At 72.9% G+C, this 113,347-nt stretch carries 97 protein-coding genes, 1 other RNA gene and 1 pseudogene (1 of these 99 cut by a window edge); 35 read left to right on the top strand and 64 right to left on the bottom strand.

Annotated elements, in window-relative coordinates; translation table 11 throughout:
* From FGE12_RS18220 to FGE12_RS18190, 7 genes are all read right to left on the bottom strand, one after another.
* Positions 1-523: the start of an NAD(P)/FAD-dependent oxidoreductase gene (locus FGE12_RS18220; protein WP_153867771.1), read on the bottom strand. Its footprint begins 845 nt before the window's first position; the window shows 523 of its 1,368 coding nt (coding positions 1-523); the start codon lies at positions 521-523; its stop codon lies beyond the left edge, outside the window.
* 167 nt (positions 524-690) lie between these two features.
* Positions 691-1,089: a VOC family protein gene (locus FGE12_RS18215; RefSeq protein ID WP_153867770.1), complete on the bottom strand. Its 399-nt coding sequence runs from the start codon at positions 1,087-1,089 to the stop codon at positions 691-693.
* Positions 1,090-1,201: 112 nt separating this feature from the next.
* Positions 1,202-2,509 (bottom strand): COG3014 family protein, encoded by a 1,308-nt coding sequence (locus FGE12_RS18210; protein WP_153867769.1) that lies wholly within the window; start codon positions 2,507-2,509, stop codon positions 1,202-1,204.
* 32 nt (positions 2,510-2,541) lie between these two features.
* A complete protein-coding gene (gene lpoB, locus FGE12_RS18205; protein ID WP_153867768.1) occupies positions 2,542-3,147 on the bottom strand; it encodes a penicillin-binding protein activator LpoB in 606 nt (201 codons plus the stop codon).
* Between the two features lie 14 nt (positions 3,148-3,161).
* The gene (locus tag FGE12_RS18200) at positions 3,162-4,001 is read right to left on the bottom strand and encodes a hypothetical protein (RefSeq protein WP_153867767.1); all 840 of its coding nucleotides are present in this window, start codon (positions 3,999-4,001) and stop codon (positions 3,162-3,164) included.
* A 19-nt stretch (positions 4,002-4,020) separates the two neighbouring features.
* A complete protein-coding gene (locus tag FGE12_RS18195) occupies positions 4,021-4,602 on the bottom strand; it encodes a hypothetical protein (RefSeq protein ID WP_153867766.1) in 582 nt (193 codons plus the stop codon).
* 119 nt (positions 4,603-4,721) lie between these two features.
* Positions 4,722-6,359 carry a mechanosensitive ion channel family protein gene (locus FGE12_RS18190; RefSeq protein WP_153867765.1) on the bottom strand — a complete coding sequence of 546 codons (1,638 nt, stop codon included), beginning with the start codon at positions 6,357-6,359 and terminating at the stop codon, positions 4,722-4,724.
* A gap of 168 nt (positions 6,360-6,527) precedes the next feature.
* Here FGE12_RS18190 and FGE12_RS18185 point away from each other — a divergent pair, with 168 nt between their 5' ends.
* The 3 genes from FGE12_RS18185 to FGE12_RS18175 all read left to right on the top strand — a co-directional run bounded on the left by FGE12_RS18185 (position 6,528) and on the right by FGE12_RS18175 (position 10,540).
* Positions 6,528-6,911 carry a response regulator gene (locus tag FGE12_RS18185; RefSeq protein WP_194798022.1) on the top strand — a complete coding sequence of 128 codons (384 nt, stop codon included), beginning with the start codon at positions 6,528-6,530 and terminating at the stop codon, positions 6,909-6,911.
* Between the two features lie 38 nt (positions 6,912-6,949).
* Positions 6,950-8,434 (top strand): multiheme c-type cytochrome, encoded by a 1,485-nt coding sequence (locus tag FGE12_RS18180; RefSeq protein ID WP_194798021.1) that lies wholly within the window; start codon positions 6,950-6,952, stop codon positions 8,432-8,434.
* 141 nt (positions 8,435-8,575) lie between these two features.
* Positions 8,576-10,540 carry a LysM peptidoglycan-binding domain-containing protein gene (locus FGE12_RS18175; protein ID WP_153867764.1) on the top strand — a complete coding sequence of 655 codons (1,965 nt, stop codon included), beginning with the start codon at positions 8,576-8,578 and terminating at the stop codon, positions 10,538-10,540.
* Between the two features lie 12 nt (positions 10,541-10,552).
* Here FGE12_RS18175 and FGE12_RS18170 read toward each other — a convergent pair whose 3' ends face one another.
* From FGE12_RS18170 to FGE12_RS18145, 6 genes are all read right to left on the bottom strand, one after another.
* Positions 10,553-12,310 (bottom strand): ATP-binding protein, encoded by a 1,758-nt coding sequence (locus FGE12_RS18170; protein ID WP_153867763.1) that lies wholly within the window; start codon positions 12,308-12,310, stop codon positions 10,553-10,555.
* 109 nt (positions 12,311-12,419) lie between these two features.
* Positions 12,420-14,240, bottom strand: coding sequence for a serine/threonine-protein kinase (locus tag FGE12_RS18165; protein ID WP_370459052.1), 1,821 nt, complete (start codon positions 14,238-14,240; stop codon positions 12,420-12,422).
* A complete protein-coding gene (locus FGE12_RS18160; RefSeq protein ID WP_194798020.1) occupies positions 14,197-15,018 on the bottom strand; it encodes a hypothetical protein in 822 nt (273 codons plus the stop codon). Before FGE12_RS18160 ends, FGE12_RS18165 begins: the two co-directional genes overlap by 44 nt.
* Positions 15,015-16,295, bottom strand: a complete 1,281-nt coding sequence (locus FGE12_RS18155; protein ID WP_153867762.1) for an ABC transporter permease — start codon at positions 16,293-16,295, stop codon at positions 15,015-15,017. The genes FGE12_RS18160 and FGE12_RS18155 overlap by 4 nt, the downstream gene beginning before the upstream one ends.
* Complete coding sequence (locus tag FGE12_RS18150; RefSeq protein ID WP_194798019.1) at positions 16,292-16,966, bottom strand: ABC transporter ATP-binding protein; 675 nt, start codon at positions 16,964-16,966, stop codon at positions 16,292-16,294. The genes FGE12_RS18155 and FGE12_RS18150 overlap by 4 nt, the downstream gene beginning before the upstream one ends.
* Positions 16,963-18,582: a hypothetical protein gene (locus FGE12_RS18145; RefSeq protein WP_153867761.1), complete on the bottom strand. Its 1,620-nt coding sequence runs from the start codon at positions 18,580-18,582 to the stop codon at positions 16,963-16,965. The genes FGE12_RS18150 and FGE12_RS18145 overlap by 4 nt, the downstream gene beginning before the upstream one ends.
* A gap of 135 nt (positions 18,583-18,717) precedes the next feature.
* On the opposite strand from FGE12_RS18145, the gene FGE12_RS30045 reads away from it, so the two are divergent.
* Positions 18,718-19,380, top strand: coding sequence for a hypothetical protein (locus tag FGE12_RS30045; RefSeq protein WP_194798018.1), 663 nt, complete (start codon positions 18,718-18,720; stop codon positions 19,378-19,380).
* Between the two features lie 9 nt (positions 19,381-19,389).
* On the opposite strand, the gene FGE12_RS18135 is transcribed toward FGE12_RS30045, so the two are convergent.
* The 10 genes from FGE12_RS18135 to FGE12_RS18090 all read right to left on the bottom strand — a co-directional run bounded on the left by FGE12_RS18135 (position 19,390) and on the right by FGE12_RS18090 (position 29,931).
* A complete protein-coding gene (locus FGE12_RS18135; protein ID WP_153867760.1) occupies positions 19,390-21,867 on the bottom strand; it encodes an LPS-assembly protein LptD in 2,478 nt (825 codons plus the stop codon).
* A gap of 20 nt (positions 21,868-21,887) precedes the next feature.
* The gene (locus tag FGE12_RS18130; protein ID WP_153867917.1) at positions 21,888-22,637 is read right to left on the bottom strand and encodes a hypothetical protein; all 750 of its coding nucleotides are present in this window, start codon (positions 22,635-22,637) and stop codon (positions 21,888-21,890) included.
* Between the two features lie 47 nt (positions 22,638-22,684).
* Positions 22,685-23,866: an ABC transporter substrate-binding protein gene (locus tag FGE12_RS18125; protein ID WP_153867759.1), complete on the bottom strand. Its 1,182-nt coding sequence runs from the start codon at positions 23,864-23,866 to the stop codon at positions 22,685-22,687.
* Between the two features lie 39 nt (positions 23,867-23,905).
* Positions 23,906-24,640, bottom strand: coding sequence for a PspA/IM30 family protein (locus FGE12_RS18120; protein ID WP_153867758.1), 735 nt, complete (start codon positions 24,638-24,640; stop codon positions 23,906-23,908).
* Positions 24,641-24,845: 205 nt separating this feature from the next.
* Positions 24,846-25,352, bottom strand: a complete 507-nt coding sequence (locus FGE12_RS18115; RefSeq protein WP_153867757.1) for an Hsp20/alpha crystallin family protein — start codon at positions 25,350-25,352, stop codon at positions 24,846-24,848.
* 165 nt (positions 25,353-25,517) lie between these two features.
* On the bottom strand, positions 25,518-26,855 hold the full coding sequence (locus FGE12_RS18110; protein WP_194798017.1) for a 5'-deoxyadenosine deaminase: 1,338 nt from the start codon (positions 26,853-26,855) through the stop codon (positions 25,518-25,520).
* A 21-nt stretch (positions 26,856-26,876) separates the two neighbouring features.
* A complete protein-coding gene (locus tag FGE12_RS18105; protein WP_370459051.1) occupies positions 26,877-27,290 on the bottom strand; it encodes a cytidine deaminase in 414 nt (137 codons plus the stop codon).
* A complete protein-coding gene (locus FGE12_RS18100; protein ID WP_153867756.1) occupies positions 27,287-27,664 on the bottom strand; it encodes a PilZ domain-containing protein in 378 nt (125 codons plus the stop codon). Before FGE12_RS18100 ends, FGE12_RS18105 begins: the two co-directional genes overlap by 4 nt.
* Positions 27,665-27,713: 49 nt before the next feature.
* Complete coding sequence (locus FGE12_RS18095; RefSeq protein ID WP_153867755.1) at positions 27,714-28,565, bottom strand: purine-nucleoside phosphorylase; 852 nt, start codon at positions 28,563-28,565, stop codon at positions 27,714-27,716.
* Between the two features lie 61 nt (positions 28,566-28,626).
* A complete protein-coding gene (locus FGE12_RS18090) occupies positions 28,627-29,931 on the bottom strand; it encodes a thymidine phosphorylase (RefSeq protein WP_194798016.1) in 1,305 nt (434 codons plus the stop codon).
* 59 nt (positions 29,932-29,990) lie between these two features.
* Here FGE12_RS18090 and FGE12_RS18085 point away from each other — a divergent pair, with 59 nt between their 5' ends.
* Genes FGE12_RS18085 through FGE12_RS18070 form a run of 4 tightly spaced genes read left to right on the top strand, consistent with a single transcriptional unit; the run spans position 29,991 to position 34,785 of the window.
* Positions 29,991-31,181: a BMP family protein gene (locus FGE12_RS18085; protein ID WP_153867754.1), complete on the top strand. Its 1,191-nt coding sequence runs from the start codon at positions 29,991-29,993 to the stop codon at positions 31,179-31,181.
* A 38-nt stretch (positions 31,182-31,219) separates the two neighbouring features.
* Complete coding sequence (locus FGE12_RS18080; RefSeq protein ID WP_370459050.1) at positions 31,220-32,743, top strand: ABC transporter ATP-binding protein; 1,524 nt, start codon at positions 31,220-31,222, stop codon at positions 32,741-32,743.
* Positions 32,736-33,863, top strand: coding sequence for an ABC transporter permease (locus FGE12_RS18075; protein WP_153867752.1), 1,128 nt, complete (start codon positions 32,736-32,738; stop codon positions 33,861-33,863). The genes FGE12_RS18080 and FGE12_RS18075 overlap by 8 nt, the downstream gene beginning before the upstream one ends.
* Positions 33,856-34,785 (top strand): ABC transporter permease, encoded by a 930-nt coding sequence (locus FGE12_RS18070; protein ID WP_194798015.1) that lies wholly within the window; start codon positions 33,856-33,858, stop codon positions 34,783-34,785. Before FGE12_RS18075 ends, FGE12_RS18070 begins: the two co-directional genes overlap by 8 nt.
* Before the next feature lie 109 nt (positions 34,786-34,894).
* On the opposite strand, the gene FGE12_RS18065 is transcribed toward FGE12_RS18070, so the two are convergent.
* The 4 genes from FGE12_RS18065 to deoC all read right to left on the bottom strand — a co-directional run bounded on the left by FGE12_RS18065 (position 34,895) and on the right by deoC (position 38,720).
* Positions 34,895-35,581, bottom strand: coding sequence for a hypothetical protein (locus tag FGE12_RS18065; RefSeq protein ID WP_153867751.1), 687 nt, complete (start codon positions 35,579-35,581; stop codon positions 34,895-34,897).
* A 127-nt stretch (positions 35,582-35,708) separates the two neighbouring features.
* Positions 35,709-37,448 (bottom strand): phospho-sugar mutase, encoded by a 1,740-nt coding sequence (locus FGE12_RS18060; RefSeq protein ID WP_153867750.1) that lies wholly within the window; start codon positions 37,446-37,448, stop codon positions 35,709-35,711.
* 32 nt (positions 37,449-37,480) lie between these two features.
* The gene (locus tag FGE12_RS30375; protein WP_194798014.1) at positions 37,481-37,873 is read right to left on the bottom strand and encodes a TraR/DksA family transcriptional regulator; all 393 of its coding nucleotides are present in this window, start codon (positions 37,871-37,873) and stop codon (positions 37,481-37,483) included.
* Between the two features lie 40 nt (positions 37,874-37,913).
* Entirely contained in the window at positions 37,914-38,720 is an 807-nt protein-coding gene (gene deoC / locus FGE12_RS18050) for a deoxyribose-phosphate aldolase (protein ID WP_153867748.1), read from the bottom strand.
* A gap of 79 nt (positions 38,721-38,799) precedes the next feature.
* Here deoC and FGE12_RS18045 point away from each other — a divergent pair, with 79 nt between their 5' ends.
* The 4 genes from FGE12_RS18045 to FGE12_RS18030 all read left to right on the top strand — a co-directional run bounded on the left by FGE12_RS18045 (position 38,800) and on the right by FGE12_RS18030 (position 41,708).
* Positions 38,800-39,954 (top strand): ComEC/Rec2 family competence protein, encoded by a 1,155-nt coding sequence (locus FGE12_RS18045; protein ID WP_370459049.1) that lies wholly within the window; start codon positions 38,800-38,802, stop codon positions 39,952-39,954.
* Positions 39,951-40,265 carry a DUF3006 domain-containing protein gene (locus FGE12_RS18040; protein ID WP_194798013.1) on the top strand — a complete coding sequence of 105 codons (315 nt, stop codon included), beginning with the start codon at positions 39,951-39,953 and terminating at the stop codon, positions 40,263-40,265. Before FGE12_RS18045 ends, FGE12_RS18040 begins: the two co-directional genes overlap by 4 nt.
* 109 nt (positions 40,266-40,374) lie before the next feature.
* Entirely contained in the window at positions 40,375-41,268 is an 894-nt protein-coding gene (locus tag FGE12_RS18035) for a hypothetical protein (RefSeq protein ID WP_153867747.1), read from the top strand.
* 146 nt (positions 41,269-41,414) lie between these two features.
* The gene (locus FGE12_RS18030; RefSeq protein ID WP_153867746.1) at positions 41,415-41,708 is read left to right on the top strand and encodes an FYDLN acid domain-containing protein; all 294 of its coding nucleotides are present in this window, start codon (positions 41,415-41,417) and stop codon (positions 41,706-41,708) included.
* Positions 41,709-41,714: 6 nt separating this feature from the next.
* Here the strand turns inward: FGE12_RS18030 and FGE12_RS18025 are convergent, their stop codons facing one another.
* Positions 41,715-42,506 carry a carboxypeptidase regulatory-like domain-containing protein gene (locus FGE12_RS18025; RefSeq protein ID WP_153867745.1) on the bottom strand — a complete coding sequence of 264 codons (792 nt, stop codon included), beginning with the start codon at positions 42,504-42,506 and terminating at the stop codon, positions 41,715-41,717.
* A gap of 172 nt (positions 42,507-42,678) precedes the next feature.
* Between FGE12_RS18025 and FGE12_RS18020 the strand changes: the two genes are divergently transcribed.
* Both FGE12_RS18020 and FGE12_RS18015 read left to right on the top strand, forming a co-directional pair.
* Positions 42,679-43,404, top strand: coding sequence for a zinc ribbon domain-containing protein (locus FGE12_RS18020; RefSeq protein ID WP_153867744.1), 726 nt, complete (start codon positions 42,679-42,681; stop codon positions 43,402-43,404).
* A 36-nt stretch (positions 43,405-43,440) separates the two neighbouring features.
* On the top strand, positions 43,441-44,088 hold the full coding sequence (locus tag FGE12_RS18015; RefSeq protein ID WP_153867743.1) for a ribonuclease HI family protein: 648 nt from the start codon (positions 43,441-43,443) through the stop codon (positions 44,086-44,088).
* A 3-nt stretch (positions 44,089-44,091) separates the two neighbouring features.
* Here FGE12_RS18015 and FGE12_RS18010 read toward each other — a convergent pair whose 3' ends face one another.
* A complete protein-coding gene (locus FGE12_RS18010; RefSeq protein WP_153867742.1) occupies positions 44,092-44,547 on the bottom strand; it encodes a MarR family winged helix-turn-helix transcriptional regulator in 456 nt (151 codons plus the stop codon).
* Positions 44,548-44,618: 71 nt separating this feature from the next.
* Between FGE12_RS18010 and FGE12_RS18005 the strand changes: the two genes are divergently transcribed.
* From FGE12_RS18005 to rnpB, 4 genes are all read left to right on the top strand, one after another.
* On the top strand, positions 44,619-46,118 hold the full coding sequence (locus FGE12_RS18005) for a TolC family protein (protein ID WP_370459048.1): 1,500 nt from the start codon (positions 44,619-44,621) through the stop codon (positions 46,116-46,118).
* Entirely contained in the window at positions 46,106-47,269 is a 1,164-nt protein-coding gene (locus FGE12_RS18000; protein ID WP_370459047.1) for an efflux RND transporter periplasmic adaptor subunit, read from the top strand. The genes FGE12_RS18005 and FGE12_RS18000 overlap by 13 nt, the downstream gene beginning before the upstream one ends.
* Positions 47,270-47,279: 10 nt before the next feature.
* Entirely contained in the window at positions 47,280-50,456 is a 3,177-nt protein-coding gene (locus FGE12_RS17995) for a multidrug efflux RND transporter permease subunit (protein ID WP_194798012.1), read from the top strand.
* A gap of 79 nt (positions 50,457-50,535) precedes the next feature.
* Positions 50,536-50,930: RNase P RNA component class A (rnpB, locus tag FGE12_RS17990), an RNA gene on the top strand.
* Positions 50,931-50,954: 24 nt separating this feature from the next.
* On the opposite strand, the gene FGE12_RS17985 is transcribed toward rnpB, so the two are convergent.
* On the bottom strand, positions 50,955-51,542 hold the full coding sequence (locus tag FGE12_RS17985; protein WP_228530890.1) for a hypothetical protein: 588 nt from the start codon (positions 51,540-51,542) through the stop codon (positions 50,955-50,957).
* A gap of 141 nt (positions 51,543-51,683) precedes the next feature.
* On the opposite strand from FGE12_RS17985, the gene ftsY reads away from it, so the two are divergent.
* The 4 genes and pseudogenes from ftsY to FGE12_RS17960 all read left to right on the top strand — a co-directional run bounded on the left by ftsY (position 51,684) and on the right by FGE12_RS17960 (position 55,798).
* Positions 51,684-53,237, top strand: coding sequence for a signal recognition particle-docking protein FtsY (ftsY, locus tag FGE12_RS17980; RefSeq protein WP_153867740.1), 1,554 nt, complete (start codon positions 51,684-51,686; stop codon positions 53,235-53,237).
* 74 nt (positions 53,238-53,311) lie between these two features.
* Positions 53,312-54,220 (top strand): subclass B3 metallo-beta-lactamase, encoded by a 909-nt coding sequence (gene bla, locus FGE12_RS17975; protein WP_153867739.1) that lies wholly within the window; start codon positions 53,312-53,314, stop codon positions 54,218-54,220.
* Positions 54,221-54,529: 309 nt separating this feature from the next.
* A pseudogene (locus FGE12_RS17970) lies at positions 54,530-55,452 on the top strand (IS110 family transposase).
* A complete protein-coding gene (locus tag FGE12_RS17960) occupies positions 55,436-55,798 on the top strand; it encodes a transposase (RefSeq protein ID WP_153867737.1) in 363 nt (120 codons plus the stop codon). The pseudogene FGE12_RS17970 and the gene FGE12_RS17960 overlap by 17 nt, the downstream one beginning before the upstream one ends.
* Before the next feature lie 28 nt (positions 55,799-55,826).
* On the opposite strand, the gene FGE12_RS17955 is transcribed toward FGE12_RS17960, so the two are convergent.
* Both FGE12_RS17955 and FGE12_RS17950 read right to left on the bottom strand, forming a co-directional pair.
* The gene (locus FGE12_RS17955) at positions 55,827-56,840 is read right to left on the bottom strand and encodes a TerC family protein (protein WP_153867736.1); all 1,014 of its coding nucleotides are present in this window, start codon (positions 56,838-56,840) and stop codon (positions 55,827-55,829) included.
* Positions 56,841-57,013: 173 nt separating this feature from the next.
* The gene (locus tag FGE12_RS17950) at positions 57,014-57,958 is read right to left on the bottom strand and encodes a PEGA domain-containing protein (RefSeq protein ID WP_194798009.1); all 945 of its coding nucleotides are present in this window, start codon (positions 57,956-57,958) and stop codon (positions 57,014-57,016) included.
* 117 nt (positions 57,959-58,075) lie between these two features.
* On the opposite strand from FGE12_RS17950, the gene FGE12_RS17945 reads away from it, so the two are divergent.
* The gene (locus FGE12_RS17945) at positions 58,076-58,633 is read left to right on the top strand and encodes a hypothetical protein (protein WP_153867734.1); all 558 of its coding nucleotides are present in this window, start codon (positions 58,076-58,078) and stop codon (positions 58,631-58,633) included.
* Between the two features lie 81 nt (positions 58,634-58,714).
* Here the strand turns inward: FGE12_RS17945 and FGE12_RS17940 are convergent, their stop codons facing one another.
* Both FGE12_RS17940 and FGE12_RS17935 read right to left on the bottom strand, forming a co-directional pair.
* Positions 58,715-60,241 (bottom strand): cellulose synthase family protein, encoded by a 1,527-nt coding sequence (locus FGE12_RS17940; protein ID WP_153867733.1) that lies wholly within the window; start codon positions 60,239-60,241, stop codon positions 58,715-58,717.
* Between the two features lie 163 nt (positions 60,242-60,404).
* Positions 60,405-61,385: a D-alanine--D-alanine ligase gene (locus FGE12_RS17935; RefSeq protein WP_153867732.1), complete on the bottom strand. Its 981-nt coding sequence runs from the start codon at positions 61,383-61,385 to the stop codon at positions 60,405-60,407.
* A 292-nt stretch (positions 61,386-61,677) separates the two neighbouring features.
* On the opposite strand from FGE12_RS17935, the gene FGE12_RS17930 reads away from it, so the two are divergent.
* Complete coding sequence (locus FGE12_RS17930; RefSeq protein ID WP_153867731.1) at positions 61,678-62,511, top strand: alpha/beta fold hydrolase; 834 nt, start codon at positions 61,678-61,680, stop codon at positions 62,509-62,511.
* A gap of 15 nt (positions 62,512-62,526) precedes the next feature.
* On the opposite strand, the gene FGE12_RS17925 is transcribed toward FGE12_RS17930, so the two are convergent.
* The 8 genes from FGE12_RS17925 to FGE12_RS17890 all read right to left on the bottom strand — a co-directional run bounded on the left by FGE12_RS17925 (position 62,527) and on the right by FGE12_RS17890 (position 70,173).
* A complete protein-coding gene (locus FGE12_RS17925) occupies positions 62,527-63,612 on the bottom strand; it encodes a hypothetical protein (protein WP_153867730.1) in 1,086 nt (361 codons plus the stop codon).
* Positions 63,613-63,834: 222 nt separating this feature from the next.
* Positions 63,835-65,184: a S41 family peptidase gene (locus FGE12_RS17920; RefSeq protein WP_370459046.1), complete on the bottom strand. Its 1,350-nt coding sequence runs from the start codon at positions 65,182-65,184 to the stop codon at positions 63,835-63,837.
* Positions 65,185-65,208: 24 nt separating this feature from the next.
* A complete protein-coding gene (locus FGE12_RS17915) occupies positions 65,209-66,072 on the bottom strand; it encodes an alpha/beta fold hydrolase (RefSeq protein WP_194798008.1) in 864 nt (287 codons plus the stop codon).
* Between the two features lie 84 nt (positions 66,073-66,156).
* Positions 66,157-67,299, bottom strand: coding sequence for a murein hydrolase activator EnvC (locus FGE12_RS17910; RefSeq protein ID WP_153867729.1), 1,143 nt, complete (start codon positions 67,297-67,299; stop codon positions 66,157-66,159).
* On the bottom strand, positions 67,296-68,198 hold the full coding sequence (locus tag FGE12_RS17905) for a permease-like cell division protein FtsX (RefSeq protein ID WP_194798007.1): 903 nt from the start codon (positions 68,196-68,198) through the stop codon (positions 67,296-67,298). Before FGE12_RS17905 ends, FGE12_RS17910 begins: the two co-directional genes overlap by 4 nt.
* Positions 68,195-68,893, bottom strand: a complete 699-nt coding sequence (gene ftsE, locus FGE12_RS17900) for a cell division ATP-binding protein FtsE (RefSeq protein WP_153867728.1) — start codon at positions 68,891-68,893, stop codon at positions 68,195-68,197. Before ftsE ends, FGE12_RS17905 begins: the two co-directional genes overlap by 4 nt.
* Before the next feature lie 19 nt (positions 68,894-68,912).
* Positions 68,913-69,467 (bottom strand): hypothetical protein, encoded by a 555-nt coding sequence (locus FGE12_RS17895; RefSeq protein WP_153867727.1) that lies wholly within the window; start codon positions 69,465-69,467, stop codon positions 68,913-68,915.
* Positions 69,468-69,549: 82 nt separating this feature from the next.
* Positions 69,550-70,173: a molybdenum cofactor guanylyltransferase gene (locus tag FGE12_RS17890; RefSeq protein ID WP_153867726.1), complete on the bottom strand. Its 624-nt coding sequence runs from the start codon at positions 70,171-70,173 to the stop codon at positions 69,550-69,552.
* A gap of 63 nt (positions 70,174-70,236) precedes the next feature.
* Between FGE12_RS17890 and glp the strand changes: the two genes are divergently transcribed.
* The 3 genes from glp to carF all read left to right on the top strand — a co-directional run bounded on the left by glp (position 70,237) and on the right by carF (position 72,994).
* Positions 70,237-71,472 (top strand): gephyrin-like molybdotransferase Glp, encoded by a 1,236-nt coding sequence (gene glp, locus FGE12_RS17885; RefSeq protein ID WP_153867906.1) that lies wholly within the window; start codon positions 70,237-70,239, stop codon positions 71,470-71,472.
* Positions 71,469-71,984, top strand: a complete 516-nt coding sequence (mobB, locus tag FGE12_RS17880) for a molybdopterin-guanine dinucleotide biosynthesis protein B (protein WP_153867725.1) — start codon at positions 71,469-71,471, stop codon at positions 71,982-71,984. Before glp ends, mobB begins: the two co-directional genes overlap by 4 nt.
* Before the next feature lie 158 nt (positions 71,985-72,142).
* A complete protein-coding gene (gene carF / locus FGE12_RS17875; RefSeq protein ID WP_153867724.1) occupies positions 72,143-72,994 on the top strand; it encodes a plasmanylethanolamine desaturase in 852 nt (283 codons plus the stop codon).
* A 12-nt stretch (positions 72,995-73,006) separates the two neighbouring features.
* Here carF and murI read toward each other — a convergent pair whose 3' ends face one another.
* Positions 73,007-73,825 (bottom strand): glutamate racemase, encoded by an 819-nt coding sequence (murI, locus tag FGE12_RS17870; RefSeq protein ID WP_153867723.1) that lies wholly within the window; start codon positions 73,823-73,825, stop codon positions 73,007-73,009.
* Positions 73,826-73,900: 75 nt separating this feature from the next.
* Entirely contained in the window at positions 73,901-74,947 is a 1,047-nt protein-coding gene (locus FGE12_RS17865) for a hypothetical protein (protein ID WP_153867722.1), read from the bottom strand.
* A 158-nt stretch (positions 74,948-75,105) separates the two neighbouring features.
* Here FGE12_RS17865 and FGE12_RS17860 point away from each other — a divergent pair, with 158 nt between their 5' ends.
* From FGE12_RS17860 to FGE12_RS17830, 7 genes are read left to right on the top strand one after another with little or no spacing between them, the layout of a single operon-like run.
* Positions 75,106-75,813 carry a MotA/TolQ/ExbB proton channel family protein gene (locus FGE12_RS17860; RefSeq protein ID WP_153867721.1) on the top strand — a complete coding sequence of 236 codons (708 nt, stop codon included), beginning with the start codon at positions 75,106-75,108 and terminating at the stop codon, positions 75,811-75,813.
* Between the two features lie 16 nt (positions 75,814-75,829).
* Positions 75,830-76,285, top strand: a complete 456-nt coding sequence (gene tolR / locus FGE12_RS17855; RefSeq protein WP_153867720.1) for a protein TolR — start codon at positions 75,830-75,832, stop codon at positions 76,283-76,285.
* A 4-nt stretch (positions 76,286-76,289) separates the two neighbouring features.
* A complete protein-coding gene (locus tag FGE12_RS17850; RefSeq protein WP_153867719.1) occupies positions 76,290-77,063 on the top strand; it encodes an energy transducer TonB in 774 nt (257 codons plus the stop codon).
* Positions 77,060-78,334 carry a DPP IV N-terminal domain-containing protein gene (locus FGE12_RS17845; protein ID WP_194798006.1) on the top strand — a complete coding sequence of 425 codons (1,275 nt, stop codon included), beginning with the start codon at positions 77,060-77,062 and terminating at the stop codon, positions 78,332-78,334. Before FGE12_RS17850 ends, FGE12_RS17845 begins: the two co-directional genes overlap by 4 nt.
* Positions 78,331-79,527 (top strand): aminotransferase class V-fold PLP-dependent enzyme, encoded by a 1,197-nt coding sequence (locus FGE12_RS17840; RefSeq protein ID WP_153867718.1) that lies wholly within the window; start codon positions 78,331-78,333, stop codon positions 79,525-79,527. Before FGE12_RS17845 ends, FGE12_RS17840 begins: the two co-directional genes overlap by 4 nt.
* A gap of 10 nt (positions 79,528-79,537) precedes the next feature.
* Entirely contained in the window at positions 79,538-80,494 is a 957-nt protein-coding gene (locus FGE12_RS17835) for a Ppx/GppA phosphatase family protein (RefSeq protein WP_153867717.1), read from the top strand.
* Positions 80,491-81,777, top strand: a complete 1,287-nt coding sequence (locus tag FGE12_RS17830; RefSeq protein WP_153867716.1) for an MFS transporter — start codon at positions 80,491-80,493, stop codon at positions 81,775-81,777. The genes FGE12_RS17835 and FGE12_RS17830 overlap by 4 nt, the downstream gene beginning before the upstream one ends.
* Here FGE12_RS17830 and FGE12_RS17825 read toward each other — a convergent pair.
* The 19 genes from FGE12_RS17825 to FGE12_RS17735 form a co-directional block, all read right to left on the bottom strand.
* On the bottom strand, positions 81,734-83,083 hold the full coding sequence (locus FGE12_RS17825; RefSeq protein ID WP_194798005.1) for a 1-acyl-sn-glycerol-3-phosphate acyltransferase: 1,350 nt from the start codon (positions 83,081-83,083) through the stop codon (positions 81,734-81,736). The genes FGE12_RS17830 and FGE12_RS17825 overlap by 44 nt on opposite strands.
* A 20-nt stretch (positions 83,084-83,103) precedes the next feature.
* Positions 83,104-86,070, bottom strand: coding sequence for a POTRA domain-containing protein (locus tag FGE12_RS17820; RefSeq protein WP_194798004.1), 2,967 nt, complete (start codon positions 86,068-86,070; stop codon positions 83,104-83,106).
* A 125-nt stretch (positions 86,071-86,195) separates the two neighbouring features.
* The gene (locus tag FGE12_RS17815; protein WP_194798003.1) at positions 86,196-90,161 is read right to left on the bottom strand and encodes a translocation/assembly module TamB domain-containing protein; all 3,966 of its coding nucleotides are present in this window, start codon (positions 90,159-90,161) and stop codon (positions 86,196-86,198) included.
* A 5-nt stretch (positions 90,162-90,166) separates the two neighbouring features.
* A complete protein-coding gene (locus FGE12_RS17810) occupies positions 90,167-91,129 on the bottom strand; it encodes an ExeA family protein (protein ID WP_153867714.1) in 963 nt (320 codons plus the stop codon).
* Between the two features lie 15 nt (positions 91,130-91,144).
* Entirely contained in the window at positions 91,145-94,210 is a 3,066-nt protein-coding gene (locus FGE12_RS17805; RefSeq protein ID WP_153867713.1) for a tetratricopeptide repeat protein, read from the bottom strand.
* A 188-nt stretch (positions 94,211-94,398) separates the two neighbouring features.
* Positions 94,399-95,784, bottom strand: a complete 1,386-nt coding sequence (accC, locus tag FGE12_RS17800) for an acetyl-CoA carboxylase biotin carboxylase subunit (RefSeq protein ID WP_194798002.1) — start codon at positions 95,782-95,784, stop codon at positions 94,399-94,401.
* Between the two features lie 56 nt (positions 95,785-95,840).
* On the bottom strand, positions 95,841-96,425 hold the full coding sequence (gene accB / locus FGE12_RS17795; RefSeq protein ID WP_153867712.1) for an acetyl-CoA carboxylase biotin carboxyl carrier protein: 585 nt from the start codon (positions 96,423-96,425) through the stop codon (positions 95,841-95,843).
* Between the two features lie 92 nt (positions 96,426-96,517).
* Positions 96,518-97,096, bottom strand: a complete 579-nt coding sequence (gene efp / locus FGE12_RS17790) for an elongation factor P (RefSeq protein WP_153867711.1) — start codon at positions 97,094-97,096, stop codon at positions 96,518-96,520.
* A gap of 134 nt (positions 97,097-97,230) precedes the next feature.
* Positions 97,231-97,593, bottom strand: coding sequence for a hypothetical protein (locus FGE12_RS17785; RefSeq protein ID WP_153867710.1), 363 nt, complete (start codon positions 97,591-97,593; stop codon positions 97,231-97,233).
* An 18-nt stretch (positions 97,594-97,611) separates the two neighbouring features.
* Entirely contained in the window at positions 97,612-98,268 is a 657-nt protein-coding gene (locus tag FGE12_RS17780) for a hypothetical protein (RefSeq protein ID WP_194798001.1), read from the bottom strand.
* Positions 98,269-98,297: 29 nt separating this feature from the next.
* The gene (gene pilQ, locus FGE12_RS17775) at positions 98,298-101,033 is read right to left on the bottom strand and encodes a type IV pilus secretin PilQ (protein WP_153867708.1); all 2,736 of its coding nucleotides are present in this window, start codon (positions 101,031-101,033) and stop codon (positions 98,298-98,300) included.
* 52 nt (positions 101,034-101,085) lie between these two features.
* Entirely contained in the window at positions 101,086-101,637 is a 552-nt protein-coding gene (locus FGE12_RS17770) for a pilus assembly protein PilP (RefSeq protein WP_153867707.1), read from the bottom strand.
* A 21-nt stretch (positions 101,638-101,658) separates the two neighbouring features.
* Entirely contained in the window at positions 101,659-102,237 is a 579-nt protein-coding gene (locus tag FGE12_RS17765; RefSeq protein WP_153867706.1) for a type 4a pilus biogenesis protein PilO, read from the bottom strand.
* A 15-nt stretch (positions 102,238-102,252) separates the two neighbouring features.
* Positions 102,253-102,921 (bottom strand): PilN domain-containing protein, encoded by a 669-nt coding sequence (locus tag FGE12_RS17760; RefSeq protein WP_153867705.1) that lies wholly within the window; start codon positions 102,919-102,921, stop codon positions 102,253-102,255.
* 30 nt (positions 102,922-102,951) lie between these two features.
* Positions 102,952-104,034, bottom strand: coding sequence for a type IV pilus assembly protein PilM (pilM, locus tag FGE12_RS17755; RefSeq protein WP_153867704.1), 1,083 nt, complete (start codon positions 104,032-104,034; stop codon positions 102,952-102,954).
* Positions 104,035-104,205: 171 nt separating this feature from the next.
* Positions 104,206-105,612: a sigma-54 dependent transcriptional regulator gene (locus tag FGE12_RS17750; protein ID WP_153867703.1), complete on the bottom strand. Its 1,407-nt coding sequence runs from the start codon at positions 105,610-105,612 to the stop codon at positions 104,206-104,208.
* Positions 105,613-105,673: 61 nt separating this feature from the next.
* Positions 105,674-106,795: an ATP-binding protein gene (locus FGE12_RS17745; RefSeq protein WP_194798000.1), complete on the bottom strand. Its 1,122-nt coding sequence runs from the start codon at positions 106,793-106,795 to the stop codon at positions 105,674-105,676.
* 21 nt (positions 106,796-106,816) lie between these two features.
* Positions 106,817-107,752, bottom strand: a complete 936-nt coding sequence (locus tag FGE12_RS17740) for an A24 family peptidase (protein WP_153867702.1) — start codon at positions 107,750-107,752, stop codon at positions 106,817-106,819.
* A 64-nt stretch (positions 107,753-107,816) separates the two neighbouring features.
* Positions 107,817-109,613: a hypothetical protein gene (locus FGE12_RS17735; protein ID WP_153867701.1), complete on the bottom strand. Its 1,797-nt coding sequence runs from the start codon at positions 109,611-109,613 to the stop codon at positions 107,817-107,819.
* A 220-nt stretch (positions 109,614-109,833) separates the two neighbouring features.
* Here FGE12_RS17735 and FGE12_RS17730 point away from each other — a divergent pair, with 220 nt between their 5' ends.
* The gene (locus FGE12_RS17730; protein ID WP_153867700.1) at positions 109,834-111,498 is read left to right on the top strand and encodes a hypothetical protein; all 1,665 of its coding nucleotides are present in this window, start codon (positions 109,834-109,836) and stop codon (positions 111,496-111,498) included.
* Between the two features lie 63 nt (positions 111,499-111,561).
* Here the strand turns inward: FGE12_RS17730 and FGE12_RS17725 are convergent, their stop codons facing one another.
* Entirely contained in the window at positions 111,562-113,130 is a 1,569-nt protein-coding gene (locus FGE12_RS17725) for a hypothetical protein (protein ID WP_153867699.1), read from the bottom strand.
* Between the last annotated feature and the right edge of the window lie 217 nt (positions 113,131-113,347).

The raw sequence follows: 113,347 nt of genomic DNA, 5'->3' as shown, positions 1-113,347 counted from the left end.
CGCACACCCAGGCGGCGGAGACGCGGTCCTGGTACTCGTGGAACTTGAGCGAGAGCAGCGGCCGCCAGAGCTTCTCGTACACGCGCGCGCCACACCAGCGGGTGAGCCACTCCCGCGCGCTGAGCGCGTCCAGGCCGGGCCACTGCTCGCGCCGCACGCAGAGCCAGGACATCACCCCGTAGCGCAGCTTCGAGATGAGCCCGAGGCCGGGAAAGCGCAGCATCGAGAGGGGGTCACCCCAGGGGTGGAGCCGGCCGTCGCAGTACAGGCCCATCGACGTAGGCACCCAGCGCAGCCGGTCGCCCAGGCCCAGCTCCCCCAGCAGCTCGAAGGTGGCGGCGTCACCGCGGGTGACGAAGTGGTAGAAGCGCTCGATCGACAGGCCGCCGAAGTCGAAGTGCGCCGCCATCCCGCCGGGCGTAGCGGCGCCCTCGAGGACGTGCACCTCGTGGCCCTCGCGCACGGCCTGGTAGGCCGCCGCGAGCCCCATCGTTCCTGCGCCGATCACGACCACCCGCGCCATTCGGTGACCCCGCCGCCAGGCCCGGCGGCAGGGCCTCGGCACGTCCAGAGATGGACACGGTCACGACGAAACCGGTCCGCCACAAGCTGTCCCAAAGGTCCTACGCGCGCAGGACAGGCAGGGGCCGGGGCCCGGCGGGGGCGGACCCTGGACTCGAGTCCAACGGGTCAGGCCTGGGGCGCCATCCAGACCAGGTTCCAGAGGTGGCCATCGAGGTCCTCGAAGCCCTGGCTGACCATGAAGCCCTCATCCTCGAGCGGATGCGGGGTGCGGCCGCCCGCGGCGACCGCCTTGGCCACGAGGCTCGCCACCTCGTCCCGGCGCTCGCAGACCAGGCAGACCACCACCTCGCTGGCCTCCTTCGCCCGCGCGACGGGCTTCTGGGTGAGGGACTCGAAGAAGCCCTCCTTCGTCAGCATCACGCTGATGCTGCCCTCCGCGATGACCATCATGGCCGCGTGCTCGTTCGACATGTTCGGGTTGAACCCGAAGCCGAGCGAGGAGAAGAAGGCCTTGGACTTCGCCAGGTCCTTGACCGGCAGGTTGACGATGATCTGCTTGTGCATTGCGGCTCCAGGTGGAAGGGCGCGCCGATGGGGGCGCGCGCCCCCTGACGACGCGCGACGATGCCCGAGATCGACACCGCTTCCCAATCGGCTGCGTGACGCAGCGCGCCGCCTACGGCCGGCGCACGACGACGGTGGCGACGCGGCGGGGCTTGACCTCCACCGCCACCCTCCGGGTGCGGCCGCCCACGTCCACCTGCAGGGTGTGCTTTCCCGAGGGGAGGCGGAAGCGCGCGAGCTGGAACTCGGCCGGGAGGCTGAGCCAGGAGCGCAGGTCCGGGGCGTTGAAGGCGTTGAGCACGAGGAAGGTGAGCGCAGCCACCTCCTTGCTCTTCGTCGCCGCGCCCGCGGCGCCCGCGAGCCCCGCCTTCACCGCCACGCCTGCCACCTGCTTGAGCAGCATGCGCCCGACGCGGTCCTCCAGGTTCACCTTCGCGACGCTGGAGATGGAGGTCACGGTGGTGGCGGTCTGCGCCTCGGCGTTGCCGCGGCCGGCACCGGCATCGGCATCGACCACGGAGACCTGGGCGCGCGGCGGCAGGCCGCGGTCCACGTACACCGGCACCGCGATGAGCTCGCCCTCGCCCGAGCTGCCGTTGGCGTTGCGGTCCTGGGACTGCTTCTCCGGCGAGAGCCCCGTCTCCACCACCACTACCACCTGGCCCTCGTCGGGCCCCAGCGGGGCGTGGGGCAGGTCGGGGAAGTGCTCGACGAGCTTCTCGTACTCGTCCGTGCGGCCGGTCCGCTTCGCGAGCCGCAGCACGGGCTCGGCGAGGGGCCCGAGGCCGGGCTCGAGCTCGAGCGCGCGGGCGTAGTCGATGTACGCGGAGTCCCACTCGCCCTGGTCCTCGTAGAGCATGCCGCCCAGGTAGCGCGCGATGGCGAGCTGCTGGTAGGGCTTCTTCTCGTCGCGCACCATCTTCTCGAGGCGCTCGTTCACCCGGCGCACCTCGACGAGCGCGTCCTCGTCCTGCCCCAGCTGCGCGTAGTTGAGCGCCTGGAGCACCGAGATCATCAGCTTCTCGAAGTCCTCGCCCCGGTAGGCGCGCTCGCGCTCGTTGGCGACGAGCGTCTTCGCCTCCTCGGAGAGGGAGGTGATGTCCAGCTCGCTCGCCACCCGGTCCGCCTCGGCGAGGACCTGGATGCTCTCGGCCCACCTGCCGGCCGCGTGCAGCACCATCCCGCGGTCCATCAAGAGCAGCAGGCGGTCCTGCTGCTTGGGGCTCTCCTTCTCCTTCGCCTGCAGGTCGTCCAGCTGCTGGATGGCCTTCGCGTAGTCCTCGCGCTCGTACGCCTGGCGCACCCCGGCCGTGCGGGACACGTAGTTGCCCGCGCAGCCCGAGAGCAGCAGCGTGCCCAGAGCGAGCGCGAGCGCGCGCCAGCAGGGGGGCTGGCGGCGCAGGCTGGGGAGAGACGGCATGGGGAGCGGGGGCTCGGGAGGGGGGCTGGCGGCTAGTAGCCGATGGACTTCTTCTCGAACTTCTTGCGGATCTCCTTCTCGTCCGTCCACTCGACGATGCCCGTCTTGATGTCGTTCAGCTTCACCGTCATCTTGTAATAGACGAGCTTGTCGCGGCCGACCTCCTGCACGATCGAGGCGATCTCACCGGTCATGATGAAGTCCGCGCTGACCTGGGCGCCGGGGCCCTTGGCGGCGTTGGGGTCCACGTAGCCGCTGCCCTGGTACTCGTACTCCTCGGCGATGTCCTCGCGGGCGGCCTTGTCCAGGAGCCGGAAGCGGCCGGACTGCTGGAGCTGGGTCTGGATCTTGTCCGCGAGCGAGCTCATGTCGATGTGCTCGCTGGTCTTGTTGCGCATGCGGCCCACCACCACGATGGGGCGGGAGGCGTCCTGCGCGAAGCGCTGGGAGCTGGTGAGCGAGTTCACCATCTTCTTGGCGATGAGCTGCAGATCGTTCTCGTTGAACTGATCCGAGAGCATCTCGATGGTGTTCGGGTCCTCGTAGGTACCGCGGGTGTAGGCGCGCGGGCCTCCGCAGGCGGTGAGCGAGAGGGCGACGGCGGCGGCGAAGGAGGCGCTGAGGATTCGGGTCTTCATGGTTCGTTCTGCTCCTAGTTCCACTCGCACTCGAGGCGGCTGCCCTTGAAGTGCCACTGGTAGACCAGCACCTCGTCGCGGCGGTAGCCGGCGGTGATGCGGCACAGGCTGGTGATGCTCGAGCGGGGGTAGTCGAAGGTGTAGAGCTGGCTCTTGGCCCGCTCGGCAGCGGTGAGCTGCGAGGGATGGGTGAGCGTGGGGTTCGCGGAGGCGGCGACGAGCAGCTGGTGCTTGCCGTAGATGCGCAGGGGCACGCGGCCCGGCAGCTCGATGCGGCGCACGGTGTGGGCAATCATGATGTCGCTGCGGTCGATCATGGTGTCGTGCGCGTTGCTGCGCCGCAGCAGCTCCGGGATGTTGGCGGTGTAGACGCGGGTGATGTCGCCGTCGTCCAGGAAGAAGTAGAGGAAGCCCTCGCGCGCGATGCGGCTCTCGCCGGTGAAGTCCAGCGTGACGAGCAGGTCCAGCCAGCGGTTGGGCGCGAGCGCGTGGGTGCTGACGGCGTGGATGACGTCCGGAGCCACGCCCTGCTGCTTCAGGCGGATGAGCCCGTCCGCGCTCGCGTCACAGGCGCAGCGGCGCTGCTCGATCATCTTCACCAGCTGGGGCACGCCGAAGCCCGCGCGGCTGAGCTTGGCCACCTCCTCGTCCGTGAGCGGGAGCTGGTCCGAGCGCTCGTAGATGGGGGGCAGCGCGTTGGCGTCCCACTGCACGATGTTGATGGTGGCCGCGTTGCCGTTGGGGAACACGGGCACGCCGGCGTGCACCTCGAGCGGCGGGGCGCCGTGGGTGTCCACGCGGGGGGACTGGCTGCTCGCGAGCGCGAGGGCGACGGTGAGGGCTTGAAGGATCATGGCAGGGCCTCCCCCTTCACTAGAACCGATAGCCGACGTTCAGGCCGATGCGGTGGGCGACCTCGCCCCCGCCAATGGGGATGTCGGGCGAGTAGGCGAGCCCCACGAACACGTGCTCGTGCTCGTCCACCATGAAGTCGGTGCCCACCTCGGGGACGATGCCGAAGCGCAGCGTGCCGTTGTCGCCGGTGAACTTCTCGTCGGGCACGGTGATGATGCCGGCCTTGAGCGCGAAGTGGAACCGCACGCGGTAGCCCCAGGTGTGGAAGCTGGGACCGGCCACGAGGTCGAAGCGCTGCCCGTCGAAGAGGTAGGCGCCCGAGAGGTCCAGCGAGATCCAGTCCTCGCTCCAGTAGCTGAGGGTGCCGCCCAGGTAGAGCGGCGGGCCGTCGTAGCGGTCGCTCACGTTCGGGGTGACGCCGGCGCCCCACTCGAACCGCACCGAGAAGGGCCCCTCGGCGCGATAGGACGAGTAGCCGCCCTTGCCGTACTCGGAGCCCTCGGGGCCGTCGGTGCGGCCGCGCTCCTGGGCGGCGGCGGTGAGGGGGGCGAGCACACCCACGAGCAGGGCGGCTCCCACCAGCTTGGCGACACGGTTCATGTGGCTCTCTCTCCGAAGATGTCCGGCCCCCCGACGTCCGAGGCGTGCGCAATATTCACGGATGGCGGTAGGAGGGCAAGGCTTGCCCACCCTCCCCCACCCCGGGCGCCCCGGGTCGCTCAGGACCGCGGCGGCGCAGGGGTGCCGGGCGCGGCCGGCGCGGGTGCGCTGCCCCCTGCCGGCACCACGGCCTGGCGGCCCTCGGTGCGGGTGAAGGGCAGCCAGTGGGGGTGGCGCTGCACGAAGGCGACGAGGCGCTCGCGCACGAGGCAGCGCAGGTCGAAGTTGTTGCCGGCCTGGGCGGTGCTCACGAGGGCGCGCACGGTGAGCGTGCGGTCCAGGGCCTCGGTGACGACGAGGCTCTGCGCGCGCCCGTCCCAGAGGCCCTTCGCCTCCTCCTGGAGGATGCGCCGCAGCTCCCTGCGCAGGGCCTCGATGTCCGCCTGGAAGTCCACCTGCAGGTTCACCGTGCCGAGCATGCCGGGGCTGCCCTTGCTCCAGTTCTGGAAGGGCTTGTCGAGGAACTGGGTGATGGGGACCACGAGCCGGCGCTCGTCCCAGATGCGGATGACCACGTAGCTCAGCGTGATCTCCTCCACGGTGCCGAACTCGCCCTCGATGACCACCGAGTCGCCGAGGCGCACCGGCTGGGTGACGGTGAGCTGGATGCCGGCGAGCAGCGTGGCGATGGACTTCTGCGCCGCGAGGCCGAGCACCAGACCGGCGAGGCCGGCGGAGGCGAGCAGGCTCACGCCCACGTTGCGCACCACCTCGAACTGCATCAGCAGCAGCGCCGCGCCCACCAGGTAGATGGCCGCCTCGAACACGTGGCGCAGCACGGTGATCTGCGTGCGCAGGCCGCGCGCGCGCCCCGGGTCCTTCACGGCGCTCTCGTCCGAGACGCGCGTCTGCACGTACTCGGCGCTCACCTTGAGGAAGCGCAGGGCGAACCAGGCCACCGCGAGGATGGTGAGAGAGCGCGAGAGCAGGTCCGAGCCGCCCTGGTAGACGGGCGGCAGCAGGAGGAAGCGCGTGCCGATGGCCAGCAGCAGCGCGAAGAAGGGCAGCTTGAGGGGGCCGCGGCCGGCGGCCACCACCGCGTCGTCCCAGGTGAAGCGGGTGAGGCGCGCGAGCCGCAGCGCGATGGCGATGGCGATGCGCTCGAGCAGGTGCGCGAGCACGAAGGCGCCCACCAGCACCACCGCGAGCCCCAGCCACTGCCAGGGCTCCAGCTCGAGCACCGTGGTGCGGAAGAGCACCGAGGGCAGGTGCTCGCCGAAGGGAGGGCCGTACGCGTCGTAGAGCGCGTCGATCGCCTTCACCGTGTCCTCGGTGAACACCCACGCGCCCGCGCTGCCCGCCACTGGCACCCGCCGCAGCTGCACGGCCTGGGTGCTGCTGCCCAAGGGGATGGCGCCGAGCAGGTCGAAGCGCGGGTCGGTGGGATCGCCCGCGGGGTCCTTGCTCACCGTCTCGAGCCCCACGCGCAGCTTGCGGTCCAGCACGAACTTCAGCCGGCGCGCGAGCCGGGGCCCCTCCGTCGACTGCTCGGCGGCCGGGAGTGCGTCCAGGTCCAGGTAGTGCGCGGCGCGCGCGTAGTCGCCCAGGTGCGCGGCGGCGCTGAAGCCGGTCACGGTGGCGTAGGGCGTGGAGCGGTCGACCGAGGCCGGGGGCTCGCCCAGGCCGGGGTTGAGGGCGAGCGCCGCCGGGGGGGCGATCAGGAGCGTCCAGAGGAGGAGCGGGAGGGACCTGCGCATGGGGGGCTTCCTCGCGCGGGGGCTCGGGGCGCGTCAACCGCGAAGCGCACGGCTGCGGGGGAAGGCCGCGCGGGATGTGGACTGGGCGGCGGCCCGCGCGGCGTCCGGGCACAAAGCGTTGGTGCGCCCCTGCCGGGTACGCTAGAAGGGCGGCCAAGGAAGGTTGACGTGCAAGAGAAGCGCAAGATTCTGCTCATCGACGACAGCGAGATCACGCTGGCCATGGAGAAGGCCGTCCTCGAAGCCCGCGGCTACGAGGTGATCGCCACGTCCACGCTGATGGAGTTCGAGCAGACGCTGCAGCGCTGGCGGCCGGACCTCATCCTCACGGACATCCACATGCCCGAGGCCAAGGGCACGGACATCTGCCGCACGCTCAAGAACGAGTACGGCACCCAGGACATCCCCATCATCCTCTTCTCCAGCCTGCCGGACGACGAGCTGACCCGGCTCGCCGAGCAGGTGGGCGCGGACGGCTCGCTCTCCAAGGCGAACGGCCTGGAGGCGATGGGCGAGAAGATCGACGAGCTGGTGGAGAGCATCATCTGGTGAGGCGCCCGGGGCTGGCACTCGGGCTCGGGCTCGGAGCCATGCTGGCCCTGGGGGTGGGGATGGCGCTGGCGGCGAGCGCGCCGAAGCCGCCCTCCCCTGCTCCCGGCGCGGTGCTGCTGCTCTCGGCGGACCTGCGCGGCTACCTCGCCCCCTGCGGCTGCAGCGAGAACATGCGCGGGGGCATCGCGCGGGCGGCCCAGCAGGTGGCCGACGCGCGAAAGGGCCCCCTGCCGGTGCTCTACGTGGACGGCGGCGACAGCCTCTTCGGCAGCGCGCGCCTCACGCCCGCGCAGGTGCCCCAGGAGGAGAAGAAGGCGCGCACGCTGGCCGAGGCGATGCGGCGCATGGGCCTCGCGGTGCGCGCGGGCGGCGAGCTGGACGAGGCGCGGGGAGCCGCGTTTCGCCAGGGGCTGAAGCTGCCGGAGCTCGCGCCGGGCGGGGTGAAGCTCCTGCCCGCGGGCGGGCGGCAGCTCGCCTTCGTGCGCGCGGACAGCGCGGCGCAGCTCGAGCGGTCGACCGTGCAGGCGCGGGCACAGGGCGCGGACTTCGTGGTGGCCCTCTTCCACGGCACGCTCGAGGCGGCGGCGCGCGCGGCGGCGGCCCCCGGCCACCGGGCGGACCTGGTGCTCGCGACCCACACCGAGGACGAGCTCAAGGGCGAGGAGAACCGGCGGGCGGCGGCGCGCGTGCCGGTGGTGCAGCTGCAGAGCAAGGGGCGCTCGCTCCTGCGGGTGGACCTGAGCTACGGCCCTGCGCGCGGGCCCTTCAGCCCCCTCAAGGGCCAGGAGGACGTGGAGCGGGAGGTGGCGGGGCTCGCCCAGCGCATCGAGCTGCTGGATGCGGACGTGAACCAGCCCGGGGTGGACCCGCAGCTGAAGAAGCTGAAGCAGGCGAAGGTGGCGGAGCTGGTGCAGCGCCGCCAACAGCTGCTCACCCAGCCGCCGCCGCGGCCCGAGGGGCAGAACGCCTTCACCCTGCGCTTCCTGCCGCTCGAGTCCAGCCTGCCCTCGGAAGCCGGCGTGGCGGCGCTCGTGGCCGCGTACGACCGGGAGGTGGGCCAGCTCAACCTCGCCTGGGCGAAGGCGCACGGCGAGGACTGCCCCCGGCCGGCGAAGGGCCAGGCCGCCTTCGTGGGCAACGCCGAGTGCCAGAGCTGCCACGCAGAGGCCTTCAGCGTGTACACGGCGAGCAAGCACGCGCACGCGTGGGAGACGCTGGAGGCCGAGGGCAAGCAGTTCCACCTCAACTGCGTCACCTGCCACGTCACGGGCTCGGGCCAACCGGGCGGCGTGTGCCGGCTGGACAAGGTGAAGGGGCGCGAGGACGTGGGCTGTGAGAGCTGCCACGGGCCCGGCTCGCTGCACGCGGAGGACCCCTCGGCGCAGAACATCCGCGGCCGCCCGGGTAGGGAGGTGTGCGTCACCTGCCACAACCCGGAGAACTCGCCGCACTTCGACTTCGCCACCTACCTGCCGCGCGTGCTCGGACCTGGCCATGGGCAGCCGGCGGCGAAGCGCCCCTGAGTTCGCCCAGGGTCCACTTCTTTCATTCCGGCAGCAGCGGTAGAACCAGGAATGGCTCGGCTGGTCGCCTGTTTGACCCGCTAGCAATCCGGCGAATACTCCCGCCCTCCTGGCCTTCTGGCCGCAGCCGACCGGATCTCCATGCCGTCTCTCTCCCTCCTGCTCCTCGCCCTCTCCACCGCCGCGCCCAAGCCGGTGGAGCTGGAGATGCCCCCGCCGCCGCCCGGCATGCGGGAGCTGACGCGCGAGGAGAAGACGCTGCTGCTCTCGGCCACCCCTGCCCCTGCCGCCCCGGCTGCTTCGGGGGCCTCGGGCTCCGCCTCCGAGCCGGGTGACGACGAGGAGAGCGAGGAGGTGGAGAAGGAGAGCGCGGAGCTGGAGGAGCTGCGCGCGCTGGAGGCGGCGACGGTGGACCCGGGCGCGGTGGTGGGCGCCGAGGTGATGCAGACGCTGCGGCGCCTGGGCTTCGCGAACCCCTTGCGCCAGCGGATGCTGGATGCCCTGCAGCAGCCCGCGCTGCGCGAGGACGCGACCCCGGGCGAGCTGCCCACCATCACGGACCTGGCCACCTTCGACGTGAAGCAGATCCAGGACCGCTACGACATCCCGGTGGAGATGCAGCCCCTGGTGGCGCAGTACATCCAGTTCTTCCGCGGCCCGGGGCGCAAGTGGTTCCGCAGCTGGATGGCGCGCTCCACGCGCTTCCTGCCGGTGATGCAGCCCATCCTCGAGGAGCGCGGGCTGCCCAAGGACACCGTCTATCTCGCGATGATCGAGAGCGGCTTCAGCGCGCACGCCTACTCGTGGGCGCACGCCGCGGGGCCGTGGCAGTTCGTGGAGGCCACGGGCAAGCAGTACGGCCTGCGCCAGGACTTCTGGGTGGACGAGCGGCGTGACCCCATCAAGGCCACGCACGCCGCCGCGCGCTTCCTCAAGGACCTGCACGACGAGCTGGGCCACTGGTACCTCGCGTGGGCCGGCTACAACACCGGCAGCGCGCGCGTGCGCCGGGTGATGACCAAGTACAACACCAGCGACTTCTGGCAGCTGAGCGAGGAGGGCAAGGGGCTCGCGAAGGAGACGCAGCACTACGTGCCCAAGCTGATCGCGTGCGCGCTGATGGCCAAGCACCCCAAGGCCTTCGGCTTCACGGACGCGGAGCTGCAGCAGGAGCCGGTGTTCCAGTACGACGAGGTGAAGCTCCCGGACGCCACCGACCTGGACGTGGTGGCGCGCGCGGCCGGCGTGAGCGTGAAGGAGGTGCAGGACCTCAACCCCGAGCTCAAGCGCTGGTGCACCCCGCCCGCGAGCAGCAGCAAGCCCTACGTGCTGCGCCTGCCGAAGGGCTCGAGCGAGCGCTTCGCGCAGAACTTCGCGAAGGTGGCGCCCCACGAGCGGCTCACCTTCAAGGTGCACAAGGTGAAGCGCGGCGACACGCTGAGCGGCATCGCCAAGCGCTACGGCAGCGCGCCCGAGGCCATCCTCCAGGTGAACCGGCTGCGCGCCGCGCGCGCGCTGAAGGTGAACGCGGAGCTGGTCATCCCGGTGCCCAACGGGAAGCGCGGCGGCGACGCCGGGGGCGACGCGGCGCTCGCGCGCAAGGTGGCCCAGGCGCGCCGCAGCGGGCTCACCGCCGTGCGCCCCGAGGACGAGGTGCCCGCGGGGACCGCGAGCGGCAAGGTGGCGCAGGGCGCCACCCGCACCCAGACGGTGAACGGGCGCACCCGGGTGAGCTACGCCGTGCAGGACGGCGACAGCCTCTGGACCATCGCCCAGCGCTTCGGCGTGAGCGTGGACGAGCTGCGCAGCTGGAACTCGCTCGGGCCGCGCAAGCGCAGCCTCAAGGTGGGCAGCGAGCTCCTGGTGTGGCCGGCCGGCAAGGCGGAGCCGAGCGTGCAGGAGCGCGGCGGCACCGTGGTGGCGCAGAAGGCGCCGGCCGGCAGCGCCGGCGCCCGCGTGCAGCGCCACGCGCTCGCCTCCGGGGAGACGCTGTGGAACGTGGCGCAGCGCTACAACGTGAGCGTCGAGGACCTGAAGCGGTGGAACAAGATCTCCAACCACCGCGCCGTGCGCCCCGGCCAGATGCTGGTGGTCAGCGCGCCCTGAGCTCCCCGTCTCCTACCCCTCTTCGAGCAGCGCCTTGAGCTCGCGGATGCGCCGGGTGACGGCGTCGCGGTCCAGGGAGCGGAAGGCCTCGGGCAGCAGCTCGCGGCTGGTGCACTCCTGCACCGCGGCGAGGTTCTGCAGCTCGATCTCCAGCGGGTAGCTGGGCGGCACGAAGTCCGCGAGCACCGCCCTCAGGTCCGCCTCGCTCACGGCGCTGCGCCCCTCGGCGAGCGCGAGGAACCGGGCGCGCACCAGCACCGCCTCGATGTCCGCGCCGCTGAAGCCCTTGGCGCTCTCGGGCAGCAGGCTCGCGAAGGAGGGCAGCTCCACCGAGACGCCCGTCTTCTTGCTCACCACCCGGAACAGCTCGTCTCGCTCCGCGTCCGTCTGCGGGTAGAAGAGCGCGAGGTGCTCCTCGGCGCGCCCCTGGCGCTTGAGGTCGATGGGCAGCAGGTCGGGCCGGGCCGTCATCAGGAACCAGACGATCTTCCCGCGGTACTGGGTGTTGCCCATGAAGGCCGCGATGGAGCCGAAGATGCGGCTGCTGGTCCCCGAGTCCCCGCTGCTGTCGCGGTTGCCCAGGAAGGTATCCGCCTCGTCGATCATCACCGCCACGGGCCACAGCGCCTTGAGCAGGTTGAAGATCTTCTCGAGGTTCGCCTCCGTCACGCCCTGCCACTGGCTGCGGAAGTTGAGGAACTTCACCACCGGGATGCCGATTTCGCCTGCGAAGCAGCTGACCAGGAAGGTCTTGCCCGTGCCCACGGGGCCCGCGAGCAGGTAGCCCATGGGCAGCACGTCCTGGTGGCCGCCCTTGAGAGCGCGCGCCGCCTGGCGCAGCCGCTCCTTCGCCTTGGCGTGGCCGGCGACGGCATCGAGGGTGTGCGCGGGCTCGATGAACTCGAGCAGGCCGTGGCACTCCGCCTGGATGATCTCCTTCTTGCGCTCCTTGAGCAGCTCCGGGGTGATGCGCGCGCCGTGCTCGAGCGCCTCGGTGAGGATGCGGTCCAGGTGGATGCGCGAGAGGCCCGCCGTCATCCGCGCGAGCCCCTGCAGCGGCACGTCCGAGAGCGACTGCAGGCGCTTGCCCTCGAGCTTGAAGCGCACGTAGTCCAGGCGCTCCTCCTCGTTGGGCAGGGGCAGCTCGATGGTGGCCACGTAGGGGTTGCGCGCGAGGCGCGGGTTCATGTCCGCGAGGTTCTCGGCGAGCAGCACCACCGAGACGTCGCCGGCGAGGAACTGCGGGTCGTGGCTCCACTTCTCCAGCGTGGCGAGCACGAAGCGGTCCTCGGCCGAGAGGTGGCTGAGCTCGCCGCCGGGCACCAGGGTCTCCGCGAAGTCGATGACCAGGGCGAGGCTCTTGCCCTCGCTCAGGCGCATGCGCAGGTAGTTCTCCAGGATCTGGAGCGCGCGGCCCGGGTCTCTCGGCAGGCTCTTCGCGTAGTCCGTCCCGTACATCGCGTCGTAGCCGCTCATGACCCGCGCGAGGTCCTTCTGCGTCTCGGGCGAGGCCGAGCGCACGCCGCTCGAGCGGTCGTAGAAGAGCACGTGGTCGCGCCCGCCGAAGAGCTCCTCGGTGAGGAAGCTGCGCAGGGGCCCGTAGGCGCGCGCGCCCTCCTCGGTGGTCAGCGGCTGCAGGTCGCGCACCGCGCCGTAGAGCAGGAAGGTGCTCACGGTGCGCGTGTAGTACTTGCGCGCGAGCTTCTGCGCCCAGCCAGGCAGTCCGGCCAGCGCGTCGTCGGTGCTGTTCAGCTTGCGCCCTCGGCTCATCGTGTTCGCTCTCCCTCGGTGTACGCGCCGTCGCTGCCGTGTCCTGACCCTACGCGCGGGACGGCGGCGTCATTGCTCTGGATCCTCTGCCCTGCCCGGGGCCAGGACGCTAGCGAATCTGCTCCTGCGCCACTGCCTCGGACTCCAGGCGGGCAGAGATCTGCAGCGGGCGGCCTTCCTCCGGCGCCAGCTCCTGCACGAGCGGCCGGTAGCCCGGCGCGCGCGCCTCGAGCCGGGCGCGGGTGCCCGCCACGAGCGCGCCGACGTACTCGCGCGACTCGCCCGCCTCGCGCACCACGCGCCCGTCCAGCAGCAGCTGCGCGTCTGCGGGCTCGGTGCGCACCACGAGGGGGACCTGGACCTCGCGCGCGCGGGGCAGCGCGTCCACGCGCGTGGGCAGGGTGCCCGGATCTACCCGCACGGGCGTGCGGAAGGGCTCGCGACCGGGCGCCGTCACCTGCACCAGCGCAGGGCCTGCGGCCACGCGCCGCAGGAGCGGCCACTGCATGGGCGCGCCCAGGTCCTCGCCGTTCACGCTCACCCGCGCGAGGCCGCGCAGCTCGGGTGGCACGTCCACGAGGAGGAAGCCCTGCGCGGGCTCGCGGGGGAGCAGCCGGTAGCCGGCGGCGCCCGCAGCCGCGAGGAGCGCGAGCGAGGCGGCGGCGAGGAGGGCGCGGCGGCGGCTCGCGGGCCTGGCGCGGGGACCGGCCGTCAGCGGCGCAGCGGTGGGCGTGGGGTGCACGGGTGCGGGCTCACTTCCCTCACCCCGACCCTCTCCCAGGGGGAGAGGGAGGACACGGGAAGCAGGGACCTCGAGCTGCGTGGGGAGCGTGGAGGGGTCCACCCGGGCCGCGAGGAAGGCCTCGAGGCGCTCCTGCTCCTGCGCCATCTCCTCGGCGAAGGTGGCCTGCATGTACGCTGCGAGCTCGGCGCGCGTGGGGTACGGCGGCTGCGCGGCGAGGAAGCTGCGCAGGTCGCCCGCCACCTCGCCCGCGCTCGCGTAGCGCGCCTCCGGCTCGCGCGCGAGCGCCCGCAGCACGATTCGCTCCAGCGCCGCCGGGATGCGCGGGTTGCGCCGCGAGGGCGGCTCCACCTGCGCCTCGCGCACCTGCTCCAGCACCACGAAGTCCGTCTCGCCGTTGAAGAGCCGCTCACCGGTGAGCAGCTCGTAGAGGCACACGCCCAGCGCGAAGACGTCCGAGCGCGCGTCCACGGGCTGGCCCCGCACCTGCTCGGGGCTCATGTACGAGAACTTCCCCTTGAGCGCCCCCGAGCGTCCGCGAGGCCCCATCCCGGCGGCCCTGGCGATGCCGAAGTCGATGAGCTTCACCTCGCCCGCGTACGAGACCACCGCGTTCTGCGGGGACACGTCCCGGTGCACCACCTGCAGCGACTCGCCGCGCGCGTCGCACTGGCGGTGGGCGAAGTCCAGCCCGTCCGCGAGCTGCGCGAGCGCGTACACCGCGAGCCGCAGCGGCATGGGCGCGCCGTTGCGCCGGTTCCGCTCGAAGAGCGCGCGCAGGTCCTTGCCCGGGATGTACTCCATCGCGATGAAGGAGCCGTCCTCGCACTGCCCCAGCTCGTGCACGCGCGCGATGTGGGGATGCACGAGCTGCCCGCCCAGGCGCGCCTCGTCCTGGAACATCGCGAGGAAGTCCGGGTCCTGCGCGAGGCTGGGCAGGATGCGCTTGATGGCCACCAGGCGCTCGAGGCCGCTCGGGTCCCTCGCCGTCGCGCGCCACACCTCCGCCATCCCGCCCACGCCGATGCGGTCCAGCAGCAGGTAGTTGCCGAAGGGAAGCGGCTGCCGGGGTGCGGAAGGGAGCGTCAGGGGAGCATCCGGGCTCAGAGGTGACTTCGAGCCTAGCGATGCGCTCTGCGGGGGGTCAACCCGGCCCCGCCCCTTCGCGCGCAGGCATTCCGCCGTCACCGGGAGCCTGAAGCGGCGCTGGAACGGGCCCCGGTGGCGGCTCGGGCGCTTCAAGGAACGCGCCGCTCGGAGGGGGCGCGGCGCTCCCCTCCCCCGCCTCGGCCTCCGGCATCACGGTGACGACGCGCGGCCGCCCTCCGGACGAGAGTATTTCGGGCGCGCCGAAGGTGCGCTCGGTGGGCAGCGCCACCAGCGTCACCCAGGCCACCTGCGCGAGCGGCCCCACGCAGTACAGCAGCGTGCCCACCTCGGCGCCGGGGGACTCGGTCACCGGCCCCTCGCAGCCCTCGCGCACCTGCAGCCCGTACGCGCTCGCGGGCGCACCGCGCACGAGGTAGGGCGGGCGCCCCAGCTGCTCGAGCAGCGGCTGCAGCTTCTCGGGGCGGGTGGGCACCCGGCCCCCGGAGGCGAGCTCCTGCGCGCCCGCGGCGAAGTGCTGCAGCGCGAAGGTGGCCGCGCCCGCGCTGGAGACCGGCACCTCGCTCTCCGAGAAGAGCAGGTCCACGAACAGCGCGCTCACCAGCACGATGGGCAGCAGCCGGTAGCCGCGGAACTCCGGGCCGCGGCGGCGCGCGAGCCCGTACAGGGCGAAGCCGAGCGCGAGCGCGGTGGCCGCGAGCACCAGCGCGGGCTGCAGCACCGAGGGCAGCTCCTGGAAGGCCGAGACCTCGGCGCTCCTCGCAGCGAGCGCATTGCGCAGGTCTCCGGCGTAGAGCCAGAGCAGCGCGGCGAGGCAGAGCGCGTTCGCGACCCAGGCCCGTGTGGCGGGACGGCTCATCCGGCGAGCGTCCTCGCCGGATCCGTGGCCGCCGCCGCCCGCGCCGGGAAGTAGGCACCCGCGAGCGCCGCGAGCAGGCCCAGCGCGACCCCTCCGAGCACCACCCACGCGGGGAAGGAAAAGAAGCTCTCGGGCTTGAAGGGAAAGGGCGGCAGGAGGCGGCTGCTCAGCGCGTCCACGCCGAGCGCGAGCGCGAGCGCGCCCAGGGTCCCCGCGAGGCCTCCGAGCAGGCCGATGACGCCGGCCTCCGCGAGCACGATGTTGCGCACGTCCGAGCGGCTCGCGCCCACCGCCTGCATCACGCCGATCTCCCGCGCCCGCGCGCGCACCGAGGCGCTCAGCGCGTGAGTGATGTTCACCGCGGCCAGCAGGCAGATGAGCACCGAGAGCAGCGCGAGCGCGGAGGTCGTGAGCGCCACGGCCGCGCCCGCGTTCTCCGCGAGCCGGCGCTCCTGGTCGTCGATCTCCAGGCCCATCGCCTTCACCTCGTCCACCAGGCGCGGCACCTCGGAGGGATCTCTCGCCACCAGCGTCACGCCGGTGAAGGTGTCCGCGTCCACGCCCGCCTCGCGGTTCACGCGGATGGCCGTGGCGAGCGGGATGGTGACGCCCGCGAGCAGCGCGCGCTCGCTCGCGCCCACCACCTTCGCGCTCGCCGCCGTCACGGGCCCGCCGGAGGTCGCGGCCACGTAGGAGCGGTTGAACTCGATGGGGAAGCTGAAGCCCACCAGCATCTGCGGCGAGAGCTGCGGCAGCTTGCGCGCCGGGGCGAAGGTCTTGTTGTAGATCTCGAGGAGCCGCGTGGAGATGACGGCGGGGATGGGCGCACCTGCGCCCGGGTCCTCGAAGCGCCCCAGCTGCACGTCCTCCTGCACGAAGCCCGCGTCCACGCCCACCGCGAGCACCTCCAGGCCCATGCGCAGGCGCGAGCCGAAGAAGGCGCCCTCGTAGCGGGTCACCGCGGGCACGCGCACGTTCATCTTGCGGTACACCCGCTCTACGCCGGGCAAGCCCGTGAGCCGCTCCACCATGGCCGCGTCCAGCTTGCCGCCGCCGAAGAGCGCGCCGAGCGAGACCTGCGGAGGCACCACGTCCAGCAGCCGCGCGTCCGTGGGGAACACGCGCTCGCGGATGGTGCGCCCCACGCCCAGCCCCAGCGCGAGGAAGAACACCAGCGCGCCCACGCCCACCGAGACGCCGAAGGCGCTGAAGAGCGCCCCGCGCCGCTCGCGGGCGAGCGAGAGGCGCACCAGGCGCCCGAGCGAGCCGAGCCTCATCGCGCTTCCTCCACCAGCCTGCCCTCCTTGAGGCGCAGCACCCGCCGCGCCGCGCTGCTCATGCGCTCCTCGTGCGTCACCGCGAGCAGGGTGAGCCCCTCGCGGTGCAGCTCGTGGAACAGCTCGATGATGCCCGCGCCGGTGGCCGCGTCCAGGTTTCCCGTGGGCTCGTCGCACAGGAGCACCTGGGGCCCGGTGAAGAGCGCGCGGGCGATGGCCACGCGCTGGCGCTCGCCGCCGGAGAGCCGGCTCGGTGGCCGGTCCAGCTTCGCGCCCAGCCCCACGCGGGTGAGCACCGCCGCGGCGCGCGCGCGCGCATCGCCCTCTGCCGAGGCGCCGAAGTGGCTGGGCAGGAGCACGTTCTCCAGCGCGGAGAGGTTGGGCACCAGGTGGAAGGACTGGAAGATGAAGCCCACCTTCGCGTTGCGAAAGCGCGCGAGCGCCGCGTCCGAGAGGCCGGTGACGCGCGTGCCGGCCACCTCCACGCTGCCCTCGTAGTGCACGTCCAGCCCGCCCAGCAGGTGCAAGAGCGTGCTCTTGCCGCTGCCCGAGGGGCCCACGATGGCCACGAAGTCTCCCGACTCCACGTCCAGCGAGAGCCCGTCCAACACGCGCACCTCGGGCCCCTCGCCGTCGCGGTAGCGCTTCACGATGTCGCGCGCGCGGATCACTTCGGGTCCCGAGCTTGGGGCTGCACGAGCTTCAGGCTGAGCTCGGCCTGCAGCGCGCGCTGCTTGCGCGAGAGGCCGAAGGTGACGGCGCGCAGGTCGTCCGTGGCCTCGAGCCAGCGCACGGTGGTGTCCTTGATGGCGAAGCCCCCCAGGCCCCAGGCCTCGCTGGGCAGGTCCTTCACCGCCTGCGCGAAGCGGCGCAGGTCCAGCACCACGCCCAGGCCCGGCTCCTCGAGCGCCTTCGCGAGCTCGGGCGCGACGGCGCCCGCGCCGGGCTTGCCCGCGAGCGTGCCCAGCAGGGACTCGAGGCGCGACTGCGGCGCGGCGAGCACGAGCCGCTCGCCCACCTGCGCGAGGTGCGCGCCCTCTCCCTGCCGGTAGCTCGTGAGGTACACGCGCTGTCCCTTCAGCTCCGCGGGGCGCACCTGCGCGCCGAAGCGCTCGGCCACCGGCGGGAGCTTCTCCAGCGTGGCGGCGGCGCGCTTCGGGTCCTTCACCTCGGTGATGACCGCGAGCTGCACGAAGCGGAAGGGGTTGGTGCGCCGCAGGTCGAGCGCCGGCACGCCCGCGCCCAGCTGCACGGTGGGCGCGAGCGAGACGCCGGCCACCGCGCCGCTCTTGAGGTTCTGCAGCACCTCGCCCCTGAAGTCGAAGCCGCTCTCCTGCACCGCGCGCGTGACCTGCGCGCCCACGATGTACGGCCACACGCCGTCCAGGCCCGCGGGGTCCCCGGCGAAGCGCGCCACGAGGAAGCTGTCCGCGGGCAGGTACCCGAGCAGCTCGGGCCCCTTCTGCACGTCCAGCACCGCGAGCGTGGCCTCGCGGTCCGGCCACGGCGCGTCCGCGCGCACGGTGACGGCGTCCGGCGTGATGAGCCCGGTGAGGGTGAGCCCCTGCACCGTGCCCTGCGGCAAGAGGCCCCCTCCGCCCGGCAGGAAGGCGTAGAGGTCCAGCTCCTTCGGGAGCCGCGAGAGCGAGTCCGAGAGGACGGGCTCCTGCAGCAGGCTCTGCTCGGGCGGCAGCGCCGCGAGCCTGCCCAGCTCCCCCACGATGGCGCCCGCGCCCACCAGCGCGTAGTCCTCCACGAAGAGCAGCCCCAGCACGGGGAGCGCCGCGCCGCGGCGGCGGAAGGTGACGAGCGAGTGGCCGTCCACCTTCACCTCGGCGCGCTCCCCTGCCCCGAGCCGGTTGCGCGCGAGAGACGCGAAGGTGGACTCCAGCGCCTTCGCGTCCTTCACGCCCAGCACGCTGAGCGTGCGCCCGGGGCCCAGCATCGCCACGCCCGCGCCGCGCTCGGGCGCGATGCCCGCGGCCTCGAGCGCCGCGCGGCTGCGCACGTCCACGCCCAGCTGGCGCATGGCCGCGTTCACGTACGACTCCGCGTTGGGGAAACCCTCCAGCTGCGCGGCGAACGAGGTGAGCTTCAGCTGCTGGAAGCGCGCGAGCTTCTCGCCCAGCACGCCCACCTCGGGCACCACGATGACCGCCTGGGCGGCGCGCGGCAGGAAGCGGCGCAGCTCGGCGCGCCCACCGGGCGCCCCCTTGCCACAGCGCGAGCAGCTCACCGCGAGGGCGAGCAGTGTGAGGAGCAGAACCTGGGGAGCGCGGCGAAGCATGGGCGCAGTGCAATTCGCCAGTGCTGGCGGAGTCAATCTATTCGTGGGCCGCCTGTCGCACCGGGAGGGCTTGCCTGCCCGCAAAGCGCCCGGCAGGTTGGCGCGCACAACGCTTCACTCTGGAGGGGGTTGCGAATGCGGATGGCACGTGCGCGCGGGGCGGTGTGGCTGATGGCAGCGCTCGCTGCGGCGGCAGCAGGCTGCGGTGGCGGAGGCGACGACGGCGGAGGCGGCGGGGGCGGAGGCGAGGCGCCCGTGCGGCCCGGCCTCGGCGCCTCCACGGCGGCGCCGCGCGGCAGCGCCCTGGTGCTGCCCGCGGGCGTGAGCGTGCAGAGCCCCTTCCCGGGCGCGCAGGATGCGTTCTGCGACACGGACGACCCGGAGCAGTTCGGCCTGGGCGCGGACGTGTCGGTGTGCCTGCCGGTGGGCCATGCGAAGGACACGGACGACGTGCTGGAGCTGCCGTGCGGCACGGTGCTCGTGTCGCAGACGCAGGCGGTGCAGAACGGGCTGCTGCTGCAGCGCGTGCTCTTGCCGCTCGCGGCCGCCTCGCAGCGCACCTTCCCGCTCTGGGCCTTCTGCGCGAACAAGCTGCGCACCCCGTCCTCGCCCAGCGCGCGCTACGTGCTCGGGCCGGTGACGGACGACCCGGACGTTCTCGAGCTGTGCCGGCTGCTCGAGGACAAGGAGGTGGAGCAGGAGCGCGGCCGCGTGCAGGAGGCGCTGTGGCACATCACCGAGGGCAGCGGGCTCAGCTCCGCGGACCGCACCCTGCTCTCCGAGCTGCCCACGCGCTGAGGGGCGCGCCTAGCTGCCGAAGGAGCCGAACTTCGCCAGCGTCACGGTGAAGCCGAACTCGGGGCGCGGCACGCCCGGCCGCAGCGTGAGCCGGGTGTCCACGCGCCAGCAGTCGCAGGAGGGGCTGTAGGAGACGCCCACCGTCTGGTACTCGAGCCAGAGCTTCCCCGGGCCGCCGGGCGCGTCCTTCGGAGGGCGGCGCAGCAGCGAGAGCCCGTAGTCCAGGCCCAGCCCGAAGCCCAGCCGCAGGCTCGCGCCGGCGCCCGCGCGGGTGCCCAGCAGCAGCGGCCGGCCCTCCTGTGCGCAGGGCTGGGTGCCGCGCACCACCTCGCTGCAGGGGGGCAGCGGCTCGCCCACCAGGGCATCGAGGCCGCGGCGCAGGCGCTCCGAGCTGAGGAAGGTGCGCTCGAAGTTGCCGCGCAGGGTGAGCGGGCGCAGCACCTGCCACTGCGCGTCCGCTCCCACGCGCGCGAGCCGCTCGGAGCTGCGCTGGGCCTCGGGGTCCAGCTCCGCCTCCGCGCCGCCGGAGACGGGGCCGAGGGCGGTGCGCAGGCGGCCCAGCAGGGTGCCGAGGCGGCCGGTGCGCAGGTCCATCCCCTGGGAGAGCTCGAGCCGCGCGAGCTCGCTCACGGCGCCGCGCGCGTCCTTGCGCGCGAGGCTCTGGCGCAGCTCCAGGCGCGCCTGCAGGAAGCCCGCGTCCGGGGTGGCCACGTCCACCGCGTCGTAGCGCCCCGGCGTCCCGCCCTGCACCACCGGCGTCGCGGCGCGCAGGTCCAGCGCGGGGTGCAGCGTGTGGCGCAGCTGCGAAGCGCCTGCGTGGAAGGTGCGGCCGAGCTCGCTGTCCAGCTGCACGCCGCCTAGCGCGTAGCCGCGGTGCGAGCGCGCCCCCGTCACCTCCCCCACGTAGAGGCTCTCGCGCGCGGCCACGTAGGGCGTGACGCGCAGGAAGGAGCCGACGGCCAGGGGGAGGTTCAGCTGCGGGCGCAGGTCCAGCCGGTCGCGCGCCTCGCGCTCGCCCGGGTCGAAGCGGCCGTTGCTCTGGGTGCCGTCCGGGTCCGCGAGCAGGATGGGGGTGACACCCGGGATTCCCACCTTCGCGAGCTCGGCGGGGTCGTTCGGAAGGAAGATGCCGTCCGTGCCGGTGTCCTCCGTGCCGCCCAGCAGCGGGGCCATGCGGCTGTACTCGACGCCGAGGCTGCCGAAGAGCCCCGCGCCCAGGTGCCGCTCGGGCAGCGCGTAGAGCACGGTGGGCAGCCGCTGCAGGGGCCGCGGACCGGGCACGGAGTTGCCGGCCCGGTCGTGGTCACCGCCGGCGAAGCTGAAGCCGTAGCGGATGTCCTGCACGAAGGTGATGCCGAGGCCCACGTAGCGGTCGTCGCTGCGGTGGTAGAGGCTGCCGGTGGAGCGGATGTAGCGCTCGGCGGAGGCGACGATGTCCACCGTGCCGTCGCGCAGCAGGTAGCCGTCGGAGAGCAGCGAGGCATCGAGGCGATCGTGGAAGCCCCCGCCCAGGTCCTGGGCGTGGTCCACGCGCAGGTTCCAGCGCAGGCCGCGCTGCTCGTCCAGGGCGAAGGCCGGGTCCGGGTTGCGCGGGTCGCGCTGCTGGCGCAGGTCGTCCAGGAGCCGCAGCGAGATGCGCCCGCGGGTGCCCGCGCTCGGCGCGTAGTTGAGCTCGGTGCCCAGCCGCGGCCCCTCCAGGCCGAAGCTGCCGTTGGCGCTGGAGCCGAACGCGTAGCCCGGGGTGAGGGTGAGATCCCAGCTGCGCCCCAGCGTGAGGAAGAAGGGCTGGTCCACGGAGAAGCCGCTGAGGCTGGAGGTGGTGATGAGCGGCATCAGCAGGCCGGTGGCGCGGTCGCTCAGGGGCAGCGAGAGGTAGGGCGTCCAGAAGATGGGCACCCCGTGCACGAAGATGGTGGGGCTCTTGAGGTGCGCGCGGCCTCCCGCCTGCAGCCGGGCGGAGGACGCGGAGACGTGCCAGCTCGGGTGGGTGGCGTCGCAGTCGCAGGGGGTGAACTCGAGGTCCTCGACGACGTAGCTGTCGCCCTCGAGCAGCTGGAAGCGCGTGGCGGTGAAGGTGAGCGTGGTGCGGCCCGCGCGCAGCAGCGCCTCGGTGCTCGGGGCCTGGGCGAGCTGCTCCGGGCTCACCCCCTCCTTCTGCATGAAGAGCGCGCCCTCGGCGGCGAGCTCGCGCGTGAGCAGGTTCGCCGTGAGCCGCTCGGCCACCACGGCGAGGGTGCCGCGCACCAGGGTGACGTTGCCCCGGGCCTCCACCTTCCCGGCGGCGCGGTCCCAGCTCAGGGTGTCCGCGCGTATCACCACGCCCTGCCCCTCCAGGGTGGCGCGGCCGCTGGCCTCGGCCTTCTGGGTGAGCCCGTCCAGCGCGAGTGTGTCCGCGCTGAGGTGCACCTCCTGCGGCCCCTCCCCGGGGGCGGGCAGTGGCGCGCTCGCGCCGAGCGCGAGGAGCAGGACGGGCAGGAGGCAGGGCATGGACGCGCGCGGGTATAGCGCTAGCGCACCCGCGTGCCCAGCGGCCCCGTGCTGCCCATCTCGTCGCTGAACTCCATGAAGCGCTCCATCTGGCGCACCGTCTCGTCGCCGGCCTCGGCCTCGGCGGCGAGCGCGTCCAGCTGGCGGTTCACCGAGGCCGGGTCGCGGATGGCGATGGACTGCTCGTGGGTGAGGCGCAGGAGGTCCTCGATGCTCGCGAGCTGGTGGCTCACCACCTCGCGGCTCTCCTCGGCCTGCTGGAAGCGCGCGAGGCGCTTCTGCAGGATGTCCACGCGCCGCCCCTTCACCTCCTGCAGCCGCGGGTTCGTCTCGCCCGTGAGCTCCGCCTGGAGCGCCGAGACCTCGGTCTCCACCTGCTTGCGGTCCGTGGCGTTGAGGTAGGTGCGGTACTGGTTCAGCGTGCCCAGCAGCTTCAAGAAGGACTGCAGCAGCGCATCGAGGCGCGGCTCGCTCGAGGCCGCGAGCACCCGGCCTCCCGGGAGGCGGCGGTAGTTGCCGAGGATCTTCTCCTTCAGCCCCACCAGCGCCTGGTAGTGCTCGCGCTGCGAGGGGGCGAGGTCCTTCTGCAGCCCCTCGAGCGCGAGCCGGTGCGCCTCCTCGTCCTCGGGGTTGTTCGCGCGCACCGCGCGCTGGAAGCGCTTGGAGGCGGAGAGCACGCCCAGGTAGAGGCCCTCCGCGCCGAGGCCGATGAGCGCGGGCAGCGCGTCGTGGGTGACGACGGAGGAGAGGGCCGCCGTGCCGATGGCCATGAGGTTGGCCGGAACGAAGAAGGCCGCCTTGATGTAGTTGGGCTTGCTCACGGGCCGCGTGCCTCCGAGACGTACTTGAGAGCGCCCAGGTCGCGCGTGTCCTCGGCGTCCGGCGCGGCGCCCGTGCGGTTGAGCTTGCCGTAGAGCGCCGCGGCGCTCTGGAAGAGCTCGTCGTAGGTGACGGGGGCCTCGCCCGAGAGCCCGAAGAAGGCGCGGTTGTCCGCGAGCGTGGCGGGCGGCGCGCTCTCGATGGCGGCCACCGGGTCGCCGAGGTACGGGGCGACCTCGCCCAGCAGGCGCGCACCGGCGGCCGGGTCCTTCTTCACGGCGCTGGCCGCATCCAGGAGCCCGCGCAGCACGCGGCGCAGCGCGTCCGGGTAGCGGGCCGCGAACTCGCCGCGCACCACCAGCACGGTGGCCACCAGGTGCGGCGCGTCCACGGTGGTGGCGAGCACGCTGCCCTCGCGGTCTCGCGCCGCGAGCTCCACGTCGCCCCAGAGGCCGGCCGCCGCATCCACCCGCCCCTCGCGCAGCGCGCGCCCCGCGTCCAGCGTGGAGGGCAGGTCCACCCACTTCACGTCCGTGACCCGCAGGCCCGCGCGCGCGAGCAGCCACAGCGCGAAGTACTGGCTGCTGCTGTGCGGGTACACCCCGAGCCGCTTTCCCCGCAGGCCCGTGAGCTCCTTCACCCCCACCGCCGCGAGCGCCTCCTGGCCCTTGCTTCGCCCCAAGAGCAGCACGGTGCGCGGCGCCGCGTCTCGCAGGAGCGCGCCCCACGCGGCGAGGCGGTCCACCGAGATGGCCGCCATGTCCACCCCGCCGCTCTCCCCGCCGATGGCCAGCGCCTTGCGCAGCTCCTCCTCGCGCGCGAAGACGACCGCGCGCGCATCCAGCGCGTAGCCCGTCTTGAGCAGCCCCTCGCCCGGGGCGGGCGCGGCCGCGTTCTCGGCGCTCACGGCCCCGCCGGTGGCGAGCAGCAGCGCGGCGGAGGAGCCGCGCGGGGTGAAGCCGATCAGCGTGGGGCGCAAGGGCACCGAGGCCAGGTCCCCCACGGGCGCGGCGACCCCGGCGGGGAAGTCACCGGGCGACAGGCGCACCGCCTCGCGCGTCTGGGGGAAGAGCCGGGCCTGCAGCCGGTCCAGGTAGCCCAGGCGCGAGGCGAGCGCGTAGCCCACCCCGCAGAGGAGCAGCGCTGCGAAGAGCAGCAGTCCGGTGCCGCGCAGCTTCATGGGAGAGGCCCGGTGCGCCCGAGCCGGGCGCACGCGGGGCTACTTGATCTCCACCTTCTTGCCGATGGTCTTCTCCGGGCCGCTGGCCACGTCCGAGACGGGGGCGGGGCTCTCCAGCCCCATCTCCATCTTGAACTGCTTCACCAGCTCGTTGGCCTGGATGCGCTCGGCGTCCTCCTCGATGGCGAGGGTCTGGTGGTCCACGCTCTCGAGCGCCATCTGCATGCGCGCCTCGTTGATGGCCGTGCGCTCCTCCACCTTGCGCAGCATCTCGCCGTGGGTGGCGTCGATGCCGGCCACCTCGAAGGACTCCATGGCGTCAGCGACCTTGGACTGCCACTTGGCGCGGCGCGCGTCGCGGATGGCGTCCATGGCCTCCTGCGTCTTGCGCTCCTTCTCGCGCATGAAGAGCTTCTTCACGTTGAGCGCCTTCTCGTAGGCAGCGCGCGCGGTGGACAGCTGCATCTCGTTGCGCTCGAGCGCGCCCTTCTCCGTCTGCAGGCGCGTGGCGTACTGGGCGGCGAGGTCGTCGCGGCCCGCCTGGATGGCGGCCTTCACCTTGGCGGTGAGCTGCGTCACCTCGGTCTTGTACTTGGCGTTCTCCTTCTCGAGCAGGGTCACGTTCGCCCGCACCATGGCGATGGACTCGTTCATCTTCGGGACCTGGTCGTTCATGTCCCGGACGTTCTGCTCGAGGATCAGCTCCGGGTCCTCGATGGAGGACACGAAGAAGCCGAAGAAGCTGCGCACTGCCCGCCTGAACCGGTTCCACATGGCCGTCTTTGCCTTCCTTCCGCCGAACGGGTCACCGCTGTGAGACGACCTTACACGAAGGCCGGGACCGCCGAGGGCCCGTGCGCTCCCTGCCAAGGTACGCACTGTCCTCCCCGTGATTGCAGAGGGGGGGGCCCGAGGGCAAGGCAATGCGACGTGGGCCGCGCGCGCGCCCCGGGGCCGGGGCGCGCGCCGCCGTGCGGGACTACGCGTGCGCCTTGTCCTTCGCGCCGCCCCCGCCCTTGCTCACGCTGATGCGCCGGGGCTGGGACTCGGGGCGCTTGGGCAGCCGCAGGCTGAGCACCCCGTCCTTCAGCTCCGCCTGCACGCCGTCCGCGTTCACGCCCTCGGGCAGCGTGAAGGCGCGGCTGAAGGCGCCGTACTGGCGCTCGACGGCGTAGTAGCGCTCGCCCTCCTCGCGCTGCTCGCTCTCCCGCTTCCCGCTCACCGTGATGCGGTCCTCGGTGACGGTGATGTCCAGGTCCTTCTCGTCCACGCCGGGCAGGTCCGCCTTGAAGAGGAAGGCGTCCTTCGTCTCCTTCACCTCGAAGGCCGGCAGGAAGCGCGCGCCCTCCGCGCGCCCGGAGAGCAGGCGGCCGAACTCCTCCAGCGGGTCGAGGCCCATCAGCTCCTGCATCTGCTGGAAGGGATCCCAGCTCTGGCGCCGCTGCGGCAGGGCGCCCGGGGTGTGACGAACACTCAGGTCAGCCATGACGATGTCCTCCTTGAGAGATGTGTCTCGAGAGAGGGACCCGCGGCGTTTCCGCACCGCGGGTCCGCCATCGACGACCGTAAAGCAGCGCTCGAGGTGCGCAAGGCGCGCCGGGGGTGGCAATCCCTCACCCTGACCCTCTCCCAGAGGGAGAGGGGACCCCGGCTAGCCGGCGCGCTCGGCGAGCCGCCGGGCGTGGGTGCGGGCGCGCTCGGCCACGTCGTCCGCGTCCAGCGTGCGCAGCTGCCGGTCCATCAGCACGGGGCGCCCGTCGATGAGCACGTGCACCACGTCGCTCGCGCGCGCGGCGTAGACGAGCGGGCCCAGCACGTCCTGGGGGCGCTCGTCAGGGGCGGGGGTCGCGTGCAGGGCGCGCAGGTCCACCACCGTCACGTCCGCGCGCTTGCCCACCTCGAGCGAGCCCACCTCGTCCTCGAGCCCCAGCGCCCGCGCGCCGCCCAGGGTGGCCATCTCCACCACGCGCTCGGGCGGCATGCCCAGCGGCCCCACGCGCGGCTTGTGCAGCAGCGCCGCGAGCCGCATCTCGGTGAAGAGGTCCAGGTTGTTGTTGCAGGGCGCGCCGTCCGCCCCGAGCGCGAGCCGCACCCCTGCGTCCATCAGCTCGGGCACCTTGGCGATGCCGCTCGCCAACTTGAGATTGGAGCTGGGGCAGTGGCACACCACGGTGCCGCTGTCGCGCAGGAGGCGCTGCTCGCCCGCGGTGAGCCACACGCAGTGCGCGAGCGTCACGTGCGGCCCACTCACCCCGAGCCCGTGCAGGTAGGCCACGTTGTCCTGGCCCGTCTTCTGGCGGACCACGTCGCACTCGGTGGGGTTCTCGCTCGCGTGGGTGTGGATGCGCACCCCGTGCTCGCGCGCGAGCCGCGCCACCTCGCGCAGCAGCTTCTCCGTGCACGAGAGCACGAAGCGCGGGGCGAAGGCGTAGCGAAGGCGCCCGTCCGCCTGGCCGTGCCAGCGCTGCAGCAGCGCGAGGCTCTCCTGCAGGCTCGCCTCGGTGCTCTCGCGCAGGCCCGCCGGCAGCCCCTGCCCCGCGTCCATCATCGCCTTGCCACCCACCAGCCGGAAGCCCGCGTCGCGCGCGGACTCGAAGACGGCGTCGTAGTGGCGCACCGTGCCCATGTCGAGGGCCGCCGTGGCGCCCGAGCGGATGAGCTCGGCGAAGGTGAGGTCTGCGGAGGCGCGCATGGACTCCGCGTCGTGCGCGGCCTCGAAGGGCCAGATGCGCTCGCGAAGCCAGTCCAGCAGCTCGAGCCCGTCCGCGCGGTTGCGGAACAGCGTCTGGCACGCGTGCAGGTGGCCGTGGATGAGGCCGGGCAGCACCACCTGGCCGCTCACGTCCACCACGCGGGTGTTGCCCCGGCGGCGCAGGCGCCTCCCTACGCGCGCGATGCGCCCGTCCTGCACGAGCACGTCGGTGTCCGCGAGCACCTCGCGCTCGCGGTTCATGGTGACGACGGTGCCGTGCGTGAGGAGCAGGTCCACGAGGCTCCGGGGGTCGAGGGCCTAGAAGAAGTCGGCGGTGAAGGCGAAGGGCAGGAGCTGCTCGAGGCTGTAGCGCGCCTCGTCCCCCTTCAGGTTGCGGCTGCGCACCGGGAGCGAGGGCTTGGCGAACTCGGCCACCACCTGGCGGCACAGGCCGCAGGGCGGGCATGGGGTGGGCGTGTCCACCACGATGGCGAGCGCGACGGGCTCGCCGTGCCCCTCGACGACGCCGCGCACGATGGCGGTGCGCTCGGCGCAGAGGGTGCCGCCGTACGAGGCGTTCTCCACGTTGCAGCCGGCCACCACGGCGCCATCCGCGTAGAGCAGCGCCGCGCCCACCGGGAACTTCGAGTAGGGCACGTGCGCGCGGGTGCGCGCCTCGGTGGCCACCTCGAAGAGGCGCTCCCAGGGAATCGTGTCCGCGGCCCCGGTCACGGCGAGCGGGCTCCGGCGGGCGGCAGGCCCTCGAGGTGGCGCGCCACGGCGAGCTCGAGCGCGAGCGGCGGGTTGACGAAGGCCACGTGCGCGGTGCGGCCCTGGGGCCCCTCGCTCAGGCGCACCACCTGCCCGCGCGCCTGCAGCGCCTCCGGGAGGCCCGGCAGGCTGAAGCGCACCTCCACGCTCTCCACGTCCGAGAGCGCGGCGCCCACGCAGGAGAAGCCGCCCACCGAGAGGTCTCCCTCGCGCGGCTCGAAGTCGCCGCCGCGGTCCAGGCTGCGCACGAGGAAGCGCATGGGGACGCGCGGGAAGTCGCGCCGGTCCTCTGCGTCACTGATGCTGCCGCCGCGCTGCGCTCCCTGTCCGGCCATGGTGTCTCCCGTCTCGTGGTGTGGGTGGGTGCGGCTCAAGGCTCGAGGCTCAAGACTGTGCGCCCGGGCCAGCGCCGTGGGCGATGGCCGGCAGGAAGTCCGCGAGCAGGCGCCCGAAGGTGTCCTTCACGCGGTGGGCGACCTCGGCGACCTCGGCGTGGGTCAGCGGCTTGTCGCCGATGCCCGCGGCGAGGTTCGTGATGCAGCTCACGCCGGCCACCGGCACGCCCATGTGGGCGGCCGCGATGACCTCGGGCACGGTGCTCATCCCCACCGCGTCCGCACCGAGGATGCGCAGCATGCGGATCTCCGCGGGCGTCTCGTAGGTGGGCCCGGCGAGCATGCTGTACACGCCGCGCTTGAGGTCCACCCCGGTGCGCTTGGCCGAGGCGAAGAGCAGTGCGAGCAGCTCGGGCGAGAAGGCGCGGCTCATGTCCGGGAAGCGGGGCCCGAGCCGGTCGTCGTTGGGGCCGGTGAGGGGGTTCCAGCCGGAGAGGTTGAGCTGGTCGGTGATCGCCATCAGGTCGCCGGGGGCGTACGCGGTGTTCACCGTGCCCGCGGCGTTGGTCACCACCAGGGCCTGGATGCCGAGCGCGCAGAGCACGCGCGCGGGGAAGGCCACCTGCGCGGGCGCGTAGCCCTCGTAGGCGTGCACGCGCCCCTGCATCGCGACGACCGGAACGCCCGCGAGCCGCCCGAGCACGAGGCGCCCGGCGTGGCCCGGCACCGAGGAGTGCGGGAAGTGCGGCAGCTCCGCGTAGGGCAGCACCACCTTGTCCGCGAAGCCGTCCGCGAAGTCGCCCAGCCCGCTGCCGAGGATGATTCCCACCTTCGGCGCGAGCCCGGGGGCGCGCCCCCGGATGGCCTGCACCGTCTCCTGTACCTGTTCGTAGAGCCCCATGAAGGGGCTCACTCTACCTGCGGGCGGGGCCTGGAGCAGGAGGCTTTTTTGCCCCTGTTCGCTACTCCAGGCGCTCGAGCACCAGGGGGCGCTCGGCCGGAGCCTCGGCGCCGATGCGGTAGGCCGCGAGCAGCCGGGCCTGCACGTCCTCGAGCTTCGACGCGTCGTTGTAGTGCACGCGCACCAGCGGCTCGCCCCTGCGCACCGGCTCACCCACCTTGCGCAGCAGGGTGAAGCCCACGGCGGGGTCGATGGGGCTGTCGGTGCGCTGGCGCCCCGCGCCCAGCGCCACCGCCGCGAGCCCCACCGCCTCGGTGTGGATGGCGGTGACGAAGCCGTCCGCGGGGGCCAGGACCTCCTGCGTGGCGCGCGCCTGTGGCAGGCGCGAGAGGTCGTCGATGCTGCGCGGGTCTCCTCCCTGCGCGCGCACGATCTCCTTGAGCTTCTCCACGGCGCTGCCGTCCGCCACCGCGCGCTGCAGGCGCGTGCGCGCCTCGGCCACGCTCGCGGCCTTCTTCCCCAGCACCAGCATCTCGGCGGTGAGCGCGAGCGTGCACTCGGTGTAGTCCGCGGGAGCGTTGCCGCGCAGCATCTCCACGGCCTCCACCACCTCGAGCGCGTTGCCCACGGTGCGCCCCAGGGGCTGCTCCATGTCGGTGAGCAGCGCGGTCACCTTGCGGCCCATCTCGCGGCCGATGCCGATCATGGTGCGCGCGAGCAGGCGCGCGTCCTCGCGCGTCTTCATGAAGGCGCCCGAGCCCACCTTCACGTCGAGCACCAGCGCGTCGATGCCCTCGGCCATCTTCTTGCTCATGATCGACGAGGCGATGAGCGGGATGCAGTCCACCGTGGCCGTCACGTCGCGCAGCGCGTAGAGCTTCTTGTCCGCGGGGGCGATCTCCTTCGTCTGCCCGATGAGGCAGCAGCCCACGTCGCGCACGAGGCGGCGGTAGGCCGAGACCGGCAGGTTCACGTTGAAGCCGGGGATGCTCTCGAGCTTGTCCAGCGTCCCGCCGGTGTGGCCGAGGCCGCGCCCGGAGATCATGGGCACCGGCACCCCGCAGGCGGCCGCGAGCGGGGCGAGGCTGAGCGAGACCTTGTCCCCCACCCCACCCGTGGAGTGCTTGTCCACCTTCACTCCGGGAACGTCCCCGAGGTCCAGCACCTCGCCGGAGTGCAGCATGGCGCGCGTCCAGGCGCCCAGCTCCTCCGCGTCCATGCCCCGGAAGAACACGGCCATGCACAGGGCGGACATCTGGTAGTCGGGCACGCTGCCCGCGGTGTAGGCGGCGATGAAGGCGCGGATGTCGTCTGCGGTGAGCTTCCGGCCGTCCCGCTTCGTCTTGATGATCTCGTAGGCTTGCACGGTGGTGGGCCCATACCAGAGAGCGCACCGGCCTTGAACCCTGCTATGAGGAGCGCCCCATGATCCGCACCCTGCTCCCGGCCCTCACCCTGGCGGCGCTGCTCTGCGCCTGCGCGAAGAAGAAGGACGACTCCTCCCCTGCCGCCCCGCCGTCTGCGCCTTCGGCAGAGGCCCAGGCCGCCAAGGCAGGCGCCACGCAGAAGGTGGGCCTGGTGACGGACATCGCCGGGCGCGGCGACCAGTCCTTCAACGACTCGGCCCTGCGCGGCCTGGAGCTGTGGGCCGCGGGCAAGCGCTACGTGGGCGGCCGCTACCTGGATGCGACGCCGGAGACCCGCGCGGCGAGCCTCTCGCCGGGCCTGCCCGAGGTGAAGCTGCTGCCGGTGACTCCGCTGGTGCTGCAGAGCAAGGCGCCCGAGGACTACGAGCCCAACCTGCAGCTGCTGGTGGACCAGGGCGCGGCGCTGACCATCGGCGTGGGCTACCTGCTGGAGCCGGCGATGGAGGCGGTGGCGCGCCGCAACCCGGACGCGCGCTTCGTGCTCATCGACAGCCCGCTGCTGGACGCGCGGGGCAAGCCCTTCACCCTGCCCAACGTGCACACGGTGGTGTTCCGCGAGGAGGAGGGCAGCTTCCTGGTGGGCGCGCTCGCGGGGCTCGCCACCCGCACGGGCACGGTGGGCTTCGTGGGCGGCATGCAGGTGCCGCTCATCCGCAAGTTCGAGGCGGGCTTTCGCGCCGGCGTGATGACCACCAACCCCAAGGCCGCCGAGCGCCTGCTGGTGAGCTACACCGGCAGCTTCGACAACGTGAGCGCGGGCAAGCAGGTGGGCCAGGACCTGCTGGCCAAGGGCGCGGACGTGGTGTTCCACGCGGCCGGTGGCGACGGGCTGGGCGTCATCCAGGCGGTGAAGGAGGCGCGCGCCGCGGGCAAGAGCGTGTTCGTGATCGGCGTGGACAGCGACCAGAGCCACGTGGCGCCGGACGCGGTGCTCACCTCGATGGTGAAGCGCGTGGACCTCGCCGTGTACTCGGCGACGAAGGAGCTCACCGAGGGCCGCTTCCAGGCGGGTGACCAGGTGATGGGCCTGAAGGAGGGCGGCGTGGGCTACGTGCCGGTGACGCTGGACTTCCCGGGCAAGGCCGAGGCGCTCGCGCGCGTGGAGGCCCTGGCGAAGAAGATCGCGGCCGGGGAGATCCAGGTGCCCGCGAACCTCCAGACGCTCGCTGCGTTCAAGGCCCAGCCCTGATCTCGCTCCACCACATCCACAAGGTGTGCGGCGCCAACGTGAAGGCGCTCGACGACGTGTCGCTCGAGGTGCGCGCGGGCGAGGTGCTCGCGATCGTGGGCGAGAACGGCGCGGGCAAGACCACGTTGATGAACGTGCTGTACGGGCTGTACCACCCGGACGCGGGCGAGGTGCGCTTCGGCGGGGAGCCGGTGCGGCTCAAGAGCCCGCGCGACGCCATCTCGCGCGGGGTGGGCATGGTGCACCAGCACTTCATGCTCCTGCCCTCGCTCAGCGTGGCGGAGAACGTGGTGCTGGGGAAGGAGCCGCGCCGCCGCGGGCTCCTGGACCTGGAGGCCGCGTACGCGCAGGTGGCCGAGGTGTGCGAGCGCTACGGCTTCCGGCTGGACCCGCGCGCCCCCGTCGAGTCGCTGAGCGTGGGCAGCCAGCAGAAGGTGGAGATCGTGAAGGCGCTGTACCGCGGCGCCCAGGTGCTGGTGCTGGACGAGCCCACCGCGGTGCTCACCCCGCAGGAGGCCGAGGAGCTGCTGGGCGTGGTGCGGGGGCTCGCCGCGCAGGGGCGCACGGTGCTCTTCATCAGCCACAAGCTCTCCGAGGTCCTGCGGGTGGCGGACCGCATCGCGGTGATGCGCCGCGGCCGCCTCGTCGCCGAGCTGCGCGCGAGCGAGGCCAGTGCCGAGCGTCTCGCGGACCTGATGGTGGGCAACGGGCGCGCGAAGGCGGGCGCGGCCGAGACCCTGCTCGCGGAGCTCTCTCCGACCGCGACCTCTCCGGCCGAGCCCTCGCCGGCCGGGCCTTCCGCGCCTGGTGTCACCGTGCTCGAGGCCCAGGGGCTCGAGGCGCGCGACGACGAGGGCAGGCCCGCGCTGCGCGGCGTGAGCCTTCGCGTGCGCGCGGGGGAGATCGTGGGCGTGGCCGGCGTGGACGGCAACGGGCAGCGCGAGCTGGCCGAGGTGCTCACCGGCCTGCGCCCCCTCTCGGGCGGGGCGGGCACGCTGCTCGGCGGGCCGCTCGCGGGGCTCACGCCCGCGCTCGCGCGCTCGCGCGGGGTGGGCCACATCCCGGAGGACCGGCTCGCGCGCGCCGTGGTGAAGAGCATGAGCGTGGAGGAGAACGTGGCGCTGGGGCGGCAGACCCAGGCGCCCTTCGCGCGCGGGCCTTTCGTCGACTTCGCGAGCCGGCGCAGCCACGCGGAGCAGCTGCTCGTGGCCTACGACGTGCGGCCGCGCGCTCCCGGGGCGCAGCTCGGCTCGCTCTCGGGCGGCAACCAGCAGAAGGTGGTGGTGGCGCGCGAGCTGGACGCGGGGCCCGGGCTGCTGGTGGTGATGCAGCCCACGCGCGGGCTGGACATCGGCGCGGTGGCGCAGGTGCGCGCGCGGCTGCGCGAGGCGCGCGCGCGCGGCGCCGGCATCCTGCTGCTCTCCTTGGACCTGGACGAGGTGCTCGCCTTGAGCGACCGGGTGTACGTGCTGTACGCGGGCAAGGTGAACGGCGAGTTCGCGCGCGAGGCCTTCGACGTGCAGGAGCTGGGGCGCCGCATGCTGGGAGCGCAGCATGGGTGAGCGGCTTCGCGCGGTGCTGCCGTCGCTGCTGTCCATCGCGCTCGCGCTGGCGCTGGGCTTCCTCGCCATCGCCCTCACGCGCGACCTGGACACGGCGCTGCAGGCCTACGGGCAGATGCTCGCCGGGGGCATCGGGGACTGGGGCGCGTACCTGGAGGGCGGGCCCCTCACGCTGCTCACCCGCCCCTGGGGCGAGGCGGGCACGAAGGCGGCGCTGCTCACCTTCACCGGGCTCTCGGTGGCGGTGGCCTTCCGGGTGGGGCTCTTCAACATCGGGGCGCAGGGGCAGATGGTGGTGGGCGCGCTGGTGGCGGCCGTGGTGGGCGCGCAGCTCTCCCTCCCCGCCTTCCTGCACCTGCCGCTCGCGCTGCTCGCCGCGGGCGTCGCGGGTGGGCTGTGGGCGCTCTTGCCCGCGCTGCTCAAGCTGCGGCGCGGGGTGCACGAGGTGATCAGCACCATCATGCTCAACTGGGTGGCGGTGAGCCTCGTGGACAACTGGCTCGTGGTGGGCCCGCTGCGCGCGAGCGCGAGCGGAGAGCTTTCGCGCTCGGGCACGGACGAGGTGCTCGCCACCGCGGAGCTGCCGCGGCTGCTCGGAAGCCTCTCGCGCCTGAACCTCGGCCTGCCGCTCGCGCTGCTCGCCGCGGCGCTGGTGTGGCTGTGGCTCTTGCGCACGCGCGTGGGCTACGAGGTGCGCGCCGTGGGCCAGGGCGCGGAGGCCGCGCGCACGGCCGGCATCCCGGTGGCGCGCCGCGTGACGGAGACCATGGCGCTGGCGGGCGCGCTCGCGGGCCTCGCGGGCGCGGTGCTGGTGCTGGGCACGGAGCTCAAGTACCCCTCGAGCCTCGGTGCGCCCTACGGCTTCGACGGCATCGCCATCGCGCTGCTGGGCGGCAGCCACCCGGGAGGCACCGCGGCCGCGGCGCTCTTCTTCGGCGTGCTGCGCGCGGGCGGCACGCGCATGCAGCTGCTGGGCGTGCACAAGAGCTTCCCGGAGCTCATCCAGGGCCTCGCCCTGCTGCTGGTGGCGGGCCGGCTCGCCTGGCTCACGCTGGTGCGCCGGCGCAGCGCCGTGACGGGCTCGGCGGTGGTGGCGAGCACGGAGGTGCCCCGTGCTTGAGGTGCTCGAGGCGCTGCTGCACTCCACCCTGGAGGCGGCCCCCGCGCTGGTGTTCGCCGCGCTGGGCGCCACGCTCTCGGAGCGCGCGGGCGTGGTGAGCGTGGGCGTGGAGGGGATGATGCGCGCGGGCGCCTTCTGCGCGGCCGTGGCGGCGCTGTACATGCCCACCGGGCTCGCGGTGCTGGTGGGCATGGGCGCGGGCGCCGTGATGGCCGCGGTGCACGGCTACCTCAGCCTGCGCTGGCGCGCGGACCAGGTGGTGAGCGGCATGGCGCTCAACCTGGTGGCGCTCGCCGGGGGCACCTTCGTGCTCGAGTCGCTGTACTCGCCCAGCGGCACGCCCTCCATCACCCAACTGCGCACCTGGAGCCTGCCGGGGCTGGACGCGGTGCCGCTGCTGCGCGCGCTCTCTGGGCACTCGCTGCTCACCTACCTTGCCCTGCTCCTGCCCTTCGCGCTGCAGGCGCTCCTGCAGCGCACGGCGCTGGGGCTGCGGCTGCGCGCGGTGGGCGAGCGGCCGCACGCGGTGGCCACGCTGGGCCTGAGCGTGCTGGGCCTGCGCTGGGGCGCGGTGCTGGGCGGCGGGCTGCTCGCGGGCCTGGGCGGCGCGGCGCTGAGCTGCGCGGTGCTGGACCGCTTCGAGCAGCACATGCCGGCGGGCCTGGGCTTCATGGCGCTCGCGGCGATGGTGTTCGGGCGCTGGAGCTTCCGCGGCGCGGCCGGCGCGGCGCTCTTCTTCGCGGCGGGCAACGCGCTGCGCATCGGGCTCGCCTCGAGCGCGCCGGGGCTCCTGCAGGTGGTGCCCCAGGGCTTCCTGCTCGCCCTGCCCTACGTGCTCACCCTGGTGCTGCTCGCGCTGCGCGGCGGCAAGGCGCACGCGCCCGCGGCGCTCGGCGTGCCCTACGAGCAGGAGTCGCGCTAGCCGGGCGAGGGGTGCCAGAGGCGACGCACGACCCGAACCGCGTCACCTTCCAGGACGACCTCTCGTGCCGCCCGCGCGCCCGGTTCCCCCGGGCGCGCGAAAGATGCGACTACAGCTTCACCGCGATCCCGACCAGCGACTCGAGCGAGAAGAAGCTGTCGCTGCGGTTGCCGTAGTTCGGCGAGAAGGTGGGGCCCATGCGGACCTTGAAGTTCACGCTGAGGTTGCGGTCGATGAAGTACTCGAGCCCGCCGCCGAAGAGCACGGGGACCCAGAGGCCGCCGTTGTCCCCGAAGGTGACCCACAGCGGCAGGTCGATGCCGCCGCTGAGCATCAGCGCGTTGCCCACGGGCACGCCCAGCTGCAGCCCCACGGGCAGGTCCAGGCCCACGTCGCTCCTGAAGTCCGAGAAGATGAAGAAGGGCCCGGGCTCGAAGGTCATGCCCAGGTTGAAGCGCCCGGTGTCCAGCAGGTTGAGCTTCATCAGCGCCGAGAGCGAGATGCCCGGCTGCGTGAACTCGACCATCTTCTGCACGCCCCAGTTGAAGGCGAAGCGGCCGCCGATGTCGAAGCGGTCCGTGCCGCCGTGCAGCAGCGAGGCGCTGATGCCCGGCCAGCCCACCTGGGCGCTGAAGACGTTGTTGCCCTGGCCCACGGTCTCGCCGGACAGCACGCTCCAGCCCTGGCCGCGGCTGCTGTAGCCCGCGGACGCGGTCGTGCGCTGGGCCTGGGCCTCACCGGCCCCCGCCACCGCGAGCGCCACCAGCGCCGCTCCCACCACGTTCAGTAGACGCATATGAACTCTCTTTTCCTTTCGACTCTTGGAGTCTGACGGGCGCCTTCATGCCCTGCCCCGCCCCGCGATTCCACCGATCTCAGACAGGCTGAAAAACTCCAGCAATTGGAGAACGGGCAGGCAGCCCTCAGGTCGGGGGCTGGCCGCGCTCGTGGGCGAGGGCGACGAAGGCCTGCATCAGCGCCTCGAGCCGGGCCTCCCCGCGCGCGCGGGCCGCGGCGATGGGCTCGCCCGCGGCGGGGGTCTCCTTCAGCTCGAAGTAGTACTTGATCTTGGGCTCGGTGCCGCTGGGACGCAGGGTGACGCGGCCTCCGCCGGACAGCTCGTAGGCGAGCACGTTGGAGCGCGGCAGCCCGCCCTCGCCGCGCCCGTAGTCGCGGGTGCGCTGCACCTCGTGCGCACCGATGCGCGCGGGGGCCTGCGCGCGGAAGGCCTCCATGATCTGCGCGATGCGCTGGGCGCCCTCGGCGCCGGGCAGGGTGAAGTTCCTCTGCGCGGCGAGGAAGAGGCCGTGGCGGCGCTGGATCTCCTCCAGGTAGCCCAGCACGCTGCTGCCGCGCGCCTCGCACCAGGACGCCAGGTCCGCGAACACCAGCGCCGCGCCGATGCCGTCCTTGTCGCGCGCCACGGTGCCCACGGTGTAGCCGAGCGCCTCCTCGTAGCCGAAGACGAACTGCAGCCCCTCGCGCTGCTCGCGCTCGAGCGCGCGGTTGGCGATCCACTTGAAGCCCGTGAGCACCTCGTCGTACGCGGCGCCCAGGTCGCGCGCGAGCTCGCCCAGCTGGGTGCTGGAGACGATGGTGGTCACCACGTAGGGGCGCGCGCGCTTCGTGCCCTGGGTGAGCAGGTAGTGGCCCAGGAGCACCCCCACCTCGTTGCCGCTGAGCTGGCGCAGCGCCCCTTGCGCGTCTCGCGCCATCACCGCGAGCCGGTCCGCGTCCGGGTCGTTGGCGAGCACCAGGTCCGCGCGCACGCGCTCGGCGAGCGCGGTGCTGCGGTCCATCGCGCCCGGCTCCTCCGGGTTGGGGAAGCGCACGGTGGGAAAGGCGCCGTCCGGCTGCTGCTGCTCGGCCACCACCTGCACCCGCTCGAAGCCTGCGCGCGCGAGCGCCTTCTCCACCCACACGCCGCCCACGCCGTGCATCGCGGTGTAGACGATGGAGAGCGTGGGCGAGCCCCGGCCGTGCACGCGCAAGGAAGCGATGGCCTCGAGGTAGCGCTCGCCCAGCGCCTCGCCCAGGTCCTCCCAGAGCCCGCGCGCGCGCGCCTCTTCCGGGGTGAGCAGGCGGAGCGCGTTGGCGGGCTCCACCTGCGCGATGGCCGCCGCGATGCCCTTGTCGTGCGGGGGGATGATCTGCGCCCCGTTGCCCCAGTAGACCTTGTAGCCGTTGTACTCGGGCGGGTTGTGGCTCGCGGTCACCATCACCGCCGCGGCCGCCTTCAGCTCGAGCGCGGCGAAGGCCACGAGCGGCGTGGGCACCAGCGCGGTGAACACGCGCGCAGGGATGCCCTCGGAGGCGAGCACGCGCGCCGTGTCCTCGGCGAACTCGGCGCTCATGCGCCGGCCGTCGCGCCCCACCACCACGCCGCGCGCCGCCACGTCCGGCACCTGCGCCTTGAGGTAGCGCGCGAGCCCCGCCGTGGTGCGCCGCACCACGGCGCGGTTCATCCGGTTGGGCCCCGCGCCCACCAGCCCGCGCAGCCCCGCGGTGCCGAACTCCAGCGCCCCCGCGAAGCGGTCCGCGAGCGACGCGAGGTCCTCGCCCGAGCGGCGCGCGAGCAGCGCGTCCAGCTCGGCCACGGTGTGCGGGTCCGGGTCCTCGCTGCGCCAGAGGGTGGCCTGCTGCAGCAGCTGCTCGGTGGTCATCCGGTGGGTCCTCTCGTCGGGGGAGAGACGGCTCAGGTGTAGTCGGTGAGCTTCTTGCGGGTGGGCCCGCCCTTGGGTGCGTCGCGCTTGCCCTGGCAGGTGACGCAGTACTCCGCGTAGGGCATGGCCTCGAGCCGCTTGAGCGGCAGCGCGTCGCCGCACTCCTCGCACTCGCCGTAGCTGTCCGGTTCCTCGCGCAGCTTGCCCAGCGCCTTCACCACGCGCTTGAGCACGCCGTCGGTGTTGCGGTTCCGGCTCGAGGCGATGGCCTGCATCATCTCGTTGAGCGGCTGCTCGTCCTCGTCGCCGCCCACCTTCGCGTCGTCGGTGCGGTTGGGCTCGATGCGCAGCGGCGCCTTGCCGGTGAGCTCCGCGTGCAGGGAGAGCAGGCGCTGCAGGAAGGCTTCGCGCTGTTTCGCGTTCACGGTGCGGGTCCTCCCGGGTTCCGGGTTCCGGGCTGCGGGGCTAGTACTTCGCGCTGGACGTCTGCCCACCCACGATGGCCACGGACGCGCTGGTGCCCAGGCGGTTCGCCCCCGCGCGCAGCATGCGCAGCGCATCCTCGGCGGAGCGGATGCCGCCGGAGGCCTTCACGCCCATCGTGGGGCCCACCACCTCGCGCATCAGCGCCACGTCCTCCACGGTGGCGCCGCTGGTGGAGAAGCCCGTGGAGGTCTTCACGAAGGCGGCACCCGCGGCGCGCGAGAGCACGCACGCGGCGATCTTCTCCTCGCGCGTGAGCAGGCTCGTCTCCAGGATGACCTTCACCGGGTAGGGGCGGCTCGCCTCCACCACCTGGGCGATGTCCTCGCCCACGCGCGCGTAGTCCTTGCCCTTGAGCGCGCCCACGTTGAGCACCATGTCGATCTCGCGCGCCCCTGCGCGCACCGCCTCGCGCGCCTCGAAGGCCTTCGCGCTGCTGAGCGTGGCGCCGAGCGGGAAGCCCACCACGGCGATGGGCAGCGTGCGGCTGCCCTCGAGCACGCGCGCCGCCGCGGCCACGTGGCCCGCGTTCACGCACACCGTGGCGAAGCCGTGGGTGCGCGCCTCCTCGGCGAGCCGGATGACGTCCGCCTCGCTCGCCTCGGGCTTGAGCAGGGTGTGGTCGAGGAAGGGCGCGAGGTCCTGCGGGCGCAGCGACTCGACTCCAGGCGCCGTCAGAGGTGCTGCAGCGGAAGCAGGGCGCGCGGCCGGCTGCTCGGCGGGCGTGCTGCGGCGCAGCTGCTCCGCCAGGCGGGTGACGACCTCGAGGATCTCTGGGGCGTGGGACATGGCCCCCGCGTGTACCGCAGCTGACCCGCCGCGAAAAGCGCCCACCGCAGCGCGGGCCCGGCGGACTTAGATTCGGGGGGTGACCCTGGCCCCCTCCCGGCTCCTGTCCCTGCTGTGCGCCCTGCTGCTCGCGGGCAGCGCCGCCGCGTCGGGCCCGCTCGCCGCAGCGGCTCCCGCGACCCCGCCGCCTCCTCCCCTCACCGTGCACTTCTTCGACGTGGGGCAGGGAGACGCGGCGCTCATCGTCTCGCCCTCGGGCAAGACGGTGCTCATCGACGGAGGCCCCCCCGAGGCGGGCCCGGCCCTCGCCCGGCGCCTGAAGGAGCTGGTGAAGGGGCCGCTGGACCTGGTCATCCTCACGCACCCGCACCTGGACCACCTCGGCGGGCTGCCGGACGCGCTCGAGGCGGTGGGGGCGCGCCGCTACATGGACCCGGGCTTCGATCACCCGAGCCGCGCCTACCGCGACCTGCTCACGCTCGTGGGCGCGCGCGTGGGCCAGGTGCTCACGCCCACGCCGGATCCGCTCCACCCCGAGGTCCCGGTGCAGGTGGGGCTGGGCGCCGGCGTGAGCCTGAGCATCCTCTGGCCGCGGGTCCCCGTGGAGCCCTTCCTCGCGCACACCCGCTCGGACGCGAACTCGAACTCCATCGTGGTGCGGCTCACCTACGGGCGCACCGCGATGCTGCTGGTGGGAGACGCCGAGAAGGACACCGAGGAGCGGCTGCTCGCCGAGCACCGCGACCTCTCCGCGGCGCTGCTCAAGGTGGCGCACCACGGCGGGGGCTACTCCTCCACCGTGCCCTTCCTCGAGGCGGTGCGGCCGCGCTTCGCCGTCATCTCGTGCGGCGCCGGCAACGACTACGGCCACCCCTCCCCCGAGACGCTCGCGCGCCTGCGCGCCGTGGGCGCCGAGGTGCTGCGCACGGACCTGCAGGGCGAGGTGACGGCCCAGAGCGACGGCACGCAGCTCACGGTGAGCGCCGCGCGCCCGCCCTCCGCCGCGCCCGCGCCTCCAGCCCGAGCAGCCTCCGCCCCGGCGCCTGCCACCGCGGCGCCCGCCACCACGGTGCCCTCCGCGAAGGCGCCCTACGTGGGGCTCAAGGGCAGTCCCGTCTTCCACCGCGCGGACTGTCCCAGCCTCGCCCACGCCTCCACGAAGGGGCGCACCTACTACCCCACGCGCGAGGCGGCCGCTCGCGAGCGCCGCCCCGCCAAGGACTGCCACCCGTGACCCGACGCAAGAAGACCGCCCCCCCGAAGCACGCTGCGGCCCCGGCGCCCGAGCGCCACGCGAGCATCGACCGGCTCGAGGGCGACGTCGCCGTGCTGCTCGTCCACGGCGAGGAGGGCGGCCCGGACGAGGAGCGCCACGTGCCGCGCGCCCAGCTGCCCGAGGGCGCCCGAGAGGGAGACGTCGTGGACCTCGAGACGCTGCGGGTGGACGCGGAGGCCACCGAGGCGCTGCGCGAGGAGGTGCGCGAGGCGCGCGCGCGGGCCCAGAAGGGCAAGCCCCCGCCGCCCTCCGGGAGCTTCGACCTCTGAGCTGAGGAGAAGCGGACAGTCGGCTCGTCCGAAAGTCCCCGAGGGCGGGACCTACATTTCCTCCTAAGGTTCTCCCCCAGCATCACCTCTGGAGGGGGGGACCCCACACATGCCGTACGACCTGCAGGAAACCTTCGGCTCCCGCCTGCGCCAGGCAGTCGAGCGCCGGTTGCGCCGCGTCCCCTACGTCGAGAACCTCTACCAGCTCGATCACCAGCTCGCGCGCGGAGCCCACGTGCACCGGCTGCCCGCGCTGAGCCCGACGATGCAGGGCATCTACGAGGAGCTGCGCGAGCGCGGCCTCGCCCAGCGCCCGCTCGCGCAGCTGGGGCTGCCGCTCGACGCGACGCTGAGCGCCGCGGACGGCTACGTGGAGAGGCTGCGCGCGCGCACCCTCGCGCCCGGCACGGCGTACGCGCTGATCGACGACGACGAGCTGGTGCAGACGGCCGAGCCCTTCGCCTTCGGGCTGCAGCAGCCGCTGCTGGATCTCGCGGAGCGCTACCTCGGGCTGCCGGTGGACTACCTGGGCGTGAACATCAAGCGCGAGGTGGCCAACGGCCTGAGCGTGGGGACGCGCAAGTGGCACGCGGACCCCGAGGACGACCGGATGCTCAAGATCATCGTCTACCTGAGTGACGTGGACGACCGCTCGGGCCCCTTCGAGGCGGTGGACGCGCCGCGCAGCGACCACGTGCGGCGCACGCTGCGCTACACCTGGAGCAGCGACCACAAGCTCGAGCGGCTGCCCGAGGTGGTGCCGGAGGCCGAGTGGACCCGCTGCACGGGCCCGCGCCTCACGGCGGTGTTCGCGGACACCGCGCGCTGCTTCCACCGCGCCTCGCCGCCCACCGGGCGCGACCGCTACTCGATGACCTTCTCCTTCCTCAGCCGCAAGGCGTACTTCTGCTTTGCCTCGGGGCGGGTGCTGCAGCGCTCCTTCGTCTCGCGCTGGGCCCAGCGGCTCGACGCGCGCCAGCTCTCCACGCTCACCCCGCCGTAGGGGGCGCCGCAGGGCCCCATGGGGGCGCCCTCCGCCTCCTTGCCCACCCGGAGGCCAGACCGGGGCTCCGGGTGGGTTGACTCCGCCGGACGCGCCAATTAGAGAGCCGCGCGCTTCTCTCATTCTTGCCCAGCGAAGGTGGCCCGATGCCGGCGAAGGACCTTGGCAACAAGTTCGTGTGCTTCAAGTGCAGCACGAAGTTCTACGACATGAAGAAGCCGGACCCGATCTGCCCCAAGTGCGGCGCGGACCAGCGCGAGAGCCCGGCGCTCAAGCCGGCGTCCGAGGGTCGGCGCGGCCGGCTCGCGGCGGTGCCCAAGGTGATCGAGCCCATCGAGCCCGCCGAGGAGCCCGAGGCCGCCGCCGAGGAGGAGGAGGACCTGGACTCCTTCGACGACGAGGAGACCGAGACCGCCGCTGCGGACGACGAGGACATCTAGTCCTCCCTAGCGCGGCTGCGCGGAGAGCGCGGCGGCGGGCCAGCGCTGTGCGAGCTGCACCGTCTGGCCCGCCTTGACCTCCACGCGCTCGGTGCGCTCGGGCAGCAGCGGGTGCCAGAGCACGAGCGTGTGGGTGCCCGCGGGCAGCTGCAGCCGGAAGTGCCCGGCCGCGTCCGTGGACGTGAAGTAGCCGTGGTCGAAGGTGCGCACCGTGGCGCGCATCCACGGGTGCACGTCGCAGCGCAGCGCGAGCACGCCCGGGGTGGGCGGCAGCGGGCGCTGCAGCTTCATCCCCTCCAGCGGCATCGCCACGTTGAAGAGCGGCGCCTCGCTCGGCCCCGCGCGCACCGTGTGCACGAGCGGGTCGGAGTTGCGCACCTCGAGCGGCGTGCCCGCGCGCGCGGCGAGCACCGCGGGCACGTAGCTGCAGCCGCGCTGGTCCAGCACGGACGGCGCGTGCGCGGGCGCCTCGGGCAGCCGCGCGCCGTCCTGCACCGAGACGACCGCGCCCACCAGCGCGCCCCCCTCCCCCAGCTCCAGCGAGCGGTCCGGCACGCTGGGGCCGCACACCTGCAGCGCCGCGCCCGAGGTGGCGAGCGGCGGGCGCGCGGGCACCGGCCCCTCCACCTGGAGCGTCCCCTCGACGGTCCCGAGCGCGGTGCCCGGCGCGGTGGGCGCCGCCGGCGCGGCAGCGGGTGCGGCGGCATCGGCAGGCGCGGCGGGCTCCTTCGCGCGGCAGGCGGCGGCGGCGAGGGTGGCGAGCGCGAGGGGAGCGAGCAGGCGTGAGCGCGGGAGCATGGCGCAGCCCGGTGTAGCGGCCGCTGCGCGCCCTGGCAATCGGGCCCAGAAGCGCGAGCGGGGGGCGGGACTTACACGGGTGCATTTGGGCGTTGGACCGCGCACACCCTTGTTGGTATGAGGGCCCCCTGGTCGGAGCCCCCTCTCTGGCGGGGTCTCGGGAGGCAGCAACTTGCGGGAGAAACTGAAGGCGCTGGCGGAGCTGCAGAAGGTGGACCTCGAGGTCGCCGCGCTCCGGAAGGCTGCGGACATCCACCCCAAGCAGATCGCCGATCTGGAGCGGGAGCTGGGCGCCGCACGAAGCGCCATCGAGGCAGAGCGCAACCGGGTGCTCGACATCGAGCGCCAGAAGGCCGCCCTCGAGCAGAACATCACCGACGAGAAGGACAAGGTGAAGAAGTGGGAGGCGCGGCTCGCCGAGCAGCGCTCCACCCGCGAGTACAGCGCCCTCGCCCGTGAGATCGACATCGCCAAGAAGGCGAACCTCACCATGGCCGAGCAGCTCGTGGAGCTGACCAAGACGCTCGCCGCCGCGCGCGAGGCCATCAAGGGCAAGGAGCTCGAGTTCGCCCAGAAGCAGGGCTCGCTCGCCGGCCGCATGGGCGAGATCCGCCAGAAGCTGGGCAGCGCCGAGGGCCAGGTGAAGGAGCTCGAGGGCCGCCGCGCCGGCGTCGCCGCCAACGTGGACCCCAACCTGCTGCGCCGCTACGACTCGGTGAAGAAGAAGAAGCTGCCGGCGCTGGTGGGCGTGGTCGCGGGCACCTGCATGGGCTGCAACATGAACGTGCCCCCGCAGCTCTACAACCAGCTGCGCACCGGCCTGGGCACCGACGTGTGCCCCTCCTGCCACCGCATCATCTACGCCGTCGAGGCGCTCGAGGCGCCCGCCGCCAGCTAGGCGCGCGGGAGCGCTCTCGAGAGCCCTCCTCCTCCCATGCCGCTTCCCTCCGAGGCCGAGCTCCTGCGCCACATCGCGCGCGAGGAGCCCCTCACCCAGACCGTCCGGGCCTTCCGCGGCCTCACCCGCGAGCGCCTCGGGCAGCTGCTCGAGCAGCTCGCGGACACGCTCGCCCAGCAGCCCGGTGGGCCAGAGGCCGAGCTCCCGCACGCCTCCCCGCCCGCGCCTGCTGCACCTCCTCCGCCACCACCTGCAGCCGCCACAGACGGGGCGGCCCTCGGGCGCGTGCGCGTCTACTCGGACGGCGCCGCGCGCGGAAACCCCGGCCCCAGCGGCGCGGGCGCGGTGGTGACGGACGCCGGGGGCGGCACGGTGCTCGCCCGCGTGGGCAAGTACCTCGGCCGCCAGACGAACAACTACGCCGAGTACATGGGCCTCATCATCGGCCTGAAGCACGCGCGCGAGCTGGGGGCGCGCGAGGTGGACGTGTACGCGGACAGCGAGCTGATGATCCGCCAGCTGGGCGGCCGCTACCAGGTGAAGAGCCCCACCCTGCGCCCGCTCTTCGACGAGGCGGTGCGGCTGCTGAAGGGCTTCGCGAAGGTGAAGCTGGTGCACGTGCCGCGCGAGCAGAACGCGCTCGCGGACGAGATGAGCAACCGCGCCATCGACGAGCGGATGTAGCGCCTAGGCCTCGCCGCGCGGGGTGCCCGGGCGGCGGGCCTCTTCGGCGAGCGCGTTGAGCCCCACGTGCAGCTTCGCGAGCAGCCGTCCGAGCGTCTCCACCTCGCGCTCCGAGAGGTGGCGGCGCACCTGGGCATCCAGGCTCTGCAGCTCGTCGAGCAGCACCTGGGCCTGCGCCCGCCCGGTTGCCGTGAGCTCGAGGCGCACGCAGCGCCGGTCGTCGCCTGGCTGACGCTCGAGCAGCCCCTCCTGCTCGAGCTTCGCAACCATCCGGCTCACCCCGGCCGTATCCACCAGGAGCCGGTCCGCGAGCGCGACCTGGGTGCGGATGTCCTCGTGCTCGATCGCCTTGAGCGCCCGCAGCTCGAGGAAGGAACGCGGCGTCTTATGGGCGAGATGACGGGTGAGCACCCGCTGGAGCGTGCGGCGCACCGAGGCCACCTGTTCGGCGAGGGTCATTCATGCCTACATGCTTGACGTTGGCAACAGTTGTCAAGTACAGGCATCCACCTCCTGGAGTCCAACTGACCGTGCCCCGCCCTCCCGTGCTCACTCCCGCCCTCGCCACCGCCCTGCTGCTGAGCGCCGCGCCGGCCGCGCGCGCGGCCCCGCCGGCCCCGGCTGCGCCCCAGGCCCAGGCCCCCGCCTCCGACCCGGCCCAGAAGCCTGCCGCCCAGAAGCCTTCGGAGGACGCCCCGCTCGCGGCCCCCACCCCCTTCCAGCCCCAGGTGAGCGACCCGATGCTCGCCCCGCTCCCGCCCGCCCCGCGCCAGGTGGCGCGCTGGGAGGAGGCGCTGGGGCTGCTGCGCGAGCGCTCCACGGACGAGCGCTCGGCGCAGGCGGGCGTGGAGCGGGCGCAGGGCCGCTGGCAGCAGGCGCTCGCGCCGCTGCTGCCCAACGCGCGGCTCACCGCGGGCGTGGCCTCGGACCTGCTGCATCCGGACAACCCCACCCTGGGCACCGGCAACAACACGGGCACCGGCGTGGGCGTGGGCACGGGGACCGGCGGCCGCACGCCCACCGCGCCCACCGGCACCGCCACCGTGTCCCTCAGCCAGTCGCTGGTGGACGTGGGCGGCTGGCGCGGGGTGAGCTCGGCCTCGGCCGCCCAGCGCAGCGCCACCGCGAGCCTCGGGGACGTGCGCCGCCGCCTCACCCAGGGGCTCGCGCGCAGCCTCGTCGCCGTGGTGGCGGCCGAGCGCGTGGCGGAGCTCAACCGGCTGGGGCTGCGCCAGGCGCTGGAGCGCGCGCAGCTCACCGAGCGCACCGCGCAGCTGGGCGCCGCGACGCAGCTGGACGTGGTGCGCGTGCGCCAGGACGTCGAGGTCGCGCGCGGCACCCTCATCTCCGGAGACGAGCAGGTGCTGCGCACCCGCGAGGCGCTGGGGCTCGCGCTGGGCTTCGACGAGCAGGTGGGCGTGCAGCCCGCCTTCGCGCTGCAGGGGCTCGAGCAGCAGGCGCGCGGGCAGTGCAGCCCGCTGTCCTCTCCCGCCGAGCGCCAGGACCTGGTCGCCGCGCGCGAGAACCTCGACTCTGCGCGCGCGAGCAGGAGCCAGGCGCGCGCCGGCTACCTGCCCACCCTGGGCCTCACCAGCAGCCTCTTCGGCTACACCGCGGACCCGGGCTTCGGCCGCGTGGCCACCTGGAACATCGCCGCGGTGCTCAGCGTGCCCATCTGGGAGGGCGGAGCGCGCGCGGGCCTGGTGCGCGAGCGCGCCGGCCTCGAGACGCAGGCGGCCGAGAGCCTCGAGAGCACGCGGCGCCAGGTGTCCTTCGAGGTGGCGCGCGCGCGGCGCGGCGTCGCCGTGGCGGAGAGCCTCCTGAAGAGCGCGCGCGAGGCCCGCGCGCTCGCCGAGCGGACGGATCAGCTCACCCGCCGCTCCTTCGAGATTGGCCGTGCCAGCAGCCTGGAGCTGGTGCAGACGGCCGCCGCCCTGCGGCAGGCAGACATCACACTCGCGACGCGCGAGTTCGAGCTCGTCCAGGCGCGGCTCGATGCAGTGCTGACGGAGGCAACGTGCAACTGGTGAGACTCGTGGGCGCGGTGGCGCTGACCTTGGGGCTGAGCGCCTGCGCGAAGAAGGAGGCGCCCAAGGCGCCGCCCCCGCGCGAGACGGAGGTGGTGCAGCTGCAGCCCTCCGAGGTGCGGGACACGGGCGAGTACCTCGCCACGCTGGTGAGCCGCCAGAACGTGACCATCCAGCCGCAGACGGCCGGCTACGTGCGCAAGATCCTCGTGCGCCCCGGCCAGAAGGTGGAGGCGGGCGCTCCGCTCATCGAGCTGGACGCGCGCCAGACCACGGCCGCGCTGGGCAGCGCGCAGGCGCAGTCGCGCTCGGCCGCGGCGAACCTGGAGCTCGCGCGCCAGACGCGCACCCGCACCGAGGCGCTCTACAAGGAGGGCCTGGTGAGCGCGCAGGAGCTCGAGCGCGCGCGCTCGGCTGCGGACGCTGCGGAGGCGGCGGTGAGCAGCGCGAGCGCGAACGTGTCCGAGCGCGCGGTGCAGGTGGCCTACACCGTGCTCAAGGCGCCCTTTGCCGGCACGGTGGGTGACGTGCTGGTGCGCCTGGGCGACTTCGCCACCACGCAGACCGTGACCACCAGCATCGCCCAGGCGGACGTGCTCGAGGCGAGCATCGCGGTGCCCACCGAGCGCGCGCGCGCCATCCGCGTGGACACGCCGGTGGAGCTGCTGGACAGCGAGGGGAACGTGCTGGTGCGCACCAGCGTGTACTTCGTCGCGCCGCTCGCGGACCCGCGCACCCAGCTGGTGGACGTGAAGGCGGTGTTCCGCAACACCCTCGGCCTGCGCCCCAGCGAGCAGGTGCGCGCGCGCATCGTCTACGGCGTGCGCCAGGCGCTGCAGGTGCCGGCGCTCGCGGTGATCCGCCAGAGCGGCCAGGCCTTCGTGCTGGCGGTGGCGGACAAGGACGGCAAGACCACGGTGTCGCGCAAGCCCATCACCCTGGGCCCCCTGGGGACCTCCTCCTTCGTGGTGGAGAAGGGGCTCGCGCCCGGAGACCGCATCGCGGTGTCCAGCCTGCAGAGCCTGAGGGACGGCGCAGCCATCAAGCCCAAGCCGGTGGCTCCTCCCCCGCAGGCCGAGGCCCAGCGCGGCCCGGATGCGGGCGGTGGGAGCGGCAACGGCGGCAGCGGGACGCCCGGCGCGGGCGGGAACTGAGGACTCACAAGTGTTCGTCGAATTCTTCATCCGCCGGCCCATCTTCGCGGCCGTGTGCTCCATCGTGGTGCTGCTCGCCGGGCTCGTGGCCATCCCCACGCTGTCCATCGCGCAGTACCCGGACCTCGCCCCGCCCACGGTGACGGTGACGAGCACCTACGTGGGCGCGAGCTCGGACGTGGTGGAGAGCGCCGTCACCATCCCGCTCGAGCAGGAGCTCAACGGCGTGGAGGGCATGCGCTACATGAGCTCCTCCAGCGGCAACGACGGCACCTCCACCATCACGCTCACCTTCGAGCCCACGCGTGACGTGGACATCGCCGCGGTGGACGTGCAGAACCGCGTGGGCCGCGCCGCCGCGCGCATGCCGGCGCAGGTGAACCAGGCCGGCATCGTGGTGAACAAGGCCTCTACCCAGCTGCTGCTCAGCATGGGCCTGTTCAGCGAGGACAACCGCTACGACGCGAGCTTCCTCTCCAACTATGCGGACGTGAACCTGCGCGACGCGCTCAAGCGCGTGAAGGGCGTGGGCGAGGTGCGCATCTTCGGCGAGCGCAAGTTCAGCATGCGCCTGTGGCTGGACCCCACCCAGCTCGCGCGCCGCAAGCTCACCGCCCAGGACGTGACGCGCGCGCTGCAGGAGCAGAACCTCCAGGTGGCGGCCGGCCAGGTGGGCCAGCCCCCGAGCGACAAGGACCAGCCCTACCAGATCGCGGTGCGCGCGCGCGGCCGCCTCGCCGAGCCCGAGGAGTTCGCGGACATGGTGGTGCAGCGCTCGGCGGACGGGCGCGTGGTGCGCCTGCGCGACGTGGGCCGCGTGGAGCTGGGCGCGGAGAACTACTCGAGCCTGCTGCGCTTCAGCGGCCGCACGGGCGTGGGCATCGGCATCTTCCAGCTGCCCACCGCCAACGCGCTGGACGTGCGCGACGCGGTGCTCAAGGAGATGGACCGCCTGTCCAAGGACTTCCCGCCGGGGCTCACCTACCGACCGGCCACGGACACCACGCTCGCGGTGCGCGCCTCCATCGACGAGGTGGTGAAGACGCTCGTCGAGGCGATCGCGCTGGTGATCCTCGTCATCTTCCTCTTCCTGCACGGCTGGCGCAGCGTGCTGATCACCGCGCTCACCCTGCCCGTCTCGCTGGTGGGCACCTTCGCCTTCGTGAAGGCCTTCGGCTTCGGCATCAACACGCTGACGCTGTTCGGCCTCACGCTGGCCACCGGCCTCGTCGTGGACGACGCCATCGTGGTGATCGAGAACATCGAGCGCATCATGCACGAGCGGAAGCTCTCCGCGCTGCAGGCGGCGCGCGAGGGCATGAAGGAGGTGGCGGGCGCCGTCATCGCCATCTCCATCGTGCTCATCGCGGTGTTCCTCCCGGTGGCCTTCTTCCCCGGCATCACCGGCTCCATCTACCGCCAGTTCGCGCTCACCATCGCGGCCTCGGTGGCCATCTCCACCTTCTGCGCCCTCACCCTCACCCCGGCGCTCAGCGCGCTGCTGCTCAAGGAGCCGGAGCACGGGAAGCAGAAGTGGGTGTTCTTCCGCAAGATGGACCAGCTGCTGGACTGGACGCGCGACCGCTACGCGGCCTCGCTCAAGCGGCTGCTCAAGCACCCGGTGCTGCTCATCGGCGCCTTCCTCCTGCTCATCGGCGGCACCGTGCTCCTGTTCCGGGTGGTGCCCACCGGCTTCATCCCGGAAGAGGACCAGGGCTACCTCATCGTCAGCGTGCAGGGCCCGGAGGGCACCAGCCTCGCGCAGACGGACAAGACCATGGCGCAGGTGGAGGCGATCCTGCGCGCACAGCCCGAGGTGGTGGGCATGTTCGCGGTGGGCGGCACGAGCCCCCAGGGCAGCGGCCCCAACACCGCGCAGGTGTTCGCCATGCTCAAGCCGTGGGACGAGCGCGAGGGCGCCGAGCACACGGTGTCCGCCGTGGTGGAGCGCCTGCGCGCGCCGCTGGGCTCGCTCGGCGCCGCGCGCGCCCTGCCCCTGCAGCCCCCGGCCATCCGCGGCGTGGGCAGCACCGGCGGCTTCCAGTTCATCGTGGAGGACCGCTCCGGCACGCGCTCGCTGGACGAGCTGTCCGCGGGCGCCAACGCGCTCATCGGCGCGGCGGCGGACGAGCCCAAGCTGCGCGGCGTGTTCACCTCGTTCAGCGCGGCCACGCCGCTGCTGGACGTGGAGGTGGACCGCCAGAAGGCCAAGTCGCTCGGCGTGCCGATGGACCAGGTCTTCGGCACCCTGCAGATCTTCATGGGCAGCCAGTACGTGAACGACTTCAACTACGCCGCCCGCACGTACCGCGTGTACGTCCAGGCGGAGCAGCAGTTCCGCGACGCGCCCTCGGACATCAGCTCCTTCTACGTGCGCAGCGACAGCGGGGACATGATCCCGCTCGAGGCCCTGGTGAAGGTGCGCCCCACCACCAGCGCGCAGACCATCCGCCACTACAACCTCTTCCGCTCGGTCGAGGTCAACGGCCAGGCCTCCCCCGGCACCTCCTCCGGCGAGGCGATCAGCGCGATGGAGGGGCTCACCAGCAAGCTGCCGGAGGGCATGGCGGGCGAGTGGACCGGCGTGAGCCTCGACCAGAAGGAGAGCGGCGGTCAGACCCTGGTCATCTTCGCCATGGGCATCGTGTTCGTGTTCCTGGTGCTCGCGGCCCAGTACGAGAGCTTCGTGCTGCCCTTCGTGATCATCCTCTCGGTGCCGCTCGCCATCCTCGGCGCACTCGGGCTGCAGGGCTTGCGCGGGCTGCCCAACGACGTGTTCTGTCAGGTGGGCCTGGTGATGCTCGTGGGCCTCGCGAGCAAGAACGCGATCCTCATCGTGGAGTTCGCCGAGCACCTGCGCGCCCAGGGCAAGGGCGCGCTGGACGCCGTCATCGAGGCGGCCAGCGTGCGCCTGCGCCCCATCCTGATGACCTCCATCGCCTTCCTCCTGGGCGTGGTGCCCCTGATGCTCGCCAAGGGTGCGGGCTCCGGCGCGCGCAACTCGCTGGGCACCACGGTGTTCGGCGGCATGCTGGTGTCCACGGTGGTGAACCTCGTCTTCATCCCCACGCTGTACGTGGCGGTGCAGCGGCTGCGGCGCGCCCCGCGCCACGCCGCCGAGCGCAGCGAGCCGCACGGCGGCACGCCGCCGCCCGCGCACCCGCCGCAGCCCGAGCCCGGCCACTAGGCGGGCGCGGGCGCGGGCTCCGGAGCTCCGCAAGGGCCCCTTGCTCCACCCCCGGGCTTGGGTTAGAGCCCGGGGCGCCGGAGCGGTTCGGGTGAACGCCGGTCGCTGCAGGACGGGGCGGCGGGAGGAAAGTCCGAGCTCCACAGGGCAGGGTGCTGGCTAACGGCCAGTCGGGGCGACCCGCAGGAAAGTGCCACAGAAAAGAGACCGCCGGCCCGCGAGGGACCGGTAAGGGTGAAACGGTGCGGTAAGAGCGCACCGCGCCCGGCGTGAGTCGGGCGGCACGGCAAACCCCACCTGGAGCAAGAGCCAATAGGAGCGCGTCCTGTCGCAAGACAGGACAAGGATGGCCCGTCCGACGCGCTCGGGTCTGCTCGCTGACGAGGCACTGGGTAACCAGGGCCCTAGACGAATGTTCACCGCCCACTCCGAGAGGGGTGGGGACAGAACTCGGCTTACAGGGCCGCTCCGGCTTTTTCGTCCCTTCGTCCCCTGCCGCTAGCGCGCGTTGGCCACGGGCACCTGCGCGAGCAGCACGCGGTCCTTGCCGTCGCTGCGCACCGCCTGGGGGTTGCTCAGCCTCAGGCGCGTGTCGGTCTCCGGCTGCCAGAAGCCGAAGAGCAGGTTCACCGCGGAGGGCGTGGCGCCCCCGGTGGGCAGCGTGAAGGTGAACTCGTCCTTCACCGTCTCCCCCACCCGCCACTGCGACGTGGGGTAGAGGCCGCCGGCCGGCTTGTGGTCCACGTTCATCCGCTCGCCGCGGCCCGACGCGTCCTCCACGTGGACGAAGACGAAGTAGTCCTCGCTCAGCGGGGCGAGCACCTTGAAGAACATCGTCACCCGCACGGGCTCGCCGGGCACCGCGCGCCCCGGCTCGAGGCTCGCGCCCACCACCTCCACCTTGCCCTCGAAGTTCGCCCCGCTCTTCACGCTCACCGGGGGCACCCTCGCCACCGTGGCGGCGCGGCGCTCGGCCGGGCTCGCCCCGCCCGGCGCCTCCACGATGCAGCCCGCGCCCAGCAGCCCTCCGCAGGCGGCGAGGGTGAGGGGCAGCAGCGCGCGGCGGTGCGGAGAGCGGGGGGCCATGGCAGGCCGCATTCTTAGCGGCCCGGCGGGCCGGCATCCACCGCCCCGACGCGGGGCGCGCGCGGGGCCGTCCACCGCCGGATGGCGCGCTGCACGGGCCCTGGGACGCCCGGGGGGCTCTTGAGGTATGCGGACGGGCCCATGACGACGCCTCCTGCCCACCTGCTGCTGCTCGCGCAGCCCCCGCCCTCTCCCATCGCCCCGCCCCCCACCCAGGGGCGCCCGGGCACGGAGCAGCCGGTGCGCGACAACTTCCCGGTGGGCGACGTCGTCGGGGTGGCGGGCGTCGCGCTGCTCGCCGCGCTGATGCTGGTGGCCCTGCGCAAGGTGGTGACGCGCCGGCGCGCCGCCGCGCCGCCCCCGGCCGCGCGCCCCGAGGCCGCGCCGCAGCAGCCCACCCTGCCCGCCCCGCGGCTGCGGGTGGAGCTGCCGCCCAGCGCCCAGGAGACCGAGCACCTGAGACAGGCCGAGAGCGCCCACGCGGAGGTGGAGCGCCTCGCCCGCGAGCGCGTGGACCTCGCCCAGCAGGCCCGCGCGGCCCGCGACGCCGCCGAGCGGCTGCGCCTGGAGGGCGAGGCGCGCGCGCTCAAGGCGCGCGAGGAGGAGGCGAAGCGCGAGGAGTACCGCATCCGCAAGCTCGCGGAGCAGGACGCGCGCGAGCGCCGCCGCCGCGAGCAGGAGGAGGCCGAGCGGCAGGAGGCCGAGGCCCGCGCCCGCGCCGAGGCCGAGGCCGCGGCCGCGCGCGCCGCCGAGGAGGCCGCGGCGCGCGCGAAGGTCGAGGCGGAGGCGGGCCACACGCTCGCCTACGGCCTGGACAAGACGCGCAGCCAGGGCTTCATGGCGCGGCTCAACGGGCTCTTCGGGCAGAGCCGCCCGATGGACGAGAGCGTGCTCGCGGAGCTGGAGGAGATCCTCTTCACCGCGGACATCGGCGTGCGCACCGCGAGCAACCTGGTGGAGGTGGCGCGCGAGCGGCTCAAGCGCAACGAGCTCTCCAACTCCGAGCGCATCAAGGACGTCATCCGCGAGGAGGTGCAGCGCATCGTCTCGCTGCCGGTGCCCCGCTCGCTCGAGGGCGGCGGCCCCCCGCACGTGGTGATGGTGGTGGGGGTGAACGGCGCCGGGAAGACGACCACCATCGGCAAGCTCGCCGCGAAGCTGCGCGACTCGGGCAAGAAGGTGGTGCTCGCCGCGGGCGACACCTTCCGCGCTGCCGCGAGCGAGCAGCTGGACGTGTGGAGCGAGCGCGCCGGTGCCGAGCTGGTGAAGGGCCCCGAGGGCGGAGACCCCGGCTCAGTCGCCTTCGAGGGCGTGAAGCGCGCGCGCGACGCGGGCGCGGACGTGGTGATCGTGGACACCGCAGGCCGCCTGCACACCAAGGCCCCGCTGATGGAGGAGCTGCGCAAGGTGAAGCGCGTGCTGGACAAGGCGCTGCCGGGCGCGCCGCACGAGGTGCTGCTCGTGCTGGACTCCACCAACGGCCAGAACGCCATCCAGCAGGCGAAGCAGTTCCACGAGGCGGTGGGGGTCACCGCCATCGCGCTCACCAAGCTGGACGGCACCGCCAAGGGCGGCGTCATCATCGGCATCTGCGACGAGCTGAAGCTGCCCGTGGTGTGGGTGGGCGTCGGCGAGAAGGTGGCGGACCTGCGCCGCTTCGAGCCGCACGAGTTCGTGCAGGCGCTCTTCGACTGAGCTCCGGGTGCGGCAAGAGGGCCACACCGGGGCGCTCGCGCGGCACGGCACGTTAGCGGCTAGGTCCAGCGCGCATGAGACTGCTCGCCCTGCTGCTCCTGCTGCCCTGCGCCGCAGCCGCCTCGCCGCCTGCGTCGCTGCCCCCCTCCTCCGACACGAAGCCCATCCGCTGCGACGCCTGCGCCGCGTGGAACGCGCCGCAGGCGCCCTTCCGCGTGTACGGCAACACCTACTACGTCGGCGTGGCGGGGCTCTCCTCGGTGCTCATCGACACAGGGCGGGGGCTCATCCTGCTCGACGGCGCGCTGCCCCAGTCCGCGCCGCGCATCGCCCGGAGCCTGCGCACGCTGGGCTTCTCGCTGCGGGACGTGAAGTGGCTGCTCAACTCGCACGCCCACTCCGACCACGCGGGGGGCCTGGCCGCGCTGCAGCGCCTGAGCGGCGCGCGCGTGGCCGCGAGCCCCGCGGGTGCGGCGGCGCTGCGCGCGGGAGCCGTGGCCCCGGACGACCCGCAGGTCGGCTTCGTCGCCTTCAGGCACTTCCCCGCCGTGCGTGAGGTGACGCCCGTGGCGGACGGGCAGAGCGTGCGGCTGGGTGACGTCGTCGTCACCGCGCACCACACGCCGGGCCACACGCCGGGCGGCGTCACCTGGACCTGGCGCAGCTGTGAGGGGGAGCGCTGCGCGGACGTGGTGTACGCGGAGAGCCTCAGTGCGGTCGCCGCGCCACACTTTCGCTTCAGCGCGGACGCGGCGCGCGTGGCGCAGCTGCGGCGCAGCATCGCCACGGTGCGCGAGCTGCCCTGTGACGTGATGATTCCCACGCATCCCGCGGCCAGCCGCCTCTTCGCGCAGTGGAAGGCAAGTGCGAGCGGGGGGCGCGCGGCCTTCCTCGACGCCGGCGCCTGCCGCGCGTACGCGGAGCGCGCGGAGCAGGGGCTCAGCGAGCGGCTCGCGAAGGAGGCCGAGGGCAAGGCGCCCTGAGCGCCTTCGCCCTCACGCGGGGTGAGCGCTGCGCCCAGCGCCGAGGCTGTTCCCCTCCGAGCGTGCGGGCGCCTTGCTCGCGGCGCAGCCCTACGTTCACCGCCCGGCGCTTGTATCTCCTCCACCACGGGTCCCCGCAGGGCAAGAGCCGGTCGCACTGCAGGAGGTGTAGAGAGGAGCGGACGGAAACCGGGAGAGGGTCGCCGTGCGCGCGCTGAGGCGGTGTCCTCGGGCCTGAGAGTGGCGCCCTCCTCCGGCGTCTTGCGCCCGGACGGCATCGGGAGGCCGGCCCTCAAGCCGAGTCCTCGCATGGACAAGCGTGGGCAGGGACGCCGGCTGCGAGGCTCTCGGGCACCCTCCGTCAGAGGGGGAGGCGGTATGCGCTACGTCGGAGTGGACGTCGCGTCGGAGCGGCACGTGGTGGCGGCAGTGGATGCGCAAGGCGAGGTGCTTCTCAAGCCCACGGCCTTCGGCGAGGACGCGGGCGGGTACCAGAAGCTGCTGGAGCTTTTGGCCTCCCCCGAGGACGTGCTTCTCGTCCTGGAGGCGACGGGCACTACTGGAAAAACCTCTTCGCCTGGCTCGCCGCCCACGGCTTTGCGGTGGCACTCGTCAATCCGCTGCGCACCCGGCGCTTCGCCGAGGAGGACTTGCAGCGCACCAAGACGGACGCCGTCGACGCCCTGGGCCTGGCGCGTTTCGCCCAGCAAAAGCGCCCGCCTCCCACGCGCCTGCCGGAGTCGGCCACGGAGGAGTTGCGTGAGCTGGTGCGCCACCGCGACCGCCTCGTGCAGGAGTTTGGGGACAAGACGCGCCAGTTGCACCGCCTCGTCGACTTGGGCTTTCCCGAATTCACCCGCCACGGGCGCCGGCTGGACTCGGAATTGGCCACCGCGCTTCTCTCGGAGTACCCCACCGCCCGCGCCTTCGCCGCTGCCCGGCCGCGCGCCGTCTCGCACCTCAAGTACGACGGGCGGCACTTCGTCGGCCTCGAGCTCGCCCAGACGCTGATTGCCGCGGCGGGGGCTTCCGTGGGCGCCCACCACGCGCACGCCTACCGCCTCCAGGTGAAGCACGCCTGCCAGGACCTGGACGTGCTGCGTGCGCGCATCCGCGAGCTGGACCGCGACATCGCGGGCACGTTGGAAGCGCACGAGGTGGGCACGCTGCTCACCACCATCGACGGCGTGGGCACCCAGCTCGGCCGCCAAGCGGGTGGCCGAGCTGGGTGACATCACCCGCTTCGAGTCTCCTGCCGCCCTGGTGGCCTGCGTGGGCCTCGCACCGGGCCTGCGCCAGTCGGGCAAGCGCACGTCCTCAAGTGCGTCCCTCTCCCCCATTGGCCACGCGGCGCTGCGTGCCGCGCTGTGGAGGCCCGTCCTCACCGCGGTGAAGAGGAACGCCTGGCTCAAGGCCCACTACGCGCGGCTGCTGTCGCGCGGCAAGCCCCCGAAGCTGGCCCTCACCGCCTGCATGCACAAGCTGCTGCTCGCCATCTACTTCGTCGCCAAGCACCGCCGCCCCTTCATCCCGCAACTGCCCGCTGCGCCACTCGCCGCAGCAGGAGGTACCGCATGAAGAAACGCTTGCTGGAGGTCACGGCATCTCAGGCCTCCTCCACCGGCTGCCCGCGGTGCGCCGCCACCTCGCGCGCCTCGCGCTCGGCCGGGGCGGACGCGGCCGCGCCCGGGTGGCGCTTCGCGTACGAGAACGAGGCGAGGATGGAGGCGACGAGCATGGCCGCGATGACCGCGAGCGAGACGAAGGGGTGCACGTGCACCACGTCCACCAGCGCCATCTTCAGGCCCACGAAGGCGAGGATCCCGGCGAGCCCCACCTTGAGGTAGTGGAAGCGGTCCACCATCCCCGCCAGCAGGAAGAAGAGGCTGCGCAGGCCGAGGATGGCGAAGATGTTCGAGGTGAAGACGATGAAGGGGTCGCGCGTCACCGCGAAGATGGCGGGGATGGAGTCCAGCGCGAACACCACGTCCGTCAGCTCCACCAGCAGCAGCGCCATGAACAGCGGCGTCGCGAGCCAGCGGCCGCCCTCGCGGGCGAAGAAGTGGGGGCCGTGCAGCTGGGTCGTGGAGGGCAGCACGCGGCGGATCATCCCCAGCACGCGGCTCTCCTCCGGGTGCGCCTCCGCGCCCTTGCGCCAGTCCCGGTACAGCTTCACGCCGGTGACGACCAGGAAGGCGCCGAAGACGTAGATGAGCCAGTGGAAGCGCTCGAGCAGGGCCACGCCCGCGAAGATCATCGCCGCGCGCAGCACGAGCGCGCTGAGGATGCCCCAGAACAGCACCCGGTGCTGGTAGATCGCCGGGATCTTCATCGCCCCGAAGATGACGACGAAGATGAAGATGTTGTCGACCGAGAGGCTCTTCTCGATGAGGTAGCCGGTGAGGAACTCGGTGGCCGGCTGCGCACCGAAGCGCCAGAGCACCCCGAGGTTGAAGAGCAGCGAGATGCCCACCCAGATGGCGCTCCACACCGCCGCCTCGCGCACCTTCACCACGTGCGCCTTGCGGTGGAACACGCCCAGGTCCAGGGCCAGCATCGCCAGGACGAAGGCGATGAAGCCGGCCCAGAGGCCCGGGCTGCCGATGCTGTGGATCTCCATGAACGTGCGCTCGCGGGAAGGTGGAGGGCCGCCCATCGGCCCGACCCGCTAGAGGTAAGTCCCCGGCCCTCCGCGCGCGACGAGGTAATGCAGGGCGCTCCTATCGACTGGACCGATAGGGCCCTGCACTCCGGTGCCATATTCCGAACCCTGGGCCCGGAGCCGCGGGCCGCCTAGCGCCGCGCGGGCTGGGCGTGCAGCACGGCGTCGCAGTTGCCGCCGCACACCTCGCCTGGCGTGAAGGGCTGCGCCGTCCCGCCGCCGTGCGTGGCCGCCACCGTGCCCACCACCGCGGCCGTGGCCACCGCGCCCACGCCCGCCCAGACGTACCAGCGCTTGAACCAGGGCGCCGGCGCCGCGAGCGAGGGCGTGGGGGCGAGCGCCCCGGCGGCAGGCTCCTGCGGCAGCGCGCGCGGGGCGAGCGCGATGGCGCCCCCCGCGGCGGCGGCCTCGGGGCGGTCGCTCGCGGCCACCGGGAGGCTGCCGTCCGGGCGCAGCTGCGCGTCCACCCGGTAGTCGCGGCCGGCCTTCACGCTGAGGCGCGAGCGCTCCTCGAAGTAGCCCTCGCGGCTCACCACCACCTCGTGCGCGCCCGGGGTGAGCACCACGTCCGCGAGCGGCGCGGTGCCGGCCGCCTTGCCGTCGATGCGCACGCGCGCGCCCGGCACGTCCGCCCCCACCGCGAGCACGCCCGCCACCGCGACCAGCTGCGCGCCCACCTCGGTGGTCTTGCCCTCGGGCGTGCGCACCCGGGTGCTGAAGTCGCGGTAGCCGGGCCGGCGCACCAGCACGTGGTGCGTGCCGGGGCGCACCGAGACCTCCGCGCCAGGCAGCGCGCCCGCATCGTCCCCGTCCACCAGCAGCCGCGCGCCCTTCAGCCCCGCGGGCAGGCGCACGCGCAGGAAGGTGGGGCGGGTGACCAGCGGCGCGATGAGCTCGTCGTCGTCTTCGGCGGCGGGCGCCGCAGGGGCCGGAGCGGCCTTGGGGTGCGGCGCTGCGGCCCGGGCGGGCTTCTTCGCGGGCGTGAGGGGGGCGAGCAGGCCGTCGTCGTCCGCGCCTGCGGAGGCCGGTGCCCGGGGCGCCTGGGCGAACGCCTGCAGCGGGAGGAGGACGGTCAACAGCGCTGCAAGGGGGGCGCGCGGAAGGGCCATGGCGGGCCAAAGGTTAGAGAGTCACAAGAGGGGGGTCAAACGGACCACCGCCTGCTCTGCCGATTGGTACAAGGAAGCGCCGCCATGCCCTGCGCCCGCCCCGTCCTCGCCGTCACCCTGCTCTGCGCGCCGCTCCTCGCCTGTCCCGGCAAGGCGCCGCCGCGCGGCGAGGGCCCTGCCCCCCGCGTCTTCCACGTGCCCAAGGGCTGCGAGAAGAGCCAGGCGGGCGACTACTACCACGCGCAGAACCCCGCCTTCCGCTACCGCGGCGAGGACGACGGCGGCACGCTGGTGCTCTCGGTGCTGCGCGCGCAGGAGGACGGCGGCGTGCGCGCGGAGGCCACGCCGGATGGAGGCAGCAGCGGCAGCAGCGCGAGCCTCGCCATCCACCTCGAGCGCACGGAGCAGGGCTTCGTCGGCGAGACGCGCGCGGTGGGCTACACGCAGACGGGCGCCGAGTGCCCCATCCGCTTCCCCACCGAGGTGGTCTCCTGCAGCGAGCGCGCCCTCACCCTGCGCGCCGCGGACAAGGCGCTCTTCGACGAGCAGTGCCAGCCCCCGCCGCCCGCGGCCAAGGGCCCCGCGCCCACGCGCACCGAGCAGGTGCTGGTGCGCGGCGCGCCGGACGCGGGCACGCCGTAGCGGCGCCCGAAACGGCTGCGCGCCGCACCGCTCCCCTTCGGGAGGCGGGCGGCGCGCGGGAGGCACCGTGCGGGGAGCCGGCTAGGCGGCGCGGCGGGCCTGCTCCTCGGCCGCGGCCGGGAGCGCCGGCGCGCTCGAGGCGCGGCGCAGGAACTTGAAGCGATCCTGCACGAGGCTGGAGACGCCCACGTAGAGGAAGCCCAGCTGGAAGAGCAGCAGGAAGGGCACCGAGGTGTAGATCTTCACGTCGATGGCGAACCAGAGCGCGCCGGTGAAGTAGAGCGCGAAGAGCATCTCCACCACGGGCATCATCGTCTTGCTGCCCTTGTACGCCTTCTTCACCACCTTCTGCGCCTTGCCCTCGCTGCCGGTCTTCGGCGTGCGCGCGAAGCCGGACTGCTGGTTGAGCAGCGCCTCCATCACGGCCTTGGCGTTGTTGATCGCCATGCCGATACCGAGGCTCATCAGGAAGGGCAGGTACTTCACCCGGTCCCAGCCCTTGTAGCCCTGCTCGCGCTGGGTCGCGAAGTAGAAGAAGGCGACGCTCGCGGTGGCGGTGAGGAAGAAGGGCAGGTCCAGGAACAGCGTGCCGTAGAGGCCGTGCTGGAAGCGCACCACCATGCTCAGCGGCATCATCACGCTGAGCAGCACCAGCAGCAGGTAGGCCGCGTTGTTGGTGAGGTGGAAGAAGGCCTCGCGCTTCACCGCGAGCGGCAGGTCGCTCTTGAGGATGGTGGGCAGCAGCTTCTTCGCCGTCTGGATGGAGCCCTTCGCCCAGCGGTGCTGCTGGCTCTTGAAGGCGTTCATGTCCACCGGCACCTCGGCGGGGGACACCACCTCGGGCAGGAAGATGAACTGCCAGCCCTTGAGCTGGGCACGGTAGCTGAGGTCCAGGTCCTCGGTGAGCGTGTCGTGCTGCCAGCCGCCCGCGTCACCGATGGTCTCGCGGCGCCAGATGCCCGCGGTGCCGTTGAAGTTGAAGAAGCAGTCGGCGCGGTTGCGCGCGGTGTGCTCGATGATGAAGTGGCCGTCCAGCAGGATGCTCTGGGCCTGCGTGAGGATGGAGAACTCGCGGTTCAGGTGGCCCCAGCGCACCTGCACCATGCCCACCTTCGCGTCCGCGAAGAAGGGCACCGTGCGCTTGAGGAAGTCCGGGCTCGGAACGAAGTCCGCGTCGAACACCGCCACGAACTCGCCGCTCGCGCTCTTGAGGCCGTGCTCCAGCGCGCCCGCCTTGTAGCCCGCGCGGTTCTCGCGGTGGATGTAGACGATGTTGTGGCCCTTCTGCCGGTTGCGCTCCACGCACGCCCGCGCGATGGCGCAGGTCTCGTCGGTGGAGTCGTCCAGCAGCTGGATCTCGAGCAGCTCGCGCGGGTAATCGATCTTGCAGACCGAGTCCACGAGCCGCTCCACCACATACATCTCGTTGAAGATGGGCAGCTGGATGGTGACCTTCGGCAGCGCCGCGAGCACTCCCTTGGGCGTCGGCAGCTTGAACTTGTGCCGGTAGTACAGGTACGCCATCCGGTAGCGGTGCGAGCCGTACATCGCGAGCACGCAGAGGACGGTGAAGTACACGCCCAGGAAGATGATCTCGACGGTCGTCATCGGTGTCGCTCAGCCCCTCGCCCCGCTAATTACTTGGAATGACAAGGATTTCCCATTCCAGGCGCAGGTTGGCGCCGGACAATAGAGACGCGTCAGGGCCCTGTCAAACTCCACCCTCCCCTCGCGCACACGGGCCGAAGGAGCCGCTGCACCGCAGGCCCCACTAGACGGCGGCGCGGCGCGGCACAGGGAGCGGCAGGGGGGCGGCGGGCCCGGCAGGCCCGGAGGGCTCGGCCCGGTCGTGGGTGGCGAGGGCGAGCACGCGCTCGAGCAGCTCGGGGAAGCCGAGGCCGGCCTGCGCGGCGATGCGCGGCAGCAGGCTCACGGGGGTGAGGCCGGGCAGCGTGTTCACCTCGAGCACCACGTCGTTCTCCTCCTCCGAGCACAGCAGGTCCACGCGCCCGTAGCCGCGGCAGCCCAGCGCGCGGTAGGCCGCGAGCGCGAGCGCCTCCGCGTTGGCGAGCCGCGTGGGCGAAAGGCGCGGCGGCAGGAAGTAGCGCGCGCCGCCGCGGTACTTCGCCTCGAAGTCGAAGCCCTCGCGCGGGCTCTCCACCTCGCAGCTGCCCAAGACCGCGTCGTCCAGGATGCCCACCGTCACCTCGCGGCCGCGCACGAGGCGCTCCACCAGCGCCTCGCCGCCGTAGCGCGCGGCCTCGCAGATGGCGGCGGCGAGCGCCCCGGGCTCGCACACCCGCGCGAGCCCCACCGAGGAGCCGCCGCGCGCGGGCTTCACCACGCAGGGAAAGCCGAGGTCGCCGTGGCGCTCGAGCAGCTGCGTGGCCGGGGCTGCCGGCGTGCTGTAGCCGTGCGGGGTGGGCACGTTGTGCAGCCGGAAGAGGCGCTTGGCCACGGGCTTGTCCATCGCGAGCGCGCTCGCGAGCACGCCCGAGCCCGTGTAGGGCAGCTCCAGCAGCTCGAGCAGCCCCTGCACCCGCCCGTCCTCCCCCATGCGCCCGTGCAGCGCGAGGAAGGCCACGTCCAGCTCCGCGCCGCGCAGGGCCCGGTCCAGCCCGGGCCCGGCGAAGACGCGCGTCACCGCGTGCCCGCGCGCCTCGAGCGCGGCCACCACCGCCTCGCCCGTCTTGAGGGAGATCTCCCGCTCCTCGCCCCACCCGCCCATCAGCACACCGACTCGCTTGCCCATGTCGTCACGCCTCCTGGCGTGGGGACAGAGCATGCGCGGTGCCAGCCTCCGGCGCGTCCCGCCGGCCACACCCCGCGCGGCGCGTCCCCGAGCGCAGGCGCCTGCGCCCACAGCGCCCCCCTGCGGCCTCGCGGCCTCGCGCCCATGTGGGCCCGTGGGCCGAAGGCCTCGCCGCAGGCCCTGCGCCCGCCCCCTCTCCGGACGAGCCCTCCGGGCAGCGACCAGGGCACGCCTTGCCGCCCCCCTCGGCGCTCCCTATCCGTTCCCGGTTTCCCCCACTGGAGGCGCGCAGATGGCGTACGTGAAAGTCGGCACCGAGAACGGCACTCCCATCGAGCTGTACTACGAGGACCATGGCACCGGGAGACCCGTGGTGCTCATCCACGGCTGGCCCCTGAGCGGGCGCTCCTGGGAGAAGCAGCTGCCCGCGCTCATCGACGCGGGCTACCGGGTCATCACCTACGATCGCCGCGGCTTCGGCCAGTCCTCGCAGCCGTGGCAGGGCTACGACTACGACACCTTCGCCGCAGACCTCCACGCGCTGCTCGAGCACCTGGACCTGCGCGACGCGGCGCTGGTGGGCTTCTCCATGGGCGGCGGCGAGGTGGTGCGCTACCTGAGCCGCTACGGCACGGGCCGCGTCTCCCGCGCGGTGCTCGCGGGCGCGGTGCCGCCCTACCTGCACAAGTCGAAGGACAATCCCGAGGGAGGATTCGACGACGCGGGCATCGCGGGCTTCGAGACGGGCGTGAAGGCGGACCGGCTCGTCTTCCTCGACCAGTTCACCCGCAACTTCTTCTCGGCGAACGGCGAGCTCAAGGTGAGCGAGCCGATGCGCCTGTACGCGCGCGACATCGCCGCGTTCGCCTCGCCGAAGGGCACGCTGGACTGCATCGCCGCGTTCGGGCGCACCGACTTCCGCAAGGACCTGGAGAAGGTCACCGTGCCCACGCTCGTCCTGCACGGCGACGCCGACGGCATCGTGCCCGTGGAGGTGAGTGGCAAGCGCTCGGCCGCGGCGATCAAGAACGCCAAGCTCGTCGTCATCAAGGGCGGCCCGCACGGCTTCAACGTCTCGCATGCCGACGAGTTCAACCGCGCCCTCGTCCAGTTCCTCGCGTCCTGAGCAGTTGGGCCTCACTCAGTCGTCCCTCAGGTCGTCCTCGTCGAGCGGACGGCGCTGCGGCGCCGGCGCCTCCACTGCGGCCGGGGGCTCTGGCGGTGGCGCCGGCGTGCGGACGGACGCGGCCGCAGGCGCGATGGCGCGCGAGGCTCGCTCCGGCGGACGCAGCGCAGGTTCGGCGGTCCGCGCAGCAGGCACGTCCTCGCGCGTGGACGGGCCCGTCGCTCGCGCGGGGTAGGCGACGCGCACGGCCACCGCGTCCGCACGCGCGGCGGAGCTCTCTTCACCCGCGCCTGTCCTCTCCTCGCGCCCCGCGGTCACGTCCGCTCCGCCCGGAGGATCCGCGGGCCACGGCCTCTCCCGCGGCGGCTCGTCGCGCTTCCCGGAGCGCGGGTGGGGGCTCGAGAGCGCGAGGTAGCCGCCCGTGCCCGCACACGCGAGCCCCACCAGCACGCCCACGTCCGCCATCACCGTGAAGCGCCGGCTGCCGGCGCGCAGCTCTCCCGCGAGCGCGGAGTCCGGTGGCAGCACCCGTCCCGCGGCCTCGCGGCTCGAGGCCTCGTGCGCGAAGAGCACCCCGCCGGTGAGCAGCAGCGCGCCCGTGGCTACCAGCGCGAAGCCGACGCCCCGGCGAAGCCCTATCCCGCGAGCCTCCGTGCCCGGCGCGGGCGTGCTGCGGGGGGCGGGCGCCCAGGGTGCGTCCGCCGCCTCCTCCGGAGCGAGCTGCAGGGAGGAGATCCACACCCGTCGCACGGGCGGCGCCCGCACGAGCTCCGGTGCGCCCTCCTCCTGGGCGCGGCCCCGCACGCGCTCGAGCGCGGCGAGCGCCTCGGGCGGGAAGTGGTTCTGCGAGAAGGACGCGGAGGGGTACACGGCGAGCAGCCGCTGCGCCTCGCGCAGGGCCTCGTCCTCCTCACCCCGGGCCCACTGCGCCGCCAGCTCCAGCTCCCACGCCTCGCGCTCCGCCTCACCGCGCCGCGAGGGACGCTCGAGGGCGAACGCCGCGCGCGCCCGGCGCGCGTGCGCGAGCGCAGCGTCCATGTCCAGGGCGTCGTACGCGCGCCGCGCCTCCTCGAGCGCGGCGCAACCGGAAGAAGCCCGCACCTCTGCGGCGCACGGTCCCGCGTCCGCCCGGCGCGCGGGCTGCACCGCAGGCCTCCACGCCCTCCCCTGCGCCACGGCCGGCCCCGCTGCGAGCCAGCCCACCAGCACTCCGGCCAGCGCCGCACGCGGCGCGCCTTCCCTGCTCCCGCCCATCGCCACCCTCCCGGCCCCACCCCTTCGCACTTCAGGGCCCGGAAGCCGGCGTAGCACCCACCCCTGACGCTACTTCGCCTGGCCCACGCGCATGGGCGCGGCAGGCGCTGTTTCCAGCACCCCGTGCAGGTAGTCCAGGGCCGTGCGCAGGGCGAGGTCCTTCATGCCCGTGGTCGCCGCCCACTCCGGCACGCTGTGCTCCGCCGGGGTGATGGGCACCGGGGTGCTGCGCGCGGCGACGGCGGGCTCCGCCTTGAAGTGGCGCTGCAGGTCGCGCTCGTACACCGCGCCCTTCGCCTCGTCGGCGTCCGGCACGAGGTAGTCCGGCGTGATGCCCTTCTCCTGGATGCTGCGGCCGGAGGGCGTGTAGTAGCGCGCCACGGTGAGCTTGAGGCCGGAGCCGTCCTCGAGCTCGATGACGGTCTGCACGCTGCCCTTGCCGAAGGTCTGCGAGCCCATCACCACGGCGCGGTGGTGGTCCTGCAGCGCGCCGGCGACGATCTCGGAGGCCGAGGCGCTGCCCGCGTTCACCAGCACCACGAGCGGGTACGGAGGCTCGGTGTCGCGGTCGCGGCTGCGCTCCACGGTGGCGCCGCGGCCGTTTCGCCCGCGGGTGCTCACGATGGTGAGGTTGCCGGGCAGGAAGCGATCGCTCACCGCCACCGCCTCGTCCAGGAGGCCGCCCGGGTTGTTGCGCAGGTCCAGCACCAGCCCGCGCAGGGGCTTGCCGCCGTTGAGCCCGCGCAGCCGCTCCAGCTCCTTGCGCAGCTGCTGGTCCGTGTGGTCCTGGAAGTTCTTCACCCGCACGTGGCCGATGCCCTCGTAGAGCGCGCCCTCCACGCACACCACGCGCACGTGCTCGCGCACCACGGGGATGTCCTGCGGGGTGCGAAAGCCCTCGCGCAGGATGCCCAGCGTCACGCGCTCACCGGCGGGGCCGCGCAGGCGGCGCATCGCCACGGCCAGGTCCATGCCCTGCGTGCTCTCCCCGTCGATGCGCACCAGCTCGTCGCCCGCGCGGAGGCCGGCGCGCGCCGCGGGGGCATCGTCCAGCGGGGCCACCACCACGAGCTTGTCGCCCTTTCGGGCAATCTCCATCCCCAGGCCGCCGAACTCGCCCGAGGTGTCCATCTTCAGCTCGCGGAACACGTCCGGGGGCAGGAACACCGTGTGCGGGTCCAGCGTGTCCAGCATCCCCTGGATGGCGCCGTACACGAGCTTCTTGCGGTCCGGCTCCTCGACGTAGCTGTTCTCCACGTAGGAGAGCACGCGCGAGAACAGCTCGAGCTGGCGGTAGGTCTCCTCCGAGTGCGGCGGCCGCTCGTCCGGCTGCGCGAGCGCGGGGCGCGCACCGAGCAGCCCCGCGAGCAGCAGGGCCGCGGAGCAGAGCGCGCGCAGGCGGGGGGCGAGAGGAGTCACGGCGCAGGACTCTAGCACCCGCCGCTACAGCCCCGATGCGTCCGCGAAGGCGACGAGGTGGGATACGAGCTCTGCCGGACGCTCCATCTGCGGGATGTGCCCGAAGCCCTCCACCACCTGGATCTCCGCGTGCGAGGGCAGGTGCGCCCGGAAGTAGTCGAGGCTCTCGTAGGGCAGCAGCTTCTCGCTCGCGCCCCACAGCAGCAGCGTGGGCATCTGCAGGCCGCCGAGCACCGCCGGTGCGAGCGCGGCGCGCGCCTCCAGCGCCTCCTGGGCAATCGCGCGCACGGTGGGCGTCCCGTAGAACTTGCGCAGCTCGTGCGCGAAGAGCAGCAGGGCTGCGGGCGGCGCGTGGAAGAGGCGCCGGGTGAGGGCGCGCGCGTCTGCGGCGGTGCGCACCCCGATCATGTCGTGCAGCACCTGGTCGAGCCGGCCGGGCGGCAGGTCCGCTCCCGCGGGGGCCACCAGCGCGAGCGCCCGCACGAGCTCGGGCGACTCGGCCGCGAGCTCCACCGCCATGGCTCCGCCCAGCGAGTTGCCCACCACGTACGAGGGGGCCCCCACCACCTCGCGGCAGAAGGCCTGCAGCGCCTCGAACTGCGAGCGCACGCAGATGGGGCCGCCGCACAGCTCGGGCGAGAAGCCGTGGCCCGGCAGGTCCACCGCGAGCACCTGGCGGAAGCGCTTCGCCAGCGGGAACAGCACCCGCGAGAAGCCGTTCGCCGTGCCGCCCAGCCCGTGCACCAGTACCACCGGAGGGCCCGAGCCCTCGCCCTTCAGCCGGTAGGTGTGCAGCGTCTGGCCGCCCGCGCGCACGAACACCGACTCCACGCCGCGCGCCACCAGCATCTGCCGCAGGGCCTTCTGAAGACTGCCGAGGAGATCCACGACTTCAGTCCTTCCCGTTCGAGCCTCTCTCGCCAAGGCTAACGGGGACGACTCTACGCCGCAGCGCGTCGAAGCTGCAGTCGCTCAGTGCGGGGAACGTCCGCCCGCAAGCCATACGGACGGGTCCACCGCGTCGCCGCGCTTGCGGATCTCGAAGTAGAGGTAGGCCCCCTTGAGCGAGCCGGTGTCCCCCACCGCCCCGACGGGCTCGCCCGCGGCGACGCTCGCGCCCAGGGCGGGCCTCACGCTCGCGAGGTGCGCCATGAGCGAGTGGTAGCCGTCCCCGTGGTCGAGGATGAGCAGGTTGCCGTAGCCGCGCAGCCAGCCCGCGTAGGCCACCTTCCCCGGGGCCACCGCGTACACGGGCGTGCCCAGGGGCGCGCGGATGTCCATGCCCTTCTGCACCGTGACGGTGTTGAAGCGCGGGTTGACCACCTTGCCGAAGCCCACCTCCACGAGCCCCGGCGTGGGGAACGGGAGCTTGCCGCGCAGCGCGCCGAAGCCGCTGGTGGGCAGGCGCTCCTCCATGTCCTCGAGCAGCCGGGTGAGCTCCAGCTCGGCCTCCTCCAGCTCGCGCACCACGCGCCGCGCCTGGCTCGCCTCGCTGCTCAGGCTCTCCAGCACGTCCTGCAGCGCGAGCCGCTGCCCTTCCGCCTGGGCCGCCTGCGCGCGCAGGAAGGCGAGCTGGCCGGAGAGCCCATCGCGAAGGCGCGCGAGCTCCCCCACCGCGCGCCGCTGCATCGCCGCGGCGGCCCGCGCGCTCTGCAAGAGCGAGAGGTCGCTCGCGAGCGTGGCCTTGAGCGCGCGGCTGCGCCAGATGAGCCCCGCGAAGTCCTGCGCGCTGAGCAGCGCCTCGAGCGGCTGGCGCCGGGTGAGCCGGTAGAAGCCCCACAGCCGCGGCCCCAGGCGCTGCAGCTGCACGTGCAAGAGCGCTCCGGTGAGGGCCTCCTCGCGCTCGGCCACCTGCAGCCGGCGCCGCGAGGTGGCGAGGTCGCGCTCGAGGGCGCGCACCCGCTGCGCGCTCGCCGCGGCGGACTGCTGCAGCAGCTCCACCGAGGCGAGCACCGAGACCTTCTTCGACGCGATGAGCGCGAGCGCGGCGCGCTGCGCCTCCAGCCGCTCGCGCACCACCTCGCGCTCGGTGGCCTCGTCCGTGGCGTGCGCGGGCAGCGCGAGCGCGAGCCCGAGCAGCAGCACGAGCAGGACTGGACCCCTGCGCGCGCTCATACCCGCAGGAAGCGCCCCACGGCCACGAAGCTGCCGCCCAGCCCCAGCGCGCACCCGCCGGCGAGCAGCTCCAGCGCGAGCGAGGTCTGCACCAGGGGCGCGGAGCCTCCGGGCGCCTGCAGGAAGGAGAGGAGCTGCGCGAGCGAGGGGCCCACCAGGTGCCCGAACGCCGCGAGCGCCCCCAGCGCCACGCCCGCCCCGAGCAGCCCCTGCAGCAGCCCCTCGAGGAGGAAGGGCGCCTTGACGAAGCGGTCCGTCGCGCCCACCAGCTTCTGGATCTCGATCTCCGTGCGCCGCGCGTAGATGGCCAGCTGCAGCGTGGCCGCGACGATGATCACCGTGGTGAGGCCCACGACCAGCGCCGCCACCCAGCCTCCGTAGGTGAGCGCGCGCGCGATGGCGCTGAGCCGCTCCACCGCCTCCTCGCCGTAGTCCACGCCGCTCACCCCGGGCAGCGCCCGCAGCTCGGTCGCGAGCGTGCGCAGCGCGCCGGGGGTGCGGCTCTCGGGAGGCACCTGCAGCTCGAGCGAGGCGGGCAGCGGGTTCTCCGGCAGCTGCGAGAGCGTCTCGCCCAGGTCGCCGAGCTCCCGGCGCAGCCGCGCGAGCGCCTCCTCCGGAGGCACGAGGCGCACCTCACCCCTCGAGCGCCGCTGCAGCTCCGCGCGCACCCGCTGCACGCCCTGCGCATCCAGCCCCGGCGCCAGGTACACCGTCAGCTGCACCTCGCCGCCGAGGCTCGAGAGCAGGCCCTGCACGCGGTCCGCCGCCACGTGCGCGAGCCCCGCGGCGAAGAGCGCGATGGCGATGGTGAGCACGGCGATGAAGTGCACGAAGGGCGCGTGGCGGATGCCGCCGGCCGCCGAGCGCAGGAAGTAGCGCGCCTTGGCCGCCGCGCTCACTCGAGCCCCACCATGCGCCGCGCCGCCTTCACGCCGTCCTCGTCCGAGACGATCTGCCCGCGCTCGAGCCGCACCGTGCGCTTCTGGTAGCGGCTGAGCAGCGTGGCGTCGTGGGTGGCCACCACCACGGTGGTGCCGCGCACGTTCACCGCGGAGAGCAGGTCCATGATCTCCACCGTGAGCGCCGGGTCCAGGTTCCCCGTGGGCTCGTCCGCGAGCAGGATGGTGGGGTCGTTCACGAGCGCGCGCGCGATGACCACGCGCTGCTGCTCGCCGCCCGACAGGCGCAAGGGGTAGGTGCCCGCCTTGTGCTCGAGCCCCACGCGCTTGAGCATCCGGTGCACGCGCTCGCGGGCCTCGGCGCGCGGCACGCCCAGCACGTCCAGGGTGAAGGCCACGTTGTCCTCCACCGTGCGGTGGGGCAGCAGCTTGAAGTCCTGGAACACCACGCCGATGTTGCGGCGCAGGAAGGGGATGGCGCTCTCACGGATGCGCGCCGTGTTGCGCCCGCCCACCAGCACCTGGCCGCGCGTGGCCTTCTCCGCGCAGAAGATGAGCTTGAGCAGCGTCGTCTTGCCCGCGCCCGAGGGCCCGGTGAGGAAGACGAACTCGCCCTTCTCGATCTGCAGGTTGATGTCCGTGAGCGTCGGCGGATCGCCCGGGTAGGACTTGGAGACGTGGAACAGCTGGATCATCGGCTGCGCCCGTACAGGCCTACGAGTCGCCTTCGCCCGCGAGGTAGCTGAGGATGACCTCGTCCAGGCTCTTCTCGCTGATGAGGTCCTCGCCGAACAGCGTCTCCACGCCCACCTCGTTGATGCGCGGCTGGCTGGGGAGCGCGCGCGCGGCGAGCACCTCGGGGGGCAGGGGCGGCTGCGGCGGGGGCGTGGGCTGCGAGGGGCGCTGCGCCATGGACTGGCCCGGCTGCAGCTTCACGCGCGAGGCGTCCTCGGCGCTGGCGAGCTGGCCCGGCTGGTAGTGGCGGCTCGCGGTGTCGAAGCTGTCGTAGACCCCGTTGATGAGGTTGCGCAGCATCTCCTTGTGCTGCTCCTCCATCAGCTCGCGCACCACCTCCGCGAGGTTCTCCGCGTTGAGGATGTCCGCGTAGGAGGTCTTCTTCGACGCGAGGATGTTCCCGCCCACGAACAGGTGCGTGATGATGTGGGGGTTGTTCACGCCCGAGTCCTCGGTCTGGACGTGGTAGACCTTCCCCTTGTGCTTGATGTTGTGGTTGAAGCCGGTGACGGCTTTTTCGAAGGTCTTCGACATGCGCGGGGTGCGGGACGCTAGCAGTGGGGTCCCGTCGGCACAACTTCGCAGTCGCCCCCCTGCAAGGCCTCCGGAAGACCTCTCACGGGCGCTGCACCCCGAGTGAGTCCAGGTCTTCCGGCGTGTTCACGCTGCGCACGCTCGCCAGCTCCGGGTCCACCGCGCGCAAGGCCGCCTCCTCCAGGACGGTCACGGGCTCCGCCGCGAGCAGCTGCGTGAAGGAGGGGCCGCGCTCGCCCGAGAGCAGGGGCCCCCAGCGCGGGGCGAGCGCGGCGCGGTAGAGCGCCAGCAGGGGCTCCAGCCGTCCGCCCACGCGGTACAGCACCGCCATACCTCCCTCCGCGCGCGCGGCGAGGAGCGGCGCGAGCGCGGCCCGCGTGACGAAGGGCATGTCGCACCCCAGCGCCAGCACCCAGGGCGTGCGAGCGTGCGCGAGCGCCGCGTGGACCCCGCCCGGCGCCCCCCGCCCCGGGATGACATCCGCCACGGTCTCGAGGCCCCAGCGCGCGTAGGGCGCGGGGTCCCCCGTCACCAGCAGCACGCGCGCGAAGCCGGGCGCGAGCTGCAGCTGGTGCTCGAGCAGCGTGCGCCCCCGCCAGCGCAAGAGCCCCTTCGCCACCCCGCCGAGGCGCGAGCCGCGGCCTCCGGCAATCAGCGCGAGCGTGGTGTCGGAGGCGGCGGCGGAGCTTTCGGAGGCGGACGTCATGGCGGGCACGGGGCAGCATGCCCCACCCGGGTGCGCCCCGCGCACGCTAGGCTCCCCCTCGTGATGCCCCTCGAACAGGCCCGCGCGCGCGCCCTCGCGCTCGGCGTGCCGCTGCCCCCCGTCCCGGTGCCGCTCGCACTCGCCTGGGGCCGCTACCTCGCCGAGCCGCTCGCGGCCACGCGCGCCCTGCCCGGCTACGACAACTCGGCCATGGACGGCTACGCGGTGCGCTGGGCGGAGACGCGAGGCGCCACGCGCGATGCGCCCGCGCGCCTGCGCGTGGTGGGCACCTGTGCCGCCGGCGCCCTCCCCGCCTTTTCGCTCGCCCCGGGCGAGGCGGCGCGCATCTTCACCGGCGCGCCCCTGCCCGCGGGCGCGGACGCGGTGGTGCGCCAGGAGGCCGCGCGGCCCACGGGTCCTGAGGGCGGTGAGGTCCTGCTCTTCGTCACCGCGCGCCCGGGAGAGCACGTGCGAAGGCGGGGCGAGGAGCTCGCGGAGGGGGCGCCCCTCTTCCCCGCGGGCCTGCGCCTCGAGTCCGCCGCGCTCGGGGTGCTCGCGAGCCTCGGGCTCTCGCACGCCCGGGTGCGCCCGGCCCCGCGCGTGGCCCTGCTCACCGTGGGGGACGAGCTGCTCGAGGCGGGCACCCCCGCGCTCTCGCACCAGGTCTACGACAGCAACCGCGCGCTGCTCACGGGCCTGTGCCTCGAGGCGGGCGCGCAGGTGGTGCACGCGGCGCGCGCGAGCGACGAGCCCGAGGCCATCTCCCGGGCGTTCGAGGCGGCGCGCGCGGCCGGCGTGGACCTGCTCGTCACCAGTGGCGGGGCCTCGGTCGGAGACCGCGACCGGGTGAAGGCCGCGCTGCGCGAGGGCGGCGCCACCCTCGAGGTGGACGGCGTGGCGCTCAAGCCGGGCAAGCCCGTGGGACTCGCGCGCTGGGGAGGCCTTCCGGTGCTGGTGCTGCCGGGAAACCCGGGCGCGGCCACCGTGGCCTTCGATCAGCTGGGCCGCACGCTCCTGCTCGCGCTGCAGGGCGTGCGCGAGGAGCGCAGGTGCGTGCGCGTGCGGCTGCGCGAGGCGCGGCACAAGCAGGCCGGCCTCACCTACCTGCTCAGCGCGCGGCAGCAGGGAGGCGAAGCCCACATCCGGCCCCAGGGCGCAGGCCAGCTGCTGCAGAACGTGGGCGCCGAGGGCTGGGTGGTGCTGCCCGCGGGCCGCGCGGACTTTCCCGCGGGCGAGGAGGTGTCGCTCGAGCTCTTCGCCCACCCGGTCACGCACGCGCTCGCGCTCGAGGGCGCATGAGCGGCGTGCCCTGCGTGGCCGTGGTGGGCTGGTCCGGCGCGGGCAAGACGACGCTGCTCGAGCGGCTCGTCCCGCTCCTCGCGGCGCGCGGGCTGCGCGTCGCCGTGCTCAAGCACTCCTCGCACCCGCACCCGCTGCAGCGCGCGGGCAGCGACAGCGCGCGGCTCGGGGCGGCGGGCGCGCGGGCCACGGGCTTCGCCACCCCCGAGGGGCTGCAGCTCACCCTGCCCGGAGACCCGGCGGCGCTATTCCGCGCACTGCTCGCGCGCGCCGAGGGGCTCGTGGACCTGGTGCTGGTGGAGGGCTGGAAGGATGCGCCCCTGCCGAAGCTCGAGGTGTGGCGCGAGGGGCTGGACGCGCCGCTCGCCTGCAGCCGCGCGGACATCGGCCTGCTGGTGCTCTCGGGTGAGACACCCGCCGGGCTCCCCGCACAGCTGCCCACCCTGGCCCCGGATCGGCTTGACGCGATCGCGGACTGGGTGCAGCGGGTGGGAGCGACGGCGTCCCTCTGAGAGCCGGGCTCATCTGCGGCAAAAGCGCGGCTCGCTGACCGGCCCGTGACGCGCTGCAGGCGAGCGTTGGAGCGGCTGGAATGCCGCCCGGCATTCGTTCGATACTGGAAAGGCCCTAGTCTCGCGCGCTGCACCCCTCACCCGAGCACAGACCCGACATGAACGACCGCGCCCCCTCCTCCCTGCGTCAGCAAGACGCTCACGCCCTGGCCCAGGGCTACAGCCCGGCCATCCGTGCGATGGAGATCGCGAGCATCGTGACGTTCGTCTCGCTCGAGCTCTTCCTCGTGTACCGCATCTGGGGCAATCCCTTCCTCAGCCCGCTGCTCGTGCTGGGCGCGCTGGTGCTGGGCTACCTCGCCGCGGACTTCGTCTCCGGCTTCGTGCACTGGGCGGGCGACACCTGGGGCTCCACCGAGATGCCCCTGCTGGGCAAGGCCTTCATCCGCCCCTTCCGCGAGCACCACGTGGACGAGAAGGCGATCACCCGCCACGACTTCGTGGAGACCAACGGCAACAACTGCCTCGTCTCGATCCCGGTGGCGATCATCGCGGTGCTGCTGCCGCACTCGAGCGCGCTGTGGCTCTTCGCCTCGGCGGCGCTGGGCTCGATGATCTTCTGGGTGATGGCGACCAACCAGTTCCACAAGTGGTCGCACCTGGACGCGCCGGGCCCGGTGGTGGGGCTGCTGCAGCGGCTGCACCTCATCCTGCCGCCGGACCACCACCGCGTGCACCACACGGCGCCCTTCAACAAGTACTACTGCATCACCGTGGGCTGGATGAACAAGCCGCTGAGCATGGTCCACTTCTTCCCGCTCGCCGAGCGCCTCATCACCCGCATCACGGGCCTGCTGCCGCGCCAGGACGACATCGGCGCGGAGGCGGCGCGCCAGCTGGTGCAGGAGACCGAGGTGCCGCTGCCGGAGGTGGTGAGCGCCGCGCGCGAGCTGCTGCAGGGCGGCTCCGAGGAGCCCGAGCACCTGCCCGCGGTCCTGCGCGCGCGCTGAGGGCGCGGGCGCCTAGAAGGTCAGGTCCACCTGCTCGGCCGCAGAGATGGGCCGGCCGAGGAAGCGCGCCCCCACCTCCACGAAGCGCTCGGGCACGTCCGTCACGTAGTAGGCGTGCTCGGGCGTGCGGGCGCTCGCGAGCTGCCCGTCCTGCGCGAGCCGCTGGGCCACCGCCTCGGCCGTGGCCTCGGCGCTGTCCACCAGCGCCACCTGCGGCCCCACGGCCGCGGCGATGACGCCCTTGAGCAGCGGGTAGTGGGTGCAGCCCAGCACCAGCGTGTCCACGCCCTCGCGCGCGAAGTCCGCGAGGTACTCGCCCGCCACGAGCCGCGGCACGTCTCCGCCCGTCCAGCCCTCCTCCGCGAGCGGCACGAAGAGCGGACAGGCGCGGGCGCGCACCCGCACGCCGCCCGCCTCCAGCGCGCGCTGGTAGGCGCCCGAGCGGATGGTGCCCGGCGTGCCGATGACGCCCACCGTGCCGCCGCGCGTGCGCGCGAGCGCCGCCTTCGCGCCCGGGGCGATGACGCCCACCACCGGCACGCGCAGCGCGCTCGAGAGCGCGGGCAGGGCCACCGCGGAGGCCGTGTTGCAGGCGACCACCAGCAGCTTGATGCCCCGCTCCACGAGGAACTCGGCGTTCTTGAGCGAGTAGCGGGTGACCACGTCGCCGCTCTTGGTGCCGTAGGGCACGCGCGCCGTGTCGCCCAGGTACACCGTGCTCTCGTGGGGCAGCCGCTCCATCAGCGACTTGAGGACGGTGAGGCCTCCCACGCCGGAGTCGAAGACGCCGACGGGAGCCTGGGCATCGGGGGTGTGGCTGAGAGGACGCATGCAGGGGCTGCGTATCACGATTGATGCCAGGCGAAACGGCGCGAGGGCCGGGGGTGGCCCCGGCCCTCGCGTGTCCTACTGCGCCTTGTACAGGGGCACCTCGAAGGCGGCCGAGGCGGGCACCTGCTCGTACGCGCTCACCGTGAAGCGCTTGGGGTTGCTCGTGCTGGAGAGGTAGCTGCCGCCCGGGCCGCTGGCCTTCACGTAGATGCTGTAGGTGCCGGGGCGCAGGTAGTTGAGGGTGACGGGGGCCTCCTTGCAGCCGAACTCGAGCCCCGCGTCGCCGTAGAGGAACTTGCCGCTCGCGTCCTGCACGTTGATGGCGACCTTGGTGAGGCCGGCGTCGTCGCAGCTGAGCTTGGTGCCGCCCGAGGTGTAGGGCTGCCACTTGAGGGCGGCGGTGCCCACGGCCCACAGGCTGTAGTCCGCGAACACCGGCTTGCCGCTCACCGTCTGCAGCGTGCCGACGTAGTGCGAGAGGGCGAGCTCGTTGCCGGAGGAGTCGTAGCCGCCCGCCACGATCTCGATCTCGTGCGTGCCCGGCTGCAGGTACTGGGTGAGCACCCCCTCCTCCCCCGTGCCGTCTGCGCAGCTGAACGAGCCCCAGGTCTGGTCGATGCGCACCCACACGTCCGTGACGCCCGCCTGGTAGCAGCTGGGGCGCGCGTAGCCGTTGGCCGCGGGCAGCGTCCAGTACAGGTAGGCGTAGGAGCTGGGCCCACCCACGGGAGTGAGGTCCACCGACACGCGCACGTCGCCGTTCACGCGGAAGTTGCCGGTGGCGGCGTAGGTCACGTCGCCCAGCTGGTTCACCGCCTCGAGCTTGAAGCTGTAGGTGCCGGGGCGGAAGTCGTGCAGCTCGATGCCGTCGTAGCCCGCCGTGTTGCAGGCGTAGTAGCCGTCGTTCGCGAGCGTCTCGCCGGGGATGGTGACCTGGATGCCGTGGATGTCCGGCATCTGCGCACAGAAGCGCCCGGCGATGGTCCACGTGAAATTCACGTCTCCGCCCAGTGCGCTGCTGTCGTAGCCGCCGTCGCACTCGTAGCAGTCACCGGGGGTGACGACACACGCGGGGGCGAGCACTGCGAGTCCGAGGAATGCAGTGAGGAGCTTGGCGTTCATGGCGGGTTCCTGTGGGGATCCGCGGTGGACCCATCCGTCCACCGCACGCCCCCTCGGACGCCCGCTCGCTGGAAATATTCAACGTGCAGCCGCAGGAGCGGGCGGGCTCCCCGCCATTGTTTGACCCCCCCCTATCGGAATGTTACGCGCCTAGCCCCATGACTCCCCGCATTCCCATGACGCTCGCCGCGATGAACTACGTGGAGATCATCCGCGGCGCCTCGCTGATCGAGCTCTTCGTGCTCGCGCTGCTCGCGTGCGTGTCGGTCGCCTCGTGGGCGCTGATCGCCATGAAGTACAACCAGCTCGCGCGCGCCCGCTCGCAGTCCCTCACCTTCCTGGACGTGTTCTGGAAGGCGAACCGGCTGGAGACCATCTACCAGTCGGCCCAGGGGCTCGAGAGCTCGCCGCTCTCCAAGGTCTTCTGCGCCGGCTACGACGAGCTGAACAAGCTCGCGCAGCACAAGGACGGCCCGGAGGGCTCCATGAGCGAGCGGATGGGCGGCATCGAGAACGTGGAGCGCGCGCTCAACCGCGCCGCCACCGCGCAGGTGACGGAGCTGGAGCACCGGGTGTCCTTCCTCGGCACCGTGGCGGGCGCCGCGCCCTTCGTGGGCCTCTTCGGCACCGTGGTGGGCATCCTCAACGCCTTCAACGAGATCGCCGACAAGGGCAACGCGAGCCTCTCCACCGTGGCCGCGCCCGTGGGCAACGCGCTCTTCGCCACCGCCGCGGGCCTCTTCGCCGCGATTCCCGCCGTCGTCGCGTACAACGCGTTCGTCAGCCGCATCAAGGTGTTCGACACGGAGATGAGCAACTTCTCCTCGGACTTCCTCAACATCGTGAAGCGGCACTTCTTCCGCTAGGGCACGGGCACTCGCCATGGGCATGAGCGGAGGCAAGGGCAGTCCGGGCCGTACCACGATGGCGGAGATCAACGTCACGCCCATGGTGGACGTGATGCTGGTGCTGCTCATCATCTTCATGGTCACCGCGCCCCTCATCCAGCAGGGGGTGAAGGTGAACCTGCCGGAGGCGCGGGCGACCCCCGTGGAGGCCAGCGACAAGAAGCTGGTGCTCTCGGTGGACCCGCAGCGGCGCGTCTTCATCGGCGAGGCGGAGGTCGCGCTCGACGAGCTGGAGACGAAGCTGCGCGCGAACGCGAAGGCGCAGGCGGACAAGGAGGTCTACCTGCACGCCGACCGGGACATCCCCTACGGCGTGGTGGTGGAGGTGATGGCCGCGGCGCAGCGCGCGGGCATCACCAACGTGGGCATGATCACCGACCCCTCGGGCGCGCCGCGCCCGGGTGCTCCCAAGCGGGGCCAGAAGCGCTAGCGCCATGCACCCCGCCGTCAGCCACAGCCTGCTCGTCAGCCGCCCCTCGCCGGTGCGCCGCTTCCTGCTCGCCAGCGTGATGGCGCACGCGGTGCTCGTGGCCTCGGGGCTCATCTACAACCTCGTCATCGCGAAGCCCGCCCTGCCGCTGGACGCGAAGCCCATCACGGCGACGCTGGTGCGCCAGGGCAAGCCGCGCGACAAGGCGCTCCTGCCGCGCAAGGAGGAGCTGCCGCCTCCGCCCAAGGAGGAGAAGGCCGCCCCCACCCCGCCCGCGCCCACGCCCGAGCCGGCGAAGCCCGTGGAGGCCGGCCCCGCGCCGCTCGCGGTGCCGGCCGCCGCGAAGCCTCCGCCCCAGAAGGGCGACAGCGCCGCCGAGCGGCGCAAGAAGCTGTTCGGCGCCTTCGACCGCACGAGCAAGAGCAAGAGCGAGCCGGAGGAGCTGGAGGGCGAGGAGGACGGCGACCCCAACGGCGACTCCGCCACGGCCGAGGGCGAGCGCTACTACGGCCTGCTCTCCAGCCAGGTGAAGCGCCGCTACGACGTGTCCGACACCATCCCCGACTCCGAGCGCCTGCAGCTGCGCGCGCAGGTGGCGCTGCGCATCAGCCGCTCGGGCGAGGTCATCGACGTGAAGCTCGCCAAGGGCAGCGGCAACGACCTCTTCGACGCCGCCGTGCTCGCCGCGGTCAAGCGCGCCTCTCCCTTCTCGCCCCCTCCCGAAGCGCTGCGCAACGCCCTGCAGCGCGACGGCGTCGTCCTGGAGTTCCGCCCGTGAAAGCCCTGCTCCTCGCCGCCCTCCTCCTGCCCGCGCTCGCGCTCGCGCAGGCGCCCGTCATCCAGATCTCCGGCGCGAACTTCCGCCCGCTCCCGCTCGCCTACCCGCAGCCGCTCGCGGACGCGGGCGCGCAGCCGAGCGCCCCCGCCTTCGACGAGGCGATGAGCTTCGACCTCGCCGCGAGCGGCCTCTTCCAGGTGCTCGACCGCAAGGGCTTCCTCGCGGACGCGAAGGAGGGCCTCACCGCGGGCAGCATCAACTTCGCGCGCTGGGCCGACGTGGGCGCGGACAGCCTGGTGAAGGTGGCGCTCACGGGCTCGGGCGAGCAGCTGCGCGGCGAGCTGCGCCTCTTCAGCGTGGGCAGCGGCCGCGAGGACTTCAAGGTCGCGCTCGGCCCCACGCAGCCGCGCGCGCTCGCCCACGCGCTCGCGGACGCGCTCTACCGCCACCTCACCCGCGAGCCCGGCCCCTACACCTCGCGGCTCACCTTCGTGCGCAAGGCCGGCCCCAACCGCGACGTCTTCGTCGCGGACTGGGACGGGCGCAACGCGAAGCCCCTCACCCAGGGCGGCATCAACCTGCTGCCCACCGTGGCGCCCAACGGGGACGTGGCCTTCACCACCTACCGCAGCGGGCAGCCGGACCTCTTCGTGAGCCATGGGGGCGCGGCGCCCGTGCCGCTGGTGCAGGCGCGCCAGATGCTCACCGGCGTGGCCTACTCGCCGGACGGCAGCCGCATCGCCTACGCGCTCGCCGAGGGCGAGGGGGCGCACCTCTACGTGGCGGCCGCGGACGGCAGCGGCAAGAAGCGCATCACGGACGGCTTCGGCATCAACACCAGCCCCAGCTGGAGCCCGGACGGGCGCCGGCTCGCCTTCGTCTCCAACCGCGGCGGCAGCCCCCAGGTGTACGTGATGAACGCGGACGGCACCGGCGTGCGCCGCCTCACCTTCCGCGGCAACTACAACCAGACCCCGGACTGGAGCCCGCGCGGCGACCTCATCGCCTTCACCGCGCGCGACGAGCGCAACGCCTTCGACCTCTTCACGGTGAACGTGGACACCGGGGTCATCACCCGCCTCACCCAGGACCAGGGCAACAACGAGGAGCCCAGCTTCTCGCCCAACGGCCGGCTCATCGTCTTCAGCTCCACCCGCACCGGCCCCGCGCGCCTCTACGTGATGACCGCGGACGGCAACAACCAGGTGCCCCTTCCCATGGACCCGGGCACACACCTCACCCCGGACTGGGGCACGGCGAGCGCCCGATGAGCGACAGCGCCTTCCGCCCCTTCTGGAGCCTCGACCCCGAGGTCACCTACCTGAACCACGGCGCCTTCGGCGCCTGCCCCACCCTGGTGCTCGAGCACCAGGCGCAGCTGCGGGCCCGGCTCGAGGCGGGACCCGTGCGCTTCATGCACCGCGACCTGGAGGAGCTGCTGGACCGCGCGCGCGCCCAGCTGGCCACCTTCCTCGGTGCGCACGCGGACGACCTCGCCTTCGTGCCCAACGCCACCACCGGCGTGAACACGGTGCTGCGCTCCCTGCGCTTCAGCCCCGGCGACGAGCTCCTCACGGTCGACCACGAGTACAACGCCTCGCGCAATGCGCTGCAGCACGCCGCGGACCTCTGGGGCGCGAAGGTGGTGGTGGCGCCCCTGCCCTGGCCCGTACCGAGCGCGGACGCGGTGGTGGAGGCGGTGCTCGCGCGCGTCACCCCGCGCACCCGCCTGCTGCTCATCGATCACGTGACCAGCCCCACCGCGCTGGTGCTCCCCGTGGAGCGCCTGGTGCAGCAGCTGCGCGAGCGCGGCGTGGAGACGCTGGTGGACGGCGCGCACGCCCCCGGCATGCTGCCCCTGAATCTGGAGACGCTGGGCGCGGCCTACTACACGGGCAACCTGCACAAGTGGGTGTGCGCCCCCAAGGGCGCGGCCTTCCTGCACGTGCGCCGCGACCTGCAGAAGGCCATCCGCCCGCTGTCCATCAGCCACGGCTTCAACTCGGGGCGGCAGGATCGCTCGCAGTTCCGGCTGGACTTCGACTTCACCGGCACGGACGACTACACGCCCTTCCTCTGCGTGCCCAAGGCGCTCTCACTCATGGGCGGCATGGTGCCCGGCGGCTGGTCCGGCGTGATGGAGGACAACCGCGCGAAGGCCCTGGTGGCCCGCGCGGAGCTGAGCGCGCGCCTGGGCACCCCTCCGCTCTGCCCGGACGAGATGGTGGGCTCCATGGCCGCCGTCGCCCTGCCGGACGCAGCGCCCTACGAGCCGCGGGCGCCGCTCTTCCTGGACCCGCTTCAGGACCGGCTCTACTTCGAGCACCGCATCGAGGTGCCGGTGGTGAACTTCCCCCGCCGCCCGCGCCGCCACGTGCGCATCTCCGCGCAGCTGTACAACACGCCCTCGGAGTACGAGCGGCTGGGCGACGCGCTCGTCACGCTGCTGGCCAATCCCGTCTAGACTCGGGGCCATGCCGCAGCCCCCCGCCGCTCCCCGCTTCGCCACCATCGACATCGGCACCAACTCCGTCCTCCTCCTCGTGGCCGAGCGCCAGGCGGACGGGCGCTTCACCGCCGTGAGCGAGCGCGCGGAGATCACCCGTCTGGGCCGCGGCGTGGACCAGAGCCGCGTCCTCTCGCCCGCGGGCATGGAGGACACGCTGCGGGTGCTGGAGGCTTTCGCCCAGGAGGCGCGCGCGCTGGGCGCCCGGGACATCGCGGTGTCCGCCACCAGCGCCGCGCGAGATGCGCACAACGGCAAGGACTTCCTCGAGGCCGCGCGCACCCGCGCGGGCCTGAGCGTGGAGATCATCTCCGGCGCGCTCGAGGCGCAGCTCTCCTTCGCCGCCGTGCACGCGGACTTCGCGGCCGGGGCGGCAGGCCCGCTGCTCGTCATCGACATCGGCGGGGGCTCCACCGAGTTCATCTATGGAGCCGCAGGGGATGCGCAGGGGCAGGTGGCCTTCCGCCACAGCTTCGACGTGGGCGCGGTGCGGCTCACCGAGCGGCTCGTGCGCGCGGATCCGCCGCAGGCCAGCGAGCGGGCGCAGATGGAGGCGCTGCTCGCGCAGACCTTCTCCGCCCTCCCCCCGCCTCCCGCGGGCGCGAGCCTGGTGGGCGTGGCCGGCACCGTCACCACGCTCTACGCCGTGCAGCACCGCGTGGAGCCCTACGACGCCGAGCGCGTGCACGCGGGCACGCTGTCGCTCGCGGAGCTCGAGCGCCTCACCGACCTGCTCTGGCGCCTGCCGCTCGCCGAGCGCCGTGCCCTGCCCGGCCTGCAGCCCAAGCGCGCGGACGTGGTGCCCGCGGGCGCGCTCATCCTCCTGTGCGCGGTGCGCGCGCTGGGGCTCACGAGCCTGCGGGTGAGCGACCGCGGGCTTCGCTGGGGCCTGCTCGCCCACCGCTTCGGAGGAGTCCCGTCATGAGCGCTGCCGCTTCCGTCTCCCGCCGCGCAGGCTTCGCGCTGTTCGTGCTGACGCTCATCAACCTGGTGAACTACCTGGACCGCTACGTCATCGCGGTGGCGATGCCGCGCATCCAGGAGCAGTTCGGCCTGAGCGGCAAGCAGGGCGGCCTGCTCGCCTCGCTCTTCATCGTGGTGTTCATGGTGGCCTCGCCGCTGGGGGGCTTCCTCGGGGACCGGCTGCCGAGAAAGCTCCTGGTGGGCGGCAGCGTGCTCCTGTGGAGCCTCGCCACGGGGGCCTCGGGCCTCGCCACCTCCTTCGGCATGCTGCTCGTCGCGCGCTGTGTGATTGGCGTCGGCGAGGCGGGCTACGGCGCGGTGGCGCCCTCCATCATCTCGGACCTCTACCCGCGCGACGAGCGCACCGCGAAGCTGGCCTTCTTCTACGTGGCCATCCCGGTGGGCGCGGGCCTGGGCTACGTGCTGGGCGGCTGGCTCACCAAGGCCTACTCCTGGAACGTGGCCTTCTACGCGGCGGGCGTGCCGGGCCTGCTGCTCGCGCTGCTCGCCTTCACCATGTGGGAGCCGCGCCGCGGCGCCATGGACGGGCCGGACGCGGAGGTGAAGCTGCCCTTCCTCGTGGGCCTCAAGGGGCTCGCGCGCAACCGCGCCTTCTGGGCGACGACGCTGGGCTACACGCTGATGACCTTCTCCATCGGCGGCATCGCGGTGTGGATGCCCACCTTCCTCGTGCGCGAGCGCGGCTTCGCCGAGGACAACGCGGGCCTGGTGCTGGGCGTGGTGACGGTGCTCGCGGGCATCGTGGGCACGCTGGTGGGCGGGCGGCTCGGAGACCGGCTGGACCGCCGGCGCGCGGGCGGTGGCCTGCGCATGTCGGGCTTCGGGCTGCTGGGCGCGGCCCCCTTCATCTACCTCGCGGCGAAGGTGCAGGGCTTCTGGCCCATCTGCGCGGCGGTGTTCGTGGCGCAGTTCCTCCTCTTCCTCAACAGCGGGCCCATCAACGCGGCGATCGTGAACTGCGTGCCGCCGGCCTTCCGCGCCTTCGCCATGGGCTTCAACGTGCTGTGCATCCACCTGCTGGGCGATGCGCTCTCCCCCACCGCCATCGGGGCCATCGCGGATGCGGGCTCCTACGGGCTCGCCATCGAGCTCAACGCGGTGCCCGTGCTCTTCGGCGGCGCGGCCCTGCTGGTGGCCTCGCGCTGGCTGGGTGAGCAGCTCGCGCGGCCCCCTGCGCCCTTCAGCGCGCCTCCGCCGCCGGCGCGCCCGGCTGCGGCGGGCTGACGCGCGGGCCGTACTCGCCGGCGAGCCGCTCCACCTCTGCCGAGAGCCGCGCGCCCTCTTGCAGGAGGCGCGCCTTGAGCCGCGCGCGGCTGCCGAGCGCGAAGAAGACGGCCACGTCGCGCAGCACCTCGCGCCAGCGCGCGAGGAAGTAGCGGGTGAAGAGCGCGAGCGGCAGCGCCGCGGCGAAGACGAGCAGCGCCCACGCGGGGCCCGCCACGCGCCAGGCGACGAAGGTCAGCAGCGCCCACCACAGCGGCGCCAGCACGAGCGAGCCCAGGAACTTCACCGTGGCCTGCACGTCCAGCTCCGTGCGCTGCAGCCGCACCCAGGCCCGCGGCAGCTGGAAGGGCAGCACGTAGAGCAGCACCCCGAGCGCGAAGAGCGGCAGGCCGAGCAGCAGCGAGGCGAGGTTGTTGCCCACGAAGCGCGCCACCTCCGCCGGGCGGTAGCCCAGCGCGAGGTCCGAGGGGTCCGCGCGCACCAGGGCGAGCCGGCGCTGGAAGCCGACGAGCTCGGCGCGCACGGCCTCGAAGCGCGCGGGCTGCTCCGCGCGGAACAGCTCCAGGCCGCGCGCCCAGGTGCGCAGCCGCTCGGAGGCCGGCCGCTCGCCCTGGCGCAGGGCGTAGAGCTGCTCCGCGGTGCGCACCAGCGGCAGGTCCTCCCAGGCGGCGAGGTTCAGGGTGCGCTCCTTCAGGGCCTGCGCAATGCGCTCGGTGAGCCGCTGCACCGCCGCGACCTCGCCCTCGCCCTCGCCCGAAGGCACGGAGAAGTCCGCGACCTCGATGGCGGGCCCCACGTCGATGAGCACCTCGCTGCGGAAGCGGTGCTTCTCCGCGTAGGTGAGCCCCACCGGCACGATGCGCACCCGCGCCCCGCGCGCCTGGGCGCGAAACGCGATGCGCGCCGCGCCCGTCTTCAGCTCCGCGAGCCCCGGCTCCGAGTGGCTCTTGCCCTCGGGAAACAGCGTGAGCGCGCGTCCCTCGACGAGCGCGCCCGTGGCGGCCTCGAAGGTGCCCTCGTTGCGGTTCATCTGGCCGGGGTCGTCCTGGCGGCGGAACACGGGCAGCGCGTCCAGCCCGCGCAGGAGCGCCCCCAGCACCGGCAGCGCGAAGAGCGGCGCCTTGGCGAGGAAGGTCACCTTGCGCCGGGTGAGGATGAAGACGAGCGCGGGGTCCATCAGCCCGTTGGGGTGGTTGCCCACGAAGATGACGGACCCCTCGGGCTCGAGCGGGGGTGCGCTCACCCGCACCCGGTAGAAGAGCCGCACCGCGAAGGCCACCACTGCCTGGACGAGCCGGTAGAACACAGGGCGGCAATGTAGCCCACTCAGAACAGGCCGATGGCGAAGTGCACCTGCATGCTGGGCTCGTTCACCTCGCGGTCGCGGTGCAGGTTCACGCCCACATCCAGCGCGAGCGGCCCCACGGGCGTGCTGTAGCGCAGGCCCGCGCCGGCCACCGGGCGCAGGATGGCGAGGTCGAAGGCGGCCGGGTCCAGCCAGAGGTTGCCCGCCTCGGTGAAGAGGCCCACGTCCAGGGCGCGGTACACCGGCACGCGCAGCTCCAGCTTCGCCAGGGTGAAGAGCTCACCGCCCTGGCTGGGCAGGCTGTCGCCGCCCAGCAGCACCAGCGCCTCCTGCGAGCAGCCAGCGGGGTTGAGCAGCGCGCGGCAGTCGGCGAGCTGCGTGTGCAGCGAGCGGCGGCGGTCCTCGGGCAGCAGGTTGTCCTCGCGGAAGCCGCGCAGGCTGGTGGAGCCGCCGAGGAAGAAGCGCTTGGGCGGGATGGTGCGGGCGCCGGACTCGAGCTGCCGCACGGTGCCGCCGCGCAGGCTGGCTGCGAGCACCGCGCGCTTGCCCGCCGGCACGTACACGCTGAAGGTGCCCGAGAGCTTGAGCCCGTTGATGGGGAAGGCCGGCAGCGGGTTTCCCTGCGCGTCCGTGGGCGCCACGCTCAGGCCGCGGATGAGCTCCGCGCTGGTGGAGAGCAGCAGGCCGCGGCGCGGGTTCACCGGGTCGTTGCGGAAGTCCAGCGTGGCGGTGGGCCGCAGCGAGTGCAGGCCGAACACGCCGTAGTCGAAGCGGGTGCGCTCCTCCTCGGGGCGGCCGCTGCTCACCAGCTCCGTGCCGGCCACGCCCAGCGGGCGCACGCGGCTGTTCTCCAGCTGGTACTGCAGGCTGAGCGAGAGCCAGCGCGTGGCGGCCCAGTCGAGGCTGGCCACGGCGGCGGCGCGCGTGGACACGTAGGAGGCGCGGTGCACGCGCTCGCCGATGACGTCCAGGCGCGCGCCCACCTCCAAGGGCAGCAGCGCGTACAGGCGCGGCTGCGCCACCGAGAGCGTGCCCTGGCCACCGAGGCCCGGCAGGCCGGTGAGCTCCTCGCACTCGCGCGGGCAGTCGAACTCGCCGGAGAGCACCTGCGCGTTCCAGCCCACGTAGTTGAGCTTGCCGCGGGCGTTCAGGTTGAGGCCGCTGCCGTTCACGTTCGGGAAGGCCGTGTCCAGCTGCACGCGGGGCCCGTCCACGAGGAAGTAGCCGCCGGCCACCTCGCCGTCGATGCGCGGCCGCTCGCGCACCTCCACCACCACGTCCTTGGTGGGCTCCACCGTCTCCGGCGCGAGCAGGCGCACCGTCACCTGCCGGAAGATGCCCAGCAGCACCAGCGCGCGCTGCGTCTCGAAGAGGGCCTCGGGGTCGAGCACGTCGCCCGCGCGCACCTTGAGGTTCGCGCGCACGGTGGACTCCTCGGTGCGCCCCAGCCCCTGGAGGATGATCTGCCCCACGCGCACCTGCGGCCCCGGCTCCGCGCGGAAGCGCACCCGCGCCTCGCGCCCGTCCGCCGAGACGTCCGTCTGCGCCTCCACCTTGGCGAAGAGGTAGCCGCGGCGCCCCAGCGCGTGGCCGAGCGCGAGCCGGTCCCGCTCCACCGCGGGGAAGCCGAACACGGAGCCCGGCGCGAGCGAGCCCGGCAGCGGCGCGCCTCCCACCGGGAAGCCCTCGCGCGTGAGGCTGGCCACGCGCGCCTGGGGCCCCTCGTGCACCACGAAGCGCGCGCGCGCCGTGCGGGTGTCCTCCTCGCGCACGAGCTCGGCGAAGCGCACCTGGGCCTGCAGGTAGCCGCGCTCGCGGTAGGCCGCGGTCATCAGGTCCGCGGCCTCCAGGTAGGGGCCCTCCACGAACACGGTGGAGGGGTCCGGCGCGTTCGCATCGCGCAGCTGCTCGCGCCGCTCGCGCCCCTCGATGGCGAGCGGGTCGTCCATCAGGCGCGGGGCGTTGCCGGTGTCCGGGGCGCTCACCCGCACGCGCTCGAACAGCGCCTGGCGCAGGGTCTCGTCGTCGAAGGCGGTGTTGCCCTCGAAGCGCACCTCGCGCACCACCAGCGGGGGCCCCTCCTCCACCTCGAACACCAGCACCAGCTCGGCGCCGTCCGGGCGCGGCACCTCGCGCGGCTCCACGCGCACCGAGTGGTAGCCGCGGTGGCGGTAGAAGGCGGCGAGCCGGCGCGAGAGCCGCCCGATGATCACCGCGTCCAGGGGCTCGCTCGCGTCGTAGGCGAGCACGTCGCGCAGGGTCGCGTCCGTGAAGTGGTGGTTGCCGTGGAAGTGGAAGCTGACCTGGGGGCCGGCCTGCACCGGCACCGAGATGCTGGCCCGGGTGCCCTCCACCTTCACCTGCGGCTCGTCCACGCGCGCCCGGTAGAAGCGCTGCTCGCGCAGCCGGGTGCGCAGCCGCTCCACCCCGTCCGCGAGCGCGGCGCGCTCGAGCACGCCGCCCACCTGCAGCCCCAGCGCGCCGAGCAGCTCGGGCAGCGGCAGGCCGGGGCTGCCCGCGAGCGTGACGGCCGCCACGCGCGTGGGAGGCCCCTCGTCCACCACCAGCGTGAGCGAGACGCCGCCGGGCACCTCGCGGCGCTCCACCTGCACCTGGGCCGAGTCGTAGCCGCGGGCGTGGTAGGCGTCCTGGATGGCGCGCAGCGCCGCGTCCAGCCCGTCCGGGTCGAAGGGGCGGCCCTCGGCGAGGCCGCTCGCCGCGCGCACCTGCTCGTCGCGCAGCACCACGTTGCCCACGATGCCCAGCTCCGCGAGCTGCTTCACGGGGGTGAGCTCGAAGACGACCGTCACTCCGGCGCCTGCGCCCCCCTCCTGCACCCGCGCCACCACGTCCGTGAAGCGGCCGGTGGCCCACAGCCGCTCGATGGAGCGGCGCACGGCGCGCGTGCTCAGGTGCTGGCCTGCGCGCACCGCCACCAGCTCGCTCAGGCCCGCCGTGTCCACGCCCGCCGGCAGGTGCAGCTCCACCCCGGCGATGAGCGGCCGCGGGTCCAGCGGGGCGTCGGCAGGAAGTGGGGCCGCCGGCGCGGCCGCGGGCGCCTGCGCGAGGGCGCTTCCCGCCGCGAGCGCCAGCGCCAGGGCGAGCGCGCGCGCTACTCCACCTGCCAGCTGAGCTTGAGCTCCAGGCCGAGGTTGCCGAACGCCGCGTCGCTGTGCTCGTTGTCCCACTGGGCCTGGGTGGAGAGTCGGTTGTCGAAGCGGTACTCGGCGCGGGCGCGGGTGCCCCGGCCGCTGACGGGCTGCTGCATGGTGAGCTTAAGCTGCTCGGTGAGGAACTTCGACTCCAGCTGTGCGGTGGGCTCCACCTGCGAGCTGGAGGCGTTGTACGCGGTGGAGATCTGGAAGGACAGATCTCGCAGCAGCGGGTTCTTGGGCAGGAAGCGCTGCACCTGGCGGTCCAGCCCGGAGACGTTGAACAGGGCCTCGGCGGCGAGGCTGGCGCCGGTGGCCGCGGTGGCCTCCTTGTCGCGACTCATCACGCCCAGGGTGAGCAGGCTGAGGATGTCGCCCTCGGGCAGGTCCGGCTCGCTGGCGAGCAGCACCTGGGGGCTCGCGATGCGCCCGAAGCCGTGCAGCTTCACCAGGTGGTCTCGCACCTGGGTGGTGGCGTGCAGGTCGAACACCGGATCGATGGCGTAGCGGTCCTTGAACTCGAGCACGCCCTGGGTGATGGCGAACTCGTTGTTGCGGAAGAAGGCCCGGCTGCCCTCCGCGGCCTCCAGCGTGCCGAGCAGGCCCAGGCGCGTGTTGGTGCCGGTGAGGCGCAGGTCGCCCAGCAGCTTCGCGCGCGCCAGGTTGTTGTCCACGCGCACGTCCCCCAGGTGCACCTTCACGTCCAGGGTGAGGTACTCGCGCGGGCGCTCCACGCTGGAGGCGCTGAGCACGCTGCGCCGCCCCAGGCCCTGCAGCAGCGCGTCCAGCTCCAGGCCCTTCTGGTAGCGCAGGCGCACCACCTCCAGGTCGCCGGTGAGCAGCAGCGCGTCCGGCTTGCCGCTGAGCAGCAGCTCTCCGGAGGCCGTGAGCGGCAGGTCTTCCGTCGGGCGGAAGGCCACGTCGGTGAGCTGCAGTCCCAGCTCCAGCTGCTGCGGCTCGAAGCGCTCGAGCCGCACGTCGCCGCGCACCGCCACGCGCCCCTCGTTGAGCTGGCCCTGCAGGTCCTCGAGCAGCACGCGGTGCTCGGTGAACTCGAGCCGGCCGTTGAGCCCGCGCACGCTCAGGGCCTGGTCGCGCAGGGCGAGCTTCGCGTCGCGCAGCTCGGCGCTGCCCATCAGCGTGGGGCTCTGCAAGGGGCCGCTCGCCACCGCGTTGAGCTCCAGCGTGCCGCCGGTGCGCTCGAGCCCCGGCACGAAGCTCTCGAGCAGGCGCACGTCCATGGCGCCGCGCATGCTCAGGTCCAGCCGCTCCGGGCCCACCCAGCCGGCCGCCGCGAGCTCGGTGTTGGGCCCGCGGAAGGTGAAGGCCTGCAGGTCCAGGCGCCCGCGGCTGAAGGTGAGCACCACCGGGCCGTCGTTCTCGCCCGCGAAGTCGCCGCGGGAGAGCCGCAGCCGCTCGAAGGTGGCGCCCACCTGCGCGTCCGCGGGGTCGCGGAAGTTGCCCTGCGCGCTGATGACGCCGGACACCGAGCCGCTCAGCCCCTGCGCCGCGGCCACCGCAGGCAGCAGCGGGCGGATCTCCGGCAGCGTGAGCGTGAGCGAGGCGTCGTAGGGGAAGGGCTCGCGCAGCTTCACGCGCACGAAGCCGTTCGCATCCCGCGCGGGCTTGCCCCACAGCTGGAAGTCCTTGCCCACCATGCGCCCCTCGAGGCTCAGGGGCCCCAGGTCGCGCTGCGCGAAGCGGATGTTGGGCGCGCTCAGCCGACCGCTCGCGGTGGGCAGGTCCGCGTTGCCGCCCACCTCCCCCTCCAGCGCGAGCGTGCCCTCGATGCCCAGGCGCGCCGCCTGCTCGGGCCCCACCAGCTCGGGCAGGGAGAGCTTCTCGCCGCCGTAGCGGTAGTCGAGCCCCCCGCCGAGGAAGGTGAAGGTGCCCTCCGCCCAGGTGCGCCCCAGCGGCCCCTCGAGCACGGTGCGCTCCATGGCGAGCGCCTTGCCGTCCACGAAGCGCAGGCGCGCGGTGCCGTTGCCCATGCGCCGGCCGTAGTAGGTGGTGTCCTGCAGCGCGAGCTCGATGCCGCCGCCGAAGTGGTCCGCGGGCCCCTCCACCGCCACCTTGCCGGAGACCGTGCCGCCCAGCGTGCCCTGCATCAGCGCGAGCGAGGGGCTGAGTCCCGCCACCAGGTCCACCAGGTCCTCGGTGCGCCCGTGCTGCACTTCGATGCGCCCGCGCGTGTGCAGCGTGGGGCCGAAGGTGAGCGCGCCGCCCCCCGTGTACGGGGTGCGCCCCTTCTGGCCGCTCACGTGCGGGAAGGCGAGCGTGCCGTCCGCGTACGAGAGCCTTCCCTGCACCACGCCCAGCCCGAAGCCCCAGAAGACGAAGTCGCGCAGGGACAGCGCCGCGCCCACCCGCACGTCGCTGTAGGGGCCGGTCACCTCGAACTCCGCGCCGCCGCGCCCGCTCCAGGGCAGCTCGGCGATCATCCCGAAGTCCGCGAGGTCCAGCTCGCCCTTGCCGCGCACGTCCAGGCCGCGGCTGGGCTCGTAGTAGAGCGTGGCCTCGCCCTGCACGCGGCTCTTCGCCGTCTCCACGCTCAAGGCCCCGAAGCGCACCTGGTCCGGGCCAATGTTGAGCTGCGCGCGCACGTGCCCGCGCTCGAAGTGCAGCAGCTCGAGCCCCTTGCGCGAGGGCTGGTCGAAGGGGCGCGTGGCGAGCCGGAAGGGCCCGGTGCGCAGGTCCAGGTCGCCGTGCAGCTGCGGGCGCGGCAGCAGCGTGCCGGCCACGCGCGCGGTGCCGGTGGCGGGGAAGTCCACCCACGCGCCCGGCAGCCCCGCCTTCTCCAGCACCCGCGCGAGGCTCGCGCCCTCTGCCTCCAGCGTGGCCTGCGTGGGCAGGCCCGGCGTGAGCCGCAGCTCGCCGCGCACGGTGGCCTTGCCCGCGCCCGCGGGCACCACCAGCTCCTCCACGCGCAGCAGCTCTCCCCCGTAGGAGAGGCGCGCGGTGAGGCTGCCGGGCGCGTAGGCGCCGTACGCGAGCCCGCTCGTGGACACGTCCGCACTCGCGCTCAGGTGCTCGGGGCGGCCCTTGAGCCCCACGCGCGCCCAGACGTGCCCCTCGGCGGGGCGAGGCAGCGCGGCGATGCGCGCCACGGTGCGCAGCGGCACGAAGGCCTGCACGTCCAGGTCCAGCACCGGGCTGCACAGCTCCTCCACCTTGCCGCTGAGCGAGAGCGTCACGTCCTCCACCGCCAGCTCGCCGCGGTCCACCTCGAGCAGCGCCTCGTCCGGGTCCAGCAGCCCCGAGAGCACGAGGCGGCCCAGCACGAGCTCCTCCGGGCCCTGCTGCTCGGGGCCCTGCAGCTCGGGCCCCTGCGCCTCGCCCAGCCGCACCCGGCCCTCGCGCGCCTCGAGGTCGAACTCGGCGGCGCCCCAGCGCTCGCGCCAGTCCAGGTCCACCCCGCCCACCTCCACGCGCCGCCCCTTCGGCAGCGCCACGCGCAGCTCGGCGTCGCGGATGTCCAGCCGGCCCACGCGCAGCCGCTCGAGCTGCTGCAGCGGGCAGGTGGGCGCAGCGGGAGCGCCCGTCGCCGCGGCGGGCGCGGTGCGCGCCTGGGCGAGGTCCAGGCTCACGCGCGGCCGGTCCACGCGCACCCGGCTCACCGGCAGCCGCCCCGAGAAGGGCGAGACGAAGCCCAGCTGCACCTCGGCGAGGTCCGCCGCGAAGAGCGGCGTGTCCGTGCCCGGGACGAACAGCGAGAGGCCGCGCAGGCGCAGCGTCTGCGCGAGCGGGTCCAGCTCGCAGCGGCCGATGCCCACCTCGAGCCCGGTGAGGCCGGGCAGCTCGCGGCGCGCGAGCGTGCACGCGGCGTCCCACGTCTCCGGGCGGCGCAGCAGCGCCACGCTCGCCGCGAGCAGCAGCAGGACGAGCAGGAGCGCCTTGCGAGCGCCGTTCCGGTGCGTGGGCGTCACGGCCGCTACAGCTTACCCAGCCCCTCGAGGTAGCGGTCGATCTCGGCCAGGTCGAGCTTGCCGCCCGTGGCCGAGCGTGCGGGAGCGGACGCTGCCCCCGCCCCGGAGGTCCCGGTCGCCGCGAGCGCCGCCGCGCCTTCCGCCCCGGCCGCGCCGCGCTGCAGGCCCAGGTTCTGTCCGATGCGGTGCACCAGCTGCTCGTTGATGGTCTCCTCGCGGGAGAGGAAGGCCTCGAAGAGCGCGTTGTCGCACAGCGTGTTGATGACGCGCGGGGTGCCGCCCGAGTGCTCGTGCACCGCGAGCAGCGCCTCGGGCGTGAAGGGCAGGCGCGGGCAGCCGGCGAGCCGCAGCCGGTGCTTCACGTAGGCCTCGGTGGACTCGGCGGTGAAGGGCTCGAGCTTGTAGCGCAGCGCCACGCGCTGGGCGAGCGGCGGGTCCAGCTTGAGGTTCTTCTCGATGTCCGGGAGCCCGAAGAACACGAAGGAGATGAGCTTGCGCTCGGGGACCTCCAGGTTCAGCAGCCCCCGGAACTCCTCCATGATCTCCCGCGTCTCGAGCATCTGGGCCTCGTCGATGAGGACCACGGCCTTCTTGCCGGACTCGTAGATCTGCAGCAGGCGCTGGTAGAGCTGGCTGAGCAGCGCGAGCTTCTCCTGCGCGGGGCTCTCCACGCCCAGCTGCAGCGCGATGCGGCGCAGCAGCCAGTTCGCGGTGATGCCCGAGTGGATGATGACCAGCAGCGCGGCCTCGTACTCGCTCTCCGGGAGCGAGTCGAGCATGCGGCGCGCGAGCGTGGTCTTGCCCGCCCCGATGTCCCCCACCAGGATGGACAGGCCCTTCATGTAGCTCACGGCGTGCATCAGCCGGGTGAGCGCCTGCGAGTGCTGCGTGGAGTTGTAATAGAAGCGGCTCACCGGCGCGTTCGAGAACGGCTCCTGGGTGAGCTCGAAGTAGTCGAGATAGGTCATCGTTCCCCCGCGCGACTACACGTAGCCGACCTTCCGGGTCTTGGGTGCCGCATTCGAGGCGGCGGCCACCGCCGCGCCCGCGCCCCGCGCGCCGGGCAGCGCGTCGTCCTCGGCCTGCACGCTCGCCGCGAGCCGCGCCACCTGCGCGCCCACGTCGCGGTAGCGCGGGTCCAGCGCGGCCACGCGGCGGTAGTGGTAGAGCGCCTTGCCGGGGCTGCCGGCGGCCTCCTGCGCCATCGCCAGCTCGAAGCCCAGCGCCTTGGTGGCCTCGCCCGCGGCGTGCTCGCTCGCGAGCGCCTCCTTGAAGGTGCTCACCGCAGCCGCGGCGTCGCCCTGCATCACCTGGAGCATGCCCACCATGGTGAGGCACTCCACCTCGCGCTTGGTGCCCACGCAGCCCTGGCGCGCGACGGTGAACTCGCCGATGGCGTCGTCCACGAGGCCCATCTCCTTGTAGGCGATGCCCAGGTCGTAGTGCGTGTCCACGTCCTCGGGCTTCACCACCTTCTCGAGGCCCTTCTTGAACTCGGCGAACACCTCCTCCACCGAGTACTGGAAGTCCTCCGCGGCGGGCTCGGGCGCGGCGTCCGCGCCGCCCAGCGTGTCCACCTCGCTGGCCAGCTCCGCCGCGAGGTCGAAGGCGTCGCGCGGCTCCTCGCCCACCGGCTGCACCGAGGGCACGGCCACGGCCGCGGCGGGCACCGGCTCGCTCGGCGCAGGCGCCCCACCCGCCTCGAGCGCCTCCAGGCGCTCCATCAGCTCGGCGGCGCGCGCGTGGCCCGGGAAGGCGATCTGCACCGTCTCGAGGATCTCGCGCGCCTCCTCGAGCAGCCCCTGGTCGAGGAAGAAGGACGCCTCGTCGCACTCCTCCGCCGCCGGCTCCTCGCCCTCGGGCTCGGGGGGCGCCGCGCTCGCGACCGGCGGAGCGGAGCGCGCGGGCGCGGGCGCAGGCTGCCGCTGCGCCGCAGCCTGCAGCGCGGCGGCCTCGAGCGAGGGCTCGCTGCTGCGGCGCGCAGGCGCACTGGCGGGGCGCGGGGCCTCGGCGCGCGCCGCAGGAGCAGGCGCCGCCGGGCGCGCGGGGGCAGCAGGCGCGGGCGCCGCGGCGCGGGTCGGTGCAGCGGGCGCAGGGGGTGCTGCGCGCGCGGGCGCCGGTGGCACCGTGGGCAGGCGCTGCGTGGGCTGGGCGCGCTGCAGCAGCTCCGGCGTGAGCGTGAAGGCGCGCGTGGCCTCCACGTCCTCGTCCGGGGCCGCCGCGGCCGCCACGTCGCCGAAGTCCTGCTCCGCGTCCCCGAAGCCGCCGGGGTCGATGACCACCGCGTCGTCGACCACCGCGTCGTCGACCACGTCCTCGTCGACGATGGCCTCGTCGGCCGAGGCGTCCTGCGCCACGAACCCCAGCGGCTCGTCGTCCCCGCTGGTGGCCAGCGGCTCGTCGTCGCCGTCGTCCGCGAGCGCGTACGCGACCGGCTCCGCGTCCCCGTCGTCCAGCGGCGTGTACTCGCCGGTGACCACGGGCTCGACGTCGTCGTCCACGATCTCGTCCGCGTCCGCACCGCTCACGGTGGCGAGCGCGAGCTCGTCTCCCTCCGGCTGCGCGAGCGCGTCCGCGGGCGCGGGCGAGACGATGACCTCGTCGTCGTTCGAGTCCACGAGGATGGCGTCGTCGTCCGAGCCGTCGTAGGAGCCGGAGGCCTCGTCCTCGGTCACCACCGGCTCGGCGAGCTCCCCGTCCGCGCCGCCCTGCAGCACCGCGAGGAAGGCGGGCAGCTCGGGGTGGTCCGGCTGCTCCTGCATCAGCGTGGCGAGGTAGGGCTGCGCGCGCGCCACGTCCGAGCGGCGCGTGCACAGGCGCAGCACGTTGAGCAGCTGCTCGGCCGCCTGCGCGTCGCTGCCCGAGGCCACGTAGATGGCGTGCGCCTTCTCGTGCGCGTCGAGGTTCTCGGGGTCCAGCGCGAAGATCTTGCGCAGGTGCTCGAGCGCCTTGTCGTGCAGTCCGTACTTCACGTAGACGTCCGTCTCCGTGAGCACCTTGGCGAACTGCTCGCGCGGCAGCGCAGCCGCCGCGGGCGCAGGCGCCGCCGCGGGCGCGGGCGCCGCAGGGGCCGCGCGCGAGGGAGCGGCCGGGGCGGGTGCCGCGGCGCGCGCGGGAGCCGCGGCAGCGGCCGGCGCGGGCTCGGGGTCCACGGCCGCGGCGGAGGGCCCGCGGCGCTCGGCGAGGTCCGGGTCCGAGGGGTCCAGCACCTCGATGCGCGACCAGACGCCGTCCGCCTCGCCCTGGCGCCCGCGCTCCTCGAGCACCTTCACCAGCTCCTTGTAGACGCTCACCGTCTTGGAGGTCTGGCCCAGGCCCTGGAACGCCTGCGCGAGCAGGTTCAGCGTCTCCACGTCCTTGCCGTCCGCCTTGAAGCAGATCTGCAGCTTGGCGAGCGCGCGCTTCTGGTCCCCCTTCGCCAGGTAGCTCGTGGCGAGCTCCTTGGCGATCGGCAGGTTGTCCGGCTCGAGCGCGCTGATGCGCTCGGCCACGCGCAGGTAGTCGTCCGTGCGGCTGTGGCGCTTGAGGTACTCGGCGGCGCGCTTGAACTCCGGCAGCGCCTCCTTGGGCATGTCCTCGCGCGCGTACAGCTCACCGAGCTTGATGCGGCTGGTGACGTTGTCCGGATCGAGGTCCACCATCCGCTTGAGCGTGTCGAGGCTCGCGCGGGTGTTGCCCTCCTTGTCGTACGCGTTGGCGACGATCTGGAAGTACGCCGTCGCCTCGGACATGAGGCCCAGCTGCTGGTGCAGCTCCGCGAGCTTGAGGTTCACCTCGAGCAGCGTGGGGTTGAGCTTCTGCACCTGCTTGTAGAGCGCCACCGCCTTGAGGAAGAAGCCGTCGGACGCGTAGCTCTCGGCCACCTTGGTGAAGTAGGTGGCGGCCTGCACGTTGTCGTTCTTCTTCTGGAACAGCTCCCCCATCTTCTGGAGGACGCGCACGTCCCGCGGGTCCGACTCGAGGACCTTCTGGTATTCCTTGATGGCCTTGTCGTAAGCGCCCTTGGCCACCAGCTTCGCGGCGGCTTCGATGATCTTGTTCTTGTCCATCGAGAGAGGGCTTCCGGCCAGTCGAAACCCCTGAAAACGTTGGGATTTCCGGTTTCCTTGGGGTGGGCGTGGGGGGCCCTTGAGGCTAACGGAAGGCGGCCCGGGGGGTCAAGGATTCGCCCGGGCCCGCCCGCCTGCTCCCCAGAAGCTGCGCTGCGGCGCCTCTGCGATGTGACTGCTGCCGGGCGCTACGGCGTCTCTTCGATCGCCTTGCGCAGCCGGTGGGTGCCGGTCTCACTCGCGAGCAGGCGCTCGACGAAGCGGGTGTCGTACTGCCCCTCGCGGAACGCGTCCTCGGCGAGCGCGGCGCGGTGGAAGGGGATGTTGGTGCGGATGCCCTCGATGACGTACTCGCCCAGGGCGCGCTGCATGCGGCGGATGGCCGTCTCGCGGTTCTCCGCGTGCACGATGAGCTTGGCGAGCAGGGAGTCGTAGTTGGGCAGCACGGTGTAGTTCTCGTACGCCGCCGAGTCCACCCGCACCCCGTAGCCGCCCGGCACGCTGTAGCCGGTGATCTTGCCCGGCCAGGGGGCGAAGGTGACCGGGTCCTCGGCGTTGACGCGGCACTCGATGGCCGAGCCGGTCATGGTGATCTGGTCCTGCGTGCGGTTGAGCGGCTCGCCGTAGGAGAGGCGGATCTGCTCGCGCACCAGGTCGATGCCGGTGACGAGCTCGGTCACCGGGTGCTCCACCTGGATGCGGGTGTTCATCTCCATGAAGTAGAAGGCGCCCGTCTCGTCCATCAGGTACTCGATGGTGCCGACGTTGTTGTAGCGGATGCGCTTCATCGCCTCGATGGAGACGCGGCCCATCTTCGCGCGCAGCTCCGGGGAGACGCCGGGGCTGGGCGCCTCCTCGATGAGCTTCTGGTGGCGCCGCTGCACCGAGCACTCGCGCTCGCCCAGGTGGATGACGTTGCCGTGCTCGTCCGCCACCACCTGGATCTCGATGTGGCGCGGCTTCTCGACGTAGCGCTCGATGTACAGCTCGCCGTTGTTGAAGCTCGCCACCGCCTCGGCCGCCGCGGTGCTGAAGGCCTGCGCGAGCGCGCTCGGCTCGCGCACGATCTTCATGCCCTTGCCGCCGCCGCCCGCCGCCGCCTTGAGGATGACCGGGAAGCCGATCTGCTTGGCCATGTCCTCGGCTTCCTTCGGGTCCTTCACCGTGCCGGTGCTGCCGGGCAGCAGCGGCAGCCCCGCCTCGCGGGCGGCCGCGCGCGCGCGCACCTTGTTGCCCATCAGGCGCAGCATCTCGGGGCGCGGCCCGATGAAGTGGATCTTGCAGCTCGCGCACACCTCGGCGAACTCGGCGTTCTCCGAGAGGAAGCCGTAGCCCGGGTGGATGGCGTCCGCGCGGGTGATCTCCGCGGCGGACAGCAGCGCGGGGATGTTGAGGTAGCTCTCCTTGGAGGGAGGCGGCCCGATGCACACCGACTCGTCCGCGAAGCGCACGTGCAGCGCGTGCGCGTCCGCGGTGGAGTGCACGGCGACCGTGGCGATGCCCAGCTCGCGGCACGCACGGATGACCCGGAGGGCAATCTCGCCCCGGTTGGCGATGAGGACCTTCTTGAACACGCCGTCTTCTCCAATCGCAATGGGCCCGCCTCGCGGGCCCTCGGGGGACCGCGCGCCTAGGCCGGCTCGATGCGGAACAGCGCCTGCCCGAACTCCACCGGCTGGCCGTTCTCCACGAGCACCTCGGCGACGCGGCCCGCCACCTCGGCCTCGATCTCGTTCATCAACTTCATCGCCTCGACGATGCAGAGCACCTGGCCCTTGCGCACCGTGGCGCCCACCTCGACGAAGGCGGGCTGGTCCGGGGCGGGCGTGCGGTAGAAGGTGCCCACGAAGGGGCTGGTCACCACGTGGCCCGGCTTCGTCTCCGCCTTGGCGGGGGCGGCAGAGCCGGCCGCGGGGGCCGGCGCGACGCCGGGGGTCACCGGCCGGGGCGCCTCGTAGGCAGGCGCCGGGGCGCTCGCCACGGTGACGGCCGGGGCCGCGGGGGCCGCGTGCACGATGGTGGTGGCGGGGGCCTGGCCGCGGCGGATGAAGAGCCGCTCGTCGCCGCGCGTCCAGGTGAGCCGCGTGACGTCCGAGGCCTCGAGGATCTCCACGATCTGCCGCAGCGCGTCCACGTCCAGCGTGGTGTTGCCCTGGACGCGCACCGCGCCCGTCTGAGCCGCCGCGGGCTGATTCGCCTTGCGCTTCGTTGCCATCCGTCCCTCTCCCTCGTGAGTGAAGTGCGCGCGGGAGGCCCGGCCACTGGCCCCGGCCCCCCGCGGAATTGCCTTGTGGGGCGCGGTGGGGGCTAGCCCCCGGTGGAGACGCGCGTGAGGTACTTGCCGTCGCGGGTGTCGATCTTCAGCACGTCACCCTCGTTGATGAAGAGCGGGACGTTGACCGAGTAGCCGGTCTCGAGCTCCGCCGGCTTGAGGGCGCCGGAGACGGTGTCGCCGCGGATGCCGGGGTCGCACTTGGTGACCTTGAGGTCCACGGAGTTGGGCAGGGACACGCCGATCGCCTTGCCGTTGTAGAAGAGGATCGAGGCGTTGATGTTCTCCTTCAGGAAGTTCTTCTGCTCGCCGAGCACCTTCTCGCTGATGAAGGTCTGCTCGTAGTTGCGAGTGTCCATGAAGTAGTAGTCCTCGCCCTCCTTGTAGAGGTACTGCATGTCCTTGTCCTCGATGTCCGGCTTGCCGACCTTGTCGCCCGACTTCATCGTGGGCTCGAGGGTGCGGCCGGTGAGGAGGCTGCGGATGGTGGTGCGCACGAACGCGCTGCCCTTGCCGGGCTTCACGTGCTGGAAGTCGAGGATCTCGAACGGCTCGCCGTCGATCTCGATCTTCATCCCCTTCTTGAACTCGGAGGTATCAATCACACCCGCCATGACGCACGACTCCTTCGGACAGCTGGAAAAGTCCGGGCTGTCTAGCTGATGGGGGTGCCCTTTTCAAAAGGAAAGGGACGGCGCAATGCGCCGTCCCCGGGATGTTGCGTCCCTCTGCACAGCGGCCAGGAGAGCTAGAGCTCGGCCTTCACCTTGGGCGCCGTGATGCGCAGCACGTAGCGGCCCTTGCCGTAGTTGCCCTCGGCCTTGAGCGCGAGCACGAGGAAGTAGTCCGGCGTGACCATGCGCATCAGCGTGAGCACGCGCTCGCTGTTGATGCTCACCTCGCTCACGCTGCCCGTCTTGAGCGCCTCGGCGGCGCCCTTGAGCTGGGTGAGCAGGTTCGCGTACTCGACCCACGCGGTCGAGAGCTCCAGCTCCCCCGCCTCGTCCTTCTGGTGCGTCTCCACGGCGATGCCGTCGAAGCCCATGATGCTGCACGCGAGGGCGCCGTCGACCTGGTTGACCACGCTTTCGAGGTGGGTGCGGAAGGACATGGCGGAGGGCTCGGGGGCTCAGGGTCCAGCGGGAGCGGCTTCGCAGGTGAGGGCGGTGCTGTTGTAGCCGTTCACGCCGCAGGCGCCGGAGGCCTGGGCCGGGATGCCCGTGGCGCAGGTGGCTGCGGTCACGACGACGGCCAGGTTCACCTCGTTCGTCTCCACGGTCGAGCCGGTGCGGGTCTTGCCGTGCAGCTTCAGGGCGGCATTGACCGTCACGGGCTCGGCAGAGCTCGCGAAGTGCGCATCGAGGACGGCCAGCACCGCGGGGGGAAGCAGGTCCGCCGTGATGAAGCTGTCCGTGGTGGCACCCTCGGGCAGCAGGTACGAGAACGGCAGGTGCTGGGCCGGGATGTCCAGCGCGGGCACGGAGCTGTAGTTGAGCTCCTGCTCGCTCGCGATGAAGTCCCCGCCGCCCGTGCCGCCCACCGGCGAGCCGCCCACCGTGCCGGGCTCGTTCGCCGTGCGGGCGGACGCGATGTCCACGGCCACCATGTAGCCGCGCAGCGTGCTGCCGGCCGGGGGCAGCGCGTAGATGCCGCGCGCGACCTGGAGCTTGTCGGGAACGCACTCCTCGTCCACGGGGTGCACGGCGAGCAGCCGCACGCCCGAGTCCGATTCGACGCAGGCGGAGGCCGAGAGGGCCAGGAGAGCGAGAGCAGCCAGTCTCTTCATAGTCGTGAGTTCCATGACGGGCCGGGCGCCTAGAGCGTCTGTGCCATGTTCTGGCGGTTGAGGATGCGCGGCGTGATGAAGATCAGCAGTTCCTGCCGGTTCTCCGACTCCTGGTGGTTCTTGAAGAGCCAGCCGATCACCGGGATCTTGGAGAAGAAGGGCACGGAGAACGAGGAGGAGCCGCCGCGGCGCACGTAGATGCCGCCGATCACCGTGGTGTCGCCGTCCTTCACGAGCACCTGGGTGTTGGCCTCCTTGCGCTGGATGGCCGGCTGGCCGTTCGCGCCCGTGTTGGAGGGGTCCGGCTGGTTGTTCTGCGCGCTGATCTGCATGAGGATGCTGCCGTCCTGGGTGATGTGCGGCGTCACCTCGAGGCTCAGGCGCGCCTCCACGAAGGTGGTGTTGGCGCCCGCGGCGGACACCTGCGCGTACGGGATGGACACGCCCTGGCTGATGCGGGCGGTGTTGTTGTCCAGCGTGGTGACCTTGGGCGCGGAGATGGTCTTCACCGTGCCCTCGCTCTCGGCCGCGGACAGGCGCAGGTTGAGGTTCAGCGCGCCGCCGGCCGAGCCGAAGACGAAGCCCAGCGCGCCACCGCTGTTCAGACCCACGGCCGCCGGCAGGTTCACCGCGAAGTTCGGGTTGGCGGAGACGCCCGCGTTGCCCTCGGAGGTGGAGCCGCCGGTGACCGCGATGTTGTTCGGGAAGATGAGGCCGGTGGGGTTACCCGTGGCGGCGCTCGCGCGGGCCTGACCACCCCACTGCACGCCCAGCGAGCGGCTGAAGCTGGTGTTCGCCTCGACGATGCGGCTCTCGATGAGCACCTGGGGCGTCTGGGTGTCCAGGTTGCGCACCAGGGCGCGCGCCTTCTCGATGTTCGCGCGCACGTCCTTGACGATGAGCACGTTGGTGCGCGTGTCCACAGTGACCGAGCCGCGCTCGGAGAGGATGTCCTTCACGCGGGCGCTCATGTCACCGGCCGTGGCGTAGTTCACCGGGATGAGGTTGACCGAGAGCTCCTCCTGCGCCTGCAGGCTCTTGCGCCGCTCGGCGCGCAGGCGCGCCTCCTCCTCCAGCGTCTTGAGCGGAGCGATGCGCATGATGTTGCCCACCTCCTCCTTGCCCAGACTGCGGGTGCGCAGGATGAGCTCCAGCGCCTGGTCCCAGGGCACGTTGCGCAGGCGGATGGTGACGCGGCCGGTCACGTCGTCGGCGACGACGATGTTCTTCTTCGAGATCTCCGCGATGACGCGCAGGAGGTTCTGGATGTCGATGTCCTTGAACTCGAAGGTGACCTTCTTGCCGGTGAAGCGCGCCTGGCGCGGGGCGCCCTCGGCGGCGTAGACGGGGGCCTCGGAGGAGAAGCCGGCGGCGCGCTGGGTCACCGCGACCTCCTCCGTCTTCACGCCCTTCACGCCCAGGGTCCAGCGCAGGCTGCCCTTGCCCTGGCTCGCGCTCTCCTCGAGCGCGCCGTCCGCGCTGACCACCACGCGCACCTGGTGCGCGGCGCCCGGGACGCTGAAGGCGCTGACCATCTTCACCGGGGTCTCGAGCGCGCTGGTGTCCAGGCTGCGCTCGAGCTTGCGCGGCAGCTGCGCGCCGTCCAGCGTGAGCACCGCGCTGCGCGGGTCCGGACGCTCCACCTTCCAGGCCACCGCGCCGGAGAGCTTCAGCTCCACCACGCCGCCGCTCTCGGACTCGTTGAAGGTCAGGTCCTTCACCTCGACGAGCGCGGGCGCCGAGGCGACCTCGGCCTTGGTCTCGGCCGGCTGGGGCACCGGGCGCAGCGGCTGCTGCTCGCTCGCCGCTGCCGCCGCGGGCTCGACCGCCGCCACGACCGCGCGGGTCTCGGCCTGCGCCGCGGGCTTCGCGTCTTGCTTCGCCACCGCGCCGCCGAGCACCACGTCCACGCCGTGGGCGGTGCGCTCCACGCGGTAGGCGGGCATCTCGCCGCGCACGTCCAGCACCAGGCGCACCTTGTCCGCGTGGGCACCCACGCGCACGTCCTTGAGCAGGCCCGAGCGCACCTTGGGGGCGCGCGCCGCGAGGCCCACGCCGTACAGGTCCACCGCGAGGCGCGCCGGGTCGGCGAGCTGCAGCACCTCGTAGCGGGCGATCTCGCCGTCCGCGCCGACGCGCAGCGTGTCGCCGTCCACCGCGAGCGCGGTCACGCGCTTGGCGGGGTTCGCCACGTCGCGCTCGTCCGCCTCGGCGGCCACCACGTTCTCGGCGAGCGCGGGTGCGGCCGCGGCGCTCGCGGCCTGCGCCGCAGCGGCGGGCGCGGCGCTGGCGGCCGGGGCGCGCGCGGGCTTGGGCTCGGCAGCGGCCGTGCTCCCCTCCCCTGCGCCGGCGCTGGCTCCAGCGCCTTCGATGGAGATGAGCACGCGGTTGCCCTCGGCGCGCACGTCGTACTGGGCGGCGGCCGTGAGCGCCACCAGCACGCGGCCGACGCTCGCGCGCTCGTCCGTGAACTGGCTCGCCACGATGCCCGCGACGGGGCCCTTGCCCTCGTGGTGCCCCTTGATGCCGGTGGCATCCGCCGAGGACAGGTCCACGACCAGCCGGTCCGGGCCACTGAGCCGGAAGACGGTGAAGGTGGGCGCACGGGTGCCGGTGACGACCACCTGGGCACCCGTCCCGGTCTGGACCACATCCAGGCCCCTGAGGGTGTTGAGCTCCGCGCCCTCAGCGCCTGCCGTCAGCATCGCGACCAGCAGGCCGGTCGCGACGATCCACTTGCCCCTCACAGCGCTCGTTCCGAGCATGCTTCCCCTCACAACAAGTTGAATCCGTCTGCGGTACCCCGGTGCTGCTCGGCTACTCGCCGTAATTCTTGCCGGTCAGCAGGTTGTAGGCCGGGTCCTTCTGATCGTCCGGCTTGAGCTGCATGCTGACCGGGTTGGACAGCACCTTGCCGTCCGTGCCGGTGTAGTACTCGGTGATGGTCACCGACTCGCGCAAGATCTGGGTGGCCTTGCCGCCCTTCTTCCCGATGCGCGTGTTGCGCCGCACCACGTGGCCGCGCCCGTAGGGGTCCTCGACCATGGCGATGGGATTCGCGTCACCCGTGATGACCGCGACCAGCTTGAGCTGCTCGAGGTCGAACTGGCAGAGCGGCTCGCTGCAGGCCGAGACCACCGCCTCGGCGGTGGCGCCGCGCTCCTGCTGCGGGCTGCGGAACGGGTCGCGCTTGCCCACGGGGTTGTAGGCGTACACGTACGCCGGCGCGGCGGAAGCCGTCGTCGCGGGTGCAGCCGCGGCCTTGGGCTTCGGGCGCACCGCGGGCGCTGGCGGCGGCGCCTCGTCTTCGCAGGCCAGGCCGCTCAGCGCGATGCCCGCCACAAGCATGATGGACTTGAACGTCTTCATCCTCAGATTCCCGTTGTCGCCCTATTTCTTGGACTGATCAAGAAATCGGAAAGTGGTGGCCAGGAAGGTGCTCTTCAGTACGACCTTCTCGTTGCGCAGCTCGGCGTTATCCAGGGTGATGCCGTTCACGTTCACGATGCGGCGCATGTTCGCGACCTCCTGGAGGAACATCGCGATCTCGTGGTAGTTGCCCGTGACCGTCATCTTCACCGGGATGCGCGAGAAGAAGTCGCCGCGCGACTCGGCGCCCGGCTCGACGCGCGCGATCTGCAGGCCGGACTTCTTGCCGATGTCGTTGAGCTGCGAGAGCAGCTCGTCCACGTCCTTCTGCTCCGGCAGCTCGGTGAGCGCCTCGGCGAGGCGCTGCTCGAGCACGTCCATCTCGCGCCGGCGCTCATTGAGGTTCTGCGCGATCTCCTGCTTCTCGGAGAGCTGCAGGTCCAGCTGGCGCTGCTGAGCCACCTGGCGGACGATGTCCTCCTCCACCGGGGTGACGAGGAGGAAGAAGTTGGCGGCCGTGAGCAGGGCCACCAGCGCGGCGAGGCCGCCGTACTTCGTGGCCGGAGGCGCCTTGGCGAACTTGTCGAGGTACTGTTCCATCGCTTTCGGGCCTCTCTACAGCGCGTACGACGCGGCGAGCGTCAGGTTGAAGTCCACCTGCGAGCCGGCCGCATTGCCCATCTGCTGCGCGGACCCCAGCTCGACGTTGGTGAAGAAGGGCTTCACGTCGGCCGAGGGGAACTCCTCGACGGAGGCGTCACCCGAGAGCGACTCCACGCGGGAGGTGTTCGTGTCCCGGCGCTGCTCCACCAGGCGGCCCATCCCCTTGGGGGTCCACACCACGTTGCCGAGGCCGCGCATGAACTCGGCCACGTCGTCGTGGCTCGCGGCGGAGGCAGTGATGGCGACGTTGTTGTTGGCCTCCGCGAAGGACTTGAGCCACACCTTCTTCGGCATGGCGCTGGCGAGCGCGTCCAGCATCCGCACGGGGCCGGAGCGGCCCTTGCGCAGGTCGTCGAGGACGGCGAGCTTGCGCTCCACCTCGGCCTTGCGGGCGTTGATGTTCTTCACCTCGCCGATCACCTTCTCCAGGTTGGCGATCTTGGCGTTGGTGTCCGCGATGCGCTGGGCGTTGCGCGCCTGCTCCGCCTCACGGTTGCTGAGCCAGAGGTAGTTGAACACGCCCGCGCCCACGAGGACGACGGCGAACAGGACCAGCAGCTGCCGGCCCATCTCCCGCTTCTTCACCGCCCGGACGGGCAGCAGGTTGATGCGAATCATCATGTGCGTCGGTTCCTTCAGGAGATGGGCGGATCAGCCGAGCTTGTCGCCCGGGCGTCGAAGGGCCAGTCCCACCGCGACTGCCGCCATCGGCGCCACGTCCATGATGAACGCGGGGTCGAACTTGCGGTTGTCCACCTCGATCTTGCGGAAGGGGTTGAGGATCTCCACGGGCACGCCCACGCGCGCCTCGATGGTCTTGAACAGCGCGGGGATCTTCGCGGTGCCACCGGAGAGGTACACCTTGGTGAAGTTCGCGTCCGCGGCGGTGCCCGCGTAGAAGTCCAGCGAGCGCTGGATCTCGCCCGCCACCTGCTCGGCCACGCTCGCGAGCACGCGCTCCACGTCCTGGGGCACCACGGAGTCCGCGTCCCCGAGGCCGCCGCCGATCTTGAGCGCCTCGGCCTCCTCGTAGGAGACGTTGAGCTGCTTCTGGATCTCCTCGGTGAACTGGTTGCCGCCGATGGTCACGTCGCGCGTGAACACGGTGATGCCGTTGGTGATGATGTTGATGTTCACCACCGAGGCGCCCGCGTTGATCAGCACCACGGTCTCGCGGTCCGGCACGTCGTAGTTGCTCGCGAACATGTTCTGGACGGCGAAGGCGTCCACGTCCACGACCACCGGGTTGAGCCCCGCCTCGGAGACCACCGAGGTGTAGTCGTTGATCATGTCCTTCTTCGCGGCGACCAGCAGCACGTCCATCTGGCCGGTGGCGTCATCCGCCCCCGACTCGAGGATCTGCGTGTCGATGTTCACGTCCTTCACGTCGAAGGGGATGTACTGCTCCGCCTCCCACTGGATGCTCTCCTCGAGCTCCTCCTGGGCCATGCGGGGCATCTGGATCTTCTTGATGATGACCGAGTGGCCGCTGACGCCGATGGCCGTGTCCTTGGTCTTCACCTTGAGCTCGCCCAGCAGCTCCTGCATCGCCTGGACGATCGCGGTGGAGTTCATCAAGGCCCCGTCCACGATGGCCTCCTGCGGCAGCGGCTTCATGCCGAAGCTCTGCAGCGCGTAGCTCACTGCGCCACGCTTGCGCTGCTCCTTCAGGAGGATCATCTTGACCGAGGTCGATCCGATATCGAGACCGAGTACGAGTTTGCCCTTCGCCATTCCGTGACTCCGTGCAGAGGACCTGCAGCGTAGCATCGGTGTGCAACCCCTCCTAAAAAGTGCCGCCGTGCCCGCTCGCTCCACACTCCGGCGAGCAGTGCCGGCAGCATGTGTTCGGGGGTGCAGCGAGGGGCGAGAGGGGGTGCCGATGTGAGCCTTCCACCCCCATGCTCAGGGGCGCTCGGCGTCCGCGTCCGGGGCGATGCCGTACTCCTTGATCTTGTAGAGCAGCGCCCGGTGGGAGATCTCCAGGATCTCGGCGGCGCGGGTGCGGTTGCCGTTCGTGCGCTGCAGCGCCGCACGGATGTAGCTCTCCTCCAGGGCCCGCATGGCGCGCTTGAGCGAGAGGTCCTGCGAGGCCAGGGGCGCCGCCCCGGCCGCGGTGCGTGCCGGGCTCCAGAGCCGCTCGGGCAGGTCCGAGGGGGCGATGTGCTCGCCCTCCGCGAGCAGCACGGCGCGCTCCATCGCGTTCTCGAGCTCGCGCACGTTGCCCGGCCAGGCGTAGGACTGGACCAGGGCCTCGGCCTCCGCGGAGAGCGCCCTGACGGGCACCTCGCGGTTGAGCTCGCGGTTGAAGCGCGCGATGAAGCCCCGCGCGAGGAGCGGCACGTCCTCGGCGCGCTGGCGCAGCGGCGGCACGTGCAGGTTCACCACGTTCAGCCGGTAGTAGAGGTCCTCCCGGAACTCGCCGCGCGCCACGAGCTTGCCGAGGTCGCGCAGCGTCGCAGCGACCACCCGCACCGAGACGCGCTCGACCTTGCTCTCCCCGACCGGGCGGACCTCGCCCTCCTGCAGGAAGCGCAGCAGCTTCACCTGGGCGGAGGCCGGCATCTCGCCCACCTCGTCGAGGAGCAGCGTGCCGCCGTCCGCCTCGGAGATGAGCCCGCGCTTGGCGCTGCGCGCGTCCGTGAAGGCGCCGCGCGCGTGGCCGAACAGCTCGCTCTCGATGAGCCCCGCCGGGATGGCGCCGCAGTTCACGGCGACGAAGGGCATCCCCGCGCGGGGCGAGAGCTCGTGCAGCGCGCGCGCGACGAGCTCCTTTCCCGTCCCGCTCTCGCCGGTGATCAGCACGGTGGTCGTCACCGGTGCGAGCCGGGTGACCTGGCGGCGCAACTGCTGGATGGGCTCGGACTCGCCCAGGATCCGCTCCAGCGGCCCCCCTGCCCGCTCCGGCCCGGCCTGCAGGCGCCGGTTCTCGCGCAGCAGGCGCAGGCGCTCCTCCGCCTTGCGCAGCACGAGGACGAGTTCCTCGGGCTTGAAGGGCTTCTGGACGTAGTCGTAGGCCCCCTGGGCCACCGCGCGCAGCGCGACGTCCTGCGAGCCGTACGCGCTCATCACGATGACCGTGAGTGCAGGCTGCAGCTCGAGCGCGCGGGGCAGCAGGCTCAGCCCGTCCAGGCGCGGCATCCGCACGTCCGAGACGAGCACGTCGTAGGGGCGGGCGGCGAGCTCGCGCAGCGCCTCCTCGCCATCCGCCACGCTGCGCACCTCGTAGCCCTGCTCCGTCAGCGACAGCGTCAGGATGTGCCGCAGGGACGGCTCATCGTCAGCGACGAGGATGGTGCGCAGCGAGGCCATGGTGCGGCGTCATTGTGGACCGAAGCGCAGCGGGCCGGTAGCCCTCACTTGGTTTCCCCGCTCAGGCCGCCGGCAGCTCCAGCGTGAAGCGGGCGCCCCGCTCCGGGCGGTTCTCCGCCGTCAGGCGCCCCCCGAGCGTGGTGGCGAGGTGCAGCGAGACCGCGAGCCCCAGGCCACTGCCACGCCCTCCCGTGCGGGTGGTGAAGAAGGGCTCGAAGAGGTGCGGCAGCACCTCGGGGGGGATTCCCTGCCCCGCGTCCTCCACCCGCAGCTGGACGCGGCCCCCGGACGTCCCCACGTGCACCGCCACCTCGCCCGCGCCCTCCTGGGCCTGGGCCGCGTTGAGCAGCAGGTTGATGAGGATCTGCGACACGAGGTCGCTGGCCGTGCGCGCCACGGCAGGCGTCAGCTCGAGCCGGATGTGGACCCGGGCGAAGTCCGGCCCGGCCCGCAGCAGCTCGACGCAGCTCTGCACGAGCGCGCCCACGTCCACCGGCGAGAGCTGCAGCGGTGCGGGGCGCCCCAGCTCGAGCAGGCGCCGCACGATGCCGTCGATGCGCTGCACCTCGAGCTCGATGCGGTCCAGGTAGTCGACGACGTCGGGGAGCGGCGCGGCGCGCCCCCGGGCGAGCGAGAGGTAGCCGAGCACCCCGGAGAGCGGATTGCCCACCTCGTGGGCCACGCCGGCGGCCAGCTTTCCGACGGTGGCGAGGCGCTCGGCGGCGACGAGCTCGGTCTGGGCCCGCGACACGCGCGCATGGGCCTCGCGCAGCGCGACCAGCTGGGCCTGCGTCACGCGCCGCTCCTCCTGCAGCGCCACGGCCATGCGCCCCAGCGCCCCCTGCACCCGCGACAGCAGCGGCCCGCCCCCCGGGGTGAAGGGCTGCTCCAGCTCGAGCCTCCCCAGCGCCTCCACCGTCTCCTCGGTGCGCCGCAGCGGACGGCCGACCATCACGTACAGCACGGCGAAGGCCAGCGCCGCCATCGCCACGAGATCGAACCCCAGCAGCCAGGGCAGCAGCGCCCGCACCTGCCCGAGCGCGAGCAGCGCTGCGGAGCCGGGGGGCGCGAGCTGGCGCAGCAGCTCGAGCAGCCGCACGAGCACCGGCTGCAGGGAGAGCCAGGCGAGGCCCGTCGCAGCCGTGCTGAGCAGGAAGGCGAGGCTGGCGATTCGCCACTTCACGCGGGGCGCGCTCTCGCTCTCTCAGCCCGCGGCGGGAAGCAGGAGCGCGAAGCCCTCGGGCAGCCAGCGAACGAGGGCGGGCCCCAGCAGCAGCAGCTCGAGCGCGGCGATCGACAGCCAGGGGCCGAAGGGGATGTTGGTGGGCCCGGGCTCCCAGTCGTCCTCCTCTGCGGACTCCGGCGCCTCCGCTGTCTCCGGGGCTGCCGCCGCGGGTGCCGCAGCGTCCGGGGGGGGCTGCGCCGGGGTCCCCTCCTCGGGGGCAGGGCCGGCGCGGCCGCGCACCAGCAGCAGCGCCGTGCCCACGAGCGCGCCCTGCAGGGATGCGAGGAAGATGACGCCGAGCAGCGCCTTCCAGCTCAGGAAGGCACCGATGAGCGCGAGCAGGTACTTGTCCCCTCCTCCCAGCGCCTCCTTCTTGAAGATCTTCTCCCCCAGCCACTCCAGCGCCCAGAACACGAAGAAGCCCGCCACCGCGCCGATGAGCGAGGCGAGCCAGCGCTCCAGGCCGAGCGGCGCCGTCACCAGCAGGCCCGCGGCGATGCCGGGCAGCGTGAGGGAGAAGGGCAGGATCCAGTGCTCGAGGTCGATGAAGGTGAGCGGAATGAGGAGGCAGATGAGCACCAGGGCCATCGGCAGCTCCGGCGACCAGTCGAAGCGGCGCAGCGCGGCCAGGAAGAGCAGCCCCGTGAGCAGCTCGACCGCCGGGTAGCGCCAGCTGATGGGCAGCCGGCAGCCCCGGCAGCGCCCGCGCAGCAACAGCCACGAGAGGACCGGGATGTTCTCCCAGGCGCTCAGCTGGTGGCCGCAGCGCGGGCAGCGCGAGCGCGGGCGGACCACGCTCTGCCCGTGCGGCACGCGGGCGATGACCACGTTGAGGAAGCTGCCGATCACGAGCCCGAGCGCGCACAGCCAGAGGGCGAAGGCCGCCTCGAGACCAGGGGTGGACTGCCAGTTCATGGTGCCGGCGACCCTACCTGCTTCACTCCGGTTGCGCATCCGCCGCCGTCCGGCGGAGCAGGCCTCACTGCAGCCCCGCGGGCCGGGAGGCCACCGGCTGGTACTGGCTCGGCTCGGTGTACGGCGCGACGGCCTTGAGCCTCCCCCCGATGCCCTGCAGCAGGCGGGGCTCGAGCGCCACCACGCCCGTGGGACGCATCTGGGCGCTGGCCATCAGCGCGCCCCACTCCGCGTCGAGCGCATTCGTGTACTCCACCACCGGTGGAGCGGCGGCGGGGCGCGAGGGGTCCCCGAGCCCGACGAGCGAGGCGATGTCCAGCAGCGAGATGGGCACCTGGGGGTCGCGCGCGGGCACCCCGACGGTGGCCAGCAGGACCCGGTGGAAGCGCGGCTCGCCGAAGTTCTCCAGCGTGAGGCCCTTGCGGTTGCCGTGGTCGGAGAGCAGCACGAGCCGGTTGCCCCGCGCCGGGTCCAGGAAACCGCTGCGCTCGAGCTCCTCGATGACGAGCTTCTGCACGCGGCGGATCTTCCACGAGTAGAGGTCGAGGCGGTCGCCCTGGATGGCCGGGTACTGCCAGTCCAGGCTGGAGTCCCGCAGGGCCAGCACGGGCCCTGCGCGCACCAGGGCGCGCTCTGCGGGCGTGAGCACGGCGTAGTTGGGGAAGCGGGCCTGGTGCAGGAAGTCCAGATGCCCCGCGATGAAGGCGCGGCTCCCGCCATCCCGCCCGGCGATCAGCTCCGCCACCTCCCGCCGCACGTTGAAGGCATAGGTGCCCGCCTGGTTCGGGGCGAGCACGCTGCCTGGCAGCGCGGGAAGGCGCGGCAGGATCACCGGCAGCAGAAGGCTCGCGTCCTTGAGCGTGGACGACGCGAGCTGCAGCCAGCCGCGTGGGCCGCTGTGGTCCTCGTCGAACCCCGCCTCCGAGCCGACATAGGTCGTGAACTGGTCGGAGAAGAAGCTCTTCGTCCGCAGGCCCTCCGCCCGCGCCCGCGCGACGAGGTTGAACGGCACCCGGCTCCAGTCCACGCCCTGGTAGACGAAGAAGACGCCCGTGTCGTGCACCGGGCGGGCCGTGAGCAGCGCGCTCCACACCGAGTTGGTGATCAGTCCCGGAGTGACCGGGCGCTCGTACCAGGCGCCCCCGTGCCGGGAGATGAGTGCGCGCAGCGGCGCCACGTCATCTGCCTGTGAGAGCGAGTCGATCCCGAACAGCAGGGTGCTGTCCCTGCCTGCCATCACGGTCGGTGGGGACCAGGGCGCTCCCAGCACGCGCCACCCGAAGGCGCCCGTCCCCAGCACCGCGAGCACGCTGACGAGCACCGCCCGGCCCCGTCGCGGGCCCGCCACGGCACCGCGCGCGGCGGCCAGGAGGAGCACTGCGACGGCGAAGACCGCGGTCGCAGCCGCCACGGTGAGCGAGCGCAAGGGGGCGAGCGCGGGGTGCAGCAGCACTGCGGGAAACTCGAGGCTCACCCCCAGGCTCGCGGCGGCGCCCAGCAGCAGCGGCTCCAGCGCCCAGCTCGCGCGGCGCAGGCGGCTGCAGGTGCGCGGCGCGGGGGCGCCCGCCGCAAGGGCGATCAGGGCGAAGACCAGTGCCGTCGGTCCGAGCGCGGCGAGGCCGGCCACGAGGAACTCCGGGACCATGAACAGGACGCCCGCCCCCATTCCGCCGAGCACCTGGAGCCAGTTGCTGTTGGAGGCGAGGGGGTTCTCCTTCAGCGTCCACGCGGCCGAGACCACGCTGAGCAGCGGCCACAGCACGAGCAGGCCGAACGCGTGTGCGCCGAGGCGCGCACGCACCGCCTCGGCCAGCGCGGAGCGCGGGGGCAGCGGGGTCGGGTCCGGGGTGGGAGGGCGCATACTCGGCATGTCGGTGCGGGTGGGGCAGCGAAGGGGCAGCCGCTGCAGGGTTCCCGGAGCCGGCGGGGCACGGCCGACCCGGAGCGTAGTGCGGCGCAGCGGCACCCTACAACCGCCGCGCCACACCTGCCTGCTCGACGGTCGGGCTCGGCCCCCCCTGCATCCAGGCAGGCGTGGGGGCCGCACTCACGCCCCCGCGAGGACCTGCGCTAGAAACCTGATGCAACCCGGTGACGACAAGGCGCCTCCCATCATCCCTCCCTCTTTGAAGGACTCCTGGACGCGCCTGAGTGCCCTGCGTAGCGAGTGGACGCACGGCCTCGAGGGCTCGCGCCGGCTCCAGGCGCGAGACGCGTGGCTCGCAGGCCTGCTCACGCTGCTCGGTACGGCGGTGGCGTGCACGCTGTGGCTGCGGCGCGGGACGAGCCCGCTCATCCACGACGAGTGGGCCTACCTGCTCCAGGCGCAGATGTTCGCACAGGGCAGGCTCTCCTGGCCCACGCCACCGCTGCCGGAGTTCTTCGAGACCGCCCATGTCCTCATGGTGCCCGCCTACATGTCGAAGTACTTCCCCGGCCAGGCCGCGTGGCTCGCGCCCTTCGTGCGGCTGGGCCTCCCGTGGCTCGGCCCCTGCGTCGTGCTCGGGCTCACCACGGGGCTGCTCTTCCTCCTTCAGCGCACGCTGGGCATCTCCCGGCTGATCGCCGCGGGGACCGCCTGCCTCCTGCTGGCCTCGGGCGACTTCCTCTCCTACTCGCTCTCGTACTTCTCGGATCCCACGGCCGCGCTGCTCGTCGTCGGCTGGCTGATCTCCATCTCGGTGGCGCCGCCGCAGCGCTCGTCCCTCGGGATGGGCAGCGCGACGGCGCTCGCCGTGACGGCGGGCTTCGTGCGCCCCTTCACCGGCGTGGCGCTGCTGGCCACGCTGGGGCTGATGCTGCTCGCGCGGCCCCGCCCGACGTGGCGGCGCCTGGCGGTGGGGGGCGTGATCGTGCTGCTGGGCGCCGGAGGCGCAATGGCCTTCTGCCGCGCCACCACGGGGAGCTGGACGCTGCCGCCGTGGACCCTCTACGCGCGCCAGTACACGCCGCTGGACCCGCCGGGCTTCGGGGCCGTCGAGGCCCCCCCACCCGAGCGTGCGCTGCCTGCACACCTCCGGCTGGACACCCTGTTGGGCGCGTCGCGCCGGGCCCACGTCCTCGGCAAGCTGCCGCAGATCGCCGCCGAGCGCTTCGGGCAAATGCTCGGGTACCTGCCCAGCCCTGCGCTGCTGCTCTTCCTGCTCATGGGGCTGCTGACGGCGCGGGGCGCGCTGCGGCCGGCGCTGATCTTCGCGGCGGGCCTCTTCACCCTCATGCTCTCCTTCCACTGGAGGGATGCGCGCTATTACCAATCGCACTACCCCATCCTGCTGCTGCTGGTGGGCAGCGGCGCGAGCTTCACCGCGTTCTGCGTGCGCAATGTCGCCACGGCGCGCGAGCGCTGGCTTGCGTTCTGGAGCATGGCCGTGCTCCCGGCGCTCCTGGTCCTCTACGCCCTCCCCGTCCAGCTGCGCCAGGTCTCCTACTGGGGCACCGCGTGGTTCGACGAGCAGCGCGCCCTCGCGGAAGCACTGCGTCCGCTTCGGGAAGGAGGCGGAGGCCTCGTCTTCCTCTCCTACCCTCCGGGCCACAGCCCGCACGTGGACCACACGCACAACGGCCCGGACATCGCGAGCCAGAAGGTGATCCTCGCCGTGGACCTCGGCGAGCGCGACGCCGAGCTGATGGCGCTGTTCCCGGGCAAGCCGGCCTATCGGCTCGACGTCGGAACCGCGCGGCTCACCCGCCTGCCGCCGTCCCTGCAGCGCCCCGTCGAGACGGCCCACACCGGGGGCGAGCCGTAGCCCCTGCGCGGAGCTGCGGCCCGGAGTGGCTGCGCCCGCGCGGCGCGGGCGCCCCCTGCAGGCTCAGGCGCCGGGCGCACGGCAGCCGCCGGTGTTCAGGCGCCAGATGGCAACCCAGCGCTCGCGGGTGAAGAGCGGCCCCCGCGTCACGCGCGACACGCAGTCCCAGAGCGCCGCCACGGACGGGTCGCGCACCTCGTTGCGGCCGTGCTCGAGCGACTCGAGGTAGCCCGCGGGGATGTCGCGCACGTAGTGGCCGACCCGCCACTCGCCGGGAGCCGTGGGCAGGCGAGAGAGGAGCGGGTCCGCCAGGCCCAGCGGGTCCACGATGTGCGTGTGGGGTCCGGCCGCGTAGCCGGCGAAGCCGATGTTGCCCAGGACGGCAAGGGACACGCCGCGCTGCTGCATGAGCATTCCGCGATCGTTCCAGGGATGGTCCACCCCGTACGCTCCGTCCTCGCGGAAGAGCCCGGTGCCGGTGAAGTAGAAGGAGCGCTCGTCCGCCACGCCGTACCCGTTCACCTCCATGATGTGGCCCGAGGCCGCATCGGCTGCGCCTCGCGTGAGCGGGCTCGCGTCCAGGGCGAGGGAGAGGCCCAGGGCCGTGACGACGAGCAGCAGCGCGCTCCGTGCGACGGGCTCGCGCTCGAGCGTGCACAGCGCGAGCACCGCGCACAGCAGGGGCGCAGCGAGGAAGCGTCCCGCCATGAAGTCCCCCCCTACCCGCACCGTGTAGCCGAGGTACAGCAGGCCACCCAGCGCGAGCGGCGCGAGCGGCGTGCGCCGGCCGCGCAGCAGCGCCAGGAGCAGCCCCACGCAGAGCACGAGCGCTCCCGCCGGATCGTAGAGTGCGCTGCTCGTCAGGTAGCGCAGGCCCTGCAGCGCGAGCTCACCGGCGCCCAGCCCCGTGCCGAGCTTCGCGTAGGCGGTGTTGGGCACCAGGCTGCCGTAGTACACGAGCGAGAACAGCTCCCAGAGGACGAGCGGGAGGAAGCCCAGCGCCAGCGTGCCCAGGCGCGTGCGCACCGGGACCGCCCGGCAGCGCCAGGCCTCGAGCGCGAGCGCGGGCAGGAAGATGAGCAGCGTGTCCAGCCGGTTGAGCGCCCCCAGCCCTGCGATGACCGAGAGCCACCGCAGCCGCGCTGCGCCCTCCCCCGGTGCGACGAGCCGCGCGGCGAAGGCGACGATGAGCAGGTGCGTGAGAGGGTTCTCCAGCCCGGAGGTGGAGTAGTCCACGTAGCTGCGCGACAGGGCGAGCAGCGCGAGCGCGAGCGCGGTGCGCCCGGGCGTTCCTCCTGCGACGCGCGCGAGCAGCACCACGGTCGCGAAGCTGAGCGCCAGCGACAGCGCGAGCGCGACGCCCCAGGCCGAGGGCCACACCGAGTAGCCCGCCGTCAGGAGCAGCATCCAGAGCGGATGCGTGTAGGCCTGCACCCGCTCGGCGGGGTTCCACGTGGCGCCCAGCCCGTGGACCAGGTTGTCCACGGTACGCAGGGTGATGAAGGCATCGTCACTCACCCAGGCGCAGCGCAGCACCACCAGGGCGTACAGGACCGCGAGCGCGATCCGGGTGGCGGAAGCCGCAGCAGAGGGCGCTGCGGGGAGAACTTGGGCGCGGACGTCGGAGGTCATCAAAGCGGCGCGCACTGTAACAAAGCGCAGCGCGTGTTCTCGAACCCCTGCCCCCCTGCCTGCTCGGCACAGCAGGCGTGCGCGTCCGCGAGCGCGCCTAAGCGCCCGGACACGGATGTTGTCCAGGGTAGCGCAGGCGTAGGTGGTGGCGGCGCAGTGCGCGCCGCACCGCCGCGAGCAGTTCGTCGAGGGTGCTGAAGCTGCGCTCGGGCAACTC

The sequence above is a fragment of the Aggregicoccus sp. 17bor-14 genome, assembly GCF_009659535.1.
Taxonomy (GTDB): Bacteria; Myxococcota; Myxococcia; order Myxococcales; family Myxococcaceae; genus Aggregicoccus.
This window is presented reverse-complemented; position numbering and strand designations above follow the sequence as displayed.

Bases quoted from the DNA above. Each gene is read 5' to 3' on its own strand.
- FGE12_RS18160 (WP_194798020.1), bottom strand. From the start codon at position 15,018: ATGAGCCGTCCCGCCACACGGGCCTGGGTCGCGAACGCGCTCTGCCTC.
- FGE12_RS18115 (WP_153867757.1), bottom strand. From the start codon at position 25,352: ATGGCTGACCTGAGTGTTCGTCACACCCCGGGCGCCCTGCCGCAGCGG.
- FGE12_RS18010 (WP_153867742.1), bottom strand. From the start codon at position 44,547: ATGACCCTCGCCGAACAGGTGGCCTCGGTGCGCCGCACGCTCCAGCGG.
- efp (WP_153867711.1), bottom strand. From the start codon at position 97,096: ATGGCGGGTGTGATTGATACCTCCGAGTTCAAGAAGGGGATGAAGATC.
- FGE12_RS18175 (WP_153867764.1), top strand. From the start codon at position 8,576: ATGCCGTCTCTCTCCCTCCTGCTCCTCGCCCTCTCCACCGCCGCGCCC.
- FGE12_RS30045 (WP_194798018.1), top strand. From the start codon at position 18,718: ATGCGGATGGCACGTGCGCGCGGGGCGGTGTGGCTGATGGCAGCGCTC.
- FGE12_RS17850 (WP_153867719.1), top strand. From the start codon at position 76,290: ATGCACCCCGCCGTCAGCCACAGCCTGCTCGTCAGCCGCCCCTCGCCG.
- FGE12_RS17830 (WP_153867716.1), top strand. From the start codon at position 80,491: ATGAGCGCTGCCGCTTCCGTCTCCCGCCGCGCAGGCTTCGCGCTGTTC.
- FGE12_RS18135 (WP_153867760.1), bottom strand. From the start codon at position 21,867: ATGCCCTGCCTCCTGCCCGTCCTGCTCCTCGCGCTCGGCGCGAGCGCG.
- FGE12_RS17760 (WP_153867705.1), bottom strand. From the start codon at position 102,921: ATGATGATTCGCATCAACCTGCTGCCCGTCCGGGCGGTGAAGAAGCGG.
- FGE12_RS17930 (WP_153867731.1), top strand. From the start codon at position 61,678: ATGGCGTACGTGAAAGTCGGCACCGAGAACGGCACTCCCATCGAGCTG.
- carF (WP_153867724.1), top strand. From the start codon at position 72,143: ATGAACGACCGCGCCCCCTCCTCCCTGCGTCAGCAAGACGCTCACGCC.
- FGE12_RS17890 (WP_153867726.1), bottom strand. From the start codon at position 70,173: ATGACGTCCGCCTCCGAAAGCTCCGCCGCCGCCTCCGACACCACGCTC.
- FGE12_RS18035 (WP_153867747.1), top strand. From the start codon at position 40,375: ATGCCGTACGACCTGCAGGAAACCTTCGGCTCCCGCCTGCGCCAGGCA.
- FGE12_RS18215 (WP_153867770.1), bottom strand. From the start codon at position 1,089: ATGCACAAGCAGATCATCGTCAACCTGCCGGTCAAGGACCTGGCGAAG.
- ftsE (WP_153867728.1), bottom strand. From the start codon at position 68,893: ATGATCCAGCTGTTCCACGTCTCCAAGTCCTACCCGGGCGATCCGCCG.
- FGE12_RS18200 (WP_153867767.1), bottom strand. From the start codon at position 4,001: ATGATCCTTCAAGCCCTCACCGTCGCCCTCGCGCTCGCGAGCAGCCAG.
- FGE12_RS17770 (WP_153867707.1), bottom strand. From the start codon at position 101,637: ATGAAGACGTTCAAGTCCATCATGCTTGTGGCGGGCATCGCGCTGAGC.
- lpoB (WP_153867768.1), bottom strand. From the start codon at position 3,147: ATGAAGACCCGAATCCTCAGCGCCTCCTTCGCCGCCGCCGTCGCCCTC.
- FGE12_RS17945 (WP_153867734.1), top strand. From the start codon at position 58,076: ATGCCCTGCGCCCGCCCCGTCCTCGCCGTCACCCTGCTCTGCGCGCCG.
- FGE12_RS18125 (WP_153867759.1), bottom strand. From the start codon at position 23,866: ATGAAGCTGCGCGGCACCGGACTGCTGCTCTTCGCAGCGCTGCTCCTC.
- FGE12_RS18120 (WP_153867758.1), bottom strand. From the start codon at position 24,640: ATGTGGAACCGGTTCAGGCGGGCAGTGCGCAGCTTCTTCGGCTTCTTC.
- FGE12_RS17730 (WP_153867700.1), top strand. From the start codon at position 109,834: ATGCAACCCGGTGACGACAAGGCGCCTCCCATCATCCCTCCCTCTTTG.
- tolR (WP_153867720.1), top strand. From the start codon at position 75,830: ATGGGCATGAGCGGAGGCAAGGGCAGTCCGGGCCGTACCACGATGGCG.
- murI (WP_153867723.1), bottom strand. From the start codon at position 73,825: ATGCGTCCTCTCAGCCACACCCCCGATGCCCAGGCTCCCGTCGGCGTC.
- FGE12_RS17810 (WP_153867714.1), bottom strand. From the start codon at position 91,129: ATGACCTATCTCGACTACTTCGAGCTCACCCAGGAGCCGTTCTCGAAC.
- glp (WP_153867906.1), top strand. From the start codon at position 70,237: ATGCCCCTCGAACAGGCCCGCGCGCGCGCCCTCGCGCTCGGCGTGCCG.
- FGE12_RS18195 (WP_153867766.1), bottom strand. From the start codon at position 4,602: ATGAACCGTGTCGCCAAGCTGGTGGGAGCCGCCCTGCTCGTGGGTGTG.
- FGE12_RS18015 (WP_153867743.1), top strand. From the start codon at position 43,441: ATGCCGCTTCCCTCCGAGGCCGAGCTCCTGCGCCACATCGCGCGCGAG.
- FGE12_RS17735 (WP_153867701.1), bottom strand. From the start codon at position 109,613: ATGCGCCCTCCCACCCCGGACCCGACCCCGCTGCCCCCGCGCTCCGCG.
- FGE12_RS17740 (WP_153867702.1), bottom strand. From the start codon at position 107,752: ATGAACTGGCAGTCCACCCCTGGTCTCGAGGCGGCCTTCGCCCTCTGG.
- FGE12_RS18060 (WP_153867750.1), bottom strand. From the start codon at position 37,448: ATGACCACCGAGCAGCTGCTGCAGCAGGCCACCCTCTGGCGCAGCGAG.
- FGE12_RS18180 (WP_194798021.1), top strand. From the start codon at position 6,950: ATGCTGGCCCTGGGGGTGGGGATGGCGCTGGCGGCGAGCGCGCCGAAG.
- FGE12_RS18190 (WP_153867765.1), bottom strand. From the start codon at position 6,359: ATGCGCAGGTCCCTCCCGCTCCTCCTCTGGACGCTCCTGATCGCCCCC.
- FGE12_RS17725 (WP_153867699.1), bottom strand. From the start codon at position 113,130: ATGACCTCCGACGTCCGCGCCCAAGTTCTCCCCGCAGCGCCCTCTGCT.
- FGE12_RS18130 (WP_153867917.1), bottom strand. From the start codon at position 22,637: ATGGCCATCGGCACGGCGGCCCTCTCCTCCGTCGTCACCCACGACGCG.
- FGE12_RS17805 (WP_153867713.1), bottom strand. From the start codon at position 94,210: ATGGACAAGAACAAGATCATCGAAGCCGCCGCGAAGCTGGTGGCCAAG.
- FGE12_RS17835 (WP_153867717.1), top strand. From the start codon at position 79,538: ATGCCGCAGCCCCCCGCCGCTCCCCGCTTCGCCACCATCGACATCGGC.
- FGE12_RS18100 (WP_153867756.1), bottom strand. From the start codon at position 27,664: ATGGCCGGACAGGGAGCGCAGCGCGGCGGCAGCATCAGTGACGCAGAG.
- pilM (WP_153867704.1), bottom strand. From the start codon at position 104,034: ATGGCGAAGGGCAAACTCGTACTCGGTCTCGATATCGGATCGACCTCG.
- mobB (WP_153867725.1), top strand. From the start codon at position 71,469: ATGAGCGGCGTGCCCTGCGTGGCCGTGGTGGGCTGGTCCGGCGCGGGC.
- FGE12_RS18030 (WP_153867746.1), top strand. From the start codon at position 41,415: ATGCCGGCGAAGGACCTTGGCAACAAGTTCGTGTGCTTCAAGTGCAGC.
- FGE12_RS17765 (WP_153867706.1), bottom strand. From the start codon at position 102,237: ATGGAACAGTACCTCGACAAGTTCGCCAAGGCGCCTCCGGCCACGAAG.
- FGE12_RS17895 (WP_153867727.1), bottom strand. From the start codon at position 69,467: ATGTCGAAGACCTTCGAAAAAGCCGTCACCGGCTTCAACCACAACATC.
- ftsY (WP_153867740.1), top strand. From the start codon at position 51,684: ATGACGACGCCTCCTGCCCACCTGCTGCTGCTCGCGCAGCCCCCGCCC.
- FGE12_RS18085 (WP_153867754.1), top strand. From the start codon at position 29,991: ATGATCCGCACCCTGCTCCCGGCCCTCACCCTGGCGGCGCTGCTCTGC.
- FGE12_RS18095 (WP_153867755.1), bottom strand. From the start codon at position 28,565: ATGGGGCTCTACGAACAGGTACAGGAGACGGTGCAGGCCATCCGGGGG.
- FGE12_RS17865 (WP_153867722.1), bottom strand. From the start codon at position 74,947: ATGAACGCCAAGCTCCTCACTGCATTCCTCGGACTCGCAGTGCTCGCC.
- FGE12_RS17785 (WP_153867710.1), bottom strand. From the start codon at position 97,593: ATGTCCTTCCGCACCCACCTCGAAAGCGTGGTCAACCAGGTCGACGGC.
- deoC (WP_153867748.1), bottom strand. From the start codon at position 38,720: ATGTCCCACGCCCCAGAGATCCTCGAGGTCGTCACCCGCCTGGCGGAG.
- FGE12_RS18025 (WP_153867745.1), bottom strand. From the start codon at position 42,506: ATGCTCCCGCGCTCACGCCTGCTCGCTCCCCTCGCGCTCGCCACCCTC.
- FGE12_RS17750 (WP_153867703.1), bottom strand. From the start codon at position 105,612: ATGGCCTCGCTGCGCACCATCCTCGTCGCTGACGATGAGCCGTCCCTG.
- FGE12_RS18170 (WP_153867763.1), bottom strand. From the start codon at position 12,310: ATGAGCCGAGGGCGCAAGCTGAACAGCACCGACGACGCGCTGGCCGGA.
- FGE12_RS17840 (WP_153867718.1), top strand. From the start codon at position 78,331: ATGAGCGACAGCGCCTTCCGCCCCTTCTGGAGCCTCGACCCCGAGGTC.
- FGE12_RS18210 (WP_153867769.1), bottom strand. From the start codon at position 2,509: ATGCCGTCTCTCCCCAGCCTGCGCCGCCAGCCCCCCTGCTGGCGCGCG.
- FGE12_RS17940 (WP_153867733.1), bottom strand. From the start codon at position 60,241: ATGACGACCGTCGAGATCATCTTCCTGGGCGTGTACTTCACCGTCCTC.
- FGE12_RS18065 (WP_153867751.1), bottom strand. From the start codon at position 35,581: ATGCGTCTACTGAACGTGGTGGGAGCGGCGCTGGTGGCGCTCGCGGTG.
- FGE12_RS17935 (WP_153867732.1), bottom strand. From the start codon at position 61,385: ATGGGCAAGCGAGTCGGTGTGCTGATGGGCGGGTGGGGCGAGGAGCGG.
- FGE12_RS18075 (WP_153867752.1), top strand. From the start codon at position 32,736: ATGGGTGAGCGGCTTCGCGCGGTGCTGCCGTCGCTGCTGTCCATCGCG.
- FGE12_RS17955 (WP_153867736.1), bottom strand. From the start codon at position 56,840: ATGGAGATCCACAGCATCGGCAGCCCGGGCCTCTGGGCCGGCTTCATC.
- accB (WP_153867712.1), bottom strand. From the start codon at position 96,425: ATGGCAACGAAGCGCAAGGCGAATCAGCCCGCGGCGGCTCAGACGGGC.
- FGE12_RS17860 (WP_153867721.1), top strand. From the start codon at position 75,106: ATGACTCCCCGCATTCCCATGACGCTCGCCGCGATGAACTACGTGGAG.
- FGE12_RS17985 (WP_228530890.1), bottom strand. From the start codon at position 51,542: ATGGCCCCCCGCTCTCCGCACCGCCGCGCGCTGCTGCCCCTCACCCTC.
- pilQ (WP_153867708.1), bottom strand. From the start codon at position 101,033: ATGCTCGGAACGAGCGCTGTGAGGGGCAAGTGGATCGTCGCGACCGGC.
- FGE12_RS17910 (WP_153867729.1), bottom strand. From the start codon at position 67,299: ATGAGCGCGCGCAGGGGTCCAGTCCTGCTCGTGCTGCTGCTCGGGCTC.
- FGE12_RS18145 (WP_153867761.1), bottom strand. From the start codon at position 18,582: ATGCTTCGCCGCGCTCCCCAGGTTCTGCTCCTCACACTGCTCGCCCTC.
- FGE12_RS18155 (WP_153867762.1), bottom strand. From the start codon at position 16,295: ATGAGGCTCGGCTCGCTCGGGCGCCTGGTGCGCCTCTCGCTCGCCCGC.
- FGE12_RS17780 (WP_194798001.1), bottom strand. From the start codon at position 98,268: ATGAAGAGACTGGCTGCTCTCGCTCTCCTGGCCCTCTCGGCCTCCGCC.
- bla (WP_153867739.1), top strand. From the start codon at position 53,312: ATGAGACTGCTCGCCCTGCTGCTCCTGCTGCCCTGCGCCGCAGCCGCC.